Origin of the sequence: Deinococcus radiopugnans ATCC 19172 (assembly GCF_006335125.1) — a bacterium.
Lineage (GTDB): Bacteria > Deinococcota > Deinococci > Deinococcales > Deinococcaceae > Deinococcus > Deinococcus radiopugnans.
On the sequence record NZ_VDMO01000003.1, the window covers coordinates 113,003 to 226,377 of the forward strand.

The following is a 113,375-nucleotide window of genomic DNA, read 5'->3' on the forward strand; positions in this document are numbered from 1 at the left end:
CCAGCCGCAGCGGGCCGCCGTGCTCGGCCGTCAGCGGCTCGCCGTTAAAGGTGTGCGCCAGCAGGTTCTCCGGGCGCGTGAAGTCGGCCAGCGACAGGTTGGTGGTATAGCCGCCGACGCTGTGCTGCATGACGTAGGTGGCCGCCGGATCCAGCTGAATGTGCTCCATCAGATCGGTGACGCGCACGCCCGTCCATTCGGTGTCCAGCTTGCTCCAGTGGGTCACGCAGTGGATGTCGTAGGTCAGCGTGGCCTGCGGCAGCGCCAGCAGGTCAGCCCAGGTAAAGGTCTTCTCGCCGGCCAGACCCGTGATCCGCACCACCACCTCGGCCGCGTCGTAGTGCTGCGCGGGGCCGTAGGTCAGCACCGGGAAGCGGGCGGTCAGGCTCTGGCCGGGCGGCACGCGCCCGCCCATGTCGTCCGCCGGTTTCTTGAAGAATTTGCCAAGCATGGGGGTATTTAAGCGTGTTCGCCGCCCCGCCGACATGGGCCGCCCTACGTTTTGGGCTTCAGGAAGACCCAATAATACGGACTCCGATTGAATCGTTTGCAAAAACGATGGAAATCCGAGCAAAGCGAGCAGGAGAAAAGCGGGTTCCAGGCGTGGAGTTTGCGAATCGGCGCTGTTCCGATTTCTACACGAAACAAACGGAATCCGTATAAAAAGCGGTGGAGGAAGCCCGTTCGCCTCCTCCACCGCGTGCTGCGATCTGCGCTCAGTTGGGCTGCGACTTGCCCTCGGCCAGTTCGCGTTTGTTGGCCCTCACGCTGGACCAGATGGACGCCCCGATGAACGCCACGCCGATCAATCCGGTGACCAGTTCGGGAATGTGCACGTTGCGGTTGGTGCTGGCCAGCATGATGATTGCCAGCGCCAGGATGCCGTAGTGCGCGCCGTGTTCCAGGTAGCGGTACTGCGCCAGCGTGCCCTGGTGCACCAGATACAGCGTCAGCGAGCGCACGAACACCGCGCCGATCGCCAGCCCCGCCGAGATGATCACGATTTCCTTGGTCACGGCGAAGGCCCCGATCACGCCGTCCAGCGAGAACGAGGCGTCCAGCACTTCCAGGTACAGGAAGGCGGTCAGGCCCGCCGCCCCGGCCTTGGCCGCCATGTCGTTGGGATCGAACAACCCGCCGATGGCGTTCATGCCCAGGTAGACCAGCAGGCCCACCAGGCCCGCCGACACCGCCGCGAGCTGTTCGGCGGGGGCCACCATGAAGTGCGTGATGACCAGCAGCACCACGCCCGCGATCAGCGCCTGGATGGTGTCCAGCTTGCCCAGCCCGGCCAGACGGCGCTCGAAGCCCGCCAGCCAGTGCTCGTCCTTCTCGGGATCCATCAGGTAGTTCAGGGCCACCATCAGCAGGAAGGTGCCGCCGAAGGCGCTGATCACGACCTCGGCCTGCTCCAGATACTCGCCGTAGCGGGTGGAATCGTTCAGGGCCAGATTGGCCACCTCGCCGAAGCCCAGGCCCGCCGTGATGGCGACGATGGCAATCGGAAAGACCAGCCGCATGCCCACGACGGCGATCAGGATGCCCCAGATCAGAAAGCGGCGCTGCCACTTCTCGGTCATGTTCTTGAGAACCGAGGCGTTGACCACCGCGTTGTCGAAGCTGAGGGACACTTCCATGACGCCCAGCACCACGGCAATCACCAGGAAATTCAGCGCCACAGCGACGCCGCCGGTGTTGAAGCCGTACCAGAAGGTCAGAATCAGGGCAATGATCGAGACTCCGAAGGCGAAGCCAAACTCTCTTTGAATCACTAATGTTCTCCTTGCCGGCTGCCCGCTCTGTGGTGGGCAGGCCAACGGTCCCAGTATGCGGCGTTCCTGTCACCAGACAGGCACCCGGCCTCTGTGGAACGGGTGCCTGCTTTGGGAGGCTCAGTTTAAACGTTGACGCCGTAGTTGCGGGCCAACGGCCCCAGGCCGCCGGTGTAGCCCTGGCCCACCGCGCGGAACTTCCACTCGCCCGCGTGGCGGTAGATCTCGCCGAAGATCACGGCGGTCTCGGTGCTGAAGTCCTCGCCCAGATCGAAGCGGGTCAGTTCCTGGCCGTTGTCCTCGTTGACCACCCGGATAAACGCGCCGCCCACCTGCCCGAAGTTCTGACGGCGGGCGTCGGCCTCGTCGATGGTCACGCTGACGGCGATCTTCTGGATCTCGGCGGGCACCTGGGTCAGGTTGATCTTGATGGCCTCGTCGTCGCCGTCGCCCTCACCGGTGCGGTTGTCGCCGGTGTGCTCCACGCTGCCGTCCTGGCTGCGCAGCTGGTTGTAGAAGATGAAGTCGTGATCGCCGCGCACCTTGCCGCCGTCGTTCAGCAGGAAGGCGCAGGCGTCCAGGTCAAAGGCCTGGCCGTCGGTGGGGCGCGGATCCCAGCCCAGGCCCACGATGATGCGTTGCAGGTTGGCGTCCTGCTTGCTCAGGGAGATGTTGCCGCCTTTTTTCAGTGAAAGTGCCATGTCGTTCCGTCCTTTTTCGGGTTCTCGACCAGCCGTGGTCGTGGCGGTCTGAGGGGGAATACGGGGGTTGGGGTGCCGGGGTTCCCGAACCCTACAGGTAGGCCTGGATGTCCGGCAGGTTGTCCTGGTAGGTGCGTCCACGCGACGGGGCGCCGATGGCCGTCATCGTCCAGTCGTTCCCCTGACGCTTGAGGCTCGCCAGGATCATGGCGCTGTGCTGGCCGCCCGCCGACAGGTCATAGCGGGCGATTTCCGCCTCGCCCTGGGTGTTGACCAGGCGGCAATACGCGTTCTCGATCTGGCCGAAGTCCTGCCCGGTGAAGTTGTTGACTGTGAAGACCAGCGTGCTGACGTTGGCGGGCAGGCGCGTCAGGTCTACCGTGATGGTCTCGTCGTCGCCGTCGCCCGCGCCGGTGCGGTTGTCGCCGCTGTGCCGTATCGAGCCGTCCTTGCTCTGCAACTGGCGGAACCAGACCACGTCCACCAACCCGCCCGAGGCGTCGAACATCAGCGCGTTGGCGTCCAGATCCACCTCGGCCTGACCGCCGCCGAAGCCGAAGAAGCCCTTCTTCTTCACGGCGTCCCAGCCCAGACCCATGCGTACCGTGCTGAGGCTGGGGCCGGCCTCCTTGGCGAGGCTGATCTGCTGTCCTTTCTTGAGGGAGATGGGCATGTGTTGCTCCTTGGATGTGAGGGGGGGGGTAGGGATGGTCTAACCGTCTGAAGGTCTAAAAGTCTAACGGCCAAGAACTCTGGCGTCCGTCCCTTGATTTTGCGGTTAGACGGTTTGACCGTTGGACGGTTAGACGCGGAGTATTCCCGCCGCTTTCGCGTCTCTCTGCCAGCTGTCCAGCTCGCCCAGCAGCAGTTCGAACAGCTTGGCGTCCTCGATACGAATGGGGGCGGGCACGCGGAAGAAGTCGGCGTTGTCCACGACGCGGCCCGGCAGGTCGTCCAGTTTTTCCAGGAAATCGAAGTTGACCCGGCCCTCCTCGATGCCCATGAACTTCCAGAAGATCGGCTCGTGGGCGGCGTCGGTCATCTGGCGGATCACGGTGGCCGGATTGCTGGTGCCGCCGTCGGTGATGAACAGCACCAGACACGGCAGATCGTGGCCCTCTTTCGCCGCGTCCTCGCGCACCAGTTTCATGACCGGGCTGTAGTGGGTGCCGCCCTCCAGCCTGACCTTCAGGCGATCCACGAACCCGGTCACGTTGTCCAGCGACAGCGTGCCGCTGCGGTGCGCCCCGATGCCGAACAGGTAGACCTCCACCTCGCCGTCGTCGTCCAGGCGGGCGGCCAGCGCCAGGGCACGCTCGGCCAGTGCCTGCACCGCGCCGCTGCGGTACTCGCGCGCCATGCTGCCGCTGATGTCCAGCACCAGTTTCACACGGTAGCGGGCCTCGGCCAGTCCACGTTTCTCCAGACTGACCGTAGCCGTCTTGATCAGGCTGACCAGCTGCGGCTGCTCGCGCTCGGCCTTTTCCAGCAGCACGCGCTGGCGCTCCTTACGCAGGTTGACGGCGGGCGCGGCGGGTGGTGGGGGCGGGGCGGCCCCCGCGTCCTCCACCTCGCCGCCGAAGTGCCGCACCAGCGCGTCCAGGCCGCCGCCAAAGCCCTGCGCCACCGTCGCCAGCCGCCAGCCGTCCGCGTGGCGGTACAGCCGCACCAGCATCACGGCTTTCTCGGCCTTCAGGTGGGGTTTGACGTCGAACGTCGCGTCCCCGACGCTGACCGACAGCGCTCCGGCCTGCGCGATGGCGGCCGTGTCGTGCGTGGCAGTGAAGTAGATCTCGGTGATGGCGGCGGGCAGCGCGGCCAGATTTACGTCGAACGCCGTGTCCACGCCCTGCTGGCTCAGTTCTAGCGCCCCTTCCGGGCTGTGTGGCTGGTTGAAGAAGACCATATAGCGGTCATCGGTCAGCTTGCCCTCCTGCAAGCCGAAGGCGGCGATGTCTGCGCCGTCCAGCGTGCAGCGCACGTTCACGTGAAAGGTCTGCCCCACGCCCAGCACGCTCAGCGGCACACGCTGGCCCGCCTGAAGCGTTGTCGGCCCGGCCACCTATTTGCTCCCCGCCGTCCAGCGGAAGCCGAAGCCGAAGTGCTGATCGGCCTCCTGGTGATCCTTGAAGTACCGCTCTTCCTTGGTGATCTTGACCTCGCCGCCCACGTTCTCGATGCTGGCGATGGCGCAGAACGTGCGGCGCATATCGGGGTTGCTGAGCTGCACCGTGATCTCGTTGCCGCGCGGGTCTTTCAGGGTCAGGCGGCCATTGACCCGTGAGAAGTCGGAGGTGCCCTGGTAGATGAAGGCGAAGATCACGACGGTATGGATCAGGTCGGGGCGGAAGATGATCAGGTTCTCGCCGTCGCTGGACGAACCGCTGCGGTCGTCCTTGTCCAGCAGGATGAACGGCTCGAAACGGTCGCTGCCAAACGAATTGCCCAGCGCCTGAATCACACCCTTCTGGCCGTCCTGCATCACGAACATGCAGCCCAGATCCAGGTCGGCCCCGGCCCGCAGGAAGCCGCCGCCCTTGTCCCAGTTCAGGTTGACGCGGATCGGGTCTTTCTGGCCGTCTTTCCGCAGGGAAATCTTGGCGCTCTGCCCCTGCTTGTCCAGCGTGATCTTGCCCAGGTTGACCGTGGGCGCGGGCGGCGTGGGTGTGGCGGCGGGCGTGGGCGCGGGACGCGGCGCGGCGGGAGGTGCAGGGGGTGGCGGGGGAGGCCGTCCGGCAGGGGTGTCGGCCACCGTACCGCCGAAGTGCTTCACCAGGGCTTCCAGGCCGCCGTTAAATCCCTGGCCCACCGCCCCCACGCGCCACACGTCCTTGAAATACAGATCCAGCAGCATGATCGCCTTCTGCTGCTGAAAATCGCGCCCGGTCACGCGGTAATTCATCAGCGGACTGCCCCCACTGCTCAGCGTGACCTCAGCGTGGTCGATGGCATTGAAGGCGCCGCTGTCCACCGTGGAGGCCAGGCTCAGGCGGCGCACGTTGGCGGGCAGGCTCGACAGGTCCACCTGAAAGACCTTCTCGTTGCGGTTGCCGCTGCGCATGTCCAGCGCCCCTTCCGGGCTGCGCGGCTGGTTAAAGAAGATCATGTAACGGTCGTCGCTCAGCTGGCCCGCCGCGTCCAGCCCGAACAGAATCAGGTCGTATTCGGCGGCGGGGCCAGTGACCTGCACGGTCAGGGTCAGGTGGGTCTGCGGCGTCAGGGTACTCAGTTGGGCTTTCTGCCCGGTCTGAAAGGTCTGCATGGTGTCCTTTGCGGTGTGGAGAGGTCATGAAGTGGGTTGAAAAAGGGGAGGCCGGAAACCGCGTTCCCAACCTCCCCGAAGTTCTGAGCTGTGACGTGATTTAACGGTGGCTCAGACGTTGACGCCGAAGTTGCGGGCCAGTGGGGCCAGACCGCCCGCGTAGCCCTGACCCACCGCGCGGAACTTCCACTCGCCCGCGTTGCGGTAGATCTCGCCGAAGATCACGGCGGTCTCGGTGCTGTAGTCCTCCGAGAGGTCGTAGCGCGCGATCTCAGAGCCGTTGTCCTTGTTGATCACGCGGATAAAGGCGCCGCCCACCTGGCCGAAGCTCTGCCCACGGGTGTCGGCCTCGTCGATGGTCACGGCAATCGCCACCTTGTCGATGTCGGCAGGCACCTTGTTCAGGTCGATGTCGATGGTCTCGTCGTCGCCCTCGCCCGCGCCGGTGCGGTTGTCGCCGTTGTGCACGACGCTGCCGTCGCTGGACGTCTTGTTGTTGTAGAAAATGAAGTCGCCGTCGGCGCGCACCTTGCCGTCGGCCTTGAGGGTAAACGCACTCGCGTCCAGGTCGAATTCCTTGCCGTCGGTGGCGCGGGGATCCCAGCCCAGACCGACAGTGATGGCGCTGAGACCGGGGGCCTCCTTGCTCAGGGAAACGTTGCCGCCTTTTTTCAGTGATACTGCCATGGGGTGCCTCCTAGAAGGGGAATGAGTCTTGGGGGAAAAACTGTTTCAGACGTTGAATTCGGAAGGGTCGAGTCGCAGGGCCTGGGCAATCTCGCGCACCACGCCCATTTCCTTCTCGTCGAAGTCGCCGTCCGCGTTGGCGATGACCACCGCGAGCTGCACCACCGCGCGGGCCTGATCCGGCTTGCCCGCCACCTTGCCGATGGCCTGCATCAGCTCGATCTTGCCGAAGTCGAAATCGGCGGTGATCTTGTCGCAGTAGCGGTCATACTTCTCGCGCAGATCCGAGACGTTAAAGGCCTTGAGTTTGTCGCTGGTGGTGATGAACTGCGCCGTGCGGCTGCGCTCGATCTGGTCGATCTTGCCGTCCGCTGCGCCGATCAACGCGCAGGCGGCCATGGTGGCGTCCGCAAAGGCGCCGTTGTTGAAGCGGCTCCAGGTATCCTGCGCTTCCTTGCCTGCCTGCGCGCCCATTGCCTTGAGCCGATCTAAGAAGCCCATACCGTGTTCCTCCTGAATGTGGAGCTTGGAGAGGCGAAAACGTTGAGGCCAGACCTGAGTCCAGAAAAGTGCTGACCTTACCCTTGAAGGTATCAGGCCTGGGATGCAGACTCCTTAAAACTGCTCTCATAAAACCCGAGTGCCGTGGGCCGGACTGGAGAAGGTTCCTGCGTGCTGGACAGCCTGGGTCGGTACGGTGGTCAGAAATGCAGGGCCTCGTGGCGCTGCGGCTCCAGTACCCCGTATAGCCCGGCGCGGCAGAGGATGTCGCTGGCCCAGCGGGTGTGGGTGGCCGGCTCACACATGCGCCCGTTCATCTGGAACACGGCGGGAGCATCCGGCGCGAGGATGGCCTGCGCCTCCAGCAGATCAGCCTCGGCCACGCGGTAGGCCTCCAGCACGGTCGGCAGTTGCGCCGGGTGGATGATGGTCTTGCCGCACAGGCCGTACTCCAGATCCTGTTCCAGTTCGCGGGCCAGCGTGGACAGGTCGCCGAAGACCTCGTACACCGGGCTGGATAGAGCGAAACCGTGCGGTTTGAACACGCCGAGCAGCATGCCGATCACCCGTTCCAGCGGCCCCTCGTACAGGGTGCGGCCCGGTTTGCGGCGCACGCCCAGCGCGTGCATCAGGTCATTGCCGCCAATCCTGAGCGCGGCCACGCGCGGGCCGTGGCCGCCTTCCAGAATCAGGTCGCGCAGCCGGGTCATGTGCGCCTCGCTCAGGGCCTCGGGAGTTTCCAGGGTCAGCAGCAGCGGCAGGCGGGGGCAGGCCGAGCTGTCCAGCACCTGCAGGTACGCGCCCAGATTGCCCGCGTGAATCTTGGGCAGCACGAAGGCGCTGATGCCGCGCAAGTCCAGCGTCAACACCTGCGCCAGCACCGCCGGGTTGCGCACGCGGATCAGGCGCAGCGGCCCCACCCCCGGCGGGGGCAGCAGCGGCAGCACACGCGCCAGATTCTCCAGCGCCAGCGGCAGGTCGGCCTCCAGCACGGCGTCCTCGGTGCAGTAGATCAGGCTGGTCAGCGCCTCGTAGCGTCCCGTCCCCAGCGCCAGCAGGTCGGGCCGGGTGGCGGGCGTGTACAGGCTGGCCCCCAGCTGCCAGGGATTGAGAGTCACGGCGGGCGAAAGCAGCGTGGTCATGCGTCCTCTCCAGTGCGGGGGCCGGGGGCGATCAGGGCGGCCGCCAGATACGGCAGCTCGGGGTGGAGGGTCACTGGAATGGCCGCCGCCTGCGCCAGCGCGTGCAGGTGGCGCGTGTCGGGATGGCCAGCGTCACGCAGCAGCAGCCCAGCCGGTTGACGGCGCAGGAACACGCGGGTGGCCTCGCCCACGCCGGGCTTGACCAGATGTGGGTCGTGAACGCCCAGGCTGGAGGCCAGCGCCAGCACCGCGTCGTAGGGCCGCACGGGGCGGGGGCCGGAATCAAGTGGGGAGGCTGTGCCCGGATCGAGGGCGTCCAGCGCGGCCAGATACTCCCCGGTCACGTCGTCGGCACGCAGATGGTCTTCCGTCCGGACGCCGTGCAATTGCCCGTCTGGGATATCGGCGTCCACAAAGGTGCGGCTGAGCAGCCCGCTGACGGTGGCGTTCAGGGCGGCGTGCGGCAGCAGCAGGTCGTCGTGGGTGGCAGCGAAATCGGCCACGCCTGCCGGGTCGCTCAGCACCGCCAGCAGCGGCGGCACACCAGCGGGCAGACTGGCAGACAGCGTCCCGGCAATGCTGCCCTTGCCCGTCCAGCCGTCCACGAAGACCAGGGTGGCCCCCGGATGCGCCTGCATGATCCGGCGCAGCGCCTCCCGGTCGATGCCGCTGCCCCGGATGATGCTCAGGGTGTGGTGGGGCAGTGGTCTACCGCGTCGCCGCGCAAAGCGGGTCATGGCGCAGCCCACCGGCGTGCCCGCGCGGGCCAGCGACACCAGCACCGGGCGCGGCACTGCGGTCAACAGGTGCGTGGTCAGGGCGGCGATCAGCCCGGCGACGCGCGGGCCGTTGCGCCGCAGGGCGTCCTGGTAAGCCGCCTGTTGCACCGCGCTGGGGCGGGTTTCGGGGGTCAGCAGGCCGCCGTAGGACACGCCCTGCCGTAGCAGCTTCTCCTTCTCGGTCACGCCCACCAGCCGGGGGGTGGCCGCGCGCAGCTGCACGGTCACGTCGGCGGGGTCAAAGGTATGGCGCAGGGTCTGGAGCTGGGTCATGCCTGGGTCTGTTTCATGGGCAGCGGGCAACCTCGGAAGGGGTGGGGTCAGCGGTGCGGGCGGGCTCTCCCCGGCCCTAAGAGAGGAGCGAGGTCCGAATATGTTACGCGAGTCGTCGGGTCTCCAACCTGACCCTGTGACTGAATTCCGTCCCGCCGTGTGGCGGAGGGGGAACTCGGCGGAGGAGCCGGCCTCCCGTTGCCTGCGCCCCCGGTTTGAATCTGCTGCGGCCTCGGTCATGCCTATGGTGAGGTTCGCCAGTCTCGCTCAGGTCAGCCGCGCGGCCTGCAGCCATCCGATTCTGAAAAATTATGGCAAAGGTCCTTTCAGCCCGTTCTGTCTGACCAGCCAACTGGGCTACGATCATTTCTGCCTCATTCGCGGCTCATGCTGACCGACTTAAGCGATTTTTTAACGCGACTGAACCAATATTGACCGGCGTAGCGCAGCTTTCCGCCCTGCCCCCAGATGGGGGTTCCCCTGAAGATCAGGGCCGAATTTTTCACGGTGTGGGTTAGAGTATGTATGTTTTTCCTCTGTTGACTCCCTGTGCCTTGCGCTTTACACGTCCTTTCTTACGTTGTCATCTGGCTTTTCTCATGTGTTTTCTGGAGACCGTTGTATGACCTTTTCCATCCACACCGGGGCGCCGAGCATCGCGCTGTACACCGAGGGCACCTACCCGCAGGCCCACGGCGGCGTCAGCGTGTGGGTGGACCAACTGGTGCGGGGGTTGGGCGATCACCGGTTCGAGGTGCAGGCCATCTCCGGCCTTCCGTTCACGCACGCGGCGGTCCCGATGCCGGACAACGTGAGCTTCACGCAGGTGCCGCTGTGGGGGACGCCGCCTCCCGCGCCGTTTCGGGTGGACGCCGCCCGCCGCCGTGACGCCGAGGAAGCCTATCTGGCGGTGCTGGACGGCCTGTGTACCCTGGATCTGGAGCTGTTCGGGGCGGGCCTGCAGCTGTTCAGCAGTCTGGGCCAGCACGGCGGGTTCACGGCGCTGCTGGACACGCCACGGCTGGCCCGGCTGACGCTGGACACCTGGGCCGGGCACGCGACCCGGCAGGCAGGCAGTCGTCGGCGTGACGATGCCCGCCTGCCGCAGCCGACCGTGGCCGACGCCCTGGACGTTCTGGGGTGGCTGGAGCACGCGCTGCGCCCGCTGGGGCACGCAGCCCCGCACGCGCAGGTGGGGCACGCCGTCAGCAACGGTTTCGCGGGCCTGCTGGCGCTGCATGGCCTGTGGACCCACGGCACCCCCTTCGTGCTGACCGAGCACGGCGTGTACCTGCGCGAACGCTACATGGAGTTTCGCCGCAGCGCCTACAGTCCCGGCTTCAAAGGCCTGCTGCTGCGCTTCTACCGCCTGCTGTGCAGTCTGGTCTACCGCGAGGCCACGCTGGTGCTGCCGGGCTCGCACTACAACCGCCGCTGGGAAGAGCGCCTGGGCGCGCATCCGGACAAGATCCAGTGCGTGTACAACGGCATTGACCCCGACATCTTCCCGCCGGCCGAGCAGGAGCCTGAAGGCAGCGTGGTGAGCTGGGTGGGGCGCATCGATCCCTTGAAGGACATCGAGACGCTGATCCGCGCCTTCGATCTGGTGCGCCGCCGCAACGCGGGCGCGCAGCTGCGGCTGTTCGGCGGCACCCCGGCGGGCAACGAGGACTACCTGTTCCGGTGCCAGAGCCTGACCCGGCAGCTGAACCTGACCGGGAACGTGACCTTCGAGGGCCGCATCGACGACATCACCGATGCCTACCGCGCCGGGCAGGTGGTGGCCCTGACCAGCGTCAGCGAGGGCTTTCCATACACCGTGATCGAGGCGATGGCGATGGGCCGCCCCCCGGTGGCCACCCGCGTGGGCGGCGTGCCCGAGGCGGTGGGCGACGCCGGGCTGATCGTGCGCCCGCGCGACGTGCTGGGCGTGGCCAGCGCCCTGACCCGGCTGCTGGACGACGCGCCGCTGCGCGCCCGCCTGGGCCGCGCCGCCCGCGAGCGGGTCATGGAGCTGTTCACTCTCGACGGCTGCCTGGACGCCTACCGCCGGGCCTACCCGCTGGTGATCGCCGGGGAGGCCCTGTCGTGACCGGGTCGCGCAGCGGCGACGTGGTCCGTGGCGGCCTGCTCGGGCCAGCCGGGAAGGACCGGGCGACGGCGCCGGGTGGTCCGGTGGACCAGACGCCGGTTGCAGTGTCCGGGCCGCTGGGCGTGTTCCGGGAGCTGGCGGCGCAGCGTGGGGCCTCAGAGCATGGCGCGTCCCGGCGCCCCTCGTCCACTTCCCTGCACACGGGGACGCGGGTCAGCACGACCAGCACCCGGCTGCATCTGCCCGGCGAACTGCCGGAGCGGCTGCGTGAGGTGGACCTGAAGCTGGCCGCCGACCGCTCGAACGCCGTGGACGCCGAGGAACTGGCCGCCTACCTGGAAGCCGACGGGCTGGGCGACGAGGTGCTGCGGGACCGCTACGGCGCAGACGGCCTGTTCGACGCCGCCGAGATGCTGTACCGGCAGAAGGGCACCGGGGGCGCGCTGGACCGCTTGCCGACACCCACCACCCCGGCCTTTCCCTGGCAGATGCTGCTGCGTGGGCCGATGTACCTGCTGCCGGGGCTGGCCGGCCTGCTGATCGCCGGGGCACTGGGCGCGGAGGCCAAGGCGGCCTTCGTGCTGGCCGCCGCTTTCGGCTGGGGCTGGACCATGACGGTGGCGGGCGTGCGTTACGCCGAACCGTTCGCGGTGCCGGGGCGTGCGCTGCGGGGCACGCTGCTGGTCAGCGCGGGCGCCGGCCTGCTGGGCGGGGCCGTGGTCGCGGCGGCCCTGGGCGGCGACGTGCCCACCGGCGCGCGGGTGGGCGGCGCCGTGGCCCTGTCCAGCGGCGCGGCGGGCGTGCTGCTGTCGCTGGGGCGGCTCGGGCAGTTCGCGGGGGCCTTTGCCAGTCCGCTGCTGGCCGCCGGAGTCGTCCTGGCGCTGCCATCGCGCCCGGCGGCGCTGTTCGGGCTGGCGCTGCTGGCCGCCGTGCCCACCCTCACGGCCCTGAACGTGACCCGCCCGCGCGGCAGCCTGCCGGCGGGGCTCACCACCCTGCGCCCGCATCTGCCGCACGCCGCGTACGGCTGGGCCATGGCCGCCGCTTTCGTGGCCCTGAGCGTGCGGACCGGCACCTGGCCGCTGCTGCCGGTGATCCTGGGCGCGGGCCTGCTGGAAGCCGGGGTGTGGCACGTCCAGGAACGCTTGCAGGTGGCGGCCCGGACCCTGCGGACCCTGCCGGACCTGCGCCGGGTGGGGCTGCCCACCGTGCTGCTGGGGGCTGCCGGCTACGGCGTGGCACTGGGAGCAGCGCTGGTGGTTCTGGCGCTGCTGCCCCTGCCCATCCACCTGCAGACCACACTGCTGACCGTCACGCTGTACAGCGCCGGACTGCTGCTCAGCTCCTGGCTGGCCAACCAGCGCCGACTGGCCTTCCTGACAGCCGTCTGGGTGCTGGGCGCCGCCGCCCTGGCGCTGGGCCTGCCGCCCCCCCTGTTCGCCCTGCTCACACTGCTCGCCCTGCTGTTTCCCACCCTCCATACCCTCTCTGACCCCAGGAGTTACCGCTGATGACCCAGACCACCCTGCCCGGCCCCCAGTCCCCCACCTCTGCCCAGCGCCCGCTGGTGGCCGTGACCGGCGCGGACGGCTTTATCGGCTCGCACCTGACCGAGGAACTGGTCCGCGCGGGCTACCGCGTGCGGGCCATGGCGATCTACAACTCGCAGGGGTCCTACGGCTGGCTGGACACCGTGCCTGCCGAGACGATGCAGCACGTGGAGGTCCAACTGGGCGACGTGCGCGACGCCGGCAGCGTGCGGGCGCTGATGCGGGACGCCCGGACGGTGTACCACCTGGCCGCCCTGATCGCCATTCCGTATTCCTACGTCGCGCCGCGCTCCTACGTGGAGACCAACATCACCGGCACCCTGAACGTGCTGGAGGCCGCCCGCGATCTGGGCACCGGCCGCGTCGTTCACACCTCGACCTCCGAGGTCTACGGCACCGCCCGCACCGCGCCCATTCACGAAAGCCACCCCTTGCAGGGCCAATCGCCGTACTCGGCCACCAAGATCGGGGCCGACAAGCTGGCCGAGAGCTACCACCTGAGCTTCGGGCTGCCGGTGGTGACCCTGCGGCCCTTCAACACCTACGGCCCGCGCCAGAGCGCCCGCGCGGTGATTCCCACCATCATCTCTCAGGTGGCGGCGGGCCGGCGCGAGATCCGGCTGGGCGACCTGCGGCCCACCCGCGACTTCAATTACGTCGCCGACACCGCCCGAGCCTTCCGCGCCGTGGGTGAGGCGGGCGACGAGGTGCTGGGCCGCACGCTGAACGCCGGATCGGGCCGCGAGATCACCGTGGGCGACACCGTAAAACTGATCGGTCAGGTGATGGGCGCACAGCTGAACGTGACCCAGGAGGACCTGCGCCTGCGCCCCGAGGGCAGCGAGGTGATGCGCCTGCTCGCCGACCACACCGAGCTGAGCCGCCTGACCGGCTGGCAGCCTGAATTCACGCTGGAAGAGGGGCTGAAGCGCACCGCCGAGTGGTTCACCGATCCCGTTAACCTGGCCCGGTACCGCGTCGATCAGTACACCGTCTGAGAGAAAAGTCTAAGAGAGAACTGAGCGTTAATTAACGGTCTGAAACCTCTCTGAAACGCATCTGATGCTCAGCTGATCGACGACAACAACGACGCCTCATTCAAAGTTCACCCCAGATTCATTCCTGCTTCTCCCTGGGCAGGAAAGGAGGAGCCTATGCACGCAGTTATCCTGGCCGGAGGAAAAGGCACCCGTTTGCGCCCTTACACCACCTGCGTTCCCAAGCCGCTCGTGCCCATCGGCGACACCTACTCGATTCTGGAAATCGTGCTGTACCAGCTGCGCGCGCACGGCTTCACCTCGGTCACGCTGGCGGTGGGGCACATGGGTCACCTGATCCGCGCCTTCGTGGGCGACGGCAGCCGCTACGGCCTGCAGGTGGACTACACCGACGAGGAAACCCCGCTGGGCACCATCGGCCCGGTGCTGAACGTGCTGGACACCCTGCCCGAGCATTTTCTGGTGATGAACGGCGACGTGCTGACCAACCTGAACTACGGCACCTTCCTGCAGCGCCACATCCAGTCGGACCGCCCGGTGACGGTGGCGACCTACAACCGCGAGATCAAGAGTGAATTTGGCGTGCTGGACATCGACGAGACCGGCAGTCAGATCGTCGCCTTCCGCGAGAAGCCCACCGTGCACTTTCAGGTCAGCATGGGCATCTACGCCGTGACCCGCCAGACCCTGCGCGGCTACACGCCGGGACAGGTGCTGGGCTTCGACACGCTGATGCTGGACCTGCTGGCCGCCCGGCAGTTTCCCGGCAGCGACCTGTTCGGAGGGTACTGGCTGGACATCGGCCGTCCGGAGGACTACGACATGGCCAACCGCGAGTGGGAGGAGATGTCGGCGATCCTGCTGCCGCACCTGACCCTGAGCGCCGCGGACTGAGATGCCGGACGCTGGCCGTTCGCCCGTCTCTCTGTCCGGCCAGGTGCTGGTGCTGGGCGCCCGCGGCTTTCTGGGCCGCCGCATTCTGGCGGCCCTTGAGACGGCCGGACAGGCGGTGCGCGTCCCCCCGCCGGGCGACCTGACGGCGGCCACACGCGCCGACTGGGACGCCCTGCTGGACGGCGTCGCGGGCGTGATCAACGCGGCCGGGCGCACTGCGGGCAGCCCCAGCGAACTGGCCCGTGCCAATGCCCTGCTGCCCGCACGCCTGCTGGAAGAGGCGGCGCGCGTGAACGTGAAGCTGGTCCATCTGGGTTCGGCCGCGGAGTACGGGGCGGTGCCGGAGGGCCACGCCTCGCGCGAGGACGATCCGGCGCGGCCCCTGTCGCCCTACGGCGCGTCCAAGCTGGCCGGCACCGTCCTGATCAAGGAGGCGCTTCGCAGCGGGCGCGTCCAGGCCGCCGTCCTGCGGCTGACCAATCCGCTGGGCGCGGGTCTCGGTGCCGGAACCCTGCCGGGCCGCGCCGCCCGCGAATTGGCCCAGGCCACGCGCGCCGGTCAGGACACGGTGCGCTTCGGCCCGCTGGGCGCGCGGCGCGATTTCGTGGACGCCCGTGACGTCGCCCGCGCCGCCGTACACGCCCTGACCTCGGACCTGAGCGGCGTGGTCAACATGGGCAGTGGGCAGGCCCGTCCGGTGCGCGATCTGGTGGACGGCCTGGTGACCCTGACCGGGTTCCGGGGCCAGATTCTGGAAGACGCCCCCGGCAGCCCCCGCAGCGGCGACGTGCCGTACCAGCGCGCCGACATTTCACGCCTGCGGGACAGTGGCTTCACGTTGCGCCACACCTTTCACGACTCGCTCGACTCGCTTTTGTGTGGACTGGAGCCCACTGAAGCCAGATCGCCTGTGCCGGGTTGAAGGTTCCTGCTTTTCATCGTGACCCGTTGAACCCATTCTGACTCCCCCTTCGCCTTCCGCCCCGAGGAACCTGCCCTTGAAGAAAAAAGTCCTGCTGCTGTCCGCCCTAACCCTGTCCATGCTGCTGGCCTCCTGCGGTGGTTCGCCGTCATCCACGGTGACGGCGCTTCCGCCTGGGGCCGATCTTCCCGATGATTCGGGTCAGACCCTTGTGCCGCGCAGCGATTACAACCGGGACCACAGCACGAATCACAACGACGAGATCACGGTCATTCCCCCAGACCCCAAGCCGGGCAACCTGCCCACCCACGCCCGTCTGGGCGAGGCCACCATCCTCAAAGCCACCCGCCTGAGGGCCCAGACGCTGCCGGGCAATGCCCAGACCGACAAGGTGGATCTGCGAGTCTTGGTGGTCAGCAGCGGCGCGGGCGATTTCGGGCTGGACAGCGCCACGGCCATGCTCCAGCAGGCCGGCGTGCCCTACGACGTGCTGAACGCCAGTCAGCAGACCCTGGGGCAGGGCAGCCTGATCAACGCGGACAGCACCGGTAAGTACCAGGGGATCATGTTGACCAGCAACGCCCTGGTGGCTGAAACCAGTCCCGGCGTGTACACCAGCGCCCTGGACAGCGGCGAGTGGGACACCCTGTTCGCGTACGAGGCGGCCTATAAGGTGCGGCAACTGGCCCTGTACGGCTACCCCGGTGTCGCGCCGGAAGACTACGGTCTTCGGGCCGTGCCGGGGGCGGAAACCTCCACCACCTCCATGACGCCCAGCAGTGCGGGGCTGGGTGTCTTCAAGGACCTAAAGACCGATGTGACCCTGCCGGTTCAGTACGCCTACAGCTACCCGTCCGCCCTTGAGGCTGTTCCTGGCGTGACCACCACGCCGCTGCTGACCGATCCGCAGGGCCGGGTGCTGGCCGCCACCAGCACCGCTGCCGACGGGCGTGAACGCCTGCTGATCACCACCGCCCAGAACCCCTACCTGCGCCACACCCAGCTGATGGGCTATGGACTGGTGCAGTGGCTGACCAAAGGCGTGCATCTGGGGGAGCACCGCCGCTTCCTGCAGGTCGACATCGACGACTATTTTTCGGATGGCGACCACCTGAACGCGCAGACCGGCCTGGTGTATACCACCACCTTCCGCCTGAGCGGCTCCGACATGCTGTCGGCGCGGGATCAACAGACACGGATCGGGCAGGACTATCCGGTGGCGGTTGCCTTCCGCTACGCGTTGGCTTTTAACGGCGGCGGCGCGTTCCCCAACGCTCCGGCCTCGTGCAGTCTGGCAGTCAGGACGGTGGACCTGCTGACCAGCGTGAGCAAGTGCGTGATGGGCAGCTTCGACTGGGTCAACCACACCCGTGATCACCAGCGTCTGGACGTGATGGATCTCAAGACGGTCAAGCAGCAGGTCGGCGGCAACCTGACCATCGCCGCCAAGCTGGGCCTGCCCCTCAGCAAGAAGAGCCTGGTGACCGGCGAACACAGCGGGCTGGGCAACATGGACCCCGGCGACGACGGCACCCACAACGACGAGGCCACGGTCGGCCCCAAGCAGGATCTGGGCCTGGGCCGCAGCAACCCCAACATGCTCGCGGCTGCTGTCAGCGCCGGGGTGCGCTTTATTGCCTCGGACCACAGCGTCGCCAGTCAGCGCGATGATTCCTGCGCCACCTGCGGCGTGCAGCACCCACTGAACCCCAATCTGTTCCTGGTGCCGCGCTGGCCCACCAACGTGCACTACCACGTCACCACGCCCGCCGAGGTCACCGCTTCCTACAACAGCATCTATGCTCCCGGCGGTATCCGCCCGTATTGGGATCACGCCCTGAGTTACGCCGAGGTGATGGACAAGGACAGTGACCTCTCCCTGAACCACATTCTGGGCGGCTACGCCTTTCCACACTACATGCACCAGCCCAATCTGCGCCAGTACGCTCCCGGACAGAGCTTGGCCAGCGACTGGGCACGCGCGGCATTGGACAAGTACAGCCAGTACAGCACGCTGCCCCTGAACACCTACACATGGGATCAGCTGGGCGACTACCTGAAGAGCCATACCCTGGAAGAAAAGGCCAAGGCGGCGGGCACGCTGCGTGGCGTGTGGGACCGCAAAACCAATGCAGTGGTCCTGAGCAACCTTGCGGCTGGAGCGGTCCCCCTCACCCTCACTGGCGCGAGCACCGGAGTGCCCTACGGTGCCTACCGGATTGCCGCCGTGAACCTGTCGGGAACCAAGACGGTGGCCGTCACGCCCCAGTAAGACTGGCCCACCGTTCCGCATCTCCTGTTTTCTCCGCATCCACCTTTTGAGACCGCATCACACTGTTGAGGAGTCCTGCTATGAAGCCACAAACCCTGCTGTCCGCCCTGTCCCTGACCCTGCTGCTGGCCGCCTGCGCTGGTCCGCAGGCCCCCGGCACGGTCAATGGCGCAAACCCGGTGCCCGGTTCCGCCGAGGACCTCGGCACCCGGCCTGTGGCCGTCGGACCAGACACGGTGGAACCCGCGTTCGACAATGTGCCCGTCGTGTCAGGCCATGTGCATGCGCCGGACCCCGCTCCCACCTTCCGTGATCTGCCGAGAGACGCCCGGCTGGGGGCGGCCACCATTCCCCGGGGCACCCGCTTGAGCGCCCAGGCCTTGCCAGCCAACGCCCAGACTGACAAAGTCGAACTCCGGGTGCTGGTTCTGAGCAGTGGTGAGGGCGATTTCGGCCTCGACAGCGCCAGGGCCATGTTGCAGCAGAGCGGCGTGCCCTATGACGTGCTGGACGCCAGCGGGCAGACCCTGGACCAGTCCCGGCTGATCAACGCCGACGGCACCGGGAAATACCAGGGCGTGATCCTGACCAGCAACGCGTTGTTGACGCAGCCCACTTCCGGCGTGTACATCAGTGCCCTGGACAGCAGTGAGTGGGAGACCCTGTTCGCGTACGAGGCGGCCTACAAGGTGCGGCAACTGGCCCTGTACGGCTACCCCGGTGTCGCGCCGGAAGACTACGGTCTTCGGGCCGTGCCGGGGGCGGAGACCTCCACCACTTCCATGACGCCCAACGCCGCAGGAAAAGGGATTTTCACGGACCTGACGGGTACGGCGCTGCCGATTCAGTACGCCTACAGCTATCCGTCCGCGCTGGAACCCGTTACTGGTGTGACCACCACGCCGCTACTGACCGATCCGCAGGGCCGGGTGCTGGCCGCCACCAGCACCGCTGCCGACGGGCGTGAACGCCTGCTGATCACCACCTCCCAGAACGCGGCCCTGCTGCACACCCAGCTGCTGGGCTACGGTCTGGTGCAGTGGCTGACCAAAGGCGTGCATCTGGGGGAGCACCGCCGCTTCCTGCAGGTCGACATCGACGACTTCTTCTCGGCGGGCGATCACCTGAACTCGGCCACCGGACAGTTGTACGCCAAGCCCTTCCGCGTGAGCGCGGGCGACCTGATCTCGGTGGATTACCAGCAGAACGACCTCCGCAAGGATTTCAAGGTGGCCAGCCAGTTCAGGTATGCCCTGGTCTTCAACGGTGGCGGGGCCAAAACGTCGTCCCTCGGGTCCTGCCTGTTCTACTGGCTCGGCTCGGATCAGCTGACCAGCATCAGCAAATGCCTGAAAAATGATTTCGACTGGGTCAACCACACCAAAGACCACCTGCGGCTGGACGTGATCGACTACAAGACGGCCAGCGAGCAGATCGCCGGCAACTTCACCATCGGCAGCAAGCTGGGCCTGCCGGTCAACCGCAAGAGTCTGGTCACCGGCGAGCACAGCGGCCTGGGCAATATGGACCCCAGCGACGACGGCACCCACAACGACGACGACGTGAACCTGCCCAAGCAGGACCTGGGACTGACGCGCAGCAATCCCAACATGCTCGCGGCCGCCGACAGCGCCGGGGTGCGTTACCTGGGGGCCGATCACAGCGTCGCCAGTCAGTGGGACGCCTCCTGCGTCACCTGCGGCGTGCAGCATCCGCTGAATCCGAACCTGTTCCTGGTGCCACGCTGGCCGATCAACATGCACTACCACGTCACCAACCCCGCCGAAGTACTGAAGTCCTACAACAGCATCTACGCTCCCGGCGGCACCCGGCCCTACTGGGACCATGCCCTGAGCTACACCGAGTTCCTGGACAAGGAAAGCGACCTGGCCCTGAACCACATGCTGGGCGGCGGCGCCTTCCCCCACTACCTGCACCAGACCAACCTGAACCAGTACGCCCTGGGCAAGAGCGTGGCCAGCGACTGGGTGCGGGCGGCGCTGACCAAATACAGCCGGTACAGCACCCTGCCGCTGAACACCTACCACTGGGATCAGCTGGGCGACTACCTGAAGAGCCACACCCTGGAAGAAAAGGCCAAGGCCGCCGGGACGCTGGGGGCCGTGTGGGACCGCACGACCAACGTGGTGGCGATCAGCAGCCGCGGCGGCAGCGTGCCCGCCACCCTGACCGGCGCGAACTCGGGCACCCCCTACGGCGCGTACCGGGCGCTGTCCAGCACGGTGAACGGCACCGTCAACGTCGCGGTCACCCCCAGGTAGGGCCGGTGCGGGTTTGCTCACGGTGATTCCACCGCTCTCGCCTCACCTGCCCCTGAGCGTCTTTTACGGCCCGCCCACCCCGCAGGCCCTGAAGACGCTGGCGGGCTTCCGCACAGTCATCGTGCAGACCAGCCTGTACACCCCGGCCCAGCTTGCCGCCTTGCGGGGCGGCGGGACACGGGTGCTGGGATACCTGAGCGTGGGCGAGGACCACCCACACGGGGAGTACGCCTGCACCCCCGGCTGCGCGGCCTACCATCTGGCGGTCAACCCGCAGTGGGGCAGCGTGACCGTGGATGTCCGCAACCCGGCGTGGTGGGCCGAGCTGCTGCGCCGCGCCAGCGCGGAACTTCAGCACGCCGATGGGCTGATTCTCGATACCCTGGACAGCGCGGACCCGGAGGGCACGCTGGCGCTGGTGCAGACGCTGCGGGCTGCCTTTCCGCACGTGACCCTGCTGTCAAACCGGGGCTTCGGGTTGCTGCCGGGGCTGGCGCGGCTGGTGGACGGGGTGCTGTTCGAGGGCTTTTCCACCACCCACACCCCGGCCTACGCCGCGCTGGACGCGCAGGGGCTGGCCTACACCGCCCACTGGCTCGGCGAACTGCGCGCCCTGGGCCTGAACGTCTGCGCGCTGGACTACGCCGACCGCCCGGCGCTGGCCCAGGCGGCCCGCTCGCGGGCGGCGCGCCTGCAGGTGCAGACCTTCGTCACCGACCGCGCCCTCACGCTGGCCGGCGGGCTGCCCTGCGGGTCTGCGCTGTGGGGACCGTGCGCCACACCCGAAACAGGTGTTCCCGCAGTGGCAGAGGCGTCAGCAATTTCCGTCTGACGTCTCCCTGGTCTGCCGGCGCTATTCGGCACTCAATTCCAGCTCCTCGCGCCGGTCTGCCGTCCCCTCGGCGGGCCGGGCGTCCGTTTCGGGCAGGTTGCGCCTGACCTCGCGCAGGGCCGAGTGGATGATGCCCAGCGCCACGCTCATGGTGAGCATGCTGGAAAAGCCGAAGCTGACCAGCGGCAGCGGCACCCCCGTGACCGGAAAGATCCCGGCGGCGACGGCCAGGTTCACCAGCGCCTGACCCACGATCATGAACATCGTGCCGGTCGCCAGAATGCTGGCCCCGTGGATTTCCGGCGTCATGGGCCGGATGCGCGCGGCCAGTTGCGAGGTCTGCAGCGCCACCGACACGATCAGCCAGTAGCAGAACAGCAGCGTGACCACGCCCAGCAGCCCGGTGGTAAAGCCCACCGAGGCCACCACCATGTCGGTGTGGGCGGCGAAATACTCGTAGCGCCGCCCGTCCGGTCCCTGACCCCACCAGCCGCCCCAGGTCAGGTCGCGGTGAGCGAAGCCGATCTGGTCCAGGCCCACCGCCCGCTCCTCGTCCCGCGCCTGGTGGCCCTGCCAGCGCGCCAGGATGTAGGGATGCTGCTCCAGATACCGCGAGAACAGCGGCAGCGCCGCCAGCCCCAGCGCGAACAGAAAGCCGGTGATGTTGCTGATGCGCACCCCGGCGGCGTACATCAAGATGATGCCCAGCCCGAACATCAAGACGCTGCTGCCCAGGTCCGGCTCGGCGAAGACCAGCCCGGTGGTGATCAGAATCATCAGGGTGGCGCTGACCAGCTTGTTCTGCACGCCCCGGCGCGAGAAGAACGAGGCCAGCATCATCACCAGTCCCAGCTTGGCCAGTTCGGACGGCTGGAACCGCAGGGGGCCGCCCAGGTCCAGCCAGCGTTTGGTGGCGCTGCTCTCCTCGGTGCCCACCCCCACAAACAGCACCAGGATCAGCAGCACCAGCGTCAGCGCCCAGAACGGCGGCCCCAGCTTTAAAAAGCTCTTGGGCCGCAGCCGGGCCACCAGAAAGGTGATGCCCAGCGCCAGCGCCGTTTTCCAGGCGTGTTCCACGATCAGGTCCGGGCGTGCGGCGGCCACCCCCAGCAGGCCCAGCACCATCAGCAGCACCTGCGCGATGATCAGCTGGATGCTCACGCGCGGGCCTCTGCGTCCGTCAGCGCCCGCGCCGCGCGCCGGAAACTGTCGCCGCGCTGGGCATAGTCGCGGAACTGATCGAAGCTGGTGCCCACCGGGGCCAGCAGCACGGTGCCGCTGCCGTTCAGTGCGTCCAGACCCGCCCGCACGGCGGCCCGCATGGTCTCGTCGCCGTCCGCGCCGGGCACCGTCACGAAGGGCAGGCCCAGCCCACGGGCCAGCGTCTCGCCGTCCTCGCCGAACGCGATCACCGTCTTGACCCGGCCCCGCGCGGCTTCGCGCAGCGGGGCGAGGTCCGCGCCCTTGTCGCGCCCGCCCACCAGCCAGGCAATCGGCGGCGCGGCGCGTTCCAGCGCGGCCTGCACCGCAATGGTGCGGGTGGCGATGCTGTCGTCGATAAAGCCCACGCCGCCCAGCCGGGCCACCGTCTCGAAGCGGCCCCGCTGCGGCTGGGCGGCCCGCAGGGCGGCGGCCAGCACGTCCACCGGGACCGGACGGCCCAGCCGCAGCAGCGTTGCCTCGGCGGCCAGCAGCGCGGCGGCGGCGTTGGCCGGATGGATGGATGCGGGCAGCTCGGCGGTGGGCAGGACGCTCTCGCCGCTGCCCAGCACCAGCCGCGCCGGGGAGAAGGTCCGCACCTCCGCCCGCGTGCGGACGGTCAGGCCCTCGGGCACGATCAGAACGTCGCCTTCCTGCTGCCCCGCCGTGATGTTCAGCTTGGCGGCGTGGTAGGCGTCCACCGTGCGGTGGCGGTCGAGATGGTCCACGCCCAGGTTGGTGATCACGGCCACCGGCAGGCGCAGGCCCGGCACCCGTTCCAGTTGAAAGCTGGACAGTTCGGCCACCGCCACCTCCGCCGCGTCCACCACGTCCAGCAGCGGCGGGTCGATGTTGCCGCCCTCGCGCGCGTTCACGCCGCAGGCCCGCAGCAGCGAGGCGATCAGCACCGTGGTCCCGCCCTTGCCCGCCGTGCCGGTTACGCCCACAATGGGCAGCGCCGGGCGCAGGCGGGCGGCCAGCGTCACCTCGCCGATCACTTCTGCGCCGCGTCCGCGCAGGCGTTGCAGGTCCGGATGATCGATGGGCACGCCGGGCGCGGCCACCACGGTCCGGTACAGGTCATTCACGTCACCGCGCCCGAAGTGCAGATCTTCCATTAGCGCCAGATCCTCGGCCGAGGGCCGGGCATCGTGCCACTGGGCCGCCCAGCCCTCGGCGGCCAGAAACCGCGCCGCGCCGCGCCCACTGCGCCCCAGACCGTAGATCAGGATGCGCCCCCCTCCAGCCGTTGTGCTTCCCACGCCCTGTTCCCCAGTCACGCCCTCAACATAGGGGAAAATGATGAACGGGGCTGGGCAATGCCGCATGTGCGGCGGTGGCAGGATTACGTTCCGCGATCCGGCCTAGGCTTGGGCCCGCAGAAGGCCGCCCGCCCCGGAAGGGGGCTTATACGGACTCCGATTGAAAGGTGTTGGAAACACCTGGAAATCCGAGCGGAGCGAGAAAGAGAAAAACGGGTTCCGGACGTGGAGTGTGGGAACCGGCGCTCTCCCGGTTCCTACACGAAACAAACGGAATCCGTATTACTTGAAGCTGGCCGTTTTGGCGGTGCTGGACACCACGAAGCCCACCCATTGGCCGCCCAGGTTGTGTCCCGGCACGCCGCACACCAGATTGTAGGTTCCGGCCTGGCCCACCTTGAACACCACGGTCTGGGCCTTGCTGCCGCCCGCCACACCCTCGACGAGCTTGGCCGTGTAGGCCTTGGGGAAGGCCGCGTCCTTGGCCGTGACCGTGTTGGGCGGGGTCCTGCCCTTGGTGACGATGGCGCTGTGCGGCATGTTGCCCATATTCTTGAAGACCATCTTGACGGTCCAGCCGGCAGGAATGACGAAGCCCTTCTTGCCGTGGTCGGCCCCGTTGAAGTTCAGGCCGCCGTTGTCGGTGCCTTCCCCGGCGTTGACCGTGATCGTGGCGGTCTTGGAGGCCGCGTCGTTGCTGACATAGCTGGCGGCGCTGGCCTGACCCAGCAGCAGCGCTCCGGCGACGAACAGAATGGTTTTCATGGCGCGAGTGTAGGACTGCGCCGCACCGGCATAAGCCAATGACTCACAGTTGACCCTGGGCCTCTTTCGGTGGGCCGGGACGATTTCTCCGGGTGCGGCTCTTCCGAGTGTGCCGCCTCTCAGGGCGCTGCGCTTCGGCCCCTCCACGGCGCAGTCTGGGCACGCCTGCCGGGTCAGTCCTCCACCCGCAACTCCACCGCCGTGCCCTGCGGCAGCCGGTAGGCGCGCAGCAAGCGGCTCTCCAGATCGGCGATCACGTACGGCACCGGGTAGGCCGCCAGCCGCACGTCGGTGACGCTGGGCTGTGCCGGGCCGCGCGGGTGGCTGTGGTACAGCGCCACCAGCGCCAAGCCGCCCTCCCGCATGGCCTTGAGCGCCCGCAGCAGCTGCACCGGGTCCGCCAGATACTCGCGCTCGGGACTGGGGGAGATGTTGGGCAGCGGGTACAGCGCCTGGGCGCGGGCCGGCCCGTCGCCGCCGTCTTCTGCCGTGTGGCCGGTGCCGCCCAGCGCTCCCACGCACTCGCGCGGGGCCTCACGGGCTGCGTGTGCCCACAGCGCGTCGGCCAAAGCGGCAGGCAGAATCAGGGACACGCCCGCATTATGTGGGGTCTGCGCCCGGTGAGTGGGCTGCCTCCCGCTCACCGGGCGGTCCCGGCCACACGCCGACGGCCCGCAGCGCCCAAGTTCCGATCTCAAATGCCGTACAGGACGCCTCAATTTCCAAATGACCCGGCGCGCTTTGCGTTACACTGCCGTGGATGTCAAAGGCCCGCGCCAAAATTTCTCCCCCGGTCAGCCGCTTCGACGGCGAGGCGCTGGGCCTGGTGCTGTTCGCGGTGGGCATTTTTCTGGCGGTCACGCTGCTGCTGCCCGCCGAGGCCGGGGTGGGGGCGGGAGGCACGGTCACGCCCGGCACCGGCGGCACGGCCGGGTTCATGGGCGGGGCGCGCTCGCTGCTGCTGGGCGGCCTGGGCTGGGGTGCGTACCTGCTGCCGATCATTCCCGTGGCCTACGGCACCCTGGTGTTCCTGGGCCGCGACCTGCGCAACCTGACCCGCCGGGTGCTGGGCGGCGTGATCGTGGTGGTCTCGCTGCTGGCCCTGCACGAGGTCTTCCAGCCAGGCGCGGCGGGTCAGGGGGCCGAGACGGTCATGCGCCCGCTGACCTCCACCCTCAGCTACGCCGCGGCGCTGCTGCCGCTGGTCACGCTGACACTGGGCCTGGAGCTGATGCTGCGCCTGGCCCCGCTGAGCATGCTCAAGGCGGTCTTCCGGCAGCTGAGCGTGTGGCTGGGCGGCGCGTCGGCCGGAGTCCAGGGGGCCATCGAGGCCCGTCAGGACGGCATCGAGTCGGCCCGTGCCCGCGGCGGCGTTCGCGCCGGACTGATGGCCCACGGACGCGAGCTGGACACGCTGCGCCGCCTGTATCCCGAGGCACAGGAGCTCAAGACCCAGCAGGCCGAACTCAAGACGGCCGGGCGCGAGGTGCGCCGCCACGACGAGGCGGGCCTCAAGGGGCTGGAGCGGGACCTGAAGCACTGGCAGGAGAGCACGCGCCTGTTCGTCGGTCACGCGGCCCGCGACCTGCGCGAGCTGGTGGCGCGCGAGGCCCCCGACGCCGGGGCCGACGCCGAGGCCCGCGCCGCCGAGATCCGCCAGGGCCGCCACGAACTGAGCGTGGCGCTGCCCAGCACCCAGGCGTGTGACGCGCTCGAACGCCTGCGCCGGGGCATGGTCTCCGAGATCCAGCGCCTGTCCGGGCGGGCCGGCAAGCTGGAGCGCGAGCGGCTGGCCGCCGAGAAGGCGCTGGTCAAGCCCGACAGCGCCGCGCTGGCCCGCGAGTGGCCCGCCCACCGCGAACGGCAGGTGGCGTGGCAGGAACTCAGCCGCGATTTCACGGCCTGGCGTGCGCGCGCCGACGTCTACCCCGGCTGGCCCGACCTGGTGTCGGCCTTCGACCGCGCCCCCACCGAGGTGGCCACCGAGCTGGCCGCGGCGCTGGCCGAGGACACGGACGCCACCCTGCGCGAGCAGGACCGCTGGCGCGCCCGGCTGGCGCAGGCCCAGGAAGAAGCCCTGCGCCGCGCCGAGGCCATCACCGGCGCGGCCCCCCAGGAAACCGCGGCCCCCGCCGTGCCGCCGGCCCTGGACTTCGACTTCGTGAATGATGGCCTTGCCGACAAGGGCTCTGCCAGCGAAGCGTCGGCCCCTGCCGCCTACGATCCTGACCCAGGCAGGGCGCCCATGACCCTCACCGCGTCGGTGGACCGGGGGGAGTGGGGCGCGCCGCCCAGTGCGGCCCCAGTAGCCGCCCCACGGTCAGACCACAGCGGCGCCGTCGATCCCTTCGCCGACTGGGACGACGATGACCTGCCGTTCGGACCTGCGTCCTCTCAAGGAGGCCCGACGCTGGAAGCCATGCCCGGCGGCAAGGGCGAACCGCTGCTGGGCACAGGCGGCGTGCGCGCCGGTGCGCCCAGACCCGGCACGCCGCCGTGGGAAAGCGCCGCTCCAGCTCAGCCCAGGGCGGAGAAGCGCCCCACCAACCCCGTCGGTGCCATCGCGCTGGCCCTGCCCGATGACCGCCTGCTTGATCCCATCCCGGCGGCGGCGCACAACACGGCGGCGCTGGAAGTCTCGGCGCGGCAGCGGGCGGGGCTGATCGACGAGACGCTGCGGCACTTCAACCTTCAGGCCAAGGTGGTGGACTACGCGCGCGGCCCCACGGTGACGCGCTACGAGATCGAGCCGGCGCCCGGCGAGAAGATCAGCCGGATTGCCAGCCTGTCCAACGATCTGGCCCGCGCCCTGGCGGTGGGTGGCGTGCGTGTGGAGGCTCCGGTGCCGGGCAAGAGCGTGATCGGCCTGGAAGTGCCCAATGCCGAGCGCGAACCGGTGACCTTTCACCAGGCCGCCGCGTCCCCCGGCTTCCGCAATACCCGCGCCAAGCTGCCGGTCATCCTGGGCAAGAGCATCGACGGCGAGCTGATGGTGGGCGACCTCGCCAAGATGCCGCACCTGCTGGTGGCGGGCAGCACCGGCTCGGGCAAGTCGGTGTGCGTCAACACGCTGATCACCTCGCTGCTGTTCAAGTACCTGCCGGGCGAGCTGCGCTTCCTGATGATCGATCCCAAGATGGTGGAACTCACGCCCTACGACGGCATTCCCCATCTGGTTCGCAGCGTGGTGACCAACCCGGTGGACGCGGCGGGCGTGCTGCTGGGCGCGGTGGCCCACATGGAACGGCGCTACAAGATGATGAGCGCGGTGGGCGCCAAGAATCTGGAGCAGTTCAATGCCAAGATGCGCCAGACCGGCGAGACCGAGCTGCCGCATCTGGTGATCATCATCGACGAGCTGGCCGACCTGATGATCACCAGCCCCAAGGAAGTCGAGTCCGCGATTATGCGGCTGGCCCAGATGGCCCGCGCCACCGGCATGCACCTGATCCTGGCGACGCAGCGCCCCAGCGTGGACATCCTGACCAGCCTGATCAAGGTCAACGTCCCGGCCCGCATCGCCTTCGCGGTCAGCAGCAGCCACGACTCGCGCACCATTCTGGACGCCATGGGGGCCGAGCGCCTGACCGGCATGGGCGACATGCTGTTCTACCAGCCGGGGCAGGTCAAACCGGTGCGCCTGCAGGGGCCGTACATCTCCGAGGCCGAATCCGCCCGCATCAGCGACGAGCTGCGCCGCATGGTCTTCGAGGACGACTTCGTCGAGGCCTACGGCGCGGATTTCGAGGGCGAGGTGATGGCCAGCGGCCCCGGCGACCGCAGCGGCATGGATTTCAGTGACCCGCTGCTGCGGCAGGCCGCGCAGATCTGCATTGAGGAGGGCCAGGGCAGCGTGTCCAAATTGCAGCGCCGCCTGAGTGTGGGTCATGCCCGCGCCGGCAAACTGATGGACCTGCTCGAAGCCATGGGCATCGTCAGCAAGCACCAGGGCAGCAAACCGCGCGACGTGCTGGTGACGGAAGCTGACTTGCCCGAGTACTTCGGCTGACCCGGCGCTCCGGCAACTCTTTTTCAAGACCAGCCTCGTCTCGCACCGATCCAGGATGAGCAAGATATGAGGACTGGGTCAAACAGGCTGCCCATTTCGTTTACGTGACCTGTCTCAATCCTTACGCAGGTTGCAATTTCATCTGGGGTGGTGAAGATTGAGTGCCGGACCATCAGCAACCCATTTCTGTTCAGAGGTGAATTCATGAAGAAGCAGACCAGTCTCGTTACGCTTGGCTTACTCCTGGCGACCCCCGCCCTGGCTGGCGGCGCCGGTGCGCCGGTGGCCAAGCCCGCTCCCGCCTGCATGTCCATCGCGCAGATCGTGGCCAGCGATCCCAATTTCAGCACGCTGGCGACGGCGGTGGAAGCGGCCGGACTGACCGAGACGCTTCAGGGCGGCAGCTACACGGTGTTCGCGCCGACCAACGCTGCCTTCGCCAAGCTGCCCAGCGACACCCTGGCCGCGGTCCTGAACGACCAGGACATGCTCAAGAGCATTCTGCTGTACCACGTCGTTCCCGGCAAGGTCACCGCCAAGCAGGTCACCGGCATGACGTCGGGCAAGACGGCCGAGGGCTCAAGCTTCCTGGTGACGGTCAGTGACGGCAAGGTCATGATCGACAACGCCACGGTCACCAAGGCCGATGTGGTGGCCTGCAACGGTATCGTCCACGTGATCGACACCGTGCTGATGCCAGCTCCGGCCGTCGCAGAAGCGCCTGTCGCTGAAGCCCCAGTTGCAGAGGCACCGGCAGCCGAAACCCCTGTGGCTGAGGCCCCTGCCGCTGAAACCCCAGTTGCAGAAGCCCCTGCTGCCGAGGAGCCGGTGGCCCAGGCCGCGCCGGAAATGCCCGCCGCCCCGCCTGCCGTCAGCGTCGCCGACATTCCGGCCCTGCCCCTGAGCGGCGCGACCATCAACGCCGACGCTGCGGCCGCGACCACCGAGACCACGACAACGACGGATACCACCACGGCCACCGACACCGCCGCGACCACGGATACCACCACTGATACGGCGGCCACTGATACGGCGGCCACGGATACCGCAACCACGGACGCGACGACCACTGACACAGCTACGACTGCGACGGAAACCGTGGACACGGTCATCACCGAGGCCGCCGCGGACGCCGCCGACAGCGCCGAGATGAACACCAACTCGCTGTACGACGTGATCGTGGCCGACGACCGCTTCAGCACCCTGCGCGATCTGCTGAGCGATGCGGGCCTCACCGACATCCTGATGGACAACGAGTACACCATCTTCGCGCCCAGCAACGAGGCGTTCGCGGCCGTTGATCCTGAGACCCTGGCGCTGATCGCCAGCGATCCCGACACCCTGCAGCAGGTGCTGCTGTACCACGTCGTGACCGGCAAGATGACGGCCGAGCAGGTGGCCGGGGTCACGCAGATCAGCAGCCTGGAAGGCAGCAGCCTGAACGTCAAGAAGGACGGCGACACCCAGATGGTCGGCGACGCCAAGGTGACGGGTACCGTGGACACCGCCGACAATGGCGTCATCTACCTGATCGATAAGGTGCTGCTGCCCCCCACCCTGAAGCTGCCTGCCCCGCCCACCCCGGAAGAGGCTCCAGCTGCGGCAGCGCCAGCCACCACCACGGAAGCGCCTGCGGCGACGACTGATACCAGTGCGGCCACCACGGCGGCCCCAGCCGCGCCTGCGGCCACCGCTGCTCCGGCCACTCCGGCCCCGGCCACCGCAACCACGGCGCCTGCAGCCCCAGCACCCGCTCCGGCTCCTGCGGCAACGGCGACCACCACCACGGCAACCGGCGCGGAAACGCTGGTCTCACGCCTGAAGGGCGAGGCGCAGTTCAGCACCCTGCTGAGCCTGATCGAGAAGGCCGGACTGGCCGACGCCCTGATGGCCACCGACGTGACCATCTTCGCCCCCACCAACGACGCCTTCGCCAAGGTGCCCCAGGCCACCCTGGACGCGCTGATGGCCGACGACGCCAAGCTCAAGCAGGTCCTGTCCTTCCACGTCGTCTCCGGCCGCGTGACCGACGCCGACCTGATGGGCACCCAACTGCGTAGCCTGGAAAACAGCAGCCTGGACCTGAAGAACGAGGCCGGCGTGCTGCAGATTGGTGTGGCGACCAACGGCGTCATCACCGGCGCGACCGTGAACACCACCCCCATCATCGTGGGCAACAGCGCCGTCTACCCCATCGACGCCGTTCTGATTCCCCCGGATCTGACGCTGGGTGAGGCTGCGCCCGCCGCTGCGGCGACGGCGACGGCCCCGGCTGCGCCCGCTGCCCCGGCCCCGGTGGCCGTGCCGCCCGCCGCCCCCGTTTCGCCGACTCCTGCCGCCGCCACCGGGGCCATGACCCTGGAACAGCGCCTGGCCGCCGAGCCGCAGTTCAGCACCCTGCTGAGCCTGCTGCAGACCGCCGAGCTGACCACCCCGCTGATGGCCGCCGACGTGACCATCTTCGCGCCCACCAACGACGCCTTCGCCAAGGTGCCCAAGGCGACGCTGGACCGCCTGATGGCCGACAAGGCGCTGCTCAAGCAGGTGCTGAGCTTCCACGTCGTCTCGGGCAACGTGACCGACGCCGAGTTGAAGAGCACCCAGCTGCGCAGCCTGGAAGGCAGCAGCCTGGACCTGCAGGACAAGGCCGGCGTGCTGATGATCGGCGTTCTTGAAGGCGGCAACATCACCGGCGCCACCGTGAACGTCACTCCGATCCTGGTGGGCAACAGCGCCATCTATCCCATCGACTCGGTGCTGATTCCCCCCACCTTCAAGTAAAGCGTTTACCGCTGACCTGCCCGCCCCTGATCGGGCGGGTTTTTTGATGGTCAATGCCGGGTGAGCTGTCGCCTCAAAAAGGCTTCCCAGGTGTGGGGCGTACGGGGTGTCCCTGTGTCCTCGGTCCATTGCCAGTACGGCGTGTACATACTGCGCGAGGTGAGGATCTCCTCCCTGAAGATCTGCGCGCTGAGGCCGGTGTCCAGCAGGCCGCTGCTGTCGAAGCGGGCCAGCACGCCCGCGCGGTCATACGGCACGGCCCGGAATTCCACCTGCCAGCCCACGGGGGCGGCCGTCAGCAGCAGGTACTGGGCGCGTGGATCCCCGTTGGCGGGCGCTCCCACGGCCCCAGTGTTCAGTACCAGCACGCCGCCGACCTGCGCCTGGGCCGGACGGTGAATGTGTGACCCGATCAGCACGCCATGCCCAGCGCTCAGTTCCTGCACGCGCTCCGGCCGCGTCCGCTCGCTGACGCCCTCGCGGTAGTGCAGCGGCGAGCCGTGCGCAATCAGCACGGGCGGCAGCCCCGGAAGCTTCAGAGTGTGGGTCATGGGCCAGTCGGCCGGCACGTGCAGCAGTCCGGCCCGGTCCAGTTGCGTGGCGCTCCAGTCGGTGGCGCCCCAGAAGGGGTCACTGAACCAGTCCGCAGGCAGGTCCGCGCTGCGGGCGTCCCATAGCCGCAACAGGTCGTCGTGGTTGCCCAGCGTGAAGCTCACGTCGTCCCGTGCCAGCAGCGTCTCTAGGGCGGCCACCGAATCCGGCCCCCGGTTGACCACGTCGCCGTTGACCACGATCTGCTCGGCTCCCTGGGCCTGCGCGTCGGCCAGCACGGCCCGCAGGGCGTCCAGGTTGCCGTGGATATCCGCGATGATTGCCAGGCGCATCTGCCGTGGATTCTAACCAGTGAGGCCAAGACGGATTGCGGTCCTGGCTCCGGCAGCATGGGAATATTGAGCGATAGGACGGCAGTAATTTATAGTTTAACGGTCCTGAAACCTGTGACATGCAGAATACCCTGTGTTCAAAGCGGAGAGAACATGAACGAACTCTGGTCCCCCCTGGCTCCCCATGACTGAGGTCTCTTCCCGGTCCCTTGCCTACCGTCCTGAGCTCGATGGGCTGCGCGCTCTGGCCGTCCTGGCCGTCATCTTCTACCACTTCGAGATTCCGCCTTTCAGGGGCGGTTTTATTGGGGTGGACATCTTCTTCGTCATTTCCGGCTTCTTGATCTCGGGCATCCTGCGCCAGCAGATTGAGGGCGGCACCTTCTCCTTCGTCCAGTTCTACGTTCGCCGCTTTCGCCGTCTAATTCCCGCCTCCATCGCCTTGATCGCTGTGACTAGCCTGCTGGCCCTGGCGCTGTTCTCCCCAGAAATGCTGGCCAACCACGGCAAACTGGCTGTCATGTCGGCATTCTCGCTGGCCAATCGGGAACTTTATTTCGCCTCCGGCTACTTCGATCCCAGCGCCGCCACCAAGCCCCTGCTGCACATGTGGTCCCTGAGCGTTGAGGAGCAGTTCTACTTCGTGTGGCCTGCCTTCATGCTGCTGTGCCTGCGTTTTTTAGGCAAGCGAGTCACGCCTTGGCTCATCGCTGCCGTCAGCCTGGTTTCGCTGGTCTTCTGCGTGATGTTCACCGAGCGCATCCCACAGGCAGCGTTCTACCTCACGCCGTACCGGATGTTTGAGTTTGGCTTTGGCGCGCTGCTGCTGTGGCTGCCTCTATCGCTGGAACACCGTTTCGGACAGATCACCGGCCTGCTGGGGCTCATTGGCCTACTGGTGATGGCCTGCGTACTGTCGGACGTCTCTAGCTTTCCTGGCTGGAACGCGGTGTGGGTGGCGCTGCTCAGCGCCTCGCTGATCCACGGCAGCCGCGCGGGCGTGGTGCACCGCCTGCTCAGTCACCCTGCCGCCGTGAGCCTTGGGGTGCTGAGCTACTCCCTGTATCTGACGCACTGGCCGGTTTACGTGTTCTACCGTTTCATCGTCGAGCGTGACCTGGGGGTGGCGGATCAGGCGCTGCTGCTGGGCCTCACGGCAGCGTCAGCGCTGGCGCTCTACCGCTGGGTTGAGCGTCCCTTCCGACTGGGCCGGCGGGACCACAAGGATTCCACGCGCCGTCCAGCCCGGCTCTACCCGGTGGCCGCGCTGTACGCCCTGGTCATCGGCGTGGGTGCTGTTGCTTTGACCACGGACGGCCTGCCGAACCGCGCGCGGGTGAACGGCGTGGTGCCCCCCACCTCTGACGCTCTTTCGGCAGCTCAGTCCCGGTTCTGCAAGGGTAGGGATCCGCAGCCGCTGGTCACCTGCGCCACCTCGCAGGACCGGGCCGGCTCGGTCTACGTCTGGGGCGATTCGCACGCCCGGCACCTGGCCCCAGGCTTGGCCGAGGCGCTGGCGGATCAAAACGTCAAGATCATCTACAGTTCGGCCTGTGTGCCATTGTGGGGTGTTTCCGAACTGCCTTACGCCCGCTCACGCACCTCCAGGCGCGAATGCGCGTCGCACAACATGGAGACGCTCAAGTTCTTGGAAGGCCTACCCCCGGCCCCGGTGATTATCGCGGCCCGCTGGAAGAACTACCTGACCACCCCGGAGTTGCGGCGCGTCGGGCTTCAGGGTCTCAAGGACGTGACGCAGCGCCTGGAGCGTAGTGGGCATCCGGTGACCGTGATCGGCAACGTGATTGAGCCTGGCCCGGAAGTCATCGACTGCCTGCGCTCGCCGGATACCTTGATCACGCCCCGTGCCCGCTGTCAGCCCTTTAGCAGCCCCGTCCAGGCATCGCTGGAGGCCAATGTGGCCCTGCAGCCTCTCGGTGCGGCGTTCTTCGATCCCACTCCGGTGTTCTGCACGCCCGAGTGTCAGGTGGCCATCGGCAAAACGATGCTGTTTCGGGACGGCCATCACCTGACCGATGAGGGCTCGCTGCGGCTGGCTGGGGCGTTGGTGCGAGCAGCGCCGCTCTCGCTAACGGTGCAGGGGAGAAGTACAGGCAGGTAAAATTTCTGAGGGAGGGTTGAGGCAAGAGAGAGGGGTGCTATGCGTCTCCAGCTTGGTAGAAATCCCCACCCGCGCACTGCGGGCCATGCCGTGCCTCCCCTAAACTGCCCGCATGACCACCTCCACCCCTCCTTCCATTACCGTGATCGGCGCAGGCCTGGCCGGTTCCGAGGCCGCGCTGGCCGCCGCCGCTCAGGGCGTGCGCGTGCGCCTGCACGAGATGCGGCCCGTCAAGATGACCCCGGCGCACCGTTCTGGCGGCTTCGCCGAGCTGGTGTGCAGCAACTCGCTGGGCGGCGAGGGCGAGCGCCAGAGCAAGGGCCTGCTGCAAGCCGAGCTGCGCAGCGTGGGCGGCGGCATCGTGACGGCGGCGGACGCCTCCAAGTTGCCCGCCGGCAACGCTCTGGCCGTCGAGCGCGACGAGTTCAGCGCCCGTGTGACGAAGGCCGTACGTGAACACCCGCTGATCGAGGTGATCGAGGGCGAGGTGGAGGCCGTGCCGGAAGGCATTGCCGTAATCGCCTCCGGCCCGCTGACCAGCGACGCGCTGGCCGCCGACGTGGCGCGGCTGACCGGCAGCGAGCGCCTGAGCTTCTACGATGCCGCCGCCCCCGTCATTGATTTCGCCAGCATCGACATGAGCGTGTGCTGGCGGGCCGGGCGCTATGACCAGAGCGCCGACTACATCAACTGCCCGTTCACGAAAGAGGAGTATCTGGCCTTCTTCGCCGCGCTGGAACAGGCCCGCAGTCACACGCCGCACGACTGGGAAAAGCTGGAATTTTTCGAGGGCTGCATGCCCATCGAGGAAATCGCGCGCCGGGGCGTGGACACCCCGCGCTTCGGCCCGATGTCCCCCAAAGGGCTAGACGATCCGCGCACCGGGCGCTGGCCTTACGCGGTGGCGCAGTTGCGACAGGAGGACCGCGAGGGCCGCCTGTGGTCGCTGGTGGGCTTTCAGACGGGCCTGAAGTGGGGCGACCAGAAGGCAGTGGTGCAATTAATCCCCGGCCTGAACGACGCCGAGATCGTGCGCTACGGCGTGATGCACCGCAACACCTACCTGAACGCGCCGCAGGTGCTGGACTCCACGCTGCAACTGCGCGCCGATCCGCAAAAGCTGGTGGCCGGCGTGCTGGCCGGCACCGAGGGCTATCTGGAAAGTGCCGGGACAGGCTGGCTGGCCGGCACCAACGCGGCGCGGCTGGCGCGTGGGCTGGAGCCGCTCACGCCCCCTGCTGAATCCATGCTGGGCGGTCTGGTGCGCTACCTTGCCAGCGCCAACCCGAAGAACTTCCAGCCCATGAACGTCAACTGGGCGCTGGTGCCCGAACTGCCTGCGCCGCAGCCGGGGCCGAACGGCAAGGTCCGCAAGCTGGGCAAGCAGGAGAAGCGCCCGATTCTGTTCCGGCGCGGCCTGAACGCCTTCATGGCCTGGGCTGGGGAGGAAGCCGGATTGCAGGTCACCCCACCGCCCGTGCCGCATCAGGAGGAAAGCGCAGAGGCGCAGGCCCAGCTGGTGTTGCGCTAGACGCCTCAGCTCTCCGCTCGTTCAGATCGTCGTGCGAATCCGCGCGGCCAGCATGTCCAGCGCGGGTTCGTTCATGCCGCCGTGGGGAATGATCACGTCGGCGTAGCGCTTGGTGGGCTCCACGAAACTCAGGTGCATGGGGCGCACGAATTCCAGGTACTGCGAGATCACGCTCTCGGGGGTGCGCCCGCGCTCGCCGGTGTCGCGCAGCAGCCGCCGGATAAAGCGCACGTCGGCGTCGGCGTCCACGAAGACCTTGAGATGCATCCTGGCCCGCAGTTCCTCGTCATACAGGGCAAAGAAGCCCTCCAGCACCACCACGCTGCCCGGCAACACGGTGGTGGTGCGTGCCGAGCGGGTGTGCTGCGTGAAGTCGTACTCGGGCATGTCGATGGGCACCCCGGCCAGCAGCGCGTCCAGATGGGCGCGCAGCAGCTCCCAGTCGAAGGCCGCCGGGTGATCGTAGTTGGTCTTTAGCCGCGTCTCGAAGGGAATCTCGTCCTGGCTGCGGTAGTAGTTGTCCTGCGCCAGCACCGCCACGCCCTGCGCGCCCACCGTTTCCATCACCCGCCGGGTCACGGTGGTCTTGCCGCTGCCCGAGCCGCCGGCCACCCCGATCACGAAGGGCGAGGTCATTTCGCGCCTGCGGCGGGATCTAAAGGTCTAAGGGTCAAAAGGTCTGAAGCCTGAGAGCTTCTTTCGATCAACCATCTTCCATCAACCATCAACTTTCCCCCCTCACGCGCGTCCCAGGCTGCCGATCAGCTCGATGCGCCGCTCGGCCATGCGGCGGGCCACCACGCTGGGCGGCTTGCTGTACTGCTCGGCCACGTGCGTGATGCGGCTGACGATCTGGTAGACCTGCTCGGCGGCGGCGTTCATGTCGGCCCCGGTGGCGGCGGCGATCAGGCCCGCCGAGTTGATGGCAAAGTCGGGCATGTACACGATGCCGGCCTCCTTGACCGCCTCCTCGCCCCGGCGGGTCAGCGGGTGGTGTTCGCCCCCGGCGATCAGGCGGCACTGCAGCCGGGACACGTCGGCGCTGTGGATGCTGTGACCGAAGCCGCACGGCGCGAGAATGTCGCCGGGCACGTCCAGCGCGCTGCCGCAGCTCACGACGTCCACGCCGCTCAGCTGATCGGCCAGGGCCTGCGCCCGTTCGGGACGGTCATCGGCCACGGTCAGCCGGGCGCCCTCGCGGTGCAGGTGGGCGGCCAGCGCGCGGCCCACGGCGCCCACGCCCATGATCACCACCCGCACGCCGCGCATGCTCTCGGCGCCCAGCGCGAAGCGGGCGGCGGCCTTCATGCCGCGGTACACGCCGTAGCCGGTGATGGCGCTGGTATCGGTGTTCATGCCCAGCGTGGCGGGGGTTTCCTGGGCCACGAAGGCGATGTCGGCGGGGGTCACCCCGATGTCCTCGGTCAGCACCGCCCGTGTCGCCAGGGGCCGGACCTGACGGCCCAGCGCCCGGAACAGCGCCTCGCGGGCGTGGGGGTCGTCCACCCCGGCCTCGGGCATCATCAGGACGCAGGCCCCGCCGCCGTAGTTCAGGCCCGCCAGCGCCGCTTTCAGGGTCAGGCTCTCGGACAGCGCCAGCGCGCCGCGCACCGCCAGCTCCTCGTCCTGCTCGCGCAGCCGCACGCCCGCGATGGCCGGCCCCAGCACGGTGGAATGCACGGCCAGCGCCGCTTTCAGGCCGCTGGGCGCGTGGTGAAGCAGCGTCAGGCTCTCGTGGCCGCGCGCCTGCATTTCTTCAAGGATCAACATGGCAACTCCTGTGGCCGCGCCCCGCCTCCGGCCTCTTCACGCACTCTTCAGCCGAGGCCTTCTGGTCTGCCGTCGCGGCGGCACGCGCCGTAGCCTAGCACCCGGTCTTTGGCCGTGCCAGGGCGCTGCAAACGGTGGGCCGCGCCGCCCCGGACAGCGGGAGCAGGGGAGAGGCCGCCGGGCCAACGTGCAGAACTCCACCCCGTCGCCGGCGCTTGAAAGAACGCTGTCAGACCGGGCGCGGCACTCTGCGTGCATGACCTTGCCCGCGTCTGGCCTGCTGTTCTCCCTGGATGGGAACGGGGCGGGCGCGCCGCACGGACGTTCATGAGTACTGACATGGGCGCGCAAAGGGGGATGGGAATGGAACAGATTGCTCCGCTCGCCAAGATTCTGGCAGAAGCGAACGGCATTGATTGGCAACAGTTGCGGGGCTCTGGTTCGGGCGGAACGGTCGTCGAGCAGGACATCCTGAACTACCTGTCACGCATCATGAGCGGCGAGGAAGAGCCGCCGTCCACCCCGGTCGACGACATGCCCGAGGGCTGGACCGGCGACGAGCAGCTGCCCGCCGGGATGTTCAGCGCCGCGCAGCTGAGCGAGGCAGGCATCGACAGCGACATCGCCGATTTCGTCACGCAGACCCGCTCGCCGGAGGTGCCGGCCACCCCCGCCGCCCCCAGCCTGCACCACGACGCCATGGATTTCGAGCTGGACGACGATATGGGCGATCTGGACGCGCCGCTGGCCGCCGAGCCGCAGCCTGTCGCCAACGACTGGTCCTTTGCCGCGGCGCCGCCCCGCGCCGAGCCGTCTCTGTCCATTGACGCGCCGCAGCCGACGGCCCCCGAACCGGCGTTCCCCAGCCTGAGTGCCCCGGAGCCGGTGGCCGCGCCCGTGGTTCATGCCCCTGAAGTGCACACCCCCGAAGTGCATATCCCCGAAGTGCAGGCGCCGGCCGCCAGCGCCCACAGCGACATCGCGGCGGCTGGCGGGGCCGCAGCGGGCCTGAGCGGCCTGCTCTCGCGCCTGTACCGCAAGGACAAGGGAGACGAGGCCACGCCCCCACAGATGGACGGCCCGGCGCCCATGCCAGAGCACCAGCCTGTCGCGCCCAGCCTGGGCCAGCAGGACCTGTCCTTCACGTCTGCTGCCCCTGCTGCCCAGCCTACGGCCCAGCAGCCCGAAAGCCAGCCGGTCCACGCCGACGCCGCCGAACTGGAGATTCAGGCCCCGGCCGTCGAGATGCCGTTCGTTGAAGCGCCCCTGGCCGAGGCCCCGGTTGCAGAGCCGATCCAAGCGGCCGCCGAGCTGGAAGCCGAGCCAGAAGCGGTGGTGCCGGACAGGCCAACCCCGGAAATGGCCACCCCGAACATGGCGGCCGCCCAGTCCGCACCCGCCAGCCCGGCCATGCCGGCCAGCGCCGTGTGGTTCGGCACCTACCTGCGCCGTGATACTGAAGTAAGCGCGGCCCAGGAGCTGGGCGCCCAGCTGTCCGAGGCCCTGGACCAGAACGTCTCGCTGGCCTTCCTGGTGGCCCGCGCCGCCCAGCGTCACGTCGACGCCCTGGGGCTGGACCTGGGCAGCGTCGCCCTGCACGGCACGGACGGTCAGGATCAGCCCATCACGGGCGGTGCGCTGCGCGACGCCGTGAACGCCCTGCACGGCAGCCGCGACAGCGCCCCTGATCTGCTGGTGACCGATGCCGGAGCGCTGGGCGCAGACGATCTGCACTACCCCCACACCCTGACCCTCAGCCTGGGCCGCGTGCAGGATGGCCGCGCCGCCCTGAGCCTGAACGGCGACGTGGACCCCCGTCAGGCCGCGCAGTTCCTGAGCCGTGTGGCCGCCGCCCTGGAAAAACCCATCGCCCTGGTGCTGTAAGCGCCCCTGGGGCCGGCACCAGGAGGCCCATTCCCGCGAATGTCGGGGGTGGGCCTCCTGGTGTTGGTGCGGCTGCTTGTGGTGCGATAACAGGGCAGGGAAGCCGGGTATACGCCCCTGCCCGGCGCTACGGAAACGGGGCCTTGCCCTCGGTCCAGCCTCCAGCCGGTCCCCCCGCCCAGTGCCACTCGCCGCCGCCCGGATGCTGGGCCAGCGCCGCCCGCACCGCGTCCAGCGGCACGCGCCGTGCGAAGCGCGTCCGGGCGTGCCAGCCGGCCAGGAAGGCCGAGGCCTGCGCCGACGCTGCCGTGCTGGAGGGCGAGCCGCGCAACGCGGCCCAGGCGCGGTTGACCGCCAGATCAAACAGGGCGGGCGGCGCGGCGGCGGCGTTGTGTTCGCCCTGCGGGCGGGCCTCGGTCAGGAAGGGGCGTTCCTCGGGCATGGGTTCCGGTCAGGCCAGACGGACGGGATGCGCCAGGGCGGCGATCTGTCCGGCGTGCCAGGCGGTGTGGCGGGCGTTCAGCCGCAGGACGTCCGAAACCGTCATGTTCTCGCTGCCGCCGAGGCGGGTGTGCAGATCGCCAGTGCTCAGGGCGCGGGCGGCGTCCACCTCCCAGGCCATCAGCCGGCTCAATCCCGCCGCGTCGTCGGGGGCCGGCGTGCCCGTGGCGGCGGCAATCTGGGTCCAGTAGTCCCGCTTGGTGGCGGTCAGGTGACTGGTCAGCCAGCCCACGCGCGGGTGCGGCTGGCCTTCGATGCTGGCCAGAGCGGCGCGCACGCTTTCCCAGGGGGCATGGTTGGCCTCGTCCAGCAGGATGGCCAGCTCCTCGGCGCCGAAGCTCACGCGCGGCCCGTGCGCAGCGAACTCGGGCGCAGGGAAAAGGCCTCGCCGTCGCGGGTCAGGCGGCCCAATTCCAGCATGCGGGCGGTCACGGCGCGGGCCTGCGCCTCGTCCAGCGGACTGCTCTCGGCCAGATCGCGCAGGGTGAACACGCCGCCCTTGCGCCACGCCAGACGGTAGACCATGCGCTCCTGCACGTCGGGGCGGCCCTCCTGCGTCTGTTTGCGTCCAAAGACGCGCCATACCCCATAACCCACCGCCAGCCCCACCAGCAGCGCCAGCGGAATCAGGCGGGCCGCCAGCGCCGGGTCACCCACCTGCAGGCCCAGGGTCCGCAGGGCGTCGTGGGCTGCCGCCACCGCCCCGGCGTCCGCCCCGCTCTCGGTCAGGCGCCGCAGCGCGCCCCTGGCGCGCAGGTAGCCCATGACTCCAGCCATATCGCCGCGCACGAACACCACGCTATAGGCCACCAGCGCCGCCGCGCACCCCGCCAGAGCAGAAAGAATCAGTCTCAGAGCGTTCACCCCCTCATGCTAGGTCAAAAAGGCCGGGGCAATGGTGCGCGGGAAGGGAAAAACGGCCGGGCCAGCCGACGGTCACGGCTGCTGTTCCGGGGCGTGGACGCCCACCTGCGCGGCCACGCTCAGCGAGAGCGTCAGCGGCTGCCCGGCCACCTGCACGCGCAGGGTGCCCAGCGCGGCCTCCACCGCCTCGACGTTCAGGCTCACGCCAGGGGTCAGGCCCACCCCGATCAGGGCGCGCAGTTGCCCGGCGTCGGCGTCCGGCACGCGCGAGACCACGGCGCAGTCCCCGGCGGCCAGCTGCGACAGGCGGCGCTCGGCGCGTTCGGGCACCTCGCCCGCCAGGGTGGGAATCGGATCGCCGTGCGGATCGTGGGTGGGATCGCCCAGCCACGCGGCAATCCGGGCTTCCAGGCGCTCGCTCAGGGCGTGTTCCAGCCGCTCGGCCTCCTCGTGCACCTCGTCCAGCGGCACGCCCAGCGCGCGGTGCAGGAACAGTTCCAGCAGGCGGTGGTGCCGCAGCACCTCCAGCGCTACGCGTTCGCCCTCGGCGGTCAGGGCCGCGCCCTGGTACGGCGCGTGCGACACCAGCCCCTGCTCGGTCAGCTTGCGCAGCATCCCGGTCACGCTGGCGGGGGCCACCTCCAGCGCGTCGGCCAGCGCCTGGGTGCTGACCTTGCCCGAGATCTGGTTCGTCTGCCCCAGCAGGTACAGCTGCTTGAGGTAATCCTCGGCAGAGCGGGAGAGAGGAGCGCGGGCAGTCATGCGGACAGTGTACCGGGCAGGTGCGGGGAAGGGCAGGGCCACACCGGGGCAACGTTGGACAGCGGGAACGTTCTGCCGGGAACTTTTTTTCATCTCGCGGCCTCTAAGGTACGAGGTGAGCTTGCGTGACCCCCCAGCCCCCAATCCAGCCGCTGTCCGCGTGTCGGCCCCCGACGCGGCGGACGCCTGCGATCTGCCCTCTGATCTGCACCTGGCGCGTCAGGCGGTGCGCGACGAGGCGGCCTTCGAGATGCTGGTGAGGCGGCACGCGGCGGGGGTGCACCGTCTGGCCGCTGGAATGGTGGGGCCGGGGGCGGCGGACGACGTGGTGCAGGAGGTCTTTATCGCCGTGCACCGGGGCCTCAAGGGCTTCCGGGGCGAGGCGGCCTTCAGCACCTGGCTGCACCGCATCGCGCTGAATGCCTGCCACAAGGCCATCCGCGGCAAGGGGCCGCCCACCGTCTCGCTGGGCGACGCGCCGGAACCCGCTGCCCCCCACAATCCCGTCCACGCCGGGGAACAGGCCGATCTGCGTGCCCGGCTGGCCGCCGCCCTGCAAACGCTGCCGGCCGATCAGCGCGAGGCCGTGTCGCTGCGAGAACTGTCGGGCCTGGACTACGCCGAGATCGCCGCCATCACCGGGGCGGAACTGGGCACAGTCAAGAGCCGCATCAACCGGGGCCGCGCCGCGCTGCGGGCGTACCTGACCGGGCAGGGCATCACGCCGTGAGCCGCCCGCCCCATTTCTTCCGAGGACTCTGCCATGACTGACCACGAACTTGATTCCCCCGAGCTGGACGCCCTGTTCGCGCAGGCCCGTGCCCCGACGCCCGCCGACGCTGGGGCCGCCGAACGCTTTTTGAGCGGCCACCGGCACCGACAGGCGCAGCACCTTGCCCGGCAACGCGCCCGGCGTGCGGGCTGGGTGGGCACGCTGCTGGCCTCGGCGGCGGCGGTGGCCGGGCTGACCGTGCTGCAGCCCGCGCCGGAGCTGCCCGCCAGCGCGGCGTACGCGGCGTATCAGAGCGCCTGGGGCGACGGCTGGTGAGGGGCGTGGTACTGGGCCTATTGGCCCTGTCGGGTGCGGCGGGAGCCTCGGACATGGACGAGCTGCTGGCCGCCCTGAAACGGGCGCGGACGCTGGAGGCGCGCGGCACGGTGGAGGTCACGGTGCTGTTTCCGCCGCGCGACACCCCCACCAGGGCGGCGGCGGCGCTGCCGCGCGTGCCGTTTCGCCCCGCCCTGCTGGCCCGCAATTTCGAGGTCAGGCGGGTGGGGGAGGAGACCATCGCCCGCCGCCCCGCCACCCGTTACGAGCTGACGCCGAAGGTGGGGCAGGCGGCGCGCTGGACGCTGTGGATCGACACCCAGTGGAACATTCCGCTGGCGTACCAGGAGGATTTCCAGGACGGCACCGTCGCCCGCCGCGCCGCATTTCTGAAGGTGAATGCCAGGCCCGCCGCCGTGCGGGTGGCCCTGCCCAGCGCGCCGGAGGGGCTGCGGCGCGCGCTGCTGGCGGCCCTGCCCGGCCTGCGCCTGCCCGCCGGAACCCAGCCGGTGGCCGTCCGGGGCCGGCCGAACGGCGGGCTGGAGGTCAGCCTGACCGACGGCCTGAACGTCTTTGCGCTGGTGGTCTCGCCCAGGGGGGTGCGGGCCGCGCCGGGCATCGCCTCGCGCCGGGTGGGGGGCGGGTACGTGTGGCTGGTGGGCAATCTGCCGCAGGCGGCGCTGGACAGCGCTCTGGCCGGGGTCAGCCGCGTGGAGCCGGCGGCGCTGGGAACTTTTTTGAAGGCAGACGCCTCTAACCCGTAGAGAACGATTCCAGAGTGTTGTCCAGAGTGTTGTAAGGAGAAGAACCGTGAGCCTGACCCCCCATCCCCAGACCCTCAGCCCGGAAGACGCCGCGCATTTCCTGCGGCGCACCGCCTTCGGGGCCACCGACGCCCAGATCCGTGCGCTGGTGGGCCAGGACGCCCGCGCGGTGGCTGAAGACGCCCTGAAGTTCGACGCCCGCACCGCTCCCGGCAATCCCTTCGATCCGTCGACCGGGGCCACCCCCGGCGCCATGCTGCAGCTGACCCGCGCCGCGTGGCTGTTTGAAATGATGTACAGCCCAAACCCGCTGCGCGAGCGGCTGGCGCTGACCTGGAGCAACCACTTCGTGATCGGCACCGACAAGGTCAAGAACCATCCGGCGCTGGCCGCGTATCTGGGAGTGCTGCGCCAGCACGCCGCCTCGCCCAGCTTCGAGCGCTTCACGCTGGAGATCGCCCAGACGCCCGCCATGCTGCGCTATCTGGACAACGACCGCAACAAGAAGGGCAAGCCCAACGAGAACTTTGCCCGCGAGCTGATGGAACTGTTCACGCTGGGCCTCGGCACCCCCGGCCACCCCAATTACACTGAACAGGACGTGCGCGAGGGTGCGCGGGCGCTGACCGGCTGGAGCTTCGAGGGCGGGGGCAACGTCAAGACCAATTACCTGAGGCCCGTCAAGGCCAGCTTCAATCCCAGACAGCACGACGACGGCTCCAAAACGTACCTGGGGCAGACTGGAAAGCTGGACTTCGGGGACGTGATCCGTATTGCGGCCACGCACCCGCAGACCGCCGTGTTCGTGTCGCGCAAGCTGCACCGCGCCTTTGTGGCCGACACCCCGGATGAGGGGGCCGTGCAGGGCAGCGCCGAGACTTTTCGCCGGACGAACGGCAATCTCGCGGCGGTGCTGGAGGAGCTGCTGTCCAGCGCGGTCTTCTACGCCCCACAGAACCGCGCCAGCATCATTCGCGGCCCGGTGGAGTACATCGTGGGCGTGGTGCGCACGCTGGGTCAGCCCAAACTGGAGGCCAGGCAACTGCTGAACCTGACCCAGACGGCGGGCAAGATGGGCCAGCTGCTGCTGCAACCCGACACCGTGAAGGGCTGGGACGGAGGGCGCGAGTGGATCAACGACTCCACCCTGCTGACGCGCATGCAGGTGGCGGCGGCGCTGGCCCTGGGCAAGACAGCCCCCCAAATCGGCGTCGTGCCCGGCGATCTGGCCCTCTTCGGCTCCGAGAACAGCCCGGTGCAGGCGGCTCTGAAAGGCCTGAATCCCAGCCAGCGGCTGTATCTGGCGCTGATCAGCCCCGAGTTCCAGCTGGCGTGAAAAGGGGCCGTCAAACCGTCACACCGTCGAACAAACAGTCAAACCGTCCAGCACAAGCACGCGTTTCTTTCAGCCGTTAGACGGTCTGACCCTCCGGAGGAGCCTCCATGCCCGACAGACGTGATTTTCTGAAACTTTCCGCCCTGGCGGTGGCCGCCACCACCGGCATGCCCGGCTTTCTGGCCCGTGCGGCGGCCCAGGCCGGCGGCGACAAGACGCTGGTGGTGATTCAGCTGACCGGCGGCAACGACGGCCTGAACACGCTGATTCCCTACAGCAACGGCGCCTACTACGCCGCGCGCCCCAACATCGCCATTCCCAAAAAGGACGTGCTGACCCTGACCCCAGATCTGGGCATGCATCCGGCCCTCAAGCCGCTGATGGGCCTGTGGGACGCGGGCCATCTGGCGTGGATGGAAAACGTGGGCTATCCCAACCCCAACCGTTCGCACTTCGCCAGCATGGCGATCTGGCACACCGCCGATCCCACCCAGGCCGGGGCGGACGGCTGGATCGGGCGGGTGGCCGAGAAGATCGGTGATCCCTTCTGCGCCTCCAACCTCGGCGGCACCACGCCGCTGGCGCTGCGGGCCGACACCTTCAGCCTGCCCAGCATCGAGGGGGTGGACACCTTCGGGGTCAAGCTGCCGCAGGGGGTGGACGGGGCCTTTAACGCCATGCTAGGCGCCCCGCGTCAGGGCGAGGCCGACTACCTGCTGCGCGCCACCCGCCAGATGATGAAGAACACCGCGCGCGTGCAGCAGAACGTCAAGAAGTACAAATCCGGCGCCGCCTACCCGGACGACCGCTTTGCCGCGCAGCTTCAGGACGCCGCCCGCCTGATTGCCGCCGGGGTGGGCCAGCGCATCATCTACGTATCCCTGGGCGGCTTCGACACCCACGCCGGGCAACGCGCCGAACAGGACGAACTGCTGGGCCGGCTGGCGGGCGGGCTGGCGGCCTTTTACGCCGACATTCAGAAGCAGGGGCTGGCTGATCAGGTGGTGGTGATGGGCTTTTCCGAATTCGGACGGCGGGTGGCCGAGAACGCCAGCGCCGGCACCGATCACGGCAAGGGCAGCGTGATGTTTGCGCTGGGGAACGGCGTCAAGGGCGGCGTTCACGGCAGCAGCCCGGATCTCGAAGACCTGTCCGAGGGCGACATCAAGTACCGCCAGGACTTCCGGGGCGTGTACGCCGAGGGCCTGCACAAGTGGCTGGGGCTGGACGCCCGCGCCGTGCTGGGCGGCGACTTCACGGGGCCGGGATGGGTGGCCTGAGCGGTTCCCCGGCGGCGCGTGTCCGGGGGGTGGGCGGCGTGCTGGCGGCGCTGGTGCTGCTGGCGGCCCCCGTTGCCCTGGCCATGCCGCGTTACCGGCTTCAGGCGATTCAGCAGTTCCACTACGACGCGGCCAACCCGCTGTGGCAGCTGGACCGCCGGGTGATGGCCTGCACCTTCTGTCATGTCAATGAGGGCGGCGGCGCACCGTGGAATCCCTTTGGTGAAGCCATCCGCGCCGGCTTTCAGGCCGACGCGGCGGCAGGCCAGAAAGGCAAGTTTCCCGATGTGCTGTACGCCGTGCTGAAAGCCGAGGGCGACGCGGACGGCGACGGCTACCCGGACGTGCTGGAGGTCTTCGCCCACACCCTGCCCGGCGACGCTGACAGCAAACCGGATCAATCTCTGGCCGAGGTGCGGGCAGCGTTCGCGGCGGCCGGGGGGGTGGCGCAGTACGCGCCGAAAGCGCCGCAGTCTTCAGGTTCAGCGCCCTGACGTTCACCGGAAAGCTTCATTCTGGGTCTGGCGCACACGTTCGTGCCTCGCCGGACCTTCCAATCGCTGACCGGATTCCTACTCCTGGCAGCGCGCAGTGGTGACCTGCGTGCGGGACCGCCGGACCCCGATTCTGCACCTCAGGCTCCTCACGCCGCCGGCCCCGGCGATCCGCACGCCGCTTTGCTTGGAATCCCTTCCATCATCCGGGGTATCCTGGGGCCCTAACCATGAAAACCCCCACCATTCAGGATGTCGCCCAGCGCGCTGGCGTGGGCGTCGGCACCGTCTCGCGGGTGCTGAACAACCACGCAGCGGTCAAGCCCGCGACGCGCGAGGCCGTGTTGCAGGCCATCGCGGCCCTCGATTACACCCCCAACCCGCACGCCCGGCGCATCGCGGGGGGCAAGAGCTACACCATCAGCGTGCTGCTGCCCGTGCTGACCACCGAGTTCTACGCCCGGCTGCTCGACGGCCTGGAAACCGCCTTTCAGGAGGCGCGCTACGACGTGGCCATCTTTCCGCTGCTGGACCGCTCGCGGCTGGAACGCTATCTGGCCTCGCACACGCTGGCGTATCAGGCCGATGGGCTGGTGATGGCCACGTACAACCTGACCAAGGTGTTCCACGAGCGCCGGTTGCGGACCCAGCAGCCCACCGTGCTGGTGGACGCCTACACCGACGACGCCGACTGCTCGTACATGGACAATCTGGCCGGTGGCCGGCTGGCCGGGCAGTACGCCGCCACGCTGCCGGGGGCGCTGTACGCGATCTGGGTGGAAACCGAGCTGGACCAGCTATTCATCACCCGCGTCTTCGAGGACCGCCGCACCGGCTTTCATCAGGCGCTGGCGGCGGCGGGCCGCCGAACAGAGGCCGAATACACCGCCAGCTTCGACACGCTGGCCGCCCGCAACACCGCTGCCGCGCTGCTCGACGACGTGCAGCGCAAGGGCGGCGGCCTGCCCTGCACGGTCTTCGCCTCCGCCGACCTGCTGGCCGGGGCGCTGCTGGACGAGGTGCGGGTGCGCGGGCTGACGCCGGGACAGGACGTGCGGATCATCGGCTTCGACGATCAGCCGTGGGCCGCCGCGCGTGGTCTGACCACCCTGCACCAGCCGGTTGAGGCGATGGGCCACGAGGCCGCGCAGCTGCTGCTCTCGCGGCTGGGCGGGTACCGGGGACCGCCGCGCGCCCGCCGCTTCGAGCCGCATCTGATGGTGCGGGACACGGCCTGAACGTGGTCTGATACGGACTCCGATTGAAAGGTGTTGGAAACACCTGGAAATCTGAGCAGACTTGCAAAGCTGCGAAGCAGAGCGAGAAAGAGAAAAACGTCCCTCCGGACGTGGAGTGTAGGAACCGGGAGAGCGCCGGTTCCTACACGAAACAAACGGAATCCGTATGAGCCGCACTCTGATGGATTCGTTTGCAAAAACGATAGAAATCCGAGCGAGGTTTGAAGAGCTTCGCAGAAGAGGAAGTGCGTCCTCTCTTCGAGCTGTCCCAGTCATGGATGTCTGTTCCTGACGGGCGCGAGGAGGAGCTGCCCTTCCCTCCGGGCGTGGAGTGGGCAAGGCATGCGCTGTCCCGGTTTGTGAGCGGTACAGACAGAATCCGTCTGACCTGGCCGGATTTGCTCCGCCGCGTGTTCGCGCGTCTACAGCCGCAGGCGCAGCCCCAGCAGGAAGCCGGTTGTGAACGCGCCCGCGAAGGGCAGGTTCGCCAGCAGCACCCGCTGGAACCACGCCGCGCCCTGCTCGCTGCCCTGGCGCAGGGCCGGCTCGGCCACCGCCTGCAGGTGCAGCCAGTTGATGGTGATCACGTCGAAATACGACAGCAGTTGCAGCGCGATGAACAGCAGGCCCACCACGATCAGCACGATGCGCCCCACCGCCTTGACTGCCAGGGCGGTGGCAAAGCCCAGCAGCGCGCCGACGCTCAGCTCGGGCAGCAGGGGGCGCAGGGCATCGAGAAAGCCGGGAGTCTGGGGATCAGCGGTCATGGAGGAAGGGGTGGTCATGGGTGCGGGCCTGACCCCGAGCCTATCAGGACGGCCTTCGGGCGTGGCCGGGGTGTGGCCCCTGCTCAGTGGGCCGGCCCAGTTCCGGCCTCCAGTGCCCACCCTCAGATCGTGCCCACGGAGCGTGGCCGGGACGGTATGGTGGGCGGGCCGTGACCTCGCCGCCCGATCCTTCCGCTGTGCCTGCCGCCCCGCCGGCCGATCTCGTGTCGCCGGACCTGCTGGAGCGGCTGACGGCGGGCGACGAGGCCGCGTGGTACGCCTTCGTGCAGGAGTACGAGGGCCGCATGTACGGCTACCTGTACCGGCTGGAAGGCAACAGTGACGACGCCCTGGATCTCACGCAGGAGGTGTTTTACCGGGCGTGGCGCAGCATCCGCACCTTCCGGCCCGGCGAGCGGGTGCTGCCGTGGCTGTATCAGGTGGCGCGCAACACCCAGATCGAGTCTCACCGCCGAAAGCAGCTGCAGCGCTTCAGCCTGGAGCAGGCGCGCGAGGACGTGGGCTTCGAGGTCACGTCCGAGGCGCGGTCCCCGGTGCGCGCCGCCGAGAGCGCCGACGCCCAGGACCGCGTACAGCGCGCCCTGCTGCAGCTGCCCGAGGACTACCGCGAGGCGGTGGTGCTGCGCTTCGTCGAGGACCTGCCCTACGAGGACATCGCCCGTATCCAGGGCGTGGCGCTGGGCACGGCCAAGAGCCGGGTCTTCCGGGCCAAAGAGCAGCTGGCTGCCCTGCTGGCCGACGTGGCCGACGTGAACTGAGGGGCAGGCGAGACGGGCTAGCCCGCGTCTGACCTGGCCTGCAAGAGCCCCGCCCCCCCGGCCGCCTGTGTTTCGGCCCTGGTCCCGGCCGGCTGGCCCAGGCGCACCGTGGCCTGCAGGCCGCCGCCGGGGGCCGCCGCCAGCGTCACGTCGCCGCCGTGGGCGCGGGCGTAGCGCCGGACCAGCGGCAGTCCCAGGCCCTGGCCGCCACGCAGGCCACGCGGCCCCTGGTCGTAGGGGAGGAACACCTGCCCGTGCAGCGTGTCGCTCAGTCCCGAGCCGTGATCGCGCACGGTGACTTCCGGCTGGCTGCCCACTTCGCGCAGGGCCACCTCGACCGGGCCGTCCGTGTATTTCAGGGCGTTCTCGACTAGGTTCTCGACAATCTGGCGCAGCCGGTCGCCGTCCACCGGCCAGACCAGCGGCTCCAGCGGCAGGCTCAGCTCCACCCGGGGGGCCGCGAAACGCTCCAGCAGCGGGCGCAGGTCCTGGGCGCGCGGGCGCAGGGTCACGTCCAGGTACAGGTCGTTCAGGCGGGTCAGGTCCGCGCGGCTGGCCAGCTGGGCCGCGCCGTCCTCAATCAGGGCCAGCAGGTGCGTGCGCTGCTCCTGGGTCTCGGCGTGCCGCAGCAGGTCGCTGGCCAGCAGCAGCGATTGCAGCGGGCGGCGCAGTTCATGGCTGGCCAGGCTCAGGGCCTCGCGCTGGCGGGCCTCGCGGCGGGCGCGGCGGTCCATCTCGCTGCGCCACAGCAGCAGCGCCCGCAGGGCCGAGGTGACACTCAGCAGCCCGGTGACCAGCGCCGTGCCCAGCAGCACCCGGCGCATCAGCAACAGCGCGGCCACGTAGCGGCCCTCCATGGCCTTGGCGTACTGGCTGGCCTGGGCGCTCAGGGCCACCGCCTCACGCGCGGCCAGGGCGGAGGCGTCGGGGGTGCCCTGCAACAGGTAGCGTTCGATCAGCGACAGGCGGGCCTCGCCGTAGCCCTCGATCTCGCGCAACTGCGTGAACTGCGAGGGATTGCGCGCGCTGGACAGCGCCCGGTCCCGGAATTCGCGCCGCTCGTCCGCGCCGAGGCCCGGCGTGAGTTCGGCCACCTGATACGCCTGCACGTCCTAGGTCAGGCCCTGATAGGCGTAGGGTGCCCAGCCGGTGCCGTTGTGGATCAGGGCCTGATACGCCGGCTGGGTGGCCAGCGCCAGCAGGCCCACCGTCAGTGCGGCCGGCAGCGCGGACAGCGCAATTTCACGCAGCGCCACGTTCAGCCCCATCTCGCGCGGCCGGCGCCGCCAGAAGGTCAGGGGACGCCGACGGGTCAAGGCACCGGTCCGAGGCGCACGGCAAACCACACCCACGCCGCGCTGTAGGCCGGGGTGTGAAACCGCGCGGGCCGGCGAGGCAGCACCACCGTCAGCGGCCCCTTTTGCAGCACGGGAATGGCCTGCCCGTCCATGCGGTAGGCCAGCATGATCGGCTCGTGCAGGTAATCGTGTGCGCGGATGGTGGCCACGAAGCCGTTGCTGGCGTACACGCGCACGTCGCGCCCCGCGAAGCCCCCCAGCGCCGCCAGGTCACGCAGCGGCACGCCCTCGTACACGCCTTCGTGCTTCAACTGGGGCTGGTCCGTGGCGTAGCGCACGGTGGGCAGCGCCTGCAATTGCCGCAGCGTGAAGGTCTGCGGTCCTGCCGTGCCGTCCAGGCGGAATAGGATCCGCTCGTCGGGGCGGGCCAGCGGGCGGGGCCGCGCGCCGTGCAGGTACGTGAAGGGCGAGGGCGGCAGGGCCGGTACGGGGTGTTCGGCGGCCCGGTTGCGGGTGCCCTCCCGTCCCGCGGCCGCCCCCACGAGCGTCTTCGCCGGAGACAGGCCCTGGGGATCACGCGCGCTGGACCACGGCAACAGCGTCAGCAGGCCCAGAGACAGGAGCAGGCTCAGCCGGACGCGAACGCGCCGGAAAGCTGGATTGGGGGGGACCACGCCGACATTTTAACGGCTCCGCCCGCCGAGGCTCAAGCTGTCCCGGCGTCCGGGCTGGACAGTGGGCACGGGGCTGGCTCGCGCCTCACGTCCCCGCCCACTTTTGGAGGCCCTTCATGGAGCTTTGCTCAAGTGGACGTCAGTGGACCGACAAGCCGCTCCTCAACATCCGGGCCGCCGCATTCACGACACTACAGGGCGAATCCGTGAAGACGGACCACTCCACTCCCGGTTTTGACAGGAGGACCATCATGGGAACCATTCAGAATATGATCGAAGACGTGAAGGACAGCGTGCAGGACTCCGCCCACCGCCTGGAGGGCAAGGCGGCGATTGAAGCCAGCAAGGCGTTTGTCAGGGGCCAGAAGAAGATGACGGCGCTGCTGGCCGAGCAACAGAGCGAACTCAAGGAGATTCGCCAGGACCTCCAGAAGCTCCGCAAGGAGCGCAATTCCGGCGGCTTCCCCTGGGGGCTGGTGCTGCTGGTGGGCGGAGCCTACGCTCTTTACCGCAGCAATTCGGGCATCCGTGATCAGATCGACGGTCTGCTGGGCCGGGTAGACCCCGGCATCAAGGGCAACCTGAGCCGCGCGGCAGACGCCGTGAAAGACGCAGCCTCGGACGTGATGGACGGCAAAAGCCCGGTGGACGCCGCCAAACGCGCGGGCGGCGAGTTGCAGCGTGCCGGTGAGAAGGCGCTGGACGGCGCGAAAGACACCGCCGCCGACGTGAAGCAGGACGCGCAGGCGAAAGCCAAAGACCTGAAGGACGACGCCCAGAACGCCGCCAAGGGCAACTAAGCACACCTTCCGACTCGGGGCCAGCCAGGACACGCGTCTTGGCTGGCCCTGTTCTTTTGATCCCGCCCGCGATGGTGTGCGCCGCATGACCGCGCAGGTCAGCCTCGGATCATCCCTCCGTTCCACACTCGGGGCATGAACCCTTTCCCCTCGCTCCCCAAGCTCGCCCTCGGCCTCAGCGTTGCGCTGGTGGTTGGCCTGGGCGGTCCCGCCCACGCCGCGCCCAAGATCAGCGCCCAGAGCATCATCGTGAATCCGGTGCCCACCACCGTGGACGTCAAGGTCTGGACGGACCGTGACAGCAGCGGCACGCGCACGCCGTCCTACGCGCCCGGCGAGCGGATTCGACTGTACGCCAGCGTGTCCCAGGACGCCTACGTGTACCTGTTCAACGTGGACCCGGGCGGTCAGGTGGACCTGATCCTGCCCAACAAGTACCAGGGCGGCGCCAATTTCCTGAAAGCCAACAGCGTCAAGGTGTTTCCGGCGGCGGGCGATCCCTTTACCTTCGACATCGCCGCGCCCTACGGCCTGAACAAGGTGCTGGCGCTGGCGAGCAAGACGCCGCTGAACCTGGACCAGATCGCCACCTTCAAGAGCGGCCAGAACAGCTTCGCGGACGTGAATGTCAAGGGTCAGCAGGGGCTGGCGCAGGCGCTGAGCATCGTGGTGACGCCCGTCCCGCAGAACACCTGGGACAGCGCCACGGCGTTCTATCAGGTGGTGGCCCGCCGCGCGGCAGTGCCCGCCCTGCCCGCGCAGCCGGTCAATCCCTGGGGCAACGCCCGCAAGTGGCAGGTCGTGGTGAGCGTTCCCTCTGATCTGCGCGCCCTGCACGACAGCTACGCCGCCCGCCTGAAGGCCGAGGGCTACGTGCAGACCAAGCTGAAGATCAAGAACAATGAGATCGAGAGCGAGTACCGCCGGGGCAACGATGAGGCCGAGTTGCAGGTCAAGCGCAAGGGCAACGGCGTGGAGATCAAGCTGGAACGCGACTGAGCGGACCGGAGCAATTGAGATAAGGAGAGGAGGCCCTGCGGGGTCTCCTTTTTTGTCTTGCGGGGCCTTGAAACATGGCACCGCTGGGACCATCTGCTAGGCTGGGCGCACACCGATTGTTCCCCCTGGAGTCTGCTGCCCATGCCCCTGTCTGCCCAGCCCACTGCCCACCCGCTCAGCCGCCTGCTCAACCAGCGCCGCGCGCCCTGACGGCTGCCGTGTGCGCCGCCCTGAGTGTCGGGGCGGCCTGTCCCCTTCGTTCGCGCGCCCCACCGGAGGTTGCATGACCCGTTCCACAGCCCAACCCAAACAGACCAGAGCCAAACCGTCCAAAGCCAAGCCCCAGACCGAGGCCACCCCCACCGACGCTGCTTTTGACGCTGCCGCCGCCGCCTATGAGCAGGCCGGAGACATGTTCCAGCTGATCACGCCGGACGGCACCGTGACCGGCGCGGGCGAACTCCCGGACCCCGAGACCCGCCTGCGCCTGTACCACCAGATGCGCCGGGCGCGGCACTTCGACGAGCGCGGCTGGGTGCTGTACCGCCAGGGGCGCCTGGGCGTGTTCCCGCCCTTTGGAGGGATGGAGGCCAGTCAGGTGGGCACCGCCGCCGCCCTGAGTGCCGACGACTGGCTGTTTCCCACCTACCGCGATACCGGGGCCGCCCTGACGCTGGGCCTGCCGATTGCGCGGACGCTGGCGTACTGGCGCACCTCGCCGCACGGCTGGGCCATGCCGGAAAACCTCAAGGTGCTGCCCTTCTACATCCCGATTGCCACCCAGTACCCGCACGCGGTGGGCGCGGCGCTGGCCGAGAAGCGCAAGGGCACGAAGAACGTGGCGATGGCCTACATCGGCGACGGCGGCAGCAGCGAGGGCGACTTCCACGAGGCGCTGAACTTCGCCGGGGCGCTGGAGGCGCCGTGCGTGTTCATCCTCCAGAACAACGGCTGGGCCATCAGCGTGCCGACGCGCACGCAGACCAAGGCCACCAACCTGTCCAGGCGCGCCGAGGGCTACGGCATTCCCGGCGTGCGGGTGGACGGCAACGACGTGCTGGCGACGTACCACGTCACCCGCGAGGCGGTGGAACGGGCGCGTAGAGGAGAGGGGCCAACCCTGATCGAAACGGTGACCTACCGCGTCAAGCCGCATACGGTGGCCGACGATCCCAGCCGCTACCGCACCGACGCCGACAACGAGGGCTGGGACGCCAAGGACCCGGTGCTGAGGCTGCGAACCCACCTGCTGAGCGAGGGGATCATGACCGAGGAGTCGGAGGCCGCGCTGCTGAAAGAGGTGGCCGACGAGTTCGAGGCCGCCCTGCAGGAGGCCGACGCCTACCCGGACCCCGAACCCGCCGAGATTCTGGACCATGTGTTCGCCGAACCGACGCCGCAACTGCGGCGGCAGCGCGAGCAGATTCTGAGTGAGGAAAAGGCATGACCGCCACTGCATCTAAAACCGAAACCAAAACCATGACGATGGTGGCCGCCATCAACGACGCGCTGGACCTTGCCCTGGCCGCCGACGACGCCGTGCATATCTTCGGCGAGGACGTGGGTGTGATGGGCGGCGTGTTCCGTGCCACCGACGGCCTTCAGGCCAAGTACGGCGTGGACCGCGTGTTCGATACGCCGCTGGCCGAGGCTGCGATTGTGGGCATGGGCATCGGCATGGGGCTGGCGGGGCTGAAGCCGGTGGCCGAAATCCAGTTCGCGGGCTTTCTGTACCCGGCCCTCGATCAGGTTCTATCCCACCTGGGTCGCTACCGCCACCGCACCCGCAGCCGCTACCACCTGCCGATGGTGGTCCGCGCGCCCTACGGCGGAGGCGTGCATACCCCTGAGCAGCACGCCGACAGCCCCGAGGCCATCCTGGCGCACACCCCCGGTATCAAGGTGGTGATTCCCAGCACCCCCGCCGACGCCAAGGGCCTGCTGCTCTCGGCCATCAACGATCCTGATCCGGTGTTCTTCTTCGAGGCCATCAAGCTGTACCGCAGTGTCAAGGAAGACGTGCCGGTGGGCGATTACCGCATTCCGCTGGGCCAGGCCAGGGTGGTCACCGAGGGCGACGACGTGACCGTGATCTGCTACGGCGGCATGGTGGAGGTGGCGCAGAAAGCCGCCGCCGCCGCGCAGAGTGCCGGCATCGGTGTGGAGGTCATCGATCTGCGGACCCTGGTGCCGCTGGACACCGACACGATTCTGGCGAGCGTGCAGAAGACGGGCCGCGCCGTGGTGGTCACCGAAGCGCCGCGCACCGGCGGCTTTCACAGCGAGATCAGCGCCGTGATTGCGGAAGAGGCCATCGAATTCCTGCGCGCCCCAATTGTCCGCGTGACGGGCTTCGACGCGCCGTACCCGCCGTTCACCGCCGTCGAGGACGTGTACCGGCCCAACGCGGTGCGGGTGGCGAAGGCGATCAAATCGGTGATGGGGTACTGAGGCTTGGATGGCACTGAGCGGGGGAGACCAGTTCGGTCCTCCCGCTTTTCCGTGCCGGGTGGGGCGTCCCGCCGAGCGATTCCTGATGTCGCTGGGCGCGGGGCGGCCCTTGTCAGGGGGCAGATTCCTTCGATGCTGGCGGTCCCCCACCCGGCCTGCATAACCCTGTTCCCCATTCCTCACCCGCAGGCGTGACATACTCCATCCCTGGAATGCCCAAGCGTACTGATATTGAAACGATCCTGATTCTCGGCAGCGGCCCCATCCAGATTGGGCAGGCGGCCGAGTTCGACTATTCGGGCACGCAGGCGCTCAAAGCCCTGAAAAACGAGGGCTACCGCGTGGTGCTGGTCAACAGCAACCCGGCCACGATCATGACCGATCCCGATCTGGCCGACGCGACGTACCTGGAGCCGCTGACCCCTGAATTCGTGGAAAAGGTGATCGCCAAGGAAAGGCCCGACGCCCTGCTGCCCACCCTGGGCGGCCAGACCGCGCTGAACCTGGCAATGGAGCTGCACGAGCGCGGCACCCTGGCCCAGTACGGCGTGGAGCTGATCGGCGCAGGGGTGGAGGCCATCAACAAGGGCGAGGACCGCGAACTGTTCCAGGCCGCCATGAAGAAGATCGGCGTGGAAACGGCGCGCGGCAAGATGGTTCACAGCATGGAAGAGGCCACCGAGTACCAGAAGGAACTGGGGTTGCCGGTGGTCATCCGGCCCTCGTTCACCCTGGGCGGCACCGGGGGCGGCATCGCGCACACCTACGAGGAATTCCTGAGCATCACGGCGGGCGGCCTGCGCGACAGCCCGGTGACATCGGTGCTGCTGGAAGAGAGCATTCTGGGCTGGAAGGAATACGAGCTGGAGGTGATGCGCGACACCGCCGACACGGTGATCATTATCACCAGCATCGAGAACTTTGACCCGATGGGCGTGCATACGGGAGACAGCATCACCGTGGCCCCGGCGCAGACCCTCAGCGACGTGGAATACCAGCGCCTGCGCGACATGTCCCTCGCCATCATCCGCGAGATCGGCGTGGCGACGGGCGGCAGCAACATCCAGTTCTCGGTCAATCCGGTGGACGGGCGCGTGATCGTGATCGAGATGAACCCGCGCGTGAGCCGCTCCTCGGCGCTGGCGAGCAAGGCCACCGGCTTCCCGATTGCCAAGATCGCCGCGCTGCTGGCGGTGGGCTACACCCTGGACGAACTGCCCAACGACATCACCCGCGTCACCCCTGCCGCCTTTGAACCCAGCATCGACTACGTGGTCACCAAGATTCCGCGCTTTGCCTTCGAGAAATTCCCCGGCACCTCCGATCATCTGGGCACGCAGATGCGCTCGGTGGGCGAGGTCATGGCGATTGGCCGCACCTTCAAGGAGTCGCTGCAAAAAGCCCTGCGAAGCGTGGAGGGCGACGTGCGGGGCGCGTTTGCCGCCATGTCGCCCGACGAGTTGCGCGCCCTGCTGTACCCCAACCCGCGCCGCCTGGAAGCGGTGATCGAGCTGCTGCGGCGCGGCGAGACGGTGGAACAGTTGTTCGACGCCACCAAGATTGACCCGTGGTTCCTGGGCCAGTTGCGCGAGATCGTGGCTGCCGAGAGCGAGATTCTGGAGCTGGGACCGATTCGGGAGTGGAAGTACGAGTACTGGCGCGAGGTCAAGCGGCTGGGCTTCAGTGACGCCCGCATCGGCGAGATCGTGGGCCTGAGCGAATTGGACGTCCGCGCCCTGCGGAAAGAGGCGAAGGCCACCCCGGTCTACAAGACGGTGGACACCTGCGCCGCCGAGTTCGAGGCGCACACGCCGTACCACTACAGCACCTACGAGTGGGAGGACGAGGTCACGCCCACCGACAAGCCCAAGGTGGTCATCCTGGGCAGCGGCCCCAACCGCATCGGGCAGGGGGTGGAGTTCGACTACGCCACTGTCCACGCGGTCTGGGCCTTGCAGGAGGCCGGGTACGAGACGATCATGATCAACTCCAACCCGGAGACGGTCAGCACCGACTACGACACGGCAGACCGGCTGTACTTCGAGCCGCTGACCTTTGAAGACGTGATGAACATCGTCGATCACGAGCAGCCCGTGGGCGTGATCGTACAACTGGGCGGGCAGACGCCGCTCAAGCTGGCGCGGCGGCTGGAGGCGGCGGGCGCACCCATCATCGGCACCAGTCCCGACGCCATCGACGAGGCCGAAGACCGCGCCTCCTTCAACGCGCTGTGCGAACGTCTGGGCCTGCCGCAGCCGCGCGGGCTGGTGGCCGCGACGCCGAACGAGGCTCAGGCCCTGGCCGAGCAACTGGGCTTCCCCCTGATGGCCCGCCCCTCCTACGTGCTGGGGGGCCGCGCCATGCGGACGGTTCGCAGCATGACCGAGCTGACCACCTATCTGGACGAGGTGTACGCCGCCGTGGAAGGGCAGCCCAGCATCCTGCTGGATCAGTTTCTGGAAGGGGCGCTGGAGCTGGACGTGGACACGCTGTGCGACGGCACCCGCGCCGTGGTGGCCGGGATCATGGAGCATGTGGAGGCCGCCGGCATTCACAGCGGTGACAGCGCCTGCGTGCTGCCCCCGGTCAGCCTGAGCGCCGAACTGCTGGCCCGCGTCAAGGCCGACACCGAGCGGCTGGCGCTGGAACTGGGCGTCAAGGGGTTGATGAACGTGCAGTGGGCGGTCAAGGACGACGTGGCGTACATCCTGGAGGCCAACCCACGCGCCAGCCGCACCGTCCCGTTTGTGAGCAAGGCCGTGAACCACCCGCTTGCCAAGAGTGCCGCCCGCATCGCCGTGGGCCACACGCTGGACGACATCGGCCTGAGCGAGACGCCCACGCCCGCCATGTATTCCGTGAAGGAAGTTCACCTGCCCTTCCTGAAATTCGCGGGCGTGCTGCCGGTGCTGGGGCCGGAGATGAAAAGCACCGGCGAGAGCATGGGCATCGACAGTGACCCGTATCTGGCGTTCTACCGGGCGCAGCTCGGAGCCAAGAACTACCTGCCTCTGAGCGGCACCGCCCTGCTGCTGGGCGAGGGGCTGGACGACGTGGCCGCCACGCTGGAAGGCGCAGGTTTGAGCGTCATTCGCGAACAGGACGGCGATAAACTGCCTGATCTGCTGATCGACGTGACCGAAAGTCGCCTGCTGAGAACGGCGCTGGAACGGGGCGTGCCCATCGTGAGTACGCGGGAAGCCGCCGAATGGACGGCGAAGGCCATCGCCGGGGCAAAGGGTTCTGAATTGCCGGTGACGAGTTTGCAGGAGTGGGTCAAGGGCTGACCGAATTTTCGGTCCTCGCTAACCCACACTCCATTTCGACCTCGCCCTAAACTGCCCGCATGTCCCCCCCGCGCAAGATCATTCATGTGGACATGGACGCCTTCTACGCGTCGGTGGAGCGGCGCGACGACGCGCGGCTGCGCGGGCGGCCGCTGGCGGTGGCGTGGGGCGGGCGGCGCAGCGTGGTCCTGACCGCCAGCTACGAGGCGCGGCCCTACGGCGTCCGCAGCGCCATGCCCCTGTACCGGGCGCTGGAACGCTGCCCGGACCTGCTGGTGGTGCCGCCCCGCTTCGAGGCGTACCGCGAGGTCAGCACCCAGATTCGCGCGGTGTTCGCCCGCTACGCGGCGCTGGTGGAGCCGCTCTCGCTGGACGAGGCGTATCTGGACGTGACCGCAGCGATGCGCGGCGGCCCCAGCGCCACCCGCATCGCGGCGGCTATTCGCGCCGATATCCGGGCCGAGACGGGATTGACGGCCACCGCCGGGGTCAGCGTCAATAAGTTCCTCGCCAAGCTCGCCAGCGGCATGAACAAGCCCGACGGCCTGACCGTGCTGCTGCCCCACGACGTGGACGGTCTGCTGGCCGGGCTGCCGGTGGGGGACTTTCACGGCATCGGCCCGGCCACCGCCGCCAAACTGGCCGCGCGGGGCATCCACACCGGGGCGGACCTGCGCGCCGCCTCGCCCGAACAGCTCTCGGCGCAGTTCGGCAAGAAGGGCCAGCATTTCTGGCGCATCGCCCACGGCCTCGATGACCGCCCGGTGGACCCGGACCGCCCGCACAAGAGCATCGGCGCGGAGGAAACCTACGGCGACGATCTGCGGAGCGTGGACGCGGTGCGGACGCGCCTGCCGGTGCTGGCAGAGGCGGTGGAGCGGCGGCTGGCGCGGGCCGGGCTGGCCGGGCGCACCGTGGTGTTAAAGCTCAAGTTCAGTGACCGCGCCATCGTCACCCGCCGCGTCACGCTGAGTGCCCCGGTCCACCTCGCCCCCGAACTGGCCCGCGCCGCGGCGCACCCGCTGACGCTGGAACTGCTGTCCGGGCGGGGGGTGCGGCTAGCCGGCATCACGGCGGCGGGCCTGTGCGGCGTGGGAGAGCAGATGGGCCAGCCAGGATTGTTCGATTGAGCTGCTTCCGTCAGAGGCGGGCCATCAATGCCTGATACTCCTCCTCGGCGCGCGACGCGGCTGGCAGAACGAAATCACGGATGATCCGCAGGGTCTCGGCGTCATCCTCTGGCCGGGTGTTGCCGCGCCGCATCGCGGCCATGTCGACGGCCAGGTCCTCCAGCACACGGCGGTAGAAATAGAAGGCCAGCACCTCCGCGTCCAGCCGGATTCTGCAGCCCAGCGCCGCCTCGTATGCGGGCAGGACCTCGGGCAGCCGGGAGTGAAGCATCCACAGGTCATGTTCGGGAGGAGCCAGCCGCGCGCTTTCCCAGTCCACCAGCCACAACTCGCCTGCTGCGTCCCGCATCACGTTGCCGCCGTGCGCGTCGGTGTGGCAGACCACGAGGTCCTGCGGGCGAGAGCGAATGACCTCCTGACTCTTCAGTGCAAGAGCCAGAAGGTGCTGGAGCTGCGCGTCATAAGGGGTCAGCAACGCTCGCAGCTCGTGTAAGGCGGGCCGTGCATCCGGGGTGAGCCCCTGCAGGGCCGTCAGGTCGTCCCTCAACTCCGCTGTGAAGGGCAATCCGAAGTCCTCCGGCGGCATGGGCAGCGTGCCCAGACGGCCCATCAGCTGCGGCGATCCCCCGTGCAGTCGGCCCAGCAGTGGCGCAAGTTCAGGCAGCGCCGCCCTCCACGCAGACGAGAGATTCACGGCGTCGATCCAGCCGTACACGGCCACGCCAGCGTCCCCCACGGTGGTCAGCTGTGCTCCGTCCAGCGCCCGCAGCGGCTGGGGAACCTGGGGCAGAATCTGTTCTTCACGCAGCGCCCGCAGCAGCGGCATCTCGGCGCGGAGTCGGGTGCTGGCGGCCCGGCCATACGGCGTGTGGGGCAGCAGTTTGACAAAGAAGCGCCCATCCTGCCCCTCGGCGCGGTAAGCGGGGGCCGTGCCGTCTGGCACAAAGGTGGCGATTTCCAGACTCAACCCATAGTTGAGCCGCAGCGCCTCCAAAAGACGGCAGGGATCAAGGTCAGGTTCGGCGCTCACGCCACCTCTCTTGCCACCACGCCGACACCACGTCGCTTTCAGTCGGGCACAGCGGCATGGACATGCGGGGCGGCGTCAGGGCGTCCCAAGGTACTCGTGCCGAGGAGCGTCTATGGCCTTGAACCGCACAGGACGGGCTTCTGTAGCTTCCTCTGATTTTCATGGCGTCCTCGGTCAGCAGGTGCAGGGAAGGATCAGACGTGGGGCCGTCTGAAGTGCGGTGCCCTCTCTGAAGGTTTACCGACGTTCCCGGTAGCGCCGGATCAAGGCGTTCGTGGAAGAGTCATGTTCCAACTCTGGCTCCGCGCCCGCTTTCAGCTCTGGCACGATCTTCCCGGCCAGCACCTTGCCCAGCTCCACGCCCCACTGGTCAAAGGAATTGATGTTCCACACGGCCCCCTGCACGAAGACCTTGTGCTCGTACAGCGCGATCAGGGCGCCCAGCGTGCGCGGCGTCAGTCGGTCGGCCAGGATGGTGTTGGTGGGCCGGTTGCCGTCGAACACGCGGTGCGGGGCCAGGGCCGGGTCCACGCCCTCGGCCAGCACGGCGTCCAGCGACTTGCCGAAAGCCAGCGCCTCGGTCTGTGCGAACACGTTGGCCATCAGCAGGTCGTGGTGGGGCGGGCCGTCCGGCGTGGGCAGTGGGTTGAGGGTCTGGCAGAAGCCGATAAAGTCGCAGGGAATCAGCTTGGTCCCCTGGTGGATCAGCTGGTAGAAGGCGTGCTGGCCGTTGGTTCCGGGCTGGCCCCAGATTATCGGTCCGGTCTGGTAGTCCACCGCCTGTCCGTCCAGCGTGATGTGCTTGCCGTTGCTTTCCATGTCCAGCTGTTGCAGGTAGGCGGGGAAGTATTGCAGGTACTGGTCATACGGCAGCACGGCATGGCTCTGCGCGTCGAAGAAGTTGTTGTACCAGACCCCCAACATCCCCAGCAGCACCGGGAGGTTGCCCTCCAGCGGCGCCGTGCGGAAGTGCTCGTCCATGTCGTGGAAGCCAGCCAGCAGTTCGCGGAAGCCGTCCGGGCCGATGGCGAGCATCACGCTCAGGCCGATGGCGCTGTCCATGCTGTAGCGCCCGCCCACCCAGTCCCAGAAGCCGAACATGTTGGCGGTGTCGATGCCGAACCGCTGCACCGCCTCGGCGTTGGTGGACACGGCGACGAAATGGCGGGCCACGGCGGCCTCGTCCCCCAATGCCGACAGCAACCACGCGCGGGCCGAGGCCGCGTTCGCCATCGTCTCCTGTGTGGTGAAGGTCTTGGAACTCACGATGAACAGCGTCTGGGCCGGGTCCAGATCGCGGGTTTTTTCCACCAGATCGGTGCCGTCCACGTTGGACACGAAGCGCACGGTCAGGTCCCGCTGGGCGTAGTGCTTCAGCGCCTCGTAGGCCATCACCGGCCCCAGGTCGCTGCCGCCGATGCCGATGTTGACGATGTTTTTAATCGGTTTGCCCGTAAACCCGGCCCACTGCCCGCCGCGCACAGCCTCGGCAAACGTCGCCATGCGGTCCAGCACCTCATGCACGTCCGGCACGACGTTCTGGCCATCCACCGTCACCGTCGCGCCGCGGGGCTGGCGCAGGGCGGTGTGCAGGACAGCGCGGTTCTCGGTGACGTTGATGTGCTCCCCAGCGAACATGGCGTCGCGTTTGGTCTCCACGCCCGTCTCGCGCGCCAGATTCAGCAGCAGCGTCAGCGTCTCGTCCGTCACACGGTTCTTGCTGTAGTCCAGGTAAAGGCCCGCGCCCTCGGCGTTCAGGCGCTCGCCGCGCCGGGCGTCGCTGGCGAACAGGTCCACCAGCAGGGTGTCGCGCATCATCCGGTGATGCTCGGTCAGGGCCGTCCAGGCGGGCAGTTCGGTCAGTGGGGTGGCCATGGGGAAACCTCCGGGGGTCAGGGTGGGGGGGTGGAAATGGGCGGTCTGGAACAGTCCACCGGAGCATAGCGCCCGTGCCCAGGGGGGCGCGTTGACCGTTCAGACACCTGCGCCCGGCCCTGATCCGCCTGCTTCTTAACCTGAAGGGTGGCCAGCACCCCCACCCGAGCGCGTCAGAGCGCTGTGCGAGTCGATTGTCTAGGCTGTGCGTCATGATCAGTTCTTTCGATTCAGACCGGCGCTGGAACCTCCAGAAGAGGACCCTGCTGGGCAGCCCCGAACTCCAGGATTTCCGGCCTGCGTTGCCGCTGGCCCAGCCGGAGCCGGTGGCGCTGCAGGTCTGCCCGGAGAGCCTGACCCGCGCCCTGATGGCCGAGGAACACCGCCAGACCCTGAAACTGGTGGGGCGTCTGCGCTGGGCCAGTCAGGCAGCCAAGAACTGAACCCTGCCGTCTGAAGGCCGCCCGTTCCAGGCGCCTCCCGGGCAACTTTTCCCCCTCGCGCCGCGTACACGGCGGCAGAGGGGGCAACTGTTGTGGGCATCTACTTGATCTGTTTAATCGTGGGCGGCGTGCTGTTCGGACTGTCACTGCTGGGCGGGGCCGATCATGACGTGGGCGGGCCTGACCTGTCGGCAGAACACCCCGGCGCGGACCACGCGGGTGCGGGCGACGTCGCCTCGTGGTTCACGCTGCGGGCGCTGGTCAGCTTCGTCACGTTTTTCGGGCTGGCCGGGGTGCTGGGCGGCGTGGCCGACGTGGCGGGCCGCGTGCAGTTCGGGATGGCGTTGGTCTGCGGGCTGGCGGTGGGCGGCTTCACGGCCTACCTGTTCCGGCTGGCGCGCACGCGCGGCGAGGTCAGCGGCGGCGCGGGCCGGCTGGCAGGGCGCACCGGCGAGGTGCTGGTCTCGCCCGCGCCGGGGCGTCCGGGGCGGGTGGCGGTGACCATTTCCGGGCAGGTCACGCAGCTGGCCGCCCACAGCGACGACGTTCTGCGTCCCGGCGACGCGGTGATCGTGATCGGTCAGGAGGCCGGGGTGCTGGACGTGAAGCGCTGGGACGGCGCATAGTGGGAAAAAATTGCCTGCCGCCCGCTGCCTGACGCTACCCTGCAGGCATGACCACCACCCCGTCCGCTCCTGCCTCCGTCCCCGACACCATGACCGAGCCATCCATGACCGAACTGCGCCGCCGACTGGGGCAGGTCTCAGACCTGAACGCGGCGGAAGCGCTGATGTCCTGGGAGCAGGAAACCAGCATGCCCGACGAGGCCGCCCGCGTGCGCGGCCTGCAACTGTCCACCCTGGCAGGCCTGACCCACGCGATGTTCACCGACGACAAGACCGGCGAGCTGCTGGAGGCCGCCGCGCCCCAGGACGATACCGACCGGGCCATCGTGCGCGTGACCCGGCGCGATTTCAAGAAGGCCACCCGGCTGCCCACCGAATTCGTGGAAGAGCAGACCCGCGCCCAGAACGAGGCCCATCACGCCTGGCTCGCCGCGCGCAGGGGCAGCGACTTTGCCACGTTCGCCCCGCACCTGACCCGGATGATGGACCTGGCCCGCCGCGAGGCCGACCTGCGCGGCTACGATGAACACCCCTACGACGCCCTGCTGGACAACTACGAGCCGGGGATGCGGGCGGAGGCAGTCAGAACCATCTTCGCGGACCTGCGGGACCGCACGCTGCCCCTCCTGAAGCGCATCGCGGCGGCAGAGGACGCGGCGGATTACGGCGTGCTGACGCGGCCCTTTCCCGCCGAGGCGCAGAAAGCCTTCGCGTGGAAGATCGCGGGCGAGGCGTTCGGGCTGGATAGTTCCTTTGCCCGCCAGGACGAGAGCGCGCACCCGTTCATGACCAATTTCAGCCGCTCGGACCTGCGGATCACCACGCGGGTAGAGCCGTACTGGCCCGCCTGCCTGTTCGGAACGTGGCACGAGACCGGCCACGCCATGTACGAGCGCGGCGTCGCCGAACGCTGGGAGCGCACCCCGGTGTCGGGCGGCGCGAGCCTGGGTGTCCACGAAAGCCAGTCCCGCCTGTTCGAGAACCTGCTGGGCCGCAGCCTCCCGTTCTGGGAACGCTACTTCCCGCAACTGGCGCAGGTGGCCCCCGATGTCACCGCCGGACTGGACGCGCCTGCCCTGTACCGCGCCGTCAACCGCGTCAATCCCAGCCTGATCCGGGTGGAGGCCGACGAGGTGACGTACAACTTCCACATCATGCTGCGCTTTGAATTGGAACTGGCGCTGCTGGAGGGGAACCTGAAAGTTTCGGAGCTGCCCGAAGCGTGGAATGCCAAGATGGGGGACTATCTTGGCCTGACGCCGCCCGACGACGCGCAGGGGGTGTTGCAGGACGTGCATTGGTCTGCCGGGCTGATTGGGTACTTTCCCACCTACGCGCTGGGCAACCTGCTGAGCGTGCAACTGCTGGAGGCGGCGCAGGCCGACGCGAACATTGCACAGGGCATCCAGAACGCCGAATACGCGCCGCTGCTGGCGTGGCTGACCGAGAACGTTCACCAGTTCGGACGCAGCCTGACGCCCACGCAGATCACCGAACAGGCCACCGGACGCCCGCTGAGTGCCGATCCGTATGTGGCGTACCTGCACAAGAAGTACGGCGAGATTTACGGGCTGGCAGAGGGCTAGAAATAAAGGGAACGGCCCGGAACCTCATGTCTGGGCCTCGTTCCTCCCTTCCTTTCAGACCGCCTGTTTGCGCTGTGCCTGCGTGACCAGATAGGCACGGGTGGCCCCCAGCCAGCTCTGGGCCAAGGCGACGTTGGGGTGACCGCGCTCGCGCAGGGCGTGGGTGCCCAGGCACAACTGACGCTCCACACGGCGCACGGCCAGCAGGCCGCCGTCGTTCTCGACCTCGATCAGGGTGTTCAGGACGGTGGTGGGATGAACGTACCCCACGCGGATACTCTCGGCAATCGTGTCCAGTGCGCGCATACCTGTGGACTCCTTCCAGCCCGAGGGGGCCGCGAGGGGAATGGAGGGGAAAATCGACTTTGGAGAAAAGCTCCTGCTGATTACGACTATAGCAGAGCGCCGGGCGGCTGTGCAAGAACTTTCTCCCCCGTATTCTGTATTGACCGTATTGATGCGGGGTGTTACACTCCAACCAAGGCTGCCCGATTCTGCCCACAGGCAAACGCCCCGACGGGGGCCGAGTCCACCGGCAAAGCGCAGTCCCAGGCGGCACGCCGCACCTGTTTTCCTGCGCTCAGCACGCACAAAAGGACAGAGGCAGTGAGGCCAAGCCGCAGCCAAGGAGGTGACACATGAAATTACACGAAAGACTCCGCGAACTCCGTAGTGAACGCGGGCTGCGGCTCAAGGACGTCGCCGAGACCGCCGGGATCAGCGTCCCGTACCTCAGCGATCTGGAGCGGGGCCGCACCAATCCCAGTCTGGAAACCCTGCAGACCCTGGCCGGGTCCTACGCCATCACGGTTCATGATCTGCTGGAGGGCGTCGAGTTCTACGGCGCGTCCACCGAGGGGGCCATGCCCAAGGGACTGGCCGATCTGGTGGCCGATCCCACGCTGGGACCGCAGATCACGCCCGACTGGGTGCAGACGCTGTCGCGCATCGAACTGCGTGGCAAGCGCCCGCGCGACAAGGGCGACTGGTACGAGATTTACCTGCACCTCAAACGCATCCTGAACTAATTGAGGATGGAAAGAAGAAGGCTGGAGACTTGGTTCTCTGGCCTTCTTCCTGTGGGTGGGAGGGCTGGAGCAGAAGGTCTTGAACTTCTGCGTTCCCTCTTATGCCGTCCGCACCCCGCCCCGCGCCAAAAGCAGCGTTCCCGCACCCCACGCCCCGCCGATCAGCGCCAGCCCAAAGGCCAGCGGCGGCTCGCTGAGGCTGGCGGCCACGGCGCTGAGGCCCATCAGCGCCCCCACCGCGTCGGGCACCGGCAGGCGCAGGCGGCGGGCCAGGGCGCGGCCCAGGTCATACGCGCTGACGCTCAGGCCCACGGCCAGGATCACCACGGCCAGCGCGGCGGCCACCAGCGCCGGCCCCAGCAGCCCGGCCAGGGCCAGGGCCAGCGCCGGGCCACCCAACGCGGTCAGCGCCAGCACGCCCAGCGCCAGCGTCCGCATGGGGGCGTGGCGCTGGCGGCGGGCCAGCGTGGGGGCCAGCCCCGCCACGAACAGCAGCAGCAGCGCGCCCCCGGTCAGCGTGACGAAAATCTGCGGCCACGCCGCGCTGCCCAGCCACCCCAGCAGCGGCCTGAAGGCGGCGGCGGTGGCAATCCCGATGCCCTGCGGCGGGGCCGTTTCCAGTGCGTCCAGATCGCCGGGGGCGTGGCCCAGCAGGGCATTCACGCGCCCGCTGACCTGCGCTCCAGGCTCGCGGCGCACGTCGCCCAGCAGCGTGACCACCTCGCCCCGCACCCGCGCGCCCGCTTCCAGGCGAACATGCCCGCCCACCGCGATCACGTTGCCGTCCACCGGCCCGCTGACCACGATGTTCTGCCCGAAGCGCACGTCGCCGTGAACGGCCACGCCGTACAGTGCGGGCAGGGTCAGCACCGCGCTCAGGGCGAAGGCCCCGGCCCCGAAGCGCTGCATGGCCGGGCCGGGCCGCCAGCTGACCAGGGCGCTGGTCAGCAGCAGCAGCGCCAGCCCCACCCCGGCCAGCGGCGACACCTGGGCCAGCAGCGTCCGCAGCACTAGCGCCCCGGCGGCCAGGTTAGGCCACACGGTGGTCACGGCCAGCAGGGTCAGCCCGGCCATCAGCGCCACCACCAGCGCCAGCGGGGCCGGATTGTGCCGGGGCTTGAGCGGGGATAGGAAGCCGCTCGCCGCAGGCGAAACCGGTGGGAGGGCCGGGGGCGGTGTCGGCGCGATTCCCGCTTCTGGCCGCGTGATGCGGGTCACCACCGCTCCCGCCACCGAACGCGGCAGCGCGGGCACAGGCGTGACCACGCGCCCGGCCCAGGCCACGTCGGAGGCGACGGCGGCGGCCACGCTGGACGGAATGGGCGGTGGGGTCAGTTGCCGCGCCGTCCGGATGTCGCCCACCACACCCGCCGCGAGGCTGTGGGGCAGGGACGGAACAGGGTGCGATTGCAGCTGAATGGCAGCGGCAATCTCGGAAGTCACGGCCCCGGCCAGCGAGCGCGGCAGCTCTGGGCGGGCCGCATTCAGACGCACGCTCCAGGCCACCTCGGCGGCCACAGCCTGCGCGCAACTGCCGGGCAGACCGGGCGGCGGCAGGGCGCTGAGTTGGGCGGTGGTGGCCGCCAGCCGCCGCCGCCAGCGCAGCACCTCAGCCTGATCGGGCAACGAACGCAGCGCGTCCAGTTCGGCAGGCGTCAGCTCACCCTCGGCGTCGCGATGGAGCAGATCCAGCCAGTCGGGCAGGCCATGCTCTGGCTGCCTCTCCCGGTGGTGTCGTTCCATCCCCATACTGTTCCCCTACGATAGAGGATTCCCAGAAGTTCCCGGCGGCTGTCTAGGGCAATCGCCGGGAAGAGTCGTCCCTCAAAAGACGGATCGCCCGTTCAGCCGTCTGCGCCGGAAGACTCCAACCCGGTGGCGCGGTAGTCGCCGCTCTTGCCCCCGGTCTTGCTCAGCAGGCGCACCCCCGTGATCTCCAGCGCCTTGCTGGCGGCCTTGAGCATGTCGTACACGTTCAGGGCGGCGACGCTGGCGGCGGTCAGGGCTTCCATCTCCACCCCGGTGGGGGCGGTGGTGCGCACCGTGGCGGTGATGCGCACGCCCGCGGCTTCCAGCGTGACCTGCACGTCCGCGCCGGTCACCGGAATTGGGTGGCACAGCAGGATCAGGTCTGCCGTGCGCTTGCTGCCCGCCAGCCCGGCCAGCCGCGCCACCGTCAGCGGATCGCCCTTGGGGTTGGTCCCGGCCTCCAGCGCTGCGCGGGCCTCGGGCGGCAGGCGCACCCAGGCCTCGGCGGTGGCGGTGCGGGTGGTGGCGGCCTTGTCCGTGACGTCCACCATGCGCGGCAGGCCGTCCCGGAAGTGGGTGAGTTCGGGCGTGTCGGCCCCGCTCATTCTTCCGGCAGGTTCAGGTCCCGCAGGCCCGCGAAGGGGTTCTGCTTGGCGTGGCCGCTGCCGTGGGGCACGCCCAGATCGTCGTCGATTTCCTCTACCGGCACCGCCGCCATGTGTTCGCAGGGACCGTCGTTCAGGTCGTGGCCGCAGACCTGGCATAGCCCCTTGCATTCCGGGTCATGCAGCACGCTCAGGGGCGCGGCCATCAGGGTCATCTCGGCCAGGTAGCCGCTGAGGTCCAGGGTGGGATCGCCGAAAACCAGCACCTCCTCGCCGGTCTCGGCCTCCTCCAGATACGGCGCGTCGGCCGAGGGCTCGTAGCGCATCAGGGTACCCAGCGTCAGCGACAGCGGCACCTCCACGTCGCGCAGGCAGCGGGCGCAGTCCATCATGACGGTGGGTTCAAAGCTGCCTTGCAGGTACATCTCGTTGCCGCTCAGCGGGTTGACGCTGATCTCGTAGGGGGCGGGTTCGGGAAACGTCAGGGTCTGGGGCTGGCCGCCCTGCTCGTAGTTCAGCCGGTCAAGCTGGCCCTCGGCGTGCGCGTCCTCGGAGGACCGCATCAGAGAACCCAGGTGAATCAGGGGAGAATCGCTCATCGCCCAATGATAGGGCGCATAGGGGCAGCCAACCGCGTTCCACGCACGGTAGGCGCTAGGCCAAGCGGCTTACGAAATGGCGGCGGCGAAGTTGTTTTCCGCCAGCCACGCCAGGACCTGCGCGGCGTTCTGGTCCGGCGGAAAGACGGGGTAAAAGACCTTCTGGATCACGCCGTCGTGGAGGATCAGCGTGACGCGCCGCAGCAGCGTCATCCCGTCCACCTGAAAGGTCGGGAGATTCAGCGCACGCGCCAACCCCCCTTCGGCGTCCGAGAGCAGCGGGAAAGGAAGGTGCAGCCGCCCCGCCGCCTCGGTCTGGTAGGCCGTGTCCTGCGTGCTGAGGCCAAAGACGCGCGCCCCAGCCGCTGCCAATTCCGCATGATGATCGCGGAAGGCGCAGGATTGCGGCGTGCAGCCTCGGGCGCCTGGAATCACGTCCCAGTCCGTGGGCAGGGGCTGGTCCGGCTGCCCTGTGCGCGGGTAGGCGTACAGCACGGTCAGGCCGGGCAGGCTGGAGAGATCGACAGACGGACCTGTCGTGGCGGGCAGAGCCAGAGCGGGCAGCCTCAGCCCCGGCAGATGGTCACAGGCCCCGTCATCGACAGGGGCCACCAGATCTTCGGGCAGCCGTTCGAGACGGCTCACACCAGTTCGATAATGCTGGCGTCCGAGATGATCATCTTGAGGGTACGCGGCATCTCGCGGCCCCCGCGCACCTGGGCCCGCACGCCGATCAGGCAGTCCTGCAGGCGGCGGTAGGTGTTCTCGATCACGGCCTCGGCGTCCACCACGCTGTGTTCGACTTCCGCGTTGCGGATCACGCTGCCGTGCCCGATGCTGGTAAAGGGACCGATGTAGGCGTACTCGATCACCACGTTCTCGGCCAGCATCACCGGCCCCACGATCTGGCTGCCCGTGACCCGCGCCGAGGCGGGGATGACCACCCGGCCGGAGATGCGCGACTTCTCGACCGTGCCCTGAATATCGGTTTCAAGGCCTTCCAGCAGCAGGCGGTTGGCGTCCAGCAGATCGTCTGGACGTCCGGTGTCCTTCCACCAGCCCTGGACCCGCTGGCCCAGCACCGGCTGGCCGCCGTCGATCAAGCCCTGAATGCCGTCGGTGATCTCGTACTCGCCGCGCGCCGAGGGCGACATGTGTTCCAGCACGTCGAAGATCTGCGGCGTGAAGCAGTACAGCCCGGCCACCGCCAGATTGCTGGGCGGCACCCTGGGCTTTTCCACCAGCCGGGTGATGCGGTCCCCGCCGTCCAGTTCGGCCACGCCGAAGGCGGTGGGGTCCTCGACCTCCACCAGGGCGATCAGGGCCGCCGGTTTCTCCTGCATAAACCGCTCCACGAAGGGTTTGGCGCCGAACTCGAAGAGATTGTCTCCCAGGTAGACGCAGAACTCCGAGTCGCCCACCCACTCGCGGGCAGTCAGCACGGCGTGGCCCAGCCCCAGCTGCTCGTGCTGGTTGATCAGCGTGACGTTCGCTCCATCTATGGCCCCCACCGCATGCTGGATTTCCCCGCGCGTGATGTCGGAAACGACGATCCCGATGTCGTGAATGCCCGCCGCCATCAGGGTCTGGATGGCGTGCCAGATGATCGGCTGCCCGGCCACCCGCAGCACGGGTTTGGGGCGGGTAAACGTCAGGGGGCGCAGGCGGGTGCCCAGTCCGGCAGCGGGGATGATGGCCTTCATGTGGGGCAGTCTAGGGGCTGGGCGCTGGTTTTCTCGCTGACCGTCCGTTGGGATTGCTCATGCGGAGGCTGAGCTGTCCTTAAGTCTTGAGGGGTGGTCCTGTCCCACTGCCGGGCCGGAACGGCGTTGGGCGCGGTGTGGAGGGTGGCTGGCCCTGCCCGCCCAGAAGCCGTGACGTGCCCGTCGGCGCGGGCGGCGCGGTAGAGTCCGGCCATGCAGACCGCCCAGCCCAATCCAGACCTGACGTCCCCCGGAGCGGCCACGCCGTTCATTCCGGTGATTCTGGCGGGCGGCAGCGGCGAACGCTTCTGGCCGCTGTCGCGCCGCCACCGCCCCAAGCAGTTTCTGACCCTGGACGACTCGGGGCGCAGCCTGCTGCAGGCCACCAGTGACCGGCTGGTGACGCTGTGCGGCGAACCCGAGGACCTGATGGTGGTGACCGGCAACGATTACCGCTCGCAGGTGCTGGAGCAGCTGCCCGACATGCCGCTGGAAAACCTGCTGGTGGAACCCGCCGCCCGCGACACCGCCCCCGCCGTGCTGTACGCGGCGCTGCGGATCGCGCGCACCCAGCCGGGAGCGGTGATGGGCGTGTTTCCCGCCGACCACCGCGTCACGGACCCGCAGACTTTCGGGCGGGTGGTGCGGCAGGCCATCGCGCTGGCTGCGAGCAGCGCCCGACTGGTGACCATCGGCATCACCCCGACCTTTCCGGCCACCGGCTACGGCTACATCCAGTGTGGCGAGACGATGGGCGAGGGGGAGGAATTCACCGCCCACACCGTCACCCGCTTTACCGAGAAGCCCGATTCCGAGACCGCCCAGGGCTTTCTGGACCACGGCGGCTACACCTGGAACAGCGGCATGTTCGTGTGGAAGGTCTCGGCCATTCTGGACGCCTTCCGCCAGCACCAGCCGGAGCTGTACGCGCAGCTCAGCGACGCGATGGACGCCGACGCCCAGGGTCTGACCCACCGCGCGCTGCGCGAGACCTTCCCCACGCTGCCCAAGATCAGCATCGACTACGCGATTCTGGAAAAGTCGGACGCCGTCAGCGTGATTCCCGCCGAATTCGGCTGGGACGACCTGGGCGACTGGAACGCGCTGGAGCGGCTGCTCAAGGGCGAGGGCGAGAACGTCGCGGTCGGCCGCCATGTGGGCCTGGACACCGGCGGCGCGATCCTGTACACCACCAACGGCGACGACCTGATCGCCACGATTGGGCTGGACGACGTGGTGGTGGTCCGCGCCAACGAGGTCACGCTGGTGGTCCGCAAGGACCGCACCCAGGACATCAAACGCGTGGTGCAGCAGCTCAAGAACCACCCGGATCTGGAACGCTTCGCCTGAGTGCGCCCGGCTAGCGCTGGGGCAGCTTCGCCGCAGTCAGCGTTCGCAGGAGCTGACCGCCCGGCGGCGTGAGTGCCAGGTCGCAGGCGTTCATGAACGCCAGATCGCTTAGGCTGTCGCCCAGGGCCAGGGTCAGCGCAGCCTGCGGGAAATGCTGCTCGCGCAGGTGGCGCACCGCCTCAGCCTTGCCCAGGTGCCGGGGCAGCACGCTGACATTGTTGGCGTTGGCGATGACGTGCAGATCGGCGTAACCTCGCGTCGCCAGATGGGCCTCCAGCACCAGTTGTACCTGTTCCAGGCGGCCAGCGTCGGCGTCCGGGTGCTTGAGGACCGTCATGAAGGGAGTGTCGTGGGCGGTGTGGCGGCTCAGGCGGCAGCCCAGAGCGGCGGCCCGCTCGGAGACGGCGACGGTGCATTCTTCCAGGGCATCCTGCAAAGGATGTAGGGTCTCCAGCACACGGTCACGCCACTCGGCATCGACCTGTCCATCTGGTCTCAGAATCGTCAGGCCGTGGTCCAGCACGCGCCAGGAGGTGAAAGGCAGGGTGACGCGCGCCATCGCCGCCGGGTCGCGGCCTGTGACCGGGATGACCGTGATGCCGCTGGCCTCGAAGTGGGCCAGCAGCGCCGCCTGCGCGGGCGTGCAGAAAGAATGCGGCTGCCCATTGCGGCCCAGGGTGGCGGGGGTCAGGCCCTGCATCCCCGGCGGCAACTTGCGGAGGGTCTGGAACAGCGTGTCGTCCAGATCGGTGAAGGCAACGATCACTGTGGGTCCAGAGGGCTGAGGCAGATCGCCTGCGCCTTGTCGCCCAGCAGCGCCATCAACGCTGGATCGGGCAGGCAACGCCCCTCATACGTGACCAGAATGCGGGTGTAGAGGTCCGGGCCCACGTTGTACAGGTAGTTGGGGATGCCGTCGCCCACGTTGTCGGTGAAGCTGAATTTGCGGGCCATCGCCCGCCCCTCCAGCACCGGGCTGCGCGTGGTGGCCGAGAAGGCGCAGGCGGCCACCATCGGCTCCAGCTGACGGGCCAGCGCGAACGCCGGGAACTGATACTCGCCCGTGCCCAGCACCAGCACGCGGTCTTCGGGGGAGAGCTGGAGGTCAGGCCAGCTCAGGTCCACCGCCTGCCCGTAGCGTGGCCCCCGGGCAGGCAACAGCTCCGACTTGTCGGCCCCGTTTCCGGTGACGGCAGGCAACGTCGGCGGCTGCCAGTCGGGCGCGGGCGTGAAGCGGTAGCCTCCGCGCGTCAGGCTCACGAAGGTCACGGGCAGCTCCAGCGCGGCCTCCAGCGCGGCGCGGCGCGGGCACCAGTCGGTCAGGCTGACCAGCATCACGCGGCGCAGGTGCGGGTGCAGGCGGCGCCACTCGCGGGCCAGATTTTCCAGCGTGGTGCCGGTGGACAGTTCATCGTCCACCAGCACCAGATCAGTGGCGGCGCGGGCCGCCGGGCCGGGGTCATACAGCAGGTGGGCCGGGGCGTGCGAGTGCGGCTCGTCGAAGCGCAGCAGCAGCGGGTGCCGGGTCTGGTAGCGCGTGGTGTGCTGAAAGGTGGCGGGCCGCTCCGGGTGCTGCTCGCGCCACGCGCGGCAGACCCCCTCGCCCAGCGCGGTGGCCGTTTCCGCCAGTCCGATGAAATGCGGAGCGGTCAGGGGAGGCAGCGCCGCCGCCAGTGCCGTGTAGGTCCGCGCCGCGACTGCCGGGGACACCGGAAGGTGCTTGCCCAGCACCCGGCTGACAAACAGAAACCCTCGCCGGGGATTTTGCCGCACCGCGTAGTCCAGCAGCGAGTCCAGCGGCGGATGTGGGGTTTCCAGCCACAGGTCCAGGGTTCCGCTGGGCAGGTCGACGGTGTGTTCGGTGAGGGCCGGGACGAGGGTCAAACCGCCGCCTCCTGTTCCCGAACGATGCGGGCCACCTTGTCCTCGGCGACGCGCAGGCCGGTCTGAACGGGGGGAAGGGCGGCGCGGTCCAGCACGCCCGTGGCGGCGTCCAGCAGCAGCAGCGGAAAATTGACCCCCGCCGCCAGGCTGTAGCGCAGGCCCCCGGAGGCGCGGGCGTTGATTTCCAGCATGTTGGGGGTGCGGTTGCGCCCCTCCCGATCCGGCCCGTCCTTGGTCTGGAAGTTGAAGATGCCGCTGAGGCCGTAGTGGGCGCTGATCCGGCGGGCGGCCTCGACCAGATCGGGGCGGTCCTCGATCTGCTGGCCCTCCCCGCCCTTGCGCCTGACCACCGCGCGCAGCAACTCGCCCTGCCACGCCACGCAGTCCACGCTGCGCTCGGCCCCCTCCAGCGTGTGCATCAGCAGCATGGTGGGCAGCTCTCCTGCCGCGAACAGTTCCCGCGCCGCCGCGTGGCTCATCTGGTACAGCTCGCCCCCCAGGAAGGATTTCAGGTCCGGCGTGTCCATCAGCACCCGGAAGCCGCTGGCGTAGATGCCGCGCGCGGGCTTGACGCACAGGCGCACGCCCGGCTGTCGCAACGTCGCCGCCGCCTCATCGAAACTGGCGAGGCTGTCGAAGGTGGCCCAACGCGGAATCGGCAGGATGTCCGTGTCCCAGCCCCGCAGAAACTCGTCCTTGCGTTCCAGGTGACGCTGGACGGCCTCCGTGGTGGGCGTGATCAGGGTGACTCCCGCCTCCGCGAAGCGCCCCTGCCAGCCCGCCAGCCGCTCGCGCTCCTTGCCGGGAACCACCAGCCCAATGCCGTGCCGCACACAGGCGTCCAGCAGCCACGCCGCGTAGTCGTCGCCCAGCAGGCCGCGCGGCTCCAGAAAGGTGTGGTCCGCCGCTGCCAGCATGCCGTGGCCGGGATCGGTGTGGCTGGCCCAGACCGCGTAACGCGTGCCTTTCAGGGCGTGAAGCTGGGCGGCGGTGACACTGAAGTTTTTGGTGAACAGGACATTCATGGGGAGGGCTCCGGAAGGCGCGGGAAAGAGGGGAGAGGATGTTGCGGGCGGCCAGAGATTGGCCCTGCTGCCTGGCAGCTTTACACGTCCGTCCCCTGAAAAGGGAGGCGAGGGAGAGCGGGTGTCTGCGCCTCCTGGCTCCCTCTTGGGGGCGCTGGTTGCGGGCAAGGCGCTTCGAGGAGACGTTTCGCTGGGGAGCGCCAGAACAAGGGCAGGCTACCCCCCGCGTCCCACCTCCGCCGCCAGGTCCTCGGCGCGGCGCAGGGCCTCGGCTTTCAGGCGCTCGCCCTGCCCGGCCAGCAGCGCGCGCACACGGGCCAGCTGATCGGCGTTCAGGTGGGCGCGCACGCCGTCGGCGGTGGCCTCGGCGCGGTGGCCGGTCAGGCCGAAGATCAGGCCCAGCAGCACGCGCTTTTGCAGTTCGTCCGCGGCGCGGATGGTGCGTTCGGGATGGGTCAGCAGGTGGTGACGGTGCAAGGTGGCGGCCAGCAGACGGTCCGCCAGCGAGCCCCGGCCCGCCAGCAGCGCGGCGGGCGTGACCTGCCGGGCCGCCCGGCGGTAGTCGTCGGCGTCGCCGCCGTGAGTGTAGGCCCAGCCGTCGGCGCGCACGTCCACCAGCGTTTCGGTGTCCACGGCCTTCAGCAGCCGGGCCAGTTCGTCTTCAGTCAGGTCCGTGGCGTCCACCAGCCGGGTCAGCACGTCGTCCTGCCCGGGCTGACCGATCCGAGCCAGCAGCGCCGCGCTCTCGCGCCAGCGGTCCAGGTCTGAAAGCTCCTGCGAGACCGGCAGGCTGGCGTCCAGGTCATACAGCGTCAGGTCATGGGTTTTGAGGTGGGTCAGCAGCAACCGTCCGGCGTTGGTGCGCTCGCCGCCCACGCCCCGGCGGTACAGGTGCAGCAGCTTGCGCCCCCGCTCCAGCTGGGGGTCCGGGTCCGCTGGCGGGTGCGGGGCGGTCAAGTCGCCCCGTCCTGGGGCCGGAGAGAAGCCGACATCAGGCCACACTCTAGAGCGTCTGGCGGGCGAGAGCGTCCGGCAGGCCGGTGCGCCAGAATTGGACGATTGTGCGGGGGCGGGCTATCATGGCCCTTAACGTCCTCTTAGTTGCCTCTTATGGTCAGAGGCCTGCCCCCTAGTCAGCCCAAGCACCGCCGTTCGCCTGGCCCAGACCGCACCGCCTGTGTTCTCCAGAGTGTTCCCGTGCTGCAGACCCTTCCGCTGTTCTGACCCGTGCCGCCGTCCCCGCAGCGCGTCAACGCCCACAGGCCCGGCATTCAGCTGCCGCTGCCCCGCTGCCCCGCGAGTTTTCCGGTTCCTGGACGCTTGACGTCCGTCTCCCCAGGAGGTCACCATGCCGCACTCCATTTCACTTCGCCGTCTTTCCGTGACGCTGGCCCTGGGCGCTGGTCTCGTTGCTGGCGTGGCCGGCGCGCAGGCCACCACGAACGTCCAGCTGATTCTGGATGCCTCCGGCAGCATGCTGGGGAAGCTGCCCGATGGGCAGACCCGCATCGCCTCGGCCAAGGCCACCCTGACCCAGTTTCTGGGAGGGCTGAACGCCGATGCCGGCCTGAACGTGGGCATGCGGATCTACGGCGGCGGGCTGAAGACTGGCCCCCAGTGCGAGGATTCCGTGCTGGTTACGCCGATGAAGGGCTTCGATAAGGCGGCCCTGCAAACACAGGTCAGCGGCGCCACGCCCAAGGGGGCCACGCCGATTGTCTACTCGCTGATCCAGGCGGCGAACGACTTTCCGAAGGACAGCAGCCGCAAGGTGATTGTGCTGGTCACGGACGGTGAGGAATCCTGCGGCGGCAAGCTGAACGACGCGGCGGCGATGTTCAAGAAACTGGGCATCGAGGTGGACATCCGCATCATCGGCATTGACCTGAACGAGAAGGCGCGCAAGAGTTTTGAGGGCTTCGGCACGTTCGAGAACACCCGTAGCGGCGCGGAACTCGGCGCCGCCCTGAGCCGGGCCACCGCCACCACCCAGGCGGGCAGGTACGCCGTGTCCAGTCCCAAAACGGCGGGGGCGGGCAGCGTGGTTGAGGTCAAGTGGACCGGGCCGAACAATCCCGGCGATTACGTGACCGTGGTGCCCAAGGGAACCCCGGTCGGACAGTACAAGGACTACTTCTATACCAAAGACGGCAACCCTGGCAAGCTGACCGTGCCGCTGGATCCCGGCGAATATGAACTTCGCTACTCCAGCGAGAAGGCCAGCCCCAACCCGACGCTCGCCAGCGCGCCGATCACGTTGACGCCGCCGACCTACGGCCTGTCGGCGCCCAAAGCTGTCCTGGCAGGCAGCCAGGTCGAGGTCAGGTGGACCGGGCCGAACAATCCCGGCGACTACGTGACCGTGGTGGAAAAGGGTGCGCCTATCGGGAAATACACCACTTACTTCTATACCAAGGCGGGCAACCCCGGCAAACTGATCGTGCCGCTGAACGCGGGCGAATACGAGCTGCGCTATTCCAGCGAGAAGGCCAGCCCCAACCCCACGCTGGCCAGCGTTCCCATCACCCTGACGGCCCCCAAATATGGTCTGAGCGCCCCCACCACCGCCAAACCGGGCAGCACCATTGAGATCAAGTGGACCGGGCCCAACAACCCCGGCGATTACGTGACCGTGGTGGAAAAGGGTGCGCCTATCGGGAAATACACCACCTACTTTTACACCAGGGCGGGCAACCCTGGCACGCTGAAAATGCCCACGGCGCCGGGCAGCTACGAGATTCGCTATTCCAGCGAGAAGGCCAGTCCCAACCCCACGCTGTTTAGTGTGGGGATCGAGGTGCGCTGAGATGAAACGTTGTCTGGCCCTGCTGCTGTGCGCCGCGCTGGGCCACGCTGCCGCAGACCGGGCCACGCCGGAGTTCGCCGGCTTCTCGCCTGACGGACGCTACGCGGCCCTGCTCCAGCACGGGATTCAGGACGGCAGCGGTTTTGCGTACACCGAACTCTGGGTGGTGGACAGCGCCAGGAATACATTGGTGGAGCGCTTCGACAAACGAACGGACGAGGACACTGGCATGAGTCGGGCCGCGCTGGTCAACATGCAGCAGGTCCACAACCAGGCCGCGCCCACCCTGAAGCGTCTGGGCATCAGCGACACGCGCCCCGGCACGGTGGTCTGGAAACGCACTCCTCCTGATCTGCGGGCAAAACCCAGCAGCCCGGACGTGTTTCCCGCGTCGGTGCCGGGCCGCCCGAACATGCCGGCTGCGCAGAGCTACCCGGTGGAATTTGGCGGCAAGCTGTGGCTGTTCCGGCTGGCGCAACTGCCCTTTGGACCGGACAGGAACTGCGTGCCCGCTGGAGAATATTCCGGATACTCGCGTGGGCTGATGCTGACGGTGACGTCCAGCCCCCGGCCCGGCACCGAGGTCACGACTACCATGCAGGAGGACAGCCGCGTGCCGGCCAGCCGCCGCTGCGTCTTCCATTACGAACTGGCGGAAGTGCGCGTGCAGGGCGACTATCTGGCCGCAACGGTGGCCCTCTACCGCACCTCGGGCTTCGAGGCCGAGACCGACATCCGGTACATGCTGGTCACGGCGCGCAGACCAGACCGCTGAGCCTCTACACTGGCCCATGCTCGAAATCGGGTCCATCGTCTGGGGCGTGCGCGACATGGCGCGGGCCACGGCGTTCTGGACGGCAGCGCTGGACTATCTGCCGCGTGAGACCCCGGACGAGGATTGGGTGGTGCTGATTCCGCGCGGGGGTTCCGGCGTCCAACTGGCCCTCAAACTCGTCACGTCGCCAGTGGCCCGGCGGCACCATCTGGACCTGTACGCCGAGGACCAGGGAGTGGAGGTGACGCGGCTGCTGGGGCTGGGCGCAGCGCGGGTGGACTGGCCCTACGAGCCGGACGCCGATTACGTGGTGCTGGCCGATCCCGACGGCAACCGCTTCTGCGTCATCCACAAAAATGCTGAGTGGTTCCAGCGTTGCACCACCCAAGGCTGAGAGGCGCTACAGAACGCGGCCCGTACCCGCGCTAGCCTTGCCGGTATGGGCAAGAAAGACCGCACGACTCCCCGGCTGGCCTTCGCGTCGCTGCGCGATATGCCTGGCACCCGCGTCATGTTCTGGGTGGTGGACGATTGCCCGTACTGCGGCGAGCGCCATCTGCACATCGCCGGAAACCTGCGAATGGCCGATCCGGGGGAGTCGCTGGGCGAGTACCCGGCCCCCTGCGATCCGTCACGCGTGTACGAGGTCACCCTGCCGCCCCGCCCCAAACGCAAGCAGGGCAAGGAGGCCCGCCGCAAGGCGCGGCGCGAGGGCAAGGGCGAGGTGCGGGACGACGACCAGTGGTAGGGGAGAGCAGGCGCCTTCAGGTCCCACGTTTCAATGGTCAGATGCGTTTCCAGTACAGGCGGGTTCCAGTCAGCCCGCCGTGTGGTTTAAGAGCGTAATCGGGCACTTCTCCGGCAAACGTGTAGCCCGCGCGCTCGTACAGGCCCGCTGCCCCGCCGTCTGAAGCGGTGTCCAGCACCAGCAGGGTGCGTCCGCGCTGCACGGCCAGCGCCTCGGCTGCCCGCAGCAGCGCCGTCGCCACGCCCACGCCGCGCCACCCGGGGTGGGTCATCATCTTGGCAATTTCGGCGCGGTGGGGCTGGTTGGGCGGCATGTTCAGGACCAGCGTCACGGTGCCGAGTAGCTGGGGGCCGTCCCAGCCGCCCAGAATGATGCGCTCGTCGCGTTCGGCAGCGGCCAATGCCCCGTCCCAGAACGTGGCCGCCGCTTCGGAGGTCAGCGGGTGCATGAACCCCACCGAGCCGCCCCCAACCACGGTGTGCACCAGCAGTTCGGCCAGCTGCTTGCGGGTGTCGGGCGTGGACCTGAGCGGTCTGACCGTCATCGCCGCCGTGGCTCCGCGCTGTGCCTCAGTGCGGTGGTCAAGGTTCTCTCGCGGCAAGCCATCTGCTTCCAGGCCGGTTTCTGCAGCTGGCCCGGAAGCCACGCACTCATGTGCGCTTGGGCCTGTCCACTCCTCGCTCTTTCGATTCACCTGTTCATCCCCCCACAGTTGATAGGCATTGGTGCTGCTCTAAGAATTCCATCAAGCGGCGACGAGAGACGTCGCCGATGCGATCAGTTGATCCCAGGGGTAGGCGTTACCTCAGTTAAGCGCCCATTCAACCGTTTGAGGACTGCACTGTCGCTGGCAGGTCCCGCGCATGGTCATTGATCAAGCCGCCGCCCAGCAGGCGCGGGCCGCTGTACAGCACAGCGCTCTGGCCGGGGGCGACGGCGAACTGCGGCTCGTGGAACTGCAACTCGAAGCCGTTCTCGTCGGCGTGCAGCACGGTGGCGCGCACCGGCTTCGTGCGGTAGCGCACCTGCACCTCCACCTCGCGCGGCAACTCCGCCAGCTCACACAGGTAGTTGGCGCCCGACGCCTTCAGGTCACCCCACAGGCAGTCCTCGTAATCGCCCACCCAGACGGTGTTGGTGGCCGGGTCCAGATGCACGATGTGACGCACCTTGTGCGACTGGTACAGCCCCATGCCGCGCTTCTGGCCCAGCGTGTAGAACTGCGTGCCCAGGTGATCGCCCACGATCTCTCCGGTGGCGATTTCACGGATAAATCCAGTGGCCTGCGGCAGATGTTCGGCCACGAAATCCTGAACCTTGCCCGGCACAAAGCAGATGTTCTGGCTCTCAGGCTTGCGGGCGGTCAGCAGGCCGCGTTCCTCGGCGATCTCGCGCACGCGGGGCTTTTCCAGCTCGCCCACCGGGAACAGGATGTACGGCAGCGCGTCTCTGGGCGTGCCCCACAGGAAATAGGTCTGGTCCTTGCGCGGATCGTCGCCCCGCCAGAACTCCACGCCGCCGTCGGCGGTGTCCACGCGCTTGACGTAATGTCCCGTCGCCACGTAGCGGCAGCCCAGCATCTTGGCCTTCTTCACCAGTTCGTCGAACTTGACCTTGGTGTTGCAGTTCACGCAGGGATTGGGCGTGCGTCCCTGCGCGTACTCCTCCAGAAAGGGGCCAACGATATGGCGCTGGAACTGTTCGCGGTAGTCCAGCAGGTAGAACGGCACGCCCACCTGCTCGGCCACGCGGCGGGCCTCGTAGGCGGCGTCGGGCGAGCAGCAGCTGTCGAAGGTATCGGTGCGCTTGTCGTCGGGCCAGAAGCGCATCATCGCGCCCACCACATAAAAGCCGGCGTCCTTGAGCAGCGCCGCCGTCACGCTGCTGTCCACGCCGCCGGACATGGCGCACAGCACGCGCTCGCCGGTGGTGGGCGTGGTGGGGGTGGGGGAAGCTGTCGTCAGGGCCGTCATACCAACCACAGACCCTATCAGCCGGCCCCTGTGCGGCGCGGTGAGGCGAGCGGCAATTGCGGCTGTCCGTCTCCTTGAGCCGGGAGACCAAAACCCGTTCGACACTCTTTTTTTCGTGCGGCCTGCACTATCATGCTCGGCATATGCCGTATACGATCCTCGTCGCCGACGATGAGCCAGCCATCCGCACCATGCTGGAAGTCATTCTGTCCGCCGATGGACACGAGATCGTGGCGGTGCCCGACGGCAAGGCGGCGCTGGACTACCTGCGGGACCACACCCCCGACGCCATGCTGCTGGACATCAAGATGCCGCACATGGACGGCTTCGAGATCTGCTCGCGGGTCAAGCGGGTCAAGCGGCTGCGCGACACGCCGGTGCTGCTGCTGACCGGCTTCGACGACGACCAGACGCGCGACCACGCCAAGCTGGTGGGCGCGGACGACATCGTGTACAAGCCGCTGTCCGGCAAGAACCTGCGCGGGCGCGTCAATCAGCTGGTCGCGGCCCGCCGCCCCTGACGGCGTCCGGGGACCGTTCCATGGGCCGTTTTTCCACGAGGTTGCTCTCATGATCTTTTTCGTCCGTTTCCTGAAATTCCTGACCTCGTTTCTCATCGCCGCGCTGTTCGCCGGGGCGGGAGTGGCGGCCACCTACGGCCTGAAGTGGTGGCGCGAGCTGCCCGACTACCGCCAGCTCGACAGCCTGTCGCTGGGGGCCGAAACGCGTGTCTTTGCCCGCGACAACACGCCGCTGGGCACCCTGATTCCCAAGATCGGCGAGCAGGCGATCAGCCGCACGCTGGTCAACCTGAACGAGATCAGCCCGTTTATGGTGGCCGCGCTGGTCAGCAATGAGGACCGGCGCTTCTTCGAGCATTACGGTATCGATCCCTACGGGCTGGGACGGCAGGTTCAGCGCCTGGCGGCGGGGGACAGCGTGCAGGGCGGCAGCACCCTGACCAACCAGCTGATCAAGAACACCCTGCTGCTGGACGAGTACCAACAGGCCCGCACGCCGGACCGCAAGATCAAGGAATGGCTGCTGAGCGTGCAGGTCGAGCGCAGCTTTACCAAGGCCGAGATCCTGCAGAACTACCTGAACACCATCTACTGGGGCGACGGCGGCCCCGTCGAGCTGTACGGCATCTACTCGGCGGCCCAGGCGTATTTCCGCACCACGCCTAAGGACCTGACGCTGGCCCAGAGCGCGTACCTGACGGTGCTGGTGCCCAGCGCGGGGCGCTACTTCGACTACAAGGCCATGCGGCCGCTGATGAAGACGCTGCTGGGACGCATGGTGGAAGACAAATGGATCACCCCCGCCCAGATGGACGCTGCGCTCAGGGAAGACCTGCAGCCGCGCGGCTGGAAGGTGCTGTACGACAAGCAGGGCCGGATCACCAGCGCCAAACTGGTGGACCGCACCCAGAAAGAACTGAAGGCCGTGACCACCGTGCGCTACCCGCACTTCATGGGGCAGGTCGAGCAGGAGCTGGTGCGCCGCTTCGGGCGCGACAAGGTGTACGGCAGCGGGGGCCTGCGGGTCTACACCACCGTCGATCCCCGTATTCAGGCCGCCGTGGAAACCGCCAGCCGCGAGGCCACCGGCCTGCCGCCCGGCGCGACGCTGGGGGCCACCATCATCGATCCCTTCACTGGTGAGGTGCTGGGCATGATCGGGCAGAAGCTGAACGGCTCGGCGCCGCCCGAAGCGTGGAACAACGCCGCGCAGGGCCAGCGCCAGATCGGCTCCACCATCAAGCCGCTGCTGTACACCACAGCTCTCTCCACCGGCCTGACCCAGGAGCACCGCGAGGACGACAAGCCGATCACCTTTCCCTGCCCCACCTGCAAGGACGGCGTGTATGCGCCGCAGAACTTCGAGAGCCAGACCAGTTATCGAAACATGACCATCCGCGAGGCGCTGGACCGCTCGCTGAATCTAGTGACGGTACGGCTTGCAGACCGCATTGGCCTGCAGACGTTCTTCGGCAAGCTGCGTGAGCTGGGCATTCCGCCCAACGACGGCACCGGGCTGGCGGCGGCGCTGGGGGCGGTGGAAACCACGCCGGTCAAGATGGCGGCGGCCTACGCGCCCTTTGCCAACGGCGGGCTGTACCGCGCCCCCCGCTACCTGACGCGGGTGACCACCGCGCGTGGCGAGGTGCTGTATGACGACGGCCTGAACCCGGTCAAGCCCACCCGCGTGTGGACTCCGCAGATCGCGTGGTTGGGGCTGGACATGATCCGGGGCGTGGTCAACGATCTGTCGGCGGCACAGGGCGGTCTGGCGTGGCCTGCCAAGTTCGGCGACTGGCCGGTGGCGGGCAAGACCGGGACCAGCAACGGCCCGAAGGACCTGTGGTTCGTGGGCACCACGCCGCTGTACACCGGGGCGGTGTGGGTGGGCAAGCAGCAGGGCGGCGAGATGCCCACGAACTCCTACTCCGGGCTGGTCAACGGTCCCATCTGGCGGCGCATGATGGAGTTGGCGCACCAGGGCCAGACCGTGCGGGCCTTCAGCGAACCCCCTGGCATCCAGTACGTCGACGCGCCGGACCAGCAGTTCCTCCCGGGCGTGAAGCTGGCCGTGCTGGACCCCAACTACAGTGACGCGGCCAACACGGCGCTGCAGGAAAACGCCCCGCCCCCGGTGCAGTACACCGAATCCCGCTACACGTCGGCCTACAACGATCCGCGCACCGTCCTGATCGACGTGGACCGCACCACCAACCGGCAGGCCACCGAGTTCACCCCGCCGGAGAACATCGTGCAGCGCCGGGTGTACATCGAGCAACTGCCGGCCTACGCGCCCGACGACAGTCCGGCCCCGCTGACCGACGAGAAGGCCGATCCTGCCGCAGTCAAGGCGGTCAGAAACCAGAACGCCGTGCCGCAGATCCCTGAGCCCAAGAGCGCGGCCCCGCAGCCGGTCAAGCCGTGATCTGCGCCCGCTGAACCGAGTTCCGTCCAAAGCCGTCCTCACCGCCCCGTCATGCAACCCATCGGGGCGGCGCGGCATGATGTCGGGCATGAGTCCCCGACATGCCCCACTGCTGACGCTGCTCCTCGCGCTGGGCACGGTGCCGTCCCTGAGCAGCGCTGAGGCCCGCGTGCGCCTGGGCGACGCCTTGCCAGCCCATCCGTGGCAGGCCAGCACGGACGCAGGTGGGCGCGAGGTGGTGGTGGTCTACAGCCACGATTGCGGCGATCTGGGGGAGTTGTGGCAGGCTGTGCTGGACAGCGACTTGCCCGTGCGGGCCGTGAATGCTGAAGGCACGCCCTCACCGGCCCCGGCTGGCCTCAACCCCTGGCGCGGCGACGGAGCCACCGCCTTTGCCCGCGCCCTGAAGGTCAGCGCCTACCCCACCGTCCTGCTGGTGCAGGGAGACCGCATCCTGAACGCCTGGGAAGGGGATTTTACGGGGAAACTGGAATAGAGCGCTGATTCAATCCTGAGCGCTCAAGATCTGCCGGATCCGCGCAATCTGCCCGCCGTGAGAGGTGTTGTGCTTGGCGACACTCAAGGCAAGCCTGTACCCCACCGTCCAACCAGATTCAGTGGCCGTGGGCAGGGAGCGGAGGCGCTCAAGTTCACGTTCGTCCTGTGCGATTCGTCCGAGTTGCGCCAGATCATCCACAAACGCCTGAACCAGCGGCATCCATGCTTCAACAAAACGGGAGGCCAGAGGTCTCGGGGAGAGAGGAGACTCCCAGCTTCCTCGCTCCTGCTCAGCCCCAGATTGAACACGACGTTGGCATGCATGTGCGCCAGAATTTCCGCCATGGAATAAGGGAAACCCATTGGCACGGTCATAGCCTGCTGGGACGTGAGGCCGCCGGGCAGCCGTTCTGCGCTGGCAGGATCATCCGGCATCAGCGGGGCAGGCGACCGATCTGTAGAGCAAGTCAGGGTCTGCGCCCTCCGGAGCAGATGGACAGCTCCGGAGTTGGCCCCAGTAGATCCCCACCTGCCTATTCCTCCTCGTCCGGGTAGACCTTCAGTTCGGTGATGTGGGCGCGGTCCGGTCGGGTCAGGATGTGGGCGACGCTCTTGGCGAGGCCGCGCGGATCGATCATGGTCTCCCATTTCAGGCCCGCGTCGCGGTTGGCCGGGGTGTCGATGGCGCCCATCGGGTACAGCACGCAGCCGCGCACGCCCTTGGCCTTCAACTCGTCGTTCAGGCTGTTCAGGTACGCGCCCAGCGCCGCCTTACTTGCGGTGTACAGCGCCGCGCCGGGGCCGCTGCCACGGGCCGCCTGCGCCGCGCTGACCCCCAGAATGATGCCGTCCTTGTTCTTGAGCATGTGGGGCAGCACGCCCTGAACCGCGTGGAACAGTGTCAGGAAGTTGGCGTCCAGCATGGCCCGCAGGTCGTCGGTAGTGGCCTTTTGCACCGGCTGCATGGCGTAGCCCCCGGCCGTGTGCACCAGAATGTCCACCTTGACTTTTCTCAGTTGCGCCACGCTGGCGGGGTCCGACAGATCGGTGTCGATCACTTCGGTGGCGGGAAAGCGGTCAGCGGCGCGGGTCAGGGCCTCGCCGCGCCCCACCAACACCATCTGCGCGCCCGCATCGTCGAGTTCCTGGGCAATCGCGGTGGCGAGTGCGCCGCCTGCCCCCGTGAGCATCACTGTCGAGGAGCTGAGATTCGCCATGCCCCCAGCCTAACCGCTGAAAGGGTGTGGGTGGCGGCAGCGGCTTGTGGGAACGCTAAGAAGGTCCGACACACTGGCGTCGGAGGGTCAGGCGTAACGGCAGACGCCCGCGCCCCTGACTCCATGCCACGCGGTCCTGCCAGCCGTCAACGGTAAGCTCAGGTGTGAACGGACCTCTGGTCAACCAGCCACGAAGGGCGGGCCATGGGCGCGGCTGACCGGCTGGTGGAGGCCGTCTGCGCCGCGCCCGGTCACTCGCTGGCGGCCCCGTTGCGCGGGTGGTGCGCGTCATCGCGGCCCTTTCTGGCTTTCGCGCAGGCCAACACCACCAAACTGCGCCGCAAGGTACGCGAGGCGGCGGGCCTGGAGGCCCAGGCCGACGTGTGGGCGGAACTGGCGGTGGCCGCGTGGTTGCTGCGTTCCGGCAGCGGCACGCTGACCTACGAGCCGCTGAAGGCGGGGGGAGGACGCGGGCCAGATTTTGCGCTGTCCCTGCCGAATGGAGGCCTCGTGTATGTCGAGGTGGCCCGGCTCCGCAGCGGTGGCAGCCAGCACCTGACCTCCAAGCTGGCGCGGGTGCTGGCGGACAAGATCGGGCAACTGCCCCCAGGGGCGGGGGGCGTCCTGGCGGCGGCGCTGCCCACGGGTGCCCCCGCCGGTCCCCTTGCCCCGGACGCGCTTCGCCTGCTGGCCCGCGCGGCGCAGGGCGAGGTTCTGCCGGGGGTGCCGCCTGAAAAGGCCCGCGCGTTCGAGCGCTTGCGCGTCCGCCTGAGCGGCGTGCTGCTGCTCAGGACCGGTGAGGTGCCCGCCGAGTCACCCGCCGTGACGTTCTGGGGACATGGGGGCGCGGCCCACCCGCTGTCCCCGGCGGCACTCCGCTGCCTTCAGGAGTAGAGAGACGAAACAGGGACGTACTGGCCCCCCAGCCTGCGGGTGCAGCCCAGAGAACTTCAGGCCTCGCCGTACCCCGCCGCGCGCACCGCCGCCCACTCGCCCTCGCCCAGCACGAACGGCTGGCGCTGGAGATCGGTGGTGACCCGTGGCCCGTCCGGCGACAGGTACACGTCCACCTCGGTGCGGAGGCCGAAGCCTTTTGCTGCGGGATAGGTGCCGGGTTCCACCGTGACGGCCAGCCCCGGCGTCAGAGTGCGGGTGTCGTGGGTTTCGTAGTCGTCCAGATTGGCGCCGGAACCGTGAATCTGCACGCCCAGGTCGTGGCCGGTGCGGTGGAAAAAGAACGGTGCCCAGTCCGCTCCCATTGCGTCCCGCGCGGCGCGGTCCAGTTCCCAGCCTTGCAGGCTACCCCAGCCCTCGGCCCCGAACCTCGACGTCAGCACGTCCAGTGCGGTGTCGCGCGCGGCCCGCACCGCCGCCCAGGCGCCCTGATACTCGGCGGAAGGCTGGCCCGCGTATCCCACCCAGGTCACGTCCGCGAAGGGACGGCCCGGTTCCTGTGCCCACAGGTCGATCAGGACGCATTGCCCACCTTGCAGCGTGGCGTTCTTGTCCCCGCCGGGTTCGTAATGGGAATCCGCCGCGTTCACGCCGAAACTGACGTTGACCGGATGGCCCGCGTCCATGCCCGCGCCCGCGATGGCATCCATAATCTTGTCCTGAACTTCCAGTTCCGTGATGGGCTCGCCCGCTTTCAGCCGCTCGTGGATCAGCCAGAAGGCGTCGTCCTTGGCGCGCATCAGCAGGGCGGCGGCGCGTTCGTGGGCGGCCAGATCTTCCGCGGACCACGCCAGGAAGGATTGCAGCAGGTCCGCGCTGCTCACGACTTCTGCGGCGCCCGCCGCCCGCACGCGCTCCAGCGTTCCGGCATCCACCCGGCTGACGTAGGGCACGGCTCCGTTCGGGCTGTATTCCATCGCCAGTCGCTGCCCGCCCACCACGTTTTTCAGGGCCGCGTCCAGTTCGTCATGAGAGCCGAAGGCGCGGCGCTCAATGTCCCAGCCGCGCGTGATCTCGCCCCAGGTGCCGCCCTCGATGTGGTTGTGCAGCAACACGGCCTGGCCCCCGCGCGGCACGTACACGAAAAACCGGCGGGTCAGGAACGCGCCGCCCGGCATCTCCAGCACCCGGCGGGCGTGCGGGTTGAGGTTCTGGAAATCGTAGATCAGCCAGCCGTCCAGATCGGTGGGGTGCAGGGCGGCGCGCATCCGGTCAACAGGGGAGGTCATGGGTCAGATTATGCGGCGCGGGGCTACGAGGCGCGGCGCACCTCCTCACGCAGCCCCGCAATTTCCCCGCGCAGGGCCTGCAGTTCACGGTGCAGCACCTCGTTGTTGACCTCCTCGTCGTCGTCCTCGTCGGGCGGCCAGTCCTGATCTGCGCCCACGAACAGGCTCGCCAGCGCCGCCGTGATGTACCCGAAGACCGCAAACCCGTACAGTGCCAGCAGGAAGGTGAGCGCCCGGCCCTCGGCGGTGACCGGCCAGTATTCGGACCCCAGGCTGGTCAGCAGCATGCCCACCCAGTACAGCCACTGGCCGAAGCCCTGGGGCGCGTTCGTCTGGCCCGCCTCGAAGGACGCCATGCCCGCTGCCCCGGCCAGCGCCACCAGGGCCGTTGCGCCCACCACGAAGCCCAGGCCCCGGCGACGCAGGGTCCGCCGCAGCGTCCGCAGGCCCCGGTTCAGGCTGGTCAGAATCCGCAGCAGGTTGGTGCCGCGCGTCAGGCGCAACACGCGCAGCGCCCGCAGCCCCCGGAACACCCGCAGAATCCGCAGTGCGGGCAGCAGCAGGCTCAGGACGGTCAGCCAGTTGCGTTTCAGGTACTCGGACTTGTCGGGGGCGATGCTCAGGGCCAGCAGGAAGTCCAGGATGAACAGCCCCCAGATCACGTTGCTGACGATCTGGAGAACGGGCGGCAGGCCCTGCACCAGATCCAGCACCAGCAGGCCCAGCCACACGAAGCTCAGGACAATCATGGGCCGCTCCAGCAGGGCGTCCAGATGCGCCAGGGTGGTCAGGCGGGCCGACTTGAGTTCCTCCTGGGGCCGGGGGGCGGTGACGGGCATGGGATTCAGGGTAAGCCTGCGCTGCGGGCGGAACATGGGCGGCGCCTTGACGGTTTACCACGCGGTCCGGAAGGCGGTGGCCGCCGTATGAACGTGGGCAGCGGCGTCCCCGCCCACCTGTGCCAGATGACGGCGCACCAGTTCGTCACCCAGGCTGTAGCCGCTCCAGCGCGGTAAATTCTCGGCATCTGATCCGTAAAACCACGCCTCGAAATTGTGATCGCTGCGGTCCAGCAGGGGGAGGGCGCGTGCCCACAGCGCTTCCAGATCAACGTCCGCCCGTGCGTAGGGCGGCGGCTTTCCATCCCGTTCATCCCGTTCGTTCAATTGCGCCAGCCCCTCGCTGACCAAGGCTTCCAGCAGGGTCTGGCCGTAGCCCGGCCCCTGCCAGCGCCGCGCGTGGTGCAGCTCGTGGGCCACCGTGGCCGGAAGTTCGGTGCGCCAGAGGGCGGCAAAATGGGGATTGTCGGGGTTCAGCGTGATCTGCACCAGATGATCCAGCGGCGCGTAGCCGTGAATCCCGGTTTCCGGCAGGCCCCACGGCGAGACGGAGACGGCCACATCCACCCCGTCCAGCCTCAGGCGCGCGGCTTGGCGGGTCAGGGCGGCCTGCGCCACACTTCTGATCTCGGCTTCCAGGCCGGGGGAGAGGTGGCCGCCAGCGTTCATGACATGCAGGGCGTTGGGCATGCTCCATTCTGCCTGCGCCTGCGCGGCGCTGGCCCCCGTCACCGCCGTTTCATGGTGTCCGTGTCCGCAGAGGAAGCTTCACTCCTACAGCTTCAGCAGGTCGCGCCCCACCTGTGCCAGATTCTGCCGGCCACTCAGGGCCAGGGCCAGCCGCACCTCGTCGCGCAGCAGCTCCAGCACCCGGCGCACGCCGGCCTCGCCGCCGGCCGCCAGACCCCACAGCGCGGGCCGCCCCAGGAATACCGCCTGCGCCCCCAGCGCGATGGCCTTCAGGACGTCGGTGCCGCGCGAGACGCCGCCGTCCAGGTAGATCTCGGCGCGGCCCGCCACCGCGTCGGCAATCTCGGGCAGCGCGGCAAGGGCGCTGACGGCGGTGTCCAGCTGCCGCCCGCCGTGATTGCTGACCCAGATGTGGCAGCCGTGCTGCACGGCCAGTTCGGCGTCCTCGGCGGTCAGGATGCCCTTCAGGACAATCGGCAGTTCGGTTTGTTGGCGCAGCCAGCCCAGATCAGCCCAGGTAAAGGATTTGTCCACCAGATGCTGAAAATAATGGGTCAGCTGCGAGCCGGTGTCGGTGTCCACCCCGGCCAGCGTCTCGCGGCTGGCGACGTTGGGGGCGCTCAGGTGCGGCGGCAGGGCAAAGCGGCGGCGCTCGTTGGCCTCGCGGCGGCCCAGGTACGGCGCGTCCACGGTGAACACCAGCGCCCGTGCCCCGGCAGCCTCGGCCTGCGCGATGATCTGGCGGCTCAGTTCGCGGTCGGCCAGCAGGTACAGCTGGAACCAGAACCGCCCGCCCGCCGCCGCCCCCACGTCGGCAATCGGGGTGTTGGAAAAGGTGCTGAGGGTCATCACGCTGCCCACGCTGGCGGCGGCCCGCGCGGTGGCCCGTTCGGCGTCCGGGTGCGCCAATCCATGAAAGGCGCTGGGGGCCACACCTACCGGAAAGTCCAGCGGCAGGCCCAGCACGTCTGTAGAGGTGTCGATGCTGGAGACGTCCACCAGCATGCGCGGGCGCAGGCGAATGCGCGCGAAGTCCTCGCGGTTGGCGCGCAGGGTATGGCCGTCGTTGGCGCCGCTGACGTAGTAGTCCAGGGCGTTCTGATCCAGCCGGGCGCGGCCCAGCGCCTCGATCTCGGCCAGGTTGACGGCCCGCGCCAGGGCCTGTTGCTGCTCCTCGGTGGGGAGGGTGAGGGTCATGGGCCAGGGTAGCAAGCGCGGGGGGCCGGCGGCCATTGGTAGGCCCTGCGACAGCGCCCCGGCCCCCCGCGCGCCATGCTGGGGCCATGTTCCGTTCCCGTCCCAGACCCGACAAACCCCGCGCTGGTCAGGAAAGCGTATGGGACTACCCGCGCCCGCCCCGGCTGGAGCGCAGCCACAGACGCATCGAGATCTGGCTGGGCGGCCAGAAGATCGCCGACACCACAGCCGCCTACCGCGTGCTGGAAACCAGCCATCCCCCCGGCTACTACCTGCCGCCGGACGCCTTTGCGCCGGGCGTGCTGAGCCGCGCCCAGGGCCGCAGCGTCTGCGAATTTAAGGGGGCAGCAACGTACTGGACGCTCTCGGCGGGCGGCAGGGTGGCCGAGGCGGCGGGCTGGAGCTACGAAGACCCGACGCCCGCCTTCCGCGAGATGGCTGGCTACATCGCCGTCTATCCGGGCCGCATGGACGAGTGCCGCGTGGACGGCGAGACGGTGGTGCCGCAGCCCGGAACGTTCTATGGCGGCTGGATCACCTCGGACGTGGTGGGGCCGTTCAAGGGCGAGGCGGGAACGATGGGCTGGTAAGGAGTTTGAGCGGGCACAGCGATGTCCTTTCCTCTGCGTTCCGCAAACGGCGTTTCTCTATCTGCCTTGCTACCCTGACCCCATGACCGACGCCTCCATTCGCACCCGTCTCAATGCCCTGGTTCCGGCGCTGCGCCACTTCCATTCGGCGCTGCTGGACTTCGCCAAGGGCGAATACGAGTTCCTGCACGGCCCGGTGGGCAGTCCCTTCGAGCTGTACTCGCTGGTGATGAACAACCCCGATTTCCAGTGGTTGCGCCCGCTGTCGGGCCTGATGGCGACGCTGGACGAGGTGCTGGACGCCAAGGACCGGACGCTGACCGAGCAGAACGTGGCCGATGTACGCGGCGCGCTGGGCCTGCTGTTCTCCGAGACCGACACCCGCTTTGCCGACTTCCGTGCTGGCTATACCCGCGCGAAGGGCGAGAATCGCGTGCGCGAGACGGAAGCCAGGTGGCGTGAAGTGCTGAACAGCCTGGAAGCCTGAATGAAGCTCGTCGTGGGTCTCGGAAATCCCGGCCTGAAGTATGCCCAGACCCGCCACAACGTCGGCTGGCTGGTGGTGGACGAGGTGGCCCGCCGCGCCGGGGGAACGTGGCTGAAGGAGAAGGACGCCGAGGTCTGCGAGGTTCGCCTCGGCCCCGCCCCCGGCGAGAAGGTGCTGCTGGTCAAGCCGCAGACGTTCATGAACGCCTCGGGCAAGGCGGTGGCGCCGCTGTTTTCCTTCTACAAGCTGGAGCTGGGCGACTTGCTGGCCGTGCAGGACGATCTGGACAGCCCCTTCGGCCTCCTGAAATTCCGCATGGGCGGGCGGCACGGCGGGCAGAACGGCGTGCGCGACATGATCCGCCTGCTGGGTTCGGAGGGCTTCGCGCGGCTGAAAGTGGGCATCTCGCGCCCGCCCCCTGGCCGAGACCCGGCCGACTGGGTGCTGAGCAAATGGCACCCGGACGAGGCCGCGACGCTGGCCGAGCTGGTGCGGCTGGGCGCGAACGCGGTGGAGGTCTGGGCGGCGCAGGGACTGGCCGAGGCGCAGGGGCGGTTCAACGGCACCGATCTGCGGCCCAAACCCCCAGCCCCTACCCCGCCCGCGTCCAGCGAAAGCGAACCTCAAGACGCAGAGGCCCCGGCCAAACCCGTTCAGGGCGTACCCTGAGCCTCATGGCAAAATCCAAGACTGGTTCCAGCGCCGCGCCCACGTCCTCCGACTCGGAGCTGAGGTTAGATGTCCTGATGGACCTCTCGAACCTCCCCGGCGTGCCCGGACAGGAGGACGCCGTGCGCGACTTCGTGCTGGCCGAGCTGGACGGGCTGGCCGACGACGTGCGCGTGGACGCGATGGGCAACGTGATCGCCACCCGCAACGGCAGCGGCGGCAAGAAGAAGGACGGCCGCGAACGCGTGATGGTCAGCGCCCACATGGACGAGATCGGCTTTCTGGTGCGCTTCATCGACGATAAGGGCTTCCTGCGCGTGCAGGCGCTGGGCGGCTTCGACACCCGCAACCTGTTCGCGCGCGACGTGACCGTCCATGCGCGCGGCGGGGCGCTGCCGGGCATCCTGACCCCCGGCGGCAAGCCGGTGCATATCGCCAGCGCCGAGGAACGCAAGAAGATTCCCGAGGTCAAGGAGTTCTTTATTGACCTGGGCCTGGACGCCGAGGAGGTCAAGCGCCGCGTGCGCGTGGGCGACATGGTCACGCTGGATCACACGGCCCGCCGCGTCGGCTCGCTGGTCTGCGGCAAGGCGATGGATGACCGCGCCTCGGTCTTTATGCTGCTCGAAGTCCTGCGTCACTTCCGCAAGACGCCGCCCAAGCATGACCTGATCGCCGTCTTCTCTGTTCAGGAAGAAGTGGGCCTGCGCGGGGCGCACACCGCTGCTTACGGCGTCGAACCCACCGTGGGCATCGGCCTGGACGTAACCCTGGCGGTGGACACTCCCGGCGTCGGCCCCGACGAGGCGGTCACGCGCATGGGCGAGGGCATCGGCATCAAGGTCTTCGATTCCAGCATGATCTCCACCCGCAGCCTGGTGGACGAGTTCTACGATCTGGCCGAGGGTCAGGGCATCCGCGCCCAGATGGAAGTGCTGGCCCAGGGCGGCACCGACGGCGCGGCCATCCAGCGCAGCCGGGCGGGCGTGCCGACACTCACGCTTAGCCTGCCGACGCGCTACATCCACAGCGTCGTGGAGGCCGTGCATGTGGACGATCTGCGCTCCGGGGTGGACCTGCTGGTGGCGTACCTGGGCTGAGGGCGGCTGAAGCCCGGTCCAGCACCGTCAAAAACCCCCAGGATGGCCTGGGGGTTTTCTCGTGTCTCGCTTTGCTCGGTGTGGCCCCGTGGGCGGCGATCAGCGGTTCATGATATGGATGGCCTGCTTGTGCACGGCCTCCGCCGCTTCCAGCACGGCCTCGCCCAGGGTGGGGTGGGCGTGGATCGTCAGGGCGATGTCGCTGGCGGTGGCGGCCATTTCCAGGGCCAGGCCCGCCTCGCCCAGCAGGTCAGAGGCGTGCGGGGCCACGATATGCACGCCCAGCAGCAAGTCGGTGTCCTTTTCCACCACCATCTTCACGAAGCCGTCGGTGGCTTGCAGGGTCATGGCGCGGCCCGACGCACTCATGGGGAACACGCCGGTTTTGACCTCGTAGCCCTTTTCCTTGGCCTCGGCTTCGGTCAGGCCCACCCAGGCCAGTTCGGGGCTGGTGTAGACCACGCCGGGAATGGCGACGGCGTCCTGCTCGGCGGGTTTGCCGGCGATCACCTCGGCGGCCACCAGCCCCTCCTTCATGGCCTTGTGCGCCAGCATTGGGTTGCCGGCCACGTCACCGATGCTGTAGATGTGCGGCACGTTGGTCTGCTGGCGGGTATTGGCGGGCACAAACCCACGATCCGTGACGGTGGCGCCCGTCGCCTGGATGTTCAGGCCGTCGGTGCGCGGGCGGCGGCCTACGGCCACCAGCACGCGGTCAAAGACTTCCGTGGTTTTCTCGCCGGTCTTGACGTTCTCCAGCTCGACATGCACGCCGTCGCTCTTCTTCTCGGCCCGGTTGGCCTTGGTTTCGGTGGCGATCTCGATGCCCTGCTTCTTCATGATCTTGCCGAATTCCCTGACCGCGTCGGCGTCGGCGCCAGGAATGATGTTGGGCAGGAACTCGATGACCTTCACCTTGCTGCCCATGTTGTTGTACACGTGCGAGAACTCGAAGCCGATCACGCCGCCGCCCACGCACAGCATCCGCGCGGGCACCGGGTCAGGCATCACCAGCGCGCCGGTGCTGTCCACGATCACCTGCTGATCCACCTCCAGCCCCGGCAGCTTGGCGGGTTCGGAGCCGGTGGCGATGATGAAGTTGGAGGCGGTATAAGTCTTGTCGCCCACCTTGACGGTGTGGGGATCGACGAAGCTGGCCTCGCCGATCAGGTGCGTGACCTTGTTGGCCTTGAACAGCGCGCCCACGCCGCCGGTCAGCTTCTTGACGATGCCGTCTTTCCAGCCGTTGAGCTTGGCGATGTTCAGGTTCTGCTCGCCGAAGGTCAGGCCGAAGTCGGCGGCGTGGCGGGCGGCGGCGATCTGCTCGCCCGCGTGCAGCATGGCCTTGGTGGGAATGCAGCCCACGTTCAGGCACACGCCGCCCAGGTACTCGCGCTCGGCGCAGGCGACTTTCAGGCCCAGCTGCGCGGCGCGGATGGCCGCGTGGTAGCCGCCGGGGCCAGCACCGATTACCAGGACGTCAAAATCCATCTGTTTGGTCATGGGGGCAGTCTAACGTCCGTTCGGGTGGGCGTCAGTAACCTGCCGGGATAGCTGGACACGGGGGATTCACAACGCGGAATGGTGGGTCTGCGTGGGGCCATTGATGCGGCCCCGGCGGGGTTCTCAGTCCACCCCCACGTCCAGCCGCTGCACGCCGCGCAGCACCGGGTTGGGCTTGAAGGGCGGGTTGGCGTCGGTGACCCGGAGGTTGGGAAAGCGCGTGGCGAGGGCGGCAAACGTCTCGCTGATTTCCAGCCGCGCCAGACTGGCCCCCAGGCAGTAGTGCGGCCCGGCAGCCAGCGCCAGATGGCGGTTGCTGTTCGGGCGCTCCCAGTCGATACGGTCAGGATCGCTGAAGACCCCCGGATCACGGTTGGCGGCTCCCAGAATCAGCTGCGCGAGGTTGCCGCCGGGCAGCCTTCTGTCGCCCACGCTCACGTCCGCGCTCAGGGTGCGGCCATCGAACTGCACCGGGGAGACGACGCGCAGCAGTTCGTCGGCCACGTTGGGGTGGCGGGGGTTTTCCACCAGGGCGGCCCAGGCGTCCGGCTGGCGCGAGAGTTCCAGCAGGCCGCCGGGAATCAGGTTGCTGGTGGTCTCGTGCCCGGCGGCCAGCAGCAGCACGGCATTGGACAGCAGCTCGTCGCCGCTCAGGCGCTCGCCGCCGTCCTGCACGGCACTCATGGCGCTCAGCAGGCCGGGTTGCGGGTTGGCACGCAGTTCCTCGGCCAGATCCTGAAAGAAGGCGCGCATCTCGCGGGCGTCGGCGTCGATGCGGGCCATCAGTTCCGGGGACTGGTTCATGCCGCCCAACAGATCGGCCACGCTCTGCGTCCAGCCCACGAAACGGGCCTCGTCGTCGCCGTGCAGGCCCAGCATCCCCATGATCACGCGGGCGGGCAGCGGGTTGGACAGCTCGGCCACGATATCGCCGCCGCCCTTTGCGGCCAGATCGTCCAGCAGCGTGTCCAGCAGCAAGCGCACCAGTTCCCGTTGTTCCTCCACCACTCGGGGCGTGAAGGCCGAGCTGACCAGACCGCGCAGCCGCTGGTGCGACAGGCCGTTGTGGAACAGCATCATGGACTGCAGCAGGCGCACGCCCTCGGAACGCTCGCCGTCCAGATTCTGAATGCCGTTGCCGCTCAGGGCATGCGGTGAGCGCAGCACCGCCGAGCAGGCCGCGTGACCGGTCAGGAACAGGGCCTTCCAGTCGGGGAACTGCGCCTCCAGCACGCCGCCCTCGCCCAGCGCCCGCACCCGCTCGTAGGCAGGATAGGGATTGGCCAGCGAATTCGGGTCCCACAGGGCATTGACGGCGCTGCCAACGGCGGCGGCGCGCTCCTGGGTCATAGGCTGAGACATGGTCATGCTGTAGCCTGCGCCTTTCTCTACTTGACGCTCAAGCCACTGAATCGAGTAGGCTGACCCATGCCCCATTCCTGGCAGCAGGTGACCGATCCGGACGCTGTGAAAGTGTTTCTGTCGGGCCGTGATCTGCCGGTGCTGGGCGCGTTGATGATGGGCGAGTGGGCGGTGGGGCCGCTGGCCGCCTCGCTGCACCTGCCGCTGAATGCCGCGCACCACCGCGTGCGCCGCCTGCTGCGGCTGGGGCTGGTGCGCGAGACCCGGCAGACCGCACGCCGGGGCCGGCCCATCCGCCATTACCGCGCCACCTCGGAAGGCTATCTGGTGCCGTACCACGCCACGCCGCTGGGTTCCCCGGAGGAACTCGTCGGCATGCAGGAGCGCGACTTCACGGCCCGGTTCCTGCACGCCGTGGTGCAGGCCGCTGCGCCGCTGGTCCGCGACGAGCGCGATGTCGGCCTGCGCGTCTTTCTGGAGAACGGTGAGGTCACCGTCGACGTGACGCCCACGGCGGGGGCCTTCCAGTCTGCCGAGTTGCTGCGCCCGGATCGCCCGGCCCTGTTGCTGGGCGGAGCCACGCTGCACCTGACCCCGGCAGAGGCCAAGGCCCTGCAACGCGAGCTGAGCGAGCTGCACGCCCGCTACGCCGCCCGGCGCGGCCCTGAGCGCTACCTGCTGCGTCTAGGGCTGACGCCCGACGTACCGGGGGACAACACCGTGCCGGGCGACACCTCCGGGCCAGGTGACGCGCCGGGGAACTGATCTGGTCTTTCCTCTGCCTGCCCCTGTCCTAGCCTGCCTTGCCCGTCCTGTCCTGCGTGTCTTGCGCCCCACTCTGGCCCAGCAGGACCCACAGCGCCAGCACCGTGGCCACCACATCCAGCAGGCCGCCCACCCCGTAGACCAGCTGGGCCGGCAGGGTGGTGTCGGCGGAAAAGCCCGCGATGGGCACCACGTTCAGCACGGCCATGCCCAGGGCCAGCGCCGCCGAGAGGTTCAGCCAGTCCAGCAGGCGCCTGCGTTTCGCCGGGCTGGCGGGGTCCGGGGCCAGCCGCACCAGTGAGCCGTTCACCGCGTTGCTCGACAGGATCGCCGCGCCCCAGACCGTCATCAGGACCGTCAGGGCCAGCGGGTTGGCCTCGGGGGCGCCGCCGGTCAGCAGGCCCAGCAGGGTCAGCCCCCACAGCGCCGCCCGGAACGACGTCAGCCACGGAAAGGCCACCGCCAGCGCCCGCAGCGTGCCGTTCTCCGGCGGGGTGGCCTGTCCGGCGCTCAGGCGCGTGAACACCACGGTCCACCACGTCAGGACCAGGGCCGCCAGAAAGGAATCGAAGGCGTTGATCCAGTCCTGCGGCCCCGGCTGACCCCGCAGCAGGATAAAGGCCACCATGCCGAAGACCGCCACCACCTCGGCCCACAGAAAACCCAGGGCCAGGGGGCGCAGGTGCTGGACCCGCAGCCCCCGCCCCGTCTTGCCGGCCTTCACACCCCCAGCTTGTGCGTCAGGCGTTCGCGCACCACTTCGGGTTTGGCCTTGCCCCCCATCGCCTTCATCACCGGGCCGAACAGCGCGTTCATGGCCTTGGCATTGCCGCCGCGCACCTTCTCCACGGTGGCCGGGTCAGCGCTCATGGCGGCGTCGATGGCCGCGTCGATGGCGTCGGTGTCGGTGACCACGCTCAGGCCGCGCTCCTGCACCAGCGCGGCGGGATCGTGCCCGGCCAGCACGTCCGGCAGCAGGTCCTTGGCGATCTTGCCGCTGATGGTCCCGGCGTCGATCAGCCGCACCAGCGAGGCGAGGTGGGCGGGTTGCAGCGCCGACTGACTCAGGCTCGTTTCGGCCGAGGCCAGCGTCCCCGCCACGTCGGTCAGCAGCCAATTCGCCAGCTTCTGCGCGTCGGCCCCAGCCTCCAGCGCCTCGTCGTAGAAGCGCGACTGCTCCACGTTCAGGCTCAGCGTGGCCGCGTCGTTCTCGCGCACCCCCGCCGCCAGGTACCGTGTCCGCTTCTGCGCGGGCAGTTCGGGCATCCGTGCCTTCAAACGCTCGATCCATTCGGGGGTGATGTCCAGCGGGGGCAGGTCCGGCTCGGGGAAGTAGCGGTAATCGGCCTCGCCCTCCTTGGTCCGCATCAGGAAGGTCTTGCCGCCGCCCTCGTCCCAGCCCAGCGTGTCCTGCGTGATGCGCCCGCCTGCGTCCAGCACCCGCGTTTGCCGCGCCGTCTCGTACTCGATGGCCCGCTCCACACTGCGGAACGAGTTGAGGTTCTTGACCTCGCACTTGGTGCCCCACGGCTCGCCGGGCTTGTGAACGCTGAGGTTCACGTCGCAGCGCATCTTGCCTTCCTCGGGGGTGGCGTCGCTGACCCCCAACGCCTGCGCGATGGCCTGCACGGTTTCCAGAAAGGCGCGGGCCTGCTCAGCGCCCGTGATGTCGGCCTCGGTGACCATCTCGATCAGCGGCGAGCCGGCGCGGTTGAGGTCCAGCAGGCTGTAGGGCGCGTAGGCGGGGTGCATCAGTTTGCCCGCGTCATCCTCCAGATGGGCACGCTTGATGCGGATGCGCGTCCCGGCGATGTCCAGATAGCCGTCGCGCGCAATCGGGCGGTCGTACTGCGACAGCTGAAAATTCTTGGGCGCGTCGGGGTAGAAGTAGTTCTTGCGGTGAAACTGCGTAAAGCCCGACACGTCGCAGTTCAGGCCCAGGCCGAACATCAATCCCAGTTCCACCGCCTCGCGGTTGAGGGTGGGCAGGGTGCCGGGCAACCCCAGCGTCAGCGGATCGGTGAAGGTGTTGGGGGCCGCGCCGTGGTAGTCGGCGGGGCAGTCGCTGAAAATCTTGCTGCGCGTCCGCAGTTGCAGGTGAACTTCCAGGCCGATCACCACCGCGTAGGGCTGGGCTGTTGAAGCCTGGGTTTTTTGGGACGGGGCCGCTTGAGACATGGGGAAAAGAATAGCGCCGAGGCGGAGGTGGGGCACAGGAAAGGCGAACCAGTCCCAGAAGATTGTCCCTTACCTTGCAATCTCTCTAAATTCGTGTTAGAACAGAATCCAAGACGAGAACTAGCTGAGAACAAAAGGAGTTCCGATGGTGACTGAGACCGATCTTATCCTCGAAGATGGGCGCACCCTCCACCTCTACGACACGGGTGCGGAGGGGCTGTCAGACCCGCTGACCGTGTTCTGGCACCACGGCACGCCCAACATCGGAGCGCCGCCCGAACCTCTTTTTGAGGCAGCCAAACGCCTGAACATCCGCTGGGTGTCGCATGACCGCCCCGGTTACGGCGGCTCCTCCCCGCTGCCGGGCCGGGACATCGCTTCGGCAGCTTGGGATGTGGGGCAGATTGCCGACGCGCTGGACATCGCCGAATTCGCGGTGATGGGCCATTCGGGGGGTGGGCCGCACGCCCTGGCCTGCGCCGCGCTGCTGCCGGGGCGGGTGCTGGCGGCGGTCAGCGGGGCGGGGCTGGCCCCGTATGGGGCGGAGGGGCTGGACTACTTCGGGGGCATGAATGGGTCGGGCGCGGCGTCATTGCGTGCAGCGCTGGGCGGACAGGCCGTGAAAGAGGCTTACGAGGCGTCTGCCCCCGAATTTGTCCCGGAAACGTTCACGGCCGCCGATTACGCTGCCCTCTCCGGTTCGTGGAAGTGGCTGAACAGCGTGGTGGGGCCAGCCATGCGTGACGGCCCCGGCGGGCTGATTGCCGACGATCTGGCGTATGTCGCGCCGTGGGGCTTCGCGCCAGCGCAGATCGACGTGCCTGTGTTGCTCCTGCACGGCGCTCAGGACCGCGTGGTTCCCAGCACCCATGCGGACTGGCTGCTCAGACACCTGCCCACGGCGGAATTGTGGCCCGGCCCGGAGGACGGTCACCTCTCGGTTCTCAACTCGGCGGGGGCGGCGCTGGCGTGGTTGCGGGAACGGGCGCATCAGGTAAAGGCGGCGCGCTAGACGACGGGCGGCTGGGCTGGATGGTGTCGCCTCCCACCAAGAACCTCCCCCATCCGTCAATTGATCGGATGGGGGAGGGGGAGAGGGCAGACCGGTTCAGATGCGCTAACAGACTTCAGGTGGGGGGCGTGGCCTCGTTGCCTCCGGTCAGTTCCACCAGCCACTGGAACAGCTGGATAAAGGCCAGCGCCAGGGCGGGAATGCCGGCCACCATCATGATCCAGCCCGACAGCTGCTGGTTTTGCAGCGGCGAGAGGTTCCACAGGCACAGCGCGTTCACGTAGGGGGTGTACAGCACCTGCGGGGCGTACAGCCACACCGACGCGACCGCCATCATGGGAATCGCGGCCAGCAGCCCGAAGCCGCCGCGCGAGCCCATCCCGGCGGGTTGCACGTTCGGCAGGGGGCGCAGGATCACGCTCCAGACCAGCAGGCTGCTCAGCAGGTACAGCGCGGGCAGCAGCGCGGCAGCGGTGTTGGTGACCACGCTGGCGTTGAAGCCGGCGGGCACGTTCCAGAAAATGATCACGGCGGACCACACCGCCAGCGCCACCCAGGGGTCCAGCAGGATGCCCAGCACGCGGGCCGCCGCGCCGCGCGGGTTGATGTGCACGCCGCGCGGGATGCCCAGCACCACCAGCGGCGGCACGATCTCGGCCAGCAGCATCAGGCGGCCCATGTACAGCGCCATGCTGCTGCCGGTCATGGTCGCCGCGCGGCTCTGGGTGGTGACCAGCAGCAGCAAGAGGCCCAGCCCGAACATCACGGCCCGCCAGACCGGCCAGCGGGCGCGGCCTTCGGCGCTGCGGCGCGAGACAAGAAAGCGCCAGAGGTAATACCCGGCCACCAGCAGCGTGGGCACCAGGAACAGCAGGTCCGGGGCCGGGATCAGCAGGTCGAGCAGCGTGGGATCGAGATTGATGGGGGCAGGGGTCCTCACAGTATCGTCCTCAAGGCATTCTCCTCAGGGGGTCAGGCTTCACGGCGAGGTCTCCAGGACCTGCCGGACATCGGCCACCACACGGTCCACCTGGGGCAGCTGGGTGTAGTCCCACAACACGCGCAGCCGCCCGGCGCTGTCGATCAGGTACGTGGCGGTGGTGTGGTTCATCTGGTAGTCGGCCCCCTTGACCTCGACCCGCTGGTACCCCACGCCGTAATCGCGCGCCACCTCGGCCAGCGCGGGTTCCGGAACGCGCACCCCGGTGGCCTTGCCGAAATACTCCACGTACTCCTTGAGGCGCTCCGGGCTGTCGCGGGCCGGGTCGACGCTGACCAGCACGGTCTGAAAGCGCTCGCGCTCATCCTCGGGCAGCGCCGCCTTGACCTTGTCCAGGTACGCCAGCGTCAGCGGGCAGATGTTGGGGCAGTGGGTGAAGCCGAAGAACAGCGCCGTGACCTTGTCGCCCTGCCCCGGCACGAAGGCGTAAGGCCGGCCGTCCTGATCGGTGCCGGAAAAACCCGCCGCCGCCGTGTTGCCGCTGTAGGCCGTGCCGTAGAAGGGAAACGGGCTCCGGACGCGGGCGAACAGCCACGCGGCGCCCAGCAGCAGCGCCACGGCCACCACGGCCAGCAGCGCCGAGACGTACCACGGGCGCGGGGCCGGCGCACTCTGGATTTCGGAAGATGCAGGCAGCTCGGTCATACGTTCAGGGCTTCTTGACGGTGGCCTTGAAGGTGAAGGTCCGTCCGTCCGTGGAGGTCAGGGTCAGGGTCAGGGTCTCGTTTACCTTCAGCGCCCGCTTGAGCTTCATCAGCATCAGGTGATCGCCGGTATCGCTCAGAACCAGGCGGCCCCCGGCGGGAATGGTCAGGGTCTCGGTCATGTTCATGCCCTGCATGCCGCCAGACGATTTGGTCGTGACCATCAGCATGCCGTGGTCGGCCACCGTGGTCCGCACGCCGTTCAGGACCACCGGGGTCTTGCCGCTGTTGAGGAGCGTGCCGAAGACGCTGGTTTCCTTGACCATAGGCGGCACGGCCACCACGGTGGCGTTCACGGCCCTGAGCGGCAGCGTGCCGGTGGATTTCTGAACAGTGGATTTCTGGGTGGTGGCACTGGGCTTGGAGGCGCTGTGGGCCGTGTGCTGGGCCAGCGCCGGGAGGCTCAGGATCGTTAGGACGGCCGCGCCGATCAACATTCGGCGGGAGGTCGGGTGGGACATGGGGCAACTCCTTGTGAATGAGGGGGCAGCGGTCAACACGGGCGCCGTCTGCCAGCGACAGGCGCAGTCTAGGCCACGCGTGGGGGCTGAATTGTCCCCCATGTCCCGCCCCTGGTCAGGGTGCTCCGCGGCCGTGGCGCAGCGGGCGGGAATGGGGGGTTAACGCCGTTCTAGCCTGGCCCCGGCACGTCCAGCACCTGGGTGTGGGCGACCGGGATCTCGCCGCGCAGTCCAGCGGCCCCGGCTTCCCGGCGCAGATCGTCCATGTTCATCCGGTTGCGTCCAGCGTGTTTGGCGCGGTACAGCCGTCGGTCGGCCAGCGCCAGCAGGCTGGCCGCGTTCCCCGCCTCGCCCGACAGGGCCGCGCCGATGCTGACCGTCACGCGCGGCAGCGGCTGTGGAGGTTTCTGCTCGGCCAGCGCCTGCTGAATCCGCCGGCCGATCTGCTTCAGGGCAGTGGGGTCGCCGTGCGTGATCAACAGCACGAATTCCTCCCCGCCCCAGCGGGCCACCAGATCTTCGGCGCGGGCACAGGTCCGCAGGGTGCGGCCCAGATTCACCAGCACCTGATCACCGACCTCATGCCCATGGGTGTCGTTGACGGTCTTGAACAGGTCGATGTCGACGATCAGCACCCCGATGGACGTGGCCGCCCTGTCTGTTTCCCCGGCCACGTCCTGGCCGAGGTAGTGTTCTTCGAGTCGCTGCTCCAGCGAGCGGCGGTTGGGCAGCCCGGTCAGGGCGTCGGTCAGGGCCAGATCCGCGTACAGCGCCGTGCGGGACAGCTCCTGCTGCAGCTGCCGCCCGGTCACGGCCATCTGCCCGATCAGGAACAGCAGGAAGCCGGTGTACAGCAGCGGCACCGGATCGGCCAGCCCAGGGCCACCCGGTCCCCAGTCGCCCAGCCCCTGCCGCAGCACCAGGGCGATCAGCGCCGCGTACAGCAGGCCACCCCGCACCGCCGCCTGTTTCAGGGGCAACAGGCCGAACCAGACGACGAAAAACAGCAGTACAGTCAGCGACTCCCGCGCCCCCAGGGCCAGACTGCGCGCGTAGAAATCCCACAGAAAGTAAGTGGCCCCGATGTTCGCGCACCACACCACCAGCACGTCCAGCCGGTGTGCCGAGACCCGGCGGCTCAGGACGGCAGGCAGCAGCGCGGCGCTCAGAACCGCCACCGCCGCGGCCCGCCAGTTGCCCTGCGGCAGTTCCCCGACGGCGATGGCCGCGTGGACCGCCACCGAACATGCACACAGCACCAGGTAGCCTCGCCGGCGCATGGCCTCGAGCCTCTGTTCGCGCAGGGCGTGCTCCGGCATGGCCCCATCCTAGGTGGGCGGTTGATGGACCGCTACTGGATTTGACACACACGTTTCTCTCATTCTTCTGGTGCGGCTCCCACCCTTCAGGACAGCTGACGTTCCCAGGTCACCCACATGCGCTCCACGCGGTAGCCCAGCCGGGTGTTGACCCGCAGCATCGGCAGGTTCAGCACCGTGCCGCCGGTTCCGGCGTGGGTGTGGCCTGCGGTCCTGGCCCATTCCAGCGCGTGGGCCTTGACCAGCGTGGCCAGCCCTCGGGCGCGGTGGTCCGGGTGGGTCACCGTAGACTCGCTTTCCACTTCAGCGCCTTCCGGCGTCAATCGGGTCAGCGCCACGATCTCGCCGCGCCAGCGCACCACGAAAACCGTTTCTTCCCGCACGATCATCTCGCGCAGCCCGGCGGCGCTCAGGGGGTCAGGTGTGGTGGTGGGGTTGCGCGGGGCGTCGGCCAGCCCACGCTGATGCAGGGCGGACAGGGCGGCCCAGTCGGCGTCCGGCGCGTCGTTGGCAAGCTGCTCGGTCTCGTAGCCCTTCAGGAAAAGGCGTTCTTCCAGCGGTTGAAAGGCCGCAAAATCGAAGCTAATCAGGTCCAGATGGGCGCCCCAGGACTGCCACGCATTGCGGAAGCCTGCTGCGGAAAAGAACTCCATCTGCTCGCCGAAATCCTCGCGCGTGACGCCCAGCAGCCGCGAGAAGCCGGGCGGCAGGGCGGCCAGATGTGCCAGATACAGCGGCGTGAAGGCGGCCCCGGCGCCGGCCAGATCCAGCCGCAGGGCGTCCGGCGTGGCCTCCCCAAACGGTGACAGGTGGGCGGTGGCGACGATCTCCGCGCCCTGGAGCGCCACCAGACGGAGACGCTGTGGATCGGCGCTTTCCCGGAAGTGTTCCGGCCGGTACGTCCAGTGGCCGCGCACGCTGTCTGTGACGAGGCGGGCGACGGTGGGAGCATCGGCGTTCTGGAAGGGACGTACTGTGAAAGTGCCTGCTGCACTGTGGTCGTGGGTTTCGCTCATGGCATCATCCTGAGCCGTCGGCCCGGCCAGGGGCGAATCTTCCTGCTACGCCAAATGGCGCATTTCCTGCATATGCGGCGGGCGAATACTGGGGATTGCCTCCACTCGACGCCAGGGGCTGGTATCCAACGGGATTCATACTCAGCCTCCATACACAGACACACTTGACACGATTACGCTTGTGGCGTATTCTGTTGCTACCGGAACGGGAGCGCCGATGGTGTGTTCGCAGTCCAGACCGGAGGAAGCGTGGACTTCCTCAGTTCCAAAGATCAGAGCATTGCCAGAACAAGCCGCGTCCCTGCCAAGTGTGGGGGCGCGGCTTCGTCGTGGGCCGCCGGAAAGGCGGGAAGGTGACGCCCGCCGCATTAGGCATGATGGCCTATCCCCATTTCCCTCCGGTGCATTCCCTGCTACGCTCCTGACATCACCGAAAAAGGAGGTGCGCTTATGACTGAAATCAACATGACCGATGTTCCGAAGGCCCAACGCACAGGATTGCTCATCCCCGCAAATCGGAGTCATTTTGCTGAACCACGTCATACTGCCGCCTCTGACCTCGGATTCACCCTGGTCTAGAACGCCGAGGCACCCATGAGCGCCCGCTGGCTCGACGCAGAGCTGGACGGCGCGGACGTTACGCCAGAGCGCCGCAGCAAGCCTAAAAAGAAGAAGCTGCTGGGCCGCCGCAAATTGGACGATCTGACGGCCGCTGACCCGGAGAACATTGCCGACGACACCATTCGCCGGCTGATCGACAGCGGACACATCACCGAAATTGTCGCCGAACTCAAGAGCGGCAAGGAGGCCACCGCCTACGTGGCCCGTGGCCCGCGCGGCCCTGTGCTGGTCAAGCTGTACCGCGAACTGGAAGCGCGCAGTTTCAAGAACGACGCCGTGTACCGCGAGGGTCAGGTGGTGCTGGACGAACGCGCCGCCCGCGCCATGACGGGCCGCAGCCGCAAGGGGCTGGAAATGCTTCAGGGCATGTGGGTCAGCGCCGAGTACGCCCATCTGTGGACGCTGTGGCGGGCAGGGCTGAACGTGCCTGAACCGCTGGTCGGTCCCCTGCCCTTCGACTACGACGCCACCGTGCCCGCCGTGTTAATGCGGCTGATCGGCACCGAGGACAGCGTGGCCCCGCGCCTGAGCGACGCTCGCCTGACCCCCGCCGAAGCGCAGAGCGCGTGGCAACAATCCGTGCAGGGCCTGGCCGATCTGCTGCGGCTGGGCTACGCGCACGGCGACTACAGCACCTACAACCTGCTGTGGTGGGAGAACACCGTGATCATGATCGACTTTCCGCAACTGACCACCCGCCAGAACTCCAACTTCTCCGAACTGCTGCGCCGTGACGCCCAGAGCCTCGCCACCAGCTTCCGCAAACACGGCCTACAGACAGACGGCGAGACCACGTTGCGCGAGGTTCAGCGGCTGGCCCGCGGCAAGGGGCCGGAACCCCGGATCGTGCTGCCGTGAATATCCCTGAAATCTCTGCCTACCTGAGCCGTGCCCGGCGTGACCTGTGGGCCGTGCTGGAAGGGGTGCCGGACGAGGTGCTGTCCAGGTCCATGTTGGACGGCCCGCGCTTTCACTGCATCAAGGACCTGATCCTGCATATTCCTATGGTCGAGGACTCCTGGATTCACGAGGATTTCCTGCGCGACACCCCCATCTGGGCCGCGTATCCGGCCCTGGAGCAGGCGGGCGACGGCCCCTTTTTCGCAAAATTTCCTCTGGTCACCCTGCTGGACTACTGGAAAGCCGTGGAGGCCAGCACCCAGCGCTATCTCCCGGCCCTGTCTGCGCCCGAGCTGGGGCGCATGGTGACGCTGGGCGGTTCAGACGGCAAAGATGCTGCTGCGCTGGACGGCCTGGTGTGGCACGTCCTGATTCACGAGATGCGCCACACCGCCCAGATCGGCGTGATGCTGCGGATCTCGGGCATCAAGCCGCCGTTCCTGGACCTGCTGAACTATCTGCCGATCACGTCAAGGTAAGCAGCCGCGTTTTGAAACGCCCGCTGACCTCTGATACGGATTCCGTTTATTTCGTGTAGAAATCGGGACAGCTCCGATGTCCACACTCCACGTCCGGAGGGATGTTTTTCTCCTGCTCGCTGTCGTCATGGACAGACGCCCATGAGGACGCTCTTCCTCTGCTAGCGCAGCTCTGCGAGTCTCGCTCGGATTTCCAGGTGTTTTCAACACCTTTCAATCGGAGTCCGTATGAAGAGGTGTGAAAGAAAACAGGATGCTGGCCGAGAGTCGCGCCCCTGACCGTTTCGTTCCGGGCCGCTCGCTGGTGGCCGAAATGGAGGGACAGATCGCTGGGCACGTCATCTGATGCCCGCCAAGCCCCGCGGCGACGAACAGAAGGCAGCGTGGCTCCAGCCTGGTCCGGGCCGCCTTTCCACCAGACAGGGCCGCCGCGATGGTCGGCCCGCCTGCGCCTGGCCTGGACAACCCAGAGGCTGTGTGGCTTTCATGGATTTTTGGGAGCCGCCATCTCCACCCACTTTTTGGTCCGCTGCCCCTTTGAGTTCCCTATGATGTGGCCATGAGAAATGCTCTTCTTCTGACGGCCCTGCTGCTCGGCACGGCCACCACGGCGCGGGCTGCGTCCCTTTCCGAGCAACTGCCTGCTGGAGCGCTGCTCACGCTGGAAACGAAGAATGCCGGCGGGGCCATTGACCGTTTTGCCGGTCTGCTGGTCTCTGCCGTGAATGATTTTGTGGGCGAGGGCCAGGGCGGCCAGATGATCGGCGGCTTTCAGCAGATCCTGAAAGGCTCGCTGGGGCAGGAGGCCGTGGCGGGCGTCTTCTCGGTGGGCCACGCGGGCGGCACCTTCTCGCCGGAACTGCTGGCCGTCACGCGTGTAGATAAATTGTCCGGCGAGTTCTTCTCCAGCCTGATGGCACCTAAAAAAGGTGCGCGGGTGGGCAACTACACCTTCTCGCGGCAGGGCGACACCTTCGCCGGGATGGCGAACGGACTGGTCTACGTGTCCACCAACAAGGACCTGCTGATGGGCTACCTGGGCCGCCTGAGCGGCAAGACGGCCCCCCGCCTGATGAATTCGGTGGCCTACACCGTGCCTCAGCGGGCCGTGGGCCAGCAGGAACTGTCCCTCTTTGTCAACTTCTCGGCCACTGCCAAAGTCATTCGCGGCGCACTGGCCAGGACCATCAAGCTGCCGCGCCTGCTGTCGCCGCTCGTGGACGCGCTGGACACGCTGGGGCAGTACGCGGCGGGCTTTACCACCACCGCCGGGGGGCTGACCGCCGCCTCCGCGCACGCCGCCAACGCGCAGGGCAAGGACCAGCCGCTGTACCGCATCCTGACCGACAGCACCGACTTTGCGGTGCAGAACGTCATTCCTGCCGACGCCGAGAGCGTGGTGGCTTCCGCGTGCCATCCCGAATCCGGCGCGTACCTGGGGCGCTGGCTGACCCGCGTGGATCTGCTGGATCCGCTGGGGTTCCTGACCGACAGCCAACTGGCCAGCCATCTGGAGCGCTCCGCCCGCTATCTGGGCCACGAGTGCGCGCAGGTCACGCTGGCGGGCGGCATGAAATCGGGCCTGGACGCCAGCACCCCGCTGTCGGGCCTGGATTACAGCGTCACTTACCGCCGCGTCGCGGACATGGACGCCGCCAGAGCGCAACTGCCCGAATACGCCGCCAGCATTAACGCGGCCATCGCGGGGGCCTCGGACAGTCTGAAGACCCTGCTCAAGGACGATACGCTGGGCGGTATGGGCCGCTCGATGCCCGGACGGATGGGCGCGGCGGCCGCGGTCGGCGGCGCGGCGGCGGACAGCAGCCTGAAGATGGTGGACGACCTGCTGGGCAATCTCAAGATGGTCTACGCCTTCCGGGGCGAGTACCTGATCACCGCCTTCAGCCAGACGGCCCTGGACGCCGCCCTGGACGAGACGGCCCCGACGCTGGCCCAGGACGCGGGCTTTGTCGCCGCCGGCCTGAACATGAAGTTCTCCGCCGGATGGACCTACGTCCCGAATCCCGCCGACCTCAGCGGCGAGGAACTGTCGAGGGCCATCCTGAGCGGCATGGGCGGCGAAGGCATGGACACCGACATGGACGATCTGGAAGTGCCGGACACGGCAGAGGCGCCCGAGGCTCCCGCTGTGGCCCAGGTTCCGGCCACCCCCGGCCAGTCGGGCAAGGGCCGCCCGGCCGCCTCCCAGACGAACAGCACTGATGAGATGGACGATATGGATCCCGACATGATGTTCGATGACGGGGGCCTGGGCGACGGCGAGATGATGTCGGGCATGATCGGCGGCGTCAGCGATCTGGCGGCCGATCTGATCAACCGTTACGACGGTCAGAGCAGTCAGAGCACGGTTCAGGGCAACGTGATCACCAGCAAGTCCAACGTGCTGTACCGCTGGTAAGACGAGCATTCCAGCGCCCGTCCCGGCAGAACGTGAGCCGGGGCGGGCGCCGCCGTGCGTCAGGGGTGGATAATAGGCAACCGGGCGGAGGGCCGCGCCACGTGGCCTACGCTATACCGCATGCACCACACACGCCATGAACTGCGTCCCGTGAGGCGCGAATGGAGGGGAGAACCATGATCAGAAAAGAACGCGCGATTCTGGCGCTGGAAGACGGTACGGTCTACCGGGGCTACGCTTTCGGCCACCGGGGCGAGACCGTGGGCGAGGTGGTCTTCAACACCTCCATGACCGGCTACCAGGAAATCATGACCGATCCCAGCTACAACGGGCAGATCGTGACCATCACGTACCCGCACGTCGGCAACTACGGCGTGGCGATCTACGACATGGAGAGCAACAAGCCCTACGTGCGCGGCTTCATCTCGCGCGAGTTCTCCGGCGAGTACAGCAACTACCGTGCCCAGCAGTCGCTCGAAGCTTTTATGCAGCAGTACGGCGTGGTCAGCATCCAGGGCATCGACACCCGCGCCCTGGTGCGCCGCCTGCGGACGGGCGGGGTGGTCAAGGGCGTGATCGCCCACCGCTCGTACACCCACCCGGAAGACGCCTACGGCGAGTTTTCCCCCGCCGAGGAGCAGGTCTACGTGCAGCGTGCCCTGGACCATCAGGACATCGACGGCTTCGACATGACCAAGGACGTGACCACCGCCCTGCCCTACGCCTTTCCCACCCTGCGGCACGGCAAGCGCGTGGTGTTGATGGATTTCGGAATCAAGCACACCATCATCGAGCGCCTGTCGGAGGTGGGCATCGAACCCATCGTGGTGCCCGCGCACACCACCCCGGCGCAGGTGATGGCGCTGCAACCGCACGGCCTGTTCCTGAGCAACGGCCCCGGCGACCCCGCGCCGCTGGAATACGCCCACAAAACGGCCTGGGAACTGATGGGCCTGCTGCCCACCTTCGGCATCTGCCTGGGCCACCAGATTCTGGGCATGGCGGCGGGCGGCCGGACTTTCAAGATGAAATTCGGACACCGGGGCGGCAACCAGCCGGTCAAGAACCTGCTGACCGGCAACGTGGAGATCACCGCGCAGAACCACGGCTACGCGGTGGATCTGGAGAGCATTCCCAACGGCGCCTTTGTCGCCACCCACGTCAACATGAACGACGGCACGCTGGAAGGCATGGCGCACAGCCGGTATCCGGTGTTTTCCGTGCAGTACCACCCCGAGGCCTCGCCGGGGCCGCACGACAGCCGCTATCTGTTTGACCGCTTCATCGAGGAGATCGACGCCTTCGACGGCGCGACGGGCACGCCCACCGAGAAGGCGCTGACCGGACGGCTGGGCGTCTGAACACGGCATGACCTCCGTTTCGCGCGTCCTGGTTGCTGTGCTGTGGCTGTCCGGGCTGGCCCTGGCACAGGGACCTTCCGCTCCTGCACCGGTGATCAAAAACGGCGTGAGCTTCGTGATGGCGCAGGATCTGGTCAAGGTCAGCGTGCAGAACGGCGTCCGTGTGGAGGAGTTCATCCAGAGCCCCCGCGCCGTGCAGTCCGGCGACATTCTGCGCGAGGAAGTCACGGTGCGGAACGTCAAGGGCAAGGCCATCGCGGGGGTGACGGTGGGGATTCCCATTCCGCGCGAAACCGTCTTCAGCGGCGGGGTCACCCCGGACAGCGGGCGCTGGACGGTGGCCTACAGCGTGGACGGTGGCCGAACCTACAGCCCGGAGCCGATGCGGGGCGTGACCGTTACCGAGAATGGGAAAGCCGTGACCCGCCAGCAGGCTGCGCCGCCCGAGAGCTACACCAGCGTGCGCTGGACGGTCACGGAACTCCGGAAGGACGAGACCCTCAGGCTGGGGTTCCGGGTTCGGGTCAAGTAGGGGCGGCCCGCCTTCAGGTTTGGCTAAGCCCCAACCGGTGTGTTCTTACCGTCCACGCCGCAGCCGTGCATAAGACTGCGGCGTGCCTTTTTCTGCACAACCCGGCCCGGTTCAGCTCGTGTGGTTCAAGAAAGACCTGCGCGTGGCCGATCACGCGCCGCTGCGCGAGGCGGCGGCGCGCGGCCCGGTGCTGCCGCTGTTCATCTACGAACCGGAGCAGCTGGGGCATGAGGAATTTACCGGGCAACACCTGACCTACCTAAACGACTGCCTGCGCGAACTGGACGAGAATCTGCGCAGGCTGGGCACGCCGCTGGTGCTGCTGCAGGGTGAGGCAGTCGAAGTCCTGGAGGGTCTGAGCCGCGAGCTTCCCCTGGGGGGCGTCTGGGCGCACCAGGAAACGGGCAACGGCGTGTCGTTCGCGCGGGATCGGCGGGTGCGGGCCTGGACGCGGGCGCGTGGGCTGCCGCTGACCGAATTGCCGCAGAACGGCGTGGTGCGCGGCATGAAGAACCGCGACGGCTGGGCCGACGCCTGGGAGGAGCGGCTGGGTACGCCGCCCTTGCCCGCGCCGGAAAGGCTGTGCGGAACGTCCGTGCCGCCCTGCCGGATCATGTCGCACGCTGAGTTGGGCGTGGAGCCTGACAACAAAATCATCCCCCCCGGCGGCGAATCGGTGGGCCGGGCCACCCTGGATTCCTTCCTGACCGTGCGCGGCGTCAACTACATGCGCGAGATGAGCAGCCCCCTGAGCGCGGAGGAAAGCTGCTCGCGCCTGAGCGGGCCGCTGGCCTTCGGCACGGTTTCGCTGCGAACGGTGGTGGGGGCCACCCGGCAACGCCTGGCCGCCGTGCGCGGCGACACCTGGGCCGATTCGCGCTGGGTGCGCTCTTTGCGCAGCTACGAAAGCCGCCTGCACTGGCACTGCCACTTCATGCAACGCCTGGAATCCGAGCCGGAGATGGAGTTCCGCACCCTCAACCGCGCCCTGGACGGTCTGCGCGAGGACGAATGGAACCCCGAATTCTTTGACCGCTGGGCGCACGGGCAGACCGGCTATCCCCTGATCGACGCCTGCATGCGGATGCTGCGGCAGACCGGCTGGCTCAACTTTCGGATGCGAGCCATGCTCGTTTCCTTCGCCAGCCAGCACCTGTGGCTGCACTGGCGGCAACCGGGGCTGTTTCTGGCGCGGCAGTGGCTGGACAACGAACCCGGCATCCACTGGTCTCAGATGCAGATGCAGAGTTCAACGGTGGGCATCAACCGCGTCCGCATCTATAGCCCCACCCGGCAGGCGCGCGAGCAGGACCCGGACGGCGTGTTCATCCGCCGCTGGGTGCCGGAGCTATCGGACGTGCCGGGGGACTTTCTGCACGCCCCCTGGGAGTGGAGCGGGGCCGCCCGGCTGAACTACCCGCCCCCCATCGTGGACGAGAACCGGGCCGGACGGCTGGCCCGCGCCCGCATCGCCGCCGCCCGCGCCTCGCCCGAGTTTGAAGCCGAGGCCCGGCGCATCTACCTCAAGCACGGCAGCCGCAAGAAGGCGGTGATCCGCGCCGAGAGAGTTGCGCGAGGACTGCCCGCCAAACCACCCAAGAAGACACCCGCCAAGCCCCCCACCCCCAGGAGAACCCCCATGAGCGATCAGCCTGACCTGTTCGGCAACGCCCCGGACGCCGCCAAACCCATCATTCCCGCCGGATTGCCACAGTCGTGGAAAGACGCGCTGGGGGGTGAGTTCGCCGCGCCGTACTTTCACGAACTCAAGGACTTTCTGGTGGAGGAACGCGCCACGCAGACCATTTACCCCCCTGCTGCCGACGTGTTCAACGCGCTGCGCTTCACGCCGCTGGATGGGGTCAAGGTCTTGATTCTGGGGC

General features: G+C 68.2%; 107 protein-coding genes (2 of these 107 running past the window's edge). 53 read left to right on the plus strand and 54 right to left on the minus strand.

The genetic code is table 11. The features are described from left to right. The 10 genes from FHR04_RS03580 to FHR04_RS03625 form a co-directional block, all read right to left on the minus strand. On the minus strand, window positions 1-451 hold the 5' portion of the coding sequence (locus FHR04_RS03580) for a sulfite oxidase-like oxidoreductase (protein ID WP_139400877.1). Its footprint begins 146 nt before the window's first position; only the first 451 of its 597 coding nucleotides appear in the window; it begins with the start codon at window positions 449-451; its stop codon lies beyond the left edge, outside the window. A 265-nt stretch (window positions 452-716) separates the two neighbouring features. Then, the gene (locus FHR04_RS03585) at window positions 717-1,772 is read right to left on the minus strand and encodes a DUF475 domain-containing protein (protein WP_081995184.1); all 1,056 of its coding nucleotides are present in this window, start codon (window positions 1,770-1,772) and stop codon (window positions 717-719) included. A gap of 125 nt (window positions 1,773-1,897) precedes the next feature. Then, the gene (locus FHR04_RS03590) at window positions 1,898-2,473 is read right to left on the minus strand and encodes a TerD family protein (protein WP_039685365.1); all 576 of its coding nucleotides are present in this window, start codon (window positions 2,471-2,473) and stop codon (window positions 1,898-1,900) included. A 91-nt stretch (window positions 2,474-2,564) separates the two neighbouring features. Then, window positions 2,565-3,146 (minus strand): TerD family protein, encoded by a 582-nt coding sequence (locus FHR04_RS03595; RefSeq protein ID WP_039685363.1) that lies wholly within the window; start codon window positions 3,144-3,146, stop codon window positions 2,565-2,567. Between the two features lie 129 nt (window positions 3,147-3,275). Beyond that, window positions 3,276-4,535: a VWA domain-containing protein gene (locus tag FHR04_RS03600; protein ID WP_139400879.1), complete on the minus strand. Its 1,260-nt coding sequence runs from the start codon at window positions 4,533-4,535 to the stop codon at window positions 3,276-3,278. Next, on the minus strand, window positions 4,536-5,735 hold the full coding sequence (locus FHR04_RS03605) for a TerD family protein (RefSeq protein WP_139400881.1): 1,200 nt from the start codon (window positions 5,733-5,735) through the stop codon (window positions 4,536-4,538). It lies immediately after the preceding gene. Window positions 5,736-5,846: 111 nt separating this feature from the next. Further along, entirely contained in the window at window positions 5,847-6,422 is a 576-nt protein-coding gene (locus FHR04_RS03610) for a TerD family protein (RefSeq protein ID WP_039685357.1), read from the minus strand. 45 nt (window positions 6,423-6,467) lie between these two features. After that, window positions 6,468-6,923, minus strand: a complete 456-nt coding sequence (locus FHR04_RS03615) for a tellurite resistance TerB family protein (protein WP_139400883.1) — start codon at window positions 6,921-6,923, stop codon at window positions 6,468-6,470. A 200-nt stretch (window positions 6,924-7,123) separates the two neighbouring features. Continuing rightward, window positions 7,124-8,065 (minus strand): HpcH/HpaI aldolase/citrate lyase family protein, encoded by a 942-nt coding sequence (locus FHR04_RS03620; protein ID WP_139400885.1) that lies wholly within the window; start codon window positions 8,063-8,065, stop codon window positions 7,124-7,126. After that, a complete protein-coding gene (locus FHR04_RS03625) occupies window positions 8,062-9,117 on the minus strand; it encodes a cysteine protease StiP domain-containing protein (RefSeq protein WP_139400887.1) in 1,056 nt (351 codons plus the stop codon). Before FHR04_RS03625 ends, FHR04_RS03620 begins: the two co-directional genes overlap by 4 nt. 622 nt (window positions 9,118-9,739) lie before the next feature. On the opposite strand from FHR04_RS03625, the gene pelF reads away from it, so the two are divergent. The 8 genes from pelF to FHR04_RS03665 all read left to right on the plus strand — a co-directional run bounded on the left by pelF (window position 9,740) and on the right by FHR04_RS03665 (window position 20,959). Beyond that, the gene (pelF, locus tag FHR04_RS03630) at window positions 9,740-11,209 is read left to right on the plus strand and encodes a GT4 family glycosyltransferase PelF (RefSeq protein WP_039685349.1); all 1,470 of its coding nucleotides are present in this window, start codon (window positions 9,740-9,742) and stop codon (window positions 11,207-11,209) included. Continuing rightward, window positions 11,206-12,720, plus strand: a complete 1,515-nt coding sequence (locus tag FHR04_RS03635) for a hypothetical protein (RefSeq protein ID WP_249038955.1) — start codon at window positions 11,206-11,208, stop codon at window positions 12,718-12,720. Before pelF ends, FHR04_RS03635 begins: the two co-directional genes overlap by 4 nt. Then, complete coding sequence (locus FHR04_RS03640) at window positions 12,720-13,757, plus strand: SDR family NAD(P)-dependent oxidoreductase (protein ID WP_139400889.1); 1,038 nt, start codon at window positions 12,720-12,722, stop codon at window positions 13,755-13,757. Before FHR04_RS03635 ends, FHR04_RS03640 begins: the two co-directional genes overlap by 1 nt. Window positions 13,758-13,913: 156 nt before the next feature. Then, window positions 13,914-14,651, plus strand: a complete 738-nt coding sequence (locus FHR04_RS03645) for a nucleotidyltransferase family protein (protein WP_139400891.1) — start codon at window positions 13,914-13,916, stop codon at window positions 14,649-14,651. A gap of 49 nt (window positions 14,652-14,700) precedes the next feature. After that, window positions 14,701-15,573, plus strand: coding sequence for an NAD-dependent epimerase/dehydratase family protein (locus FHR04_RS03650; RefSeq protein ID WP_249038956.1), 873 nt, complete (start codon window positions 14,701-14,703; stop codon window positions 15,571-15,573). A gap of 118 nt (window positions 15,574-15,691) precedes the next feature. Next, on the plus strand, window positions 15,692-17,845 hold the full coding sequence (locus tag FHR04_RS03655) for an Agd3-related carbohydrate-binding protein (protein ID WP_446333896.1): 2,154 nt from the start codon (window positions 15,692-15,694) through the stop codon (window positions 17,843-17,845). 80 nt (window positions 17,846-17,925) lie between these two features. Then, window positions 17,926-20,127, plus strand: coding sequence for an Agd3-related carbohydrate-binding protein (locus tag FHR04_RS03660; RefSeq protein WP_139400896.1), 2,202 nt, complete (start codon window positions 17,926-17,928; stop codon window positions 20,125-20,127). Between the two features lie 22 nt (window positions 20,128-20,149). Continuing rightward, window positions 20,150-20,959, plus strand: coding sequence for an endo alpha-1,4 polygalactosaminidase (locus FHR04_RS03665; RefSeq protein WP_139401056.1), 810 nt, complete (start codon window positions 20,150-20,152; stop codon window positions 20,957-20,959). 21 nt (window positions 20,960-20,980) lie between these two features. On the opposite strand, the gene FHR04_RS03670 is transcribed toward FHR04_RS03665, so the two are convergent. The 4 genes from FHR04_RS03670 to FHR04_RS03685 all read right to left on the minus strand — a co-directional run bounded on the left by FHR04_RS03670 (window position 20,981) and on the right by FHR04_RS03685 (window position 24,779). Continuing rightward, window positions 20,981-22,120: an FtsW/RodA/SpoVE family cell cycle protein gene (locus tag FHR04_RS03670; protein WP_052195510.1), complete on the minus strand. Its 1,140-nt coding sequence runs from the start codon at window positions 22,118-22,120 to the stop codon at window positions 20,981-20,983. Continuing rightward, a complete protein-coding gene (murD, locus tag FHR04_RS03675) occupies window positions 22,117-23,439 on the minus strand; it encodes a UDP-N-acetylmuramoyl-L-alanine--D-glutamate ligase (RefSeq protein WP_249038957.1) in 1,323 nt (440 codons plus the stop codon). The genes FHR04_RS03670 and murD overlap by 4 nt, the downstream gene beginning before the upstream one ends. A 264-nt stretch (window positions 23,440-23,703) precedes the next feature. Further along, window positions 23,704-24,186, minus strand: a complete 483-nt coding sequence (locus FHR04_RS03680; RefSeq protein ID WP_139400901.1) for a sulfocyanin-like copper-binding protein — start codon at window positions 24,184-24,186, stop codon at window positions 23,704-23,706. Between the two features lie 173 nt (window positions 24,187-24,359). Next, window positions 24,360-24,779 carry a M67 family metallopeptidase gene (locus FHR04_RS03685; RefSeq protein ID WP_139400903.1) on the minus strand — a complete coding sequence of 140 codons (420 nt, stop codon included), beginning with the start codon at window positions 24,777-24,779 and terminating at the stop codon, window positions 24,360-24,362. Window positions 24,780-24,946: 167 nt separating this feature from the next. Here FHR04_RS03685 and FHR04_RS03690 point away from each other — a divergent pair, with 167 nt between their 5' ends. Next, a complete protein-coding gene (locus FHR04_RS03690; protein WP_139400905.1) occupies window positions 24,947-28,195 on the plus strand; it encodes a DNA translocase FtsK in 3,249 nt (1,082 codons plus the stop codon). A 204-nt stretch (window positions 28,196-28,399) separates the two neighbouring features. Beyond that, the gene (locus tag FHR04_RS03695; protein ID WP_139400907.1) at window positions 28,400-30,976 is read left to right on the plus strand and encodes a fasciclin domain-containing protein; all 2,577 of its coding nucleotides are present in this window, start codon (window positions 28,400-28,402) and stop codon (window positions 30,974-30,976) included. 50 nt (window positions 30,977-31,026) lie between these two features. Here the strand turns inward: FHR04_RS03695 and FHR04_RS03700 are convergent, their stop codons facing one another. Beyond that, on the minus strand, window positions 31,027-31,860 hold the full coding sequence (locus FHR04_RS03700) for a metallophosphoesterase family protein (protein ID WP_139400908.1): 834 nt from the start codon (window positions 31,858-31,860) through the stop codon (window positions 31,027-31,029). Between the two features lie 184 nt (window positions 31,861-32,044). Between FHR04_RS03700 and FHR04_RS03705 the strand changes: the two genes are divergently transcribed. Next, complete coding sequence (locus FHR04_RS03705) at window positions 32,045-33,982, plus strand: acyltransferase family protein (protein ID WP_139400910.1); 1,938 nt, start codon at window positions 32,045-32,047, stop codon at window positions 33,980-33,982. A 112-nt stretch (window positions 33,983-34,094) separates the two neighbouring features. Then, window positions 34,095-35,513, plus strand: coding sequence for a methylenetetrahydrofolate--tRNA-(uracil(54)-C(5))-methyltransferase (FADH(2)-oxidizing) TrmFO (trmFO, locus tag FHR04_RS03710; protein WP_139400912.1), 1,419 nt, complete (start codon window positions 34,095-34,097; stop codon window positions 35,511-35,513). Between the two features lie 21 nt (window positions 35,514-35,534). Here trmFO and udk read toward each other — a convergent pair whose 3' ends face one another. After that, on the minus strand, window positions 35,535-36,149 hold the full coding sequence (gene udk, locus FHR04_RS03715; RefSeq protein WP_039685329.1) for a uridine kinase: 615 nt from the start codon (window positions 36,147-36,149) through the stop codon (window positions 35,535-35,537). A 102-nt stretch (window positions 36,150-36,251) separates the two neighbouring features. Next, entirely contained in the window at window positions 36,252-37,283 is a 1,032-nt protein-coding gene (locus FHR04_RS03720; protein ID WP_039685327.1) for a Glu/Leu/Phe/Val dehydrogenase family protein, read from the minus strand. 363 nt (window positions 37,284-37,646) lie between these two features. Between FHR04_RS03720 and FHR04_RS03725 the strand changes: the two genes are divergently transcribed. Next, the gene (locus FHR04_RS03725) at window positions 37,647-39,167 is read left to right on the plus strand and encodes an E3 binding domain-containing protein (RefSeq protein WP_139400914.1); all 1,521 of its coding nucleotides are present in this window, start codon (window positions 37,647-37,649) and stop codon (window positions 39,165-39,167) included. Between the two features lie 127 nt (window positions 39,168-39,294). On the opposite strand, the gene FHR04_RS03730 is transcribed toward FHR04_RS03725, so the two are convergent. From FHR04_RS03730 to FHR04_RS03745, 4 genes are all read right to left on the minus strand, one after another. Next, on the minus strand, window positions 39,295-39,609 hold the full coding sequence (locus FHR04_RS03730) for a hypothetical protein (protein WP_139400916.1): 315 nt from the start codon (window positions 39,607-39,609) through the stop codon (window positions 39,295-39,297). 9 nt (window positions 39,610-39,618) lie between these two features. Further along, window positions 39,619-40,011 (minus strand): hypothetical protein, encoded by a 393-nt coding sequence (locus FHR04_RS03735; protein WP_039685320.1) that lies wholly within the window; start codon window positions 40,009-40,011, stop codon window positions 39,619-39,621. Further along, window positions 40,008-40,532, minus strand: a complete 525-nt coding sequence (locus FHR04_RS03740; protein WP_039685318.1) for a hypothetical protein — start codon at window positions 40,530-40,532, stop codon at window positions 40,008-40,010. The genes FHR04_RS03735 and FHR04_RS03740 overlap by 4 nt, the downstream gene beginning before the upstream one ends. Window positions 40,533-40,604: 72 nt before the next feature. Then, the gene (locus FHR04_RS03745; protein WP_039687440.1) at window positions 40,605-41,294 is read right to left on the minus strand and encodes a metal-dependent transcriptional regulator; all 690 of its coding nucleotides are present in this window, start codon (window positions 41,292-41,294) and stop codon (window positions 40,605-40,607) included. Window positions 41,295-41,415: 121 nt separating this feature from the next. On the opposite strand from FHR04_RS03745, the gene FHR04_RS03750 reads away from it, so the two are divergent. The 7 genes from FHR04_RS03750 (at window position 41,416) to FHR04_RS03780 (ending at window position 47,454) form a co-directional block, all read left to right on the plus strand. Continuing rightward, on the plus strand, window positions 41,416-42,024 hold the full coding sequence (locus tag FHR04_RS03750; protein WP_311734701.1) for a sigma-70 family RNA polymerase sigma factor: 609 nt from the start codon (window positions 41,416-41,418) through the stop codon (window positions 42,022-42,024). A gap of 33 nt (window positions 42,025-42,057) precedes the next feature. Then, window positions 42,058-42,342, plus strand: a complete 285-nt coding sequence (locus tag FHR04_RS03755) for a hypothetical protein (RefSeq protein WP_139400918.1) — start codon at window positions 42,058-42,060, stop codon at window positions 42,340-42,342. Continuing rightward, window positions 42,339-43,106: a LolA-like protein gene (locus tag FHR04_RS03760; RefSeq protein ID WP_249038958.1), complete on the plus strand. Its 768-nt coding sequence runs from the start codon at window positions 42,339-42,341 to the stop codon at window positions 43,104-43,106. Before FHR04_RS03755 ends, FHR04_RS03760 begins: the two co-directional genes overlap by 4 nt. A 46-nt stretch (window positions 43,107-43,152) precedes the next feature. Continuing rightward, window positions 43,153-44,442: a DUF1800 domain-containing protein gene (locus FHR04_RS03765; RefSeq protein WP_139400920.1), complete on the plus strand. Its 1,290-nt coding sequence runs from the start codon at window positions 43,153-43,155 to the stop codon at window positions 44,440-44,442. Between the two features lie 107 nt (window positions 44,443-44,549). Then, complete coding sequence (locus FHR04_RS03770) at window positions 44,550-45,722, plus strand: DUF1501 domain-containing protein (RefSeq protein ID WP_139400922.1); 1,173 nt, start codon at window positions 44,550-44,552, stop codon at window positions 45,720-45,722. Beyond that, window positions 45,710-46,216, plus strand: coding sequence for a hypothetical protein (locus FHR04_RS03775; RefSeq protein WP_170213843.1), 507 nt, complete (start codon window positions 45,710-45,712; stop codon window positions 46,214-46,216). The genes FHR04_RS03770 and FHR04_RS03775 overlap by 13 nt, the downstream gene beginning before the upstream one ends. Window positions 46,217-46,446: 230 nt before the next feature. Beyond that, window positions 46,447-47,454 (plus strand): LacI family DNA-binding transcriptional regulator, encoded by a 1,008-nt coding sequence (locus tag FHR04_RS03780; RefSeq protein ID WP_039685305.1) that lies wholly within the window; start codon window positions 46,447-46,449, stop codon window positions 47,452-47,454. 422 nt (window positions 47,455-47,876) lie between these two features. Here the strand turns inward: FHR04_RS03780 and FHR04_RS03785 are convergent, their stop codons facing one another. After that, window positions 47,877-48,239, minus strand: a complete 363-nt coding sequence (locus tag FHR04_RS03785) for an FUN14 domain-containing protein (RefSeq protein WP_249038959.1) — start codon at window positions 48,237-48,239, stop codon at window positions 47,877-47,879. Between the two features lie 179 nt (window positions 48,240-48,418). Between FHR04_RS03785 and FHR04_RS03790 the strand changes: the two genes are divergently transcribed. Further along, window positions 48,419-49,000, plus strand: coding sequence for an RNA polymerase sigma factor (locus FHR04_RS03790; RefSeq protein WP_039687434.1), 582 nt, complete (start codon window positions 48,419-48,421; stop codon window positions 48,998-49,000). Window positions 49,001-49,017: 17 nt separating this feature from the next. Here FHR04_RS03790 and FHR04_RS03795 read toward each other — a convergent pair whose 3' ends face one another. Genes FHR04_RS03795 through FHR04_RS03800 form a run of 3 tightly spaced genes read right to left on the minus strand, consistent with a single transcriptional unit; the run spans window position 49,018 to window position 50,972 of the window. Beyond that, window positions 49,018-50,109, minus strand: a complete 1,092-nt coding sequence (locus tag FHR04_RS03795; protein ID WP_249038960.1) for a sensor histidine kinase — start codon at window positions 50,107-50,109, stop codon at window positions 49,018-49,020. Between the two features lie 3 nt (window positions 50,110-50,112). Beyond that, window positions 50,113-50,316 (minus strand): hypothetical protein, encoded by a 204-nt coding sequence (locus tag FHR04_RS21305; RefSeq protein ID WP_249038961.1) that lies wholly within the window; start codon window positions 50,314-50,316, stop codon window positions 50,113-50,115. Then, complete coding sequence (locus tag FHR04_RS03800; RefSeq protein ID WP_249038962.1) at window positions 50,313-50,972, minus strand: molybdopterin-dependent oxidoreductase; 660 nt, start codon at window positions 50,970-50,972, stop codon at window positions 50,313-50,315. The genes FHR04_RS21305 and FHR04_RS03800 overlap by 4 nt, the downstream gene beginning before the upstream one ends. A 251-nt stretch (window positions 50,973-51,223) precedes the next feature. On the opposite strand from FHR04_RS03800, the gene FHR04_RS03805 reads away from it, so the two are divergent. The 6 genes from FHR04_RS03805 to dinB all read left to right on the plus strand — a co-directional run bounded on the left by FHR04_RS03805 (window position 51,224) and on the right by dinB (window position 59,639). Next, window positions 51,224-51,772, plus strand: a complete 549-nt coding sequence (locus FHR04_RS03805) for a YtxH domain-containing protein (protein ID WP_139400926.1) — start codon at window positions 51,224-51,226, stop codon at window positions 51,770-51,772. A 135-nt stretch (window positions 51,773-51,907) separates the two neighbouring features. After that, window positions 51,908-52,771, plus strand: coding sequence for a DUF4384 domain-containing protein (locus FHR04_RS03810; RefSeq protein ID WP_139400928.1), 864 nt, complete (start codon window positions 51,908-51,910; stop codon window positions 52,769-52,771). A gap of 283 nt (window positions 52,772-53,054) precedes the next feature. Further along, the gene (gene pdhA / locus FHR04_RS03815) at window positions 53,055-54,218 is read left to right on the plus strand and encodes a pyruvate dehydrogenase (acetyl-transferring) E1 component subunit alpha (protein ID WP_139400931.1); all 1,164 of its coding nucleotides are present in this window, start codon (window positions 53,055-53,057) and stop codon (window positions 54,216-54,218) included. Further along, a complete protein-coding gene (locus FHR04_RS03820; protein WP_139400933.1) occupies window positions 54,215-55,222 on the plus strand; it encodes an alpha-ketoacid dehydrogenase subunit beta in 1,008 nt (335 codons plus the stop codon). Before pdhA ends, FHR04_RS03820 begins: the two co-directional genes overlap by 4 nt. A gap of 212 nt (window positions 55,223-55,434) precedes the next feature. Then, window positions 55,435-58,509: a carbamoyl-phosphate synthase large subunit gene (gene carB / locus FHR04_RS03825; protein WP_139400935.1), complete on the plus strand. Its 3,075-nt coding sequence runs from the start codon at window positions 55,435-55,437 to the stop codon at window positions 58,507-58,509. A gap of 59 nt (window positions 58,510-58,568) precedes the next feature. Then, entirely contained in the window at window positions 58,569-59,639 is a 1,071-nt protein-coding gene (dinB, locus tag FHR04_RS03830) for a DNA polymerase IV (protein WP_139400937.1), read from the plus strand. A gap of 10 nt (window positions 59,640-59,649) precedes the next feature. Here the strand turns inward: dinB and FHR04_RS03835 are convergent, their stop codons facing one another. Both FHR04_RS03835 and pgi read right to left on the minus strand, forming a co-directional pair. Next, complete coding sequence (locus FHR04_RS03835) at window positions 59,650-60,669, minus strand: phosphotransferase (RefSeq protein WP_170213844.1); 1,020 nt, start codon at window positions 60,667-60,669, stop codon at window positions 59,650-59,652. A gap of 237 nt (window positions 60,670-60,906) precedes the next feature. Continuing rightward, a complete protein-coding gene (gene pgi, locus FHR04_RS03840; protein ID WP_139400941.1) occupies window positions 60,907-62,544 on the minus strand; it encodes a glucose-6-phosphate isomerase in 1,638 nt (545 codons plus the stop codon). Window positions 62,545-62,756: 212 nt separating this feature from the next. Between pgi and FHR04_RS03845 the strand changes: the two genes are divergently transcribed. The 3 genes from FHR04_RS03845 to FHR04_RS03855 all read left to right on the plus strand — a co-directional run bounded on the left by FHR04_RS03845 (window position 62,757) and on the right by FHR04_RS03855 (window position 65,199). Continuing rightward, complete coding sequence (locus tag FHR04_RS03845; protein WP_039685292.1) at window positions 62,757-62,987, plus strand: hypothetical protein; 231 nt, start codon at window positions 62,757-62,759, stop codon at window positions 62,985-62,987. A gap of 92 nt (window positions 62,988-63,079) precedes the next feature. Beyond that, window positions 63,080-63,613 (plus strand): hypothetical protein, encoded by a 534-nt coding sequence (locus tag FHR04_RS03850; RefSeq protein WP_139400942.1) that lies wholly within the window; start codon window positions 63,080-63,082, stop codon window positions 63,611-63,613. Between the two features lie 47 nt (window positions 63,614-63,660). Further along, the gene (locus FHR04_RS03855; RefSeq protein WP_249038963.1) at window positions 63,661-65,199 is read left to right on the plus strand and encodes a carboxypeptidase M32; all 1,539 of its coding nucleotides are present in this window, start codon (window positions 63,661-63,663) and stop codon (window positions 65,197-65,199) included. Window positions 65,200-65,253: 54 nt separating this feature from the next. Here the strand turns inward: FHR04_RS03855 and FHR04_RS03860 are convergent, their stop codons facing one another. Beyond that, window positions 65,254-65,505: a hypothetical protein gene (locus FHR04_RS03860; protein ID WP_039685289.1), complete on the minus strand. Its 252-nt coding sequence runs from the start codon at window positions 65,503-65,505 to the stop codon at window positions 65,254-65,256. A gap of 332 nt (window positions 65,506-65,837) precedes the next feature. On the opposite strand from FHR04_RS03860, the gene FHR04_RS03865 reads away from it, so the two are divergent. Further along, window positions 65,838-66,227, plus strand: coding sequence for a helix-turn-helix domain-containing protein (locus FHR04_RS03865; RefSeq protein ID WP_039685287.1), 390 nt, complete (start codon window positions 65,838-65,840; stop codon window positions 66,225-66,227). A gap of 99 nt (window positions 66,228-66,326) precedes the next feature. Here FHR04_RS03865 and FHR04_RS03870 read toward each other — a convergent pair whose 3' ends face one another. From FHR04_RS03870 to FHR04_RS03890, 5 genes are all read right to left on the minus strand, one after another. Then, window positions 66,327-67,970 carry a bactofilin family protein gene (locus FHR04_RS03870; RefSeq protein ID WP_311734700.1) on the minus strand — a complete coding sequence of 548 codons (1,644 nt, stop codon included), beginning with the start codon at window positions 67,968-67,970 and terminating at the stop codon, window positions 66,327-66,329. 101 nt (window positions 67,971-68,071) lie between these two features. Further along, on the minus strand, window positions 68,072-68,581 hold the full coding sequence (gene moaC / locus FHR04_RS03875; RefSeq protein ID WP_139400946.1) for a cyclic pyranopterin monophosphate synthase MoaC: 510 nt from the start codon (window positions 68,579-68,581) through the stop codon (window positions 68,072-68,074). Next, window positions 68,578-69,180 carry a DUF177 domain-containing protein gene (locus FHR04_RS03880; RefSeq protein WP_039685284.1) on the minus strand — a complete coding sequence of 201 codons (603 nt, stop codon included), beginning with the start codon at window positions 69,178-69,180 and terminating at the stop codon, window positions 68,578-68,580. The genes moaC and FHR04_RS03880 overlap by 4 nt, the downstream gene beginning before the upstream one ends. Window positions 69,181-69,249: 69 nt before the next feature. After that, window positions 69,250-69,825, minus strand: a complete 576-nt coding sequence (locus tag FHR04_RS03885) for a peroxiredoxin (protein ID WP_139400948.1) — start codon at window positions 69,823-69,825, stop codon at window positions 69,250-69,252. Further along, entirely contained in the window at window positions 69,822-70,883 is a 1,062-nt protein-coding gene (locus FHR04_RS03890; protein WP_039685282.1) for a glucose-1-phosphate thymidylyltransferase, read from the minus strand. The genes FHR04_RS03885 and FHR04_RS03890 overlap by 4 nt, the downstream gene beginning before the upstream one ends. Before the next feature lie 213 nt (window positions 70,884-71,096). On the opposite strand from FHR04_RS03890, the gene FHR04_RS03895 reads away from it, so the two are divergent. Further along, entirely contained in the window at window positions 71,097-72,233 is a 1,137-nt protein-coding gene (locus FHR04_RS03895) for a mannose-1-phosphate guanylyltransferase (protein WP_139400950.1), read from the plus strand. Between the two features lie 10 nt (window positions 72,234-72,243). Here the strand turns inward: FHR04_RS03895 and FHR04_RS03900 are convergent, their stop codons facing one another. From FHR04_RS03900 to FHR04_RS03915, 4 genes are all read right to left on the minus strand, one after another. After that, window positions 72,244-72,999 (minus strand): HAD-IIB family hydrolase, encoded by a 756-nt coding sequence (locus FHR04_RS03900; protein WP_249038964.1) that lies wholly within the window; start codon window positions 72,997-72,999, stop codon window positions 72,244-72,246. Beyond that, window positions 72,996-74,117 (minus strand): phosphoribosyltransferase domain-containing protein, encoded by a 1,122-nt coding sequence (locus FHR04_RS03905; RefSeq protein WP_139400952.1) that lies wholly within the window; start codon window positions 74,115-74,117, stop codon window positions 72,996-72,998. Before FHR04_RS03905 ends, FHR04_RS03900 begins: the two co-directional genes overlap by 4 nt. Then, on the minus strand, window positions 74,114-75,142 hold the full coding sequence (locus FHR04_RS03910; protein ID WP_139400954.1) for an ATP-grasp domain-containing protein: 1,029 nt from the start codon (window positions 75,140-75,142) through the stop codon (window positions 74,114-74,116). The genes FHR04_RS03905 and FHR04_RS03910 overlap by 4 nt, the downstream gene beginning before the upstream one ends. Before the next feature lie 216 nt (window positions 75,143-75,358). Beyond that, window positions 75,359-76,099, minus strand: a complete 741-nt coding sequence (locus tag FHR04_RS03915; protein WP_249038965.1) for a hypothetical protein — start codon at window positions 76,097-76,099, stop codon at window positions 75,359-75,361. Between the two features lie 391 nt (window positions 76,100-76,490). On the opposite strand from FHR04_RS03915, the gene FHR04_RS03920 reads away from it, so the two are divergent. The 4 genes from FHR04_RS03920 to FHR04_RS03935 are packed head-to-tail and all read left to right on the plus strand — an operon-like array spanning window position 76,491 to window position 79,471. Then, window positions 76,491-77,948 (plus strand): vWA domain-containing protein, encoded by a 1,458-nt coding sequence (locus FHR04_RS03920; protein WP_139400956.1) that lies wholly within the window; start codon window positions 76,491-76,493, stop codon window positions 77,946-77,948. Between the two features lies 1 nt (window position 77,949). After that, window positions 77,950-78,723, plus strand: coding sequence for a DUF2259 domain-containing protein (locus FHR04_RS03925; RefSeq protein WP_139400958.1), 774 nt, complete (start codon window positions 77,950-77,952; stop codon window positions 78,721-78,723). Window positions 78,724-78,739: 16 nt separating this feature from the next. After that, window positions 78,740-79,117, plus strand: a complete 378-nt coding sequence (locus tag FHR04_RS03930) for a VOC family protein (protein WP_139400960.1) — start codon at window positions 78,740-78,742, stop codon at window positions 79,115-79,117. 45 nt (window positions 79,118-79,162) lie between these two features. Then, on the plus strand, window positions 79,163-79,471 hold the full coding sequence (locus tag FHR04_RS03935; protein WP_139400962.1) for a hypothetical protein: 309 nt from the start codon (window positions 79,163-79,165) through the stop codon (window positions 79,469-79,471). Window positions 79,472-79,508: 37 nt separating this feature from the next. Here the strand turns inward: FHR04_RS03935 and FHR04_RS03940 are convergent, their stop codons facing one another. After that, on the minus strand, window positions 79,509-80,015 hold the full coding sequence (locus tag FHR04_RS03940) for a GNAT family N-acetyltransferase (RefSeq protein ID WP_139400963.1): 507 nt from the start codon (window positions 80,013-80,015) through the stop codon (window positions 79,509-79,511). A 277-nt stretch (window positions 80,016-80,292) separates the two neighbouring features. Continuing rightward, complete coding sequence (gene mnmA / locus FHR04_RS03945) at window positions 80,293-81,444, minus strand: tRNA 2-thiouridine(34) synthase MnmA (protein WP_139400965.1); 1,152 nt, start codon at window positions 81,442-81,444, stop codon at window positions 80,293-80,295. Window positions 81,445-81,587: 143 nt separating this feature from the next. Between mnmA and FHR04_RS03950 the strand changes: the two genes are divergently transcribed. The 3 genes from FHR04_RS03950 (at window position 81,588) to FHR04_RS03960 (ending at window position 84,886) form a co-directional block, all read left to right on the plus strand. Next, window positions 81,588-81,965 (plus strand): response regulator, encoded by a 378-nt coding sequence (locus FHR04_RS03950; RefSeq protein ID WP_039682098.1) that lies wholly within the window; start codon window positions 81,588-81,590, stop codon window positions 81,963-81,965. Window positions 81,966-82,014: 49 nt separating this feature from the next. Next, window positions 82,015-84,390 carry a transglycosylase domain-containing protein gene (locus tag FHR04_RS03955; protein WP_139400967.1) on the plus strand — a complete coding sequence of 792 codons (2,376 nt, stop codon included), beginning with the start codon at window positions 82,015-82,017 and terminating at the stop codon, window positions 84,388-84,390. An 88-nt stretch (window positions 84,391-84,478) separates the two neighbouring features. Then, the gene (locus FHR04_RS03960) at window positions 84,479-84,886 is read left to right on the plus strand and encodes a penicillin-binding protein (RefSeq protein ID WP_139400969.1); all 408 of its coding nucleotides are present in this window, start codon (window positions 84,479-84,481) and stop codon (window positions 84,884-84,886) included. A gap of 9 nt (window positions 84,887-84,895) precedes the next feature. Here FHR04_RS03960 and FHR04_RS03965 read toward each other — a convergent pair whose 3' ends face one another. Both FHR04_RS03965 and FHR04_RS03970 read right to left on the minus strand, forming a co-directional pair. Next, window positions 84,896-85,108, minus strand: a complete 213-nt coding sequence (locus tag FHR04_RS03965) for a hypothetical protein (protein ID WP_139400971.1) — start codon at window positions 85,106-85,108, stop codon at window positions 84,896-84,898. 313 nt (window positions 85,109-85,421) lie between these two features. Then, window positions 85,422-86,105, minus strand: a complete 684-nt coding sequence (locus FHR04_RS03970) for an SDR family oxidoreductase (protein WP_039682106.1) — start codon at window positions 86,103-86,105, stop codon at window positions 85,422-85,424. 204 nt (window positions 86,106-86,309) lie between these two features. On the opposite strand from FHR04_RS03970, the gene FHR04_RS03975 reads away from it, so the two are divergent. Next, a complete protein-coding gene (locus FHR04_RS03975; protein WP_039682108.1) occupies window positions 86,310-86,999 on the plus strand; it encodes a hypothetical protein in 690 nt (229 codons plus the stop codon). 56 nt (window positions 87,000-87,055) lie between these two features. Here FHR04_RS03975 and FHR04_RS03980 read toward each other — a convergent pair whose 3' ends face one another. Genes FHR04_RS03980 through FHR04_RS03995 form a run of 4 tightly spaced genes read right to left on the minus strand, consistent with a single transcriptional unit; the run spans window position 87,056 to window position 91,014 of the window. Further along, window positions 87,056-88,288, minus strand: a complete 1,233-nt coding sequence (locus tag FHR04_RS03980) for a M24 family metallopeptidase (RefSeq protein ID WP_170213845.1) — start codon at window positions 88,286-88,288, stop codon at window positions 87,056-87,058. Window positions 88,289-88,311: 23 nt separating this feature from the next. After that, a complete protein-coding gene (locus tag FHR04_RS03985; RefSeq protein WP_139400973.1) occupies window positions 88,312-89,127 on the minus strand; it encodes an ion transporter in 816 nt (271 codons plus the stop codon). 54 nt (window positions 89,128-89,181) lie between these two features. Further along, entirely contained in the window at window positions 89,182-89,859 is a 678-nt protein-coding gene (locus FHR04_RS03990; protein ID WP_249038966.1) for a DUF2268 domain-containing putative Zn-dependent protease, read from the minus strand. Window positions 89,860-89,901: 42 nt separating this feature from the next. Continuing rightward, entirely contained in the window at window positions 89,902-91,014 is a 1,113-nt protein-coding gene (locus FHR04_RS03995; protein ID WP_139400975.1) for an alpha-hydroxy acid oxidase, read from the minus strand. Between the two features lie 86 nt (window positions 91,015-91,100). On the opposite strand from FHR04_RS03995, the gene FHR04_RS04000 reads away from it, so the two are divergent. From FHR04_RS04000 to FHR04_RS04015, 4 genes are all read left to right on the plus strand, one after another. Beyond that, the gene (locus FHR04_RS04000) at window positions 91,101-91,604 is read left to right on the plus strand and encodes a DUF427 domain-containing protein (RefSeq protein WP_139400977.1); all 504 of its coding nucleotides are present in this window, start codon (window positions 91,101-91,103) and stop codon (window positions 91,602-91,604) included. Window positions 91,605-91,686: 82 nt separating this feature from the next. Beyond that, complete coding sequence (locus FHR04_RS04005; RefSeq protein ID WP_039682116.1) at window positions 91,687-92,091, plus strand: hypothetical protein; 405 nt, start codon at window positions 91,687-91,689, stop codon at window positions 92,089-92,091. Then, window positions 92,092-92,760, plus strand: a complete 669-nt coding sequence (pth, locus tag FHR04_RS04010; protein WP_139400979.1) for an aminoacyl-tRNA hydrolase — start codon at window positions 92,092-92,094, stop codon at window positions 92,758-92,760. 5 nt (window positions 92,761-92,765) lie between these two features. Next, window positions 92,766-93,860: a M42 family metallopeptidase gene (locus tag FHR04_RS04015; RefSeq protein WP_249038967.1), complete on the plus strand. Its 1,095-nt coding sequence runs from the start codon at window positions 92,766-92,768 to the stop codon at window positions 93,858-93,860. Window positions 93,861-93,959: 99 nt separating this feature from the next. Here FHR04_RS04015 and lpdA read toward each other — a convergent pair whose 3' ends face one another. Both lpdA and FHR04_RS04025 read right to left on the minus strand, forming a co-directional pair. Next, window positions 93,960-95,363: a dihydrolipoyl dehydrogenase gene (gene lpdA, locus FHR04_RS04020; RefSeq protein WP_139400981.1), complete on the minus strand. Its 1,404-nt coding sequence runs from the start codon at window positions 95,361-95,363 to the stop codon at window positions 93,960-93,962. A 123-nt stretch (window positions 95,364-95,486) separates the two neighbouring features. Continuing rightward, window positions 95,487-96,731 carry a cytochrome P450 gene (locus FHR04_RS04025; protein ID WP_249038968.1) on the minus strand — a complete coding sequence of 415 codons (1,245 nt, stop codon included), beginning with the start codon at window positions 96,729-96,731 and terminating at the stop codon, window positions 95,487-95,489. Between the two features lie 60 nt (window positions 96,732-96,791). Between FHR04_RS04025 and FHR04_RS04030 the strand changes: the two genes are divergently transcribed. Then, window positions 96,792-97,490: a hypothetical protein gene (locus tag FHR04_RS04030; RefSeq protein ID WP_139400984.1), complete on the plus strand. Its 699-nt coding sequence runs from the start codon at window positions 96,792-96,794 to the stop codon at window positions 97,488-97,490. Window positions 97,491-97,518: 28 nt separating this feature from the next. Here the strand turns inward: FHR04_RS04030 and FHR04_RS04035 are convergent, their stop codons facing one another. Continuing rightward, window positions 97,519-98,214, minus strand: coding sequence for a hypothetical protein (locus tag FHR04_RS04035; protein ID WP_183944765.1), 696 nt, complete (start codon window positions 98,212-98,214; stop codon window positions 97,519-97,521). Then, entirely contained in the window at window positions 98,211-99,668 is a 1,458-nt protein-coding gene (gene gatB / locus FHR04_RS04040) for an Asp-tRNA(Asn)/Glu-tRNA(Gln) amidotransferase subunit GatB (protein WP_052195199.1), read from the minus strand. The genes FHR04_RS04035 and gatB overlap by 4 nt, the downstream gene beginning before the upstream one ends. Before the next feature lie 145 nt (window positions 99,669-99,813). On the opposite strand from gatB, the gene FHR04_RS21555 reads away from it, so the two are divergent. Next, a complete protein-coding gene (locus FHR04_RS21555; protein ID WP_139400986.1) occupies window positions 99,814-100,680 on the plus strand; it encodes an alpha/beta fold hydrolase in 867 nt (288 codons plus the stop codon). Window positions 100,681-100,795: 115 nt separating this feature from the next. Here FHR04_RS21555 and FHR04_RS04050 read toward each other — a convergent pair whose 3' ends face one another. From FHR04_RS04050 to FHR04_RS04070, 5 genes are all read right to left on the minus strand, one after another. Then, a complete protein-coding gene (locus FHR04_RS04050) occupies window positions 100,796-101,620 on the minus strand; it encodes a cytochrome c oxidase assembly protein (RefSeq protein ID WP_249038969.1) in 825 nt (274 codons plus the stop codon). A gap of 39 nt (window positions 101,621-101,659) precedes the next feature. Beyond that, window positions 101,660-102,325, minus strand: a complete 666-nt coding sequence (locus tag FHR04_RS04055; protein WP_139400988.1) for an SCO family protein — start codon at window positions 102,323-102,325, stop codon at window positions 101,660-101,662. Between the two features lie 4 nt (window positions 102,326-102,329). After that, window positions 102,330-102,845, minus strand: a complete 516-nt coding sequence (locus tag FHR04_RS04060) for a copper chaperone PCu(A)C (protein ID WP_039682132.1) — start codon at window positions 102,843-102,845, stop codon at window positions 102,330-102,332. Window positions 102,846-103,015: 170 nt separating this feature from the next. Then, on the minus strand, window positions 103,016-104,164 hold the full coding sequence (locus FHR04_RS21560) for a GGDEF domain-containing protein (protein ID WP_139400990.1): 1,149 nt from the start codon (window positions 104,162-104,164) through the stop codon (window positions 103,016-103,018). Window positions 104,165-104,250: 86 nt separating this feature from the next. Then, the gene (locus FHR04_RS04070) at window positions 104,251-105,180 is read right to left on the minus strand and encodes a GNAT family N-acetyltransferase (RefSeq protein WP_139400992.1); all 930 of its coding nucleotides are present in this window, start codon (window positions 105,178-105,180) and stop codon (window positions 104,251-104,253) included. Between the two features lie 450 nt (window positions 105,181-105,630). Here FHR04_RS04070 and FHR04_RS21565 point away from each other — a divergent pair, with 450 nt between their 5' ends. From FHR04_RS21565 to ung, 7 genes are all read left to right on the plus strand, one after another. After that, window positions 105,631-105,759: a hypothetical protein gene (locus FHR04_RS21565; protein WP_260170080.1), complete on the plus strand. Its 129-nt coding sequence runs from the start codon at window positions 105,631-105,633 to the stop codon at window positions 105,757-105,759. A gap of 15 nt (window positions 105,760-105,774) precedes the next feature. Next, complete coding sequence (locus FHR04_RS04075) at window positions 105,775-106,659, plus strand: RIO1 family regulatory kinase/ATPase domain-containing protein (protein WP_139400994.1); 885 nt, start codon at window positions 105,775-105,777, stop codon at window positions 106,657-106,659. Continuing rightward, window positions 106,656-107,180, plus strand: a complete 525-nt coding sequence (locus tag FHR04_RS04080; RefSeq protein ID WP_139400996.1) for a DinB family protein — start codon at window positions 106,656-106,658, stop codon at window positions 107,178-107,180. Before FHR04_RS04075 ends, FHR04_RS04080 begins: the two co-directional genes overlap by 4 nt. A gap of 559 nt (window positions 107,181-107,739) precedes the next feature. Beyond that, entirely contained in the window at window positions 107,740-109,599 is a 1,860-nt protein-coding gene (locus tag FHR04_RS04085) for a hypothetical protein (protein WP_139400998.1), read from the plus strand. Window positions 109,600-109,775: 176 nt separating this feature from the next. Beyond that, window positions 109,776-110,960 (plus strand): glutamine-hydrolyzing carbamoyl-phosphate synthase small subunit, encoded by a 1,185-nt coding sequence (gene carA, locus FHR04_RS04090; protein ID WP_039682141.1) that lies wholly within the window; start codon window positions 109,776-109,778, stop codon window positions 110,958-110,960. A gap of 7 nt (window positions 110,961-110,967) precedes the next feature. Beyond that, a complete protein-coding gene (locus FHR04_RS04095) occupies window positions 110,968-111,492 on the plus strand; it encodes a hypothetical protein (RefSeq protein WP_139401000.1) in 525 nt (174 codons plus the stop codon). 82 nt (window positions 111,493-111,574) lie between these two features. Further along, window positions 111,575-113,375, plus strand: the 5' portion of a protein-coding gene (ung, locus tag FHR04_RS04100; protein WP_139401002.1) for a uracil-DNA glycosylase. The gene runs 512 nt beyond the window's last position; 1,801 of the gene's 2,313 nt are visible here — the first part of the coding sequence; its start codon is at window positions 111,575-111,577; the stop codon falls past the right edge of the window.

Coding starts and splice junctions, on each gene's coding strand:
- FHR04_RS03590 (WP_039685365.1), bottom strand. CDS start 2,473: ATGGCACTTTCACTGAAAAAAGGCGGCAACATCTCCCTGAGCAAGCAG.
- FHR04_RS03595 (WP_039685363.1), bottom strand. CDS start 3,146: ATGCCCATCTCCCTCAAGAAAGGACAGCAGATCAGCCTCGCCAAGGAG.
- FHR04_RS03605 (WP_139400881.1), bottom strand. CDS start 5,735: ATGCAGACCTTTCAGACCGGGCAGAAAGCCCAACTGAGTACCCTGACG.
- FHR04_RS03610 (WP_039685357.1), bottom strand. CDS start 6,422: ATGGCAGTATCACTGAAAAAAGGCGGCAACGTTTCCCTGAGCAAGGAG.
- FHR04_RS03615 (WP_139400883.1), bottom strand. CDS start 6,923: ATGGGCTTCTTAGATCGGCTCAAGGCAATGGGCGCGCAGGCAGGCAAG.
- FHR04_RS03620 (WP_139400885.1), bottom strand. CDS start 8,065: ATGACCACGCTGCTTTCGCCCGCCGTGACTCTCAATCCCTGGCAGCTG.
- FHR04_RS03625 (WP_139400887.1), bottom strand. CDS start 9,117: ATGACCCAGCTCCAGACCCTGCGCCATACCTTTGACCCCGCCGACGTG.
- pelF (WP_039685349.1), top strand. CDS start 9,740: ATGACCTTTTCCATCCACACCGGGGCGCCGAGCATCGCGCTGTACACC.
- FHR04_RS03640 (WP_139400889.1), top strand. CDS start 12,720: ATGACCCAGACCACCCTGCCCGGCCCCCAGTCCCCCACCTCTGCCCAG.
- FHR04_RS03645 (WP_139400891.1), top strand. CDS start 13,914: ATGCACGCAGTTATCCTGGCCGGAGGAAAAGGCACCCGTTTGCGCCCT.
- FHR04_RS03655 (WP_446333896.1), top strand. CDS start 15,692: ATGCTGCTGGCCTCCTGCGGTGGTTCGCCGTCATCCACGGTGACGGCG.
- FHR04_RS03660 (WP_139400896.1), top strand. CDS start 17,926: ATGAAGCCACAAACCCTGCTGTCCGCCCTGTCCCTGACCCTGCTGCTG.
- FHR04_RS03680 (WP_139400901.1), bottom strand. CDS start 24,186: ATGAAAACCATTCTGTTCGTCGCCGGAGCGCTGCTGCTGGGTCAGGCC.
- FHR04_RS03690 (WP_139400905.1), top strand. CDS start 24,947: ATGTCAAAGGCCCGCGCCAAAATTTCTCCCCCGGTCAGCCGCTTCGAC.
- FHR04_RS03695 (WP_139400907.1), top strand. CDS start 28,400: ATGAAGAAGCAGACCAGTCTCGTTACGCTTGGCTTACTCCTGGCGACC.
- FHR04_RS03700 (WP_139400908.1), bottom strand. CDS start 31,860: ATGCGCCTGGCAATCATCGCGGATATCCACGGCAACCTGGACGCCCTG.
- FHR04_RS03705 (WP_139400910.1), top strand. CDS start 32,045: ATGACTGAGGTCTCTTCCCGGTCCCTTGCCTACCGTCCTGAGCTCGAT.
- trmFO (WP_139400912.1), top strand. CDS start 34,095: ATGACCACCTCCACCCCTCCTTCCATTACCGTGATCGGCGCAGGCCTG.
- udk (WP_039685329.1), bottom strand. CDS start 36,149: ATGACCTCGCCCTTCGTGATCGGGGTGGCCGGCGGCTCGGGCAGCGGC.
- FHR04_RS03720 (WP_039685327.1), bottom strand. CDS start 37,283: ATGTTGATCCTTGAAGAAATGCAGGCGCGCGGCCACGAGAGCCTGACG.
- FHR04_RS03725 (WP_139400914.1), top strand. CDS start 37,647: ATGGAACAGATTGCTCCGCTCGCCAAGATTCTGGCAGAAGCGAACGGC.
- FHR04_RS03730 (WP_139400916.1), bottom strand. CDS start 39,609: ATGCCCGAGGAACGCCCCTTCCTGACCGAGGCCCGCCCGCAGGGCGAA.
- FHR04_RS03745 (WP_039687440.1), bottom strand. CDS start 41,294: ATGACTGCCCGCGCTCCTCTCTCCCGCTCTGCCGAGGATTACCTCAAG.
- FHR04_RS03755 (WP_139400918.1), top strand. CDS start 42,058: ATGACTGACCACGAACTTGATTCCCCCGAGCTGGACGCCCTGTTCGCG.
- FHR04_RS03770 (WP_139400922.1), top strand. CDS start 44,550: ATGCCCGACAGACGTGATTTTCTGAAACTTTCCGCCCTGGCGGTGGCC.
- FHR04_RS03775 (WP_170213843.1), top strand. CDS start 45,710: ATGGGTGGCCTGAGCGGTTCCCCGGCGGCGCGTGTCCGGGGGGTGGGC.
- FHR04_RS03780 (WP_039685305.1), top strand. CDS start 46,447: ATGAAAACCCCCACCATTCAGGATGTCGCCCAGCGCGCTGGCGTGGGC.
- FHR04_RS03785 (WP_249038959.1), bottom strand. CDS start 48,239: ATGACCACCCCTTCCTCCATGACCGCTGATCCCCAGACTCCCGGCTTT.
- FHR04_RS03805 (WP_139400926.1), top strand. CDS start 51,224: ATGGGAACCATTCAGAATATGATCGAAGACGTGAAGGACAGCGTGCAG.
- FHR04_RS03810 (WP_139400928.1), top strand. CDS start 51,908: ATGAACCCTTTCCCCTCGCTCCCCAAGCTCGCCCTCGGCCTCAGCGTT.
- pdhA (WP_139400931.1), top strand. CDS start 53,055: ATGACCCGTTCCACAGCCCAACCCAAACAGACCAGAGCCAAACCGTCC.
- FHR04_RS03820 (WP_139400933.1), top strand. CDS start 54,215: ATGACCGCCACTGCATCTAAAACCGAAACCAAAACCATGACGATGGTG.
- carB (WP_139400935.1), top strand. CDS start 55,435: ATGCCCAAGCGTACTGATATTGAAACGATCCTGATTCTCGGCAGCGGC.
- dinB (WP_139400937.1), top strand. CDS start 58,569: ATGTCCCCCCCGCGCAAGATCATTCATGTGGACATGGACGCCTTCTAC.
- pgi (WP_139400941.1), bottom strand. CDS start 62,544: ATGGCCACCCCACTGACCGAACTGCCCGCCTGGACGGCCCTGACCGAG.
- FHR04_RS03845 (WP_039685292.1), top strand. CDS start 62,757: ATGATCAGTTCTTTCGATTCAGACCGGCGCTGGAACCTCCAGAAGAGG.
- FHR04_RS03855 (WP_249038963.1), top strand. CDS start 63,661: ATGACCACCACCCCGTCCGCTCCTGCCTCCGTCCCCGACACCATGACC.
- FHR04_RS03860 (WP_039685289.1), bottom strand. CDS start 65,505: ATGCGCGCACTGGACACGATTGCCGAGAGTATCCGCGTGGGGTACGTT.
- FHR04_RS03865 (WP_039685287.1), top strand. CDS start 65,838: ATGAAATTACACGAAAGACTCCGCGAACTCCGTAGTGAACGCGGGCTG.
- FHR04_RS03870 (WP_311734700.1), bottom strand. CDS start 67,970: ATGGAACGACACCACCGGGAGAGGCAGCCAGAGCATGGCCTGCCCGAC.
- moaC (WP_139400946.1), bottom strand. CDS start 68,581: ATGAGCGGGGCCGACACGCCCGAACTCACCCACTTCCGGGACGGCCTG.
- FHR04_RS03880 (WP_039685284.1), bottom strand. CDS start 69,180: ATGAGCGATTCTCCCCTGATTCACCTGGGTTCTCTGATGCGGTCCTCC.
- FHR04_RS03890 (WP_039685282.1), bottom strand. CDS start 70,883: ATGAAGGCCATCATCCCCGCTGCCGGACTGGGCACCCGCCTGCGCCCC.
- FHR04_RS03895 (WP_139400950.1), top strand. CDS start 71,097: ATGCAGACCGCCCAGCCCAATCCAGACCTGACGTCCCCCGGAGCGGCC.
- FHR04_RS03910 (WP_139400954.1), bottom strand. CDS start 75,142: ATGAATGTCCTGTTCACCAAAAACTTCAGTGTCACCGCCGCCCAGCTT.
- FHR04_RS03920 (WP_139400956.1), top strand. CDS start 76,491: ATGCCGCACTCCATTTCACTTCGCCGTCTTTCCGTGACGCTGGCCCTG.
- FHR04_RS03925 (WP_139400958.1), top strand. CDS start 77,950: ATGAAACGTTGTCTGGCCCTGCTGCTGTGCGCCGCGCTGGGCCACGCT.
- FHR04_RS03930 (WP_139400960.1), top strand. CDS start 78,740: ATGCTCGAAATCGGGTCCATCGTCTGGGGCGTGCGCGACATGGCGCGG.
- FHR04_RS03935 (WP_139400962.1), top strand. CDS start 79,163: ATGGGCAAGAAAGACCGCACGACTCCCCGGCTGGCCTTCGCGTCGCTG.
- FHR04_RS03940 (WP_139400963.1), bottom strand. CDS start 80,015: ATGACGGTCAGACCGCTCAGGTCCACGCCCGACACCCGCAAGCAGCTG.
- mnmA (WP_139400965.1), bottom strand. CDS start 81,444: ATGACGGCCCTGACGACAGCTTCCCCCACCCCCACCACGCCCACCACC.
- FHR04_RS03950 (WP_039682098.1), top strand. CDS start 81,588: ATGCCGTATACGATCCTCGTCGCCGACGATGAGCCAGCCATCCGCACC.
- FHR04_RS03955 (WP_139400967.1), top strand. CDS start 82,015: ATGATCTTTTTCGTCCGTTTCCTGAAATTCCTGACCTCGTTTCTCATC.
- FHR04_RS03960 (WP_139400969.1), top strand. CDS start 84,479: ATGAGTCCCCGACATGCCCCACTGCTGACGCTGCTCCTCGCGCTGGGC.
- FHR04_RS03965 (WP_139400971.1), bottom strand. CDS start 85,108: ATGCCGCTGGTTCAGGCGTTTGTGGATGATCTGGCGCAACTCGGACGA.
- FHR04_RS03970 (WP_039682106.1), bottom strand. CDS start 86,105: ATGGCGAATCTCAGCTCCTCGACAGTGATGCTCACGGGGGCAGGCGGC.
- FHR04_RS03975 (WP_039682108.1), top strand. CDS start 86,310: ATGGGCGCGGCTGACCGGCTGGTGGAGGCCGTCTGCGCCGCGCCCGGT.
- FHR04_RS03980 (WP_170213845.1), bottom strand. CDS start 88,288: ATGACCTCCCCTGTTGACCGGATGCGCGCCGCCCTGCACCCCACCGAT.
- FHR04_RS03985 (WP_139400973.1), bottom strand. CDS start 89,127: ATGCCCGTCACCGCCCCCCGGCCCCAGGAGGAACTCAAGTCGGCCCGC.
- FHR04_RS03995 (WP_139400975.1), bottom strand. CDS start 91,014: ATGACCCTCACCCTCCCCACCGAGGAGCAGCAACAGGCCCTGGCGCGG.
- FHR04_RS04000 (WP_139400977.1), top strand. CDS start 91,101: ATGTTCCGTTCCCGTCCCAGACCCGACAAACCCCGCGCTGGTCAGGAA.
- FHR04_RS04005 (WP_039682116.1), top strand. CDS start 91,687: ATGACCGACGCCTCCATTCGCACCCGTCTCAATGCCCTGGTTCCGGCG.
- pth (WP_139400979.1), top strand. CDS start 92,092: ATGAAGCTCGTCGTGGGTCTCGGAAATCCCGGCCTGAAGTATGCCCAG.
- FHR04_RS04015 (WP_249038967.1), top strand. CDS start 92,766: ATGGCAAAATCCAAGACTGGTTCCAGCGCCGCGCCCACGTCCTCCGAC.
- lpdA (WP_139400981.1), bottom strand. CDS start 95,363: ATGACCAAACAGATGGATTTTGACGTCCTGGTAATCGGTGCTGGCCCC.
- FHR04_RS04025 (WP_249038968.1), bottom strand. CDS start 96,731: ATGACCATGTCTCAGCCTATGACCCAGGAGCGCGCCGCCGCCGTTGGC.
- FHR04_RS04030 (WP_139400984.1), top strand. CDS start 96,792: ATGCCCCATTCCTGGCAGCAGGTGACCGATCCGGACGCTGTGAAAGTG.
- gatB (WP_052195199.1), bottom strand. CDS start 99,668: ATGTCTCAAGCGGCCCCGTCCCAAAAAACCCAGGCTTCAACAGCCCAG.
- FHR04_RS21555 (WP_139400986.1), top strand. CDS start 99,814: ATGGTGACTGAGACCGATCTTATCCTCGAAGATGGGCGCACCCTCCAC.
- FHR04_RS04055 (WP_139400988.1), bottom strand. CDS start 102,325: ATGACCGAGCTGCCTGCATCTTCCGAAATCCAGAGTGCGCCGGCCCCG.
- FHR04_RS04060 (WP_039682132.1), bottom strand. CDS start 102,845: ATGTCCCACCCGACCTCCCGCCGAATGTTGATCGGCGCGGCCGTCCTA.
- FHR04_RS21560 (WP_139400990.1), bottom strand. CDS start 104,164: ATGCCGGAGCACGCCCTGCGCGAACAGAGGCTCGAGGCCATGCGCCGG.
- FHR04_RS04070 (WP_139400992.1), bottom strand. CDS start 105,180: ATGAGCGAAACCCACGACCACAGTGCAGCAGGCACTTTCACAGTACGT.
- FHR04_RS21565 (WP_260170080.1), top strand. CDS start 105,631: ATGACTGAAATCAACATGACCGATGTTCCGAAGGCCCAACGCACAGGA.
- FHR04_RS04075 (WP_139400994.1), top strand. CDS start 105,775: ATGAGCGCCCGCTGGCTCGACGCAGAGCTGGACGGCGCGGACGTTACG.
- FHR04_RS04085 (WP_139400998.1), top strand. CDS start 107,740: ATGAGAAATGCTCTTCTTCTGACGGCCCTGCTGCTCGGCACGGCCACC.
- carA (WP_039682141.1), top strand. CDS start 109,776: ATGATCAGAAAAGAACGCGCGATTCTGGCGCTGGAAGACGGTACGGTC.
- FHR04_RS04095 (WP_139401000.1), top strand. CDS start 110,968: ATGACCTCCGTTTCGCGCGTCCTGGTTGCTGTGCTGTGGCTGTCCGGG.